General features: G+C 66.0%; 103 protein-coding genes and 2 tRNA genes (2 of these 105 running past the window's edge). 30 read left to right on the forward strand and 75 right to left on the reverse strand.

Features of this window, described 5'->3' with window-relative positions; all coding sequences use genetic code 11:
* The 8 genes from HCA61_RS08590 to HCA61_RS08625 form a co-directional block, all read right to left on the reverse strand.
* A protein-coding gene (locus HCA61_RS08590) for an NlpC/P60 family protein (RefSeq protein WP_169687733.1) crosses the window boundary here: on the reverse strand, positions 1-298 show its beginning. It extends 1,046 nt beyond the left edge of the window; only the first 298 of its 1,344 coding nucleotides appear in the window; the start codon lies at positions 296-298; its stop codon lies beyond the left edge, outside the window.
* A 147-nt stretch (positions 299-445) separates the two neighbouring features.
* Positions 446-2,371 carry an SEC-C domain-containing protein gene (locus HCA61_RS26790; protein WP_169687734.1) on the reverse strand — a complete coding sequence of 642 codons (1,926 nt, stop codon included), beginning with the start codon at positions 2,369-2,371 and terminating at the stop codon, positions 446-448.
* A 66-nt stretch (positions 2,372-2,437) separates the two neighbouring features.
* Positions 2,438-3,661: a threonine ammonia-lyase gene (gene ilvA, locus HCA61_RS08600; RefSeq protein WP_169687735.1), complete on the reverse strand. Its 1,224-nt coding sequence runs from the start codon at positions 3,659-3,661 to the stop codon at positions 2,438-2,440.
* Positions 3,662-3,733: 72 nt separating this feature from the next.
* A complete protein-coding gene (locus HCA61_RS08605) occupies positions 3,734-4,885 on the reverse strand; it encodes a cystathionine gamma-synthase (RefSeq protein WP_169687736.1) in 1,152 nt (383 codons plus the stop codon).
* Positions 4,886-4,900: 15 nt separating this feature from the next.
* Entirely contained in the window at positions 4,901-6,286 is a 1,386-nt protein-coding gene (locus HCA61_RS08610) for a cystathionine beta-synthase (RefSeq protein ID WP_169687737.1), read from the reverse strand.
* A gap of 98 nt (positions 6,287-6,384) precedes the next feature.
* On the reverse strand, positions 6,385-7,236 hold the full coding sequence (locus HCA61_RS08615) for a Bax inhibitor-1/YccA family protein (RefSeq protein WP_169687738.1): 852 nt from the start codon (positions 7,234-7,236) through the stop codon (positions 6,385-6,387).
* 138 nt (positions 7,237-7,374) lie between these two features.
* A complete protein-coding gene (locus HCA61_RS08620; RefSeq protein ID WP_169687739.1) occupies positions 7,375-8,505 on the reverse strand; it encodes a methyltransferase in 1,131 nt (376 codons plus the stop codon).
* Positions 8,496-8,858, reverse strand: a complete 363-nt coding sequence (locus HCA61_RS08625; RefSeq protein WP_169687740.1) for a hypothetical protein — start codon at positions 8,856-8,858, stop codon at positions 8,496-8,498. The genes HCA61_RS08620 and HCA61_RS08625 overlap by 10 nt, the downstream gene beginning before the upstream one ends.
* Before the next feature lie 160 nt (positions 8,859-9,018).
* Here HCA61_RS08625 and HCA61_RS08630 point away from each other — a divergent pair, with 160 nt between their 5' ends.
* Both HCA61_RS08630 and HCA61_RS08635 read left to right on the forward strand, forming a co-directional pair.
* Positions 9,019-12,516: a serine/threonine-protein kinase gene (locus HCA61_RS08630; RefSeq protein ID WP_169687741.1), complete on the forward strand. Its 3,498-nt coding sequence runs from the start codon at positions 9,019-9,021 to the stop codon at positions 12,514-12,516.
* A gap of 18 nt (positions 12,517-12,534) precedes the next feature.
* Entirely contained in the window at positions 12,535-13,545 is a 1,011-nt protein-coding gene (locus HCA61_RS08635; protein ID WP_169687742.1) for a magnesium transporter CorA family protein, read from the forward strand.
* Between the two features lie 30 nt (positions 13,546-13,575).
* Here the strand turns inward: HCA61_RS08635 and HCA61_RS08640 are convergent, their stop codons facing one another.
* Positions 13,576-13,737 (reverse strand): hypothetical protein, encoded by a 162-nt coding sequence (locus HCA61_RS08640; RefSeq protein WP_169687743.1) that lies wholly within the window; start codon positions 13,735-13,737, stop codon positions 13,576-13,578.
* Between the two features lie 147 nt (positions 13,738-13,884).
* On the opposite strand from HCA61_RS08640, the gene HCA61_RS08645 reads away from it, so the two are divergent.
* Positions 13,885-14,085: a CsbD family protein gene (locus HCA61_RS08645; protein ID WP_169687744.1), complete on the forward strand. Its 201-nt coding sequence runs from the start codon at positions 13,885-13,887 to the stop codon at positions 14,083-14,085.
* A 76-nt stretch (positions 14,086-14,161) separates the two neighbouring features.
* Here the strand turns inward: HCA61_RS08645 and HCA61_RS08650 are convergent, their stop codons facing one another.
* Together HCA61_RS08650 and HCA61_RS08655 are read right to left on the reverse strand one after the other, a co-directional pair.
* Positions 14,162-14,356 (reverse strand): hypothetical protein, encoded by a 195-nt coding sequence (locus HCA61_RS08650; RefSeq protein WP_169687745.1) that lies wholly within the window; start codon positions 14,354-14,356, stop codon positions 14,162-14,164.
* Positions 14,357-14,405: 49 nt separating this feature from the next.
* Complete coding sequence (locus HCA61_RS08655) at positions 14,406-15,866, reverse strand: SulP family inorganic anion transporter (protein ID WP_169687746.1); 1,461 nt, start codon at positions 15,864-15,866, stop codon at positions 14,406-14,408.
* Positions 15,867-16,082: 216 nt separating this feature from the next.
* On the opposite strand from HCA61_RS08655, the gene HCA61_RS08660 reads away from it, so the two are divergent.
* Positions 16,083-16,229, forward strand: a complete 147-nt coding sequence (locus HCA61_RS08660) for a hypothetical protein (RefSeq protein WP_169687747.1) — start codon at positions 16,083-16,085, stop codon at positions 16,227-16,229.
* Positions 16,230-16,234: 5 nt separating this feature from the next.
* Here HCA61_RS08660 and HCA61_RS08665 read toward each other — a convergent pair whose 3' ends face one another.
* Positions 16,235-17,935 (reverse strand): hypothetical protein, encoded by a 1,701-nt coding sequence (locus HCA61_RS08665; protein WP_240959043.1) that lies wholly within the window; start codon positions 17,933-17,935, stop codon positions 16,235-16,237.
* Between the two features lie 368 nt (positions 17,936-18,303).
* Here HCA61_RS08665 and HCA61_RS08670 point away from each other — a divergent pair, with 368 nt between their 5' ends.
* Positions 18,304-19,107, forward strand: coding sequence for a replication protein (locus HCA61_RS08670; protein ID WP_346777519.1), 804 nt, complete (start codon positions 18,304-18,306; stop codon positions 19,105-19,107).
* Positions 19,108-19,112: 5 nt separating this feature from the next.
* Here the strand turns inward: HCA61_RS08670 and HCA61_RS08675 are convergent, their stop codons facing one another.
* A complete protein-coding gene (locus HCA61_RS08675; protein WP_169687748.1) occupies positions 19,113-19,586 on the reverse strand; it encodes a hypothetical protein in 474 nt (157 codons plus the stop codon).
* A 96-nt stretch (positions 19,587-19,682) separates the two neighbouring features.
* Positions 19,683-20,933 (reverse strand): MFS transporter, encoded by a 1,251-nt coding sequence (locus HCA61_RS08680; RefSeq protein ID WP_169687749.1) that lies wholly within the window; start codon positions 20,931-20,933, stop codon positions 19,683-19,685.
* A 213-nt stretch (positions 20,934-21,146) separates the two neighbouring features.
* Between HCA61_RS08680 and HCA61_RS08685 the strand changes: the two genes are divergently transcribed.
* The gene (locus HCA61_RS08685; protein WP_169687750.1) at positions 21,147-21,299 is read left to right on the forward strand and encodes a hypothetical protein; all 153 of its coding nucleotides are present in this window, start codon (positions 21,147-21,149) and stop codon (positions 21,297-21,299) included.
* 111 nt (positions 21,300-21,410) lie between these two features.
* Here the strand turns inward: HCA61_RS08685 and HCA61_RS08690 are convergent.
* The 34 genes from HCA61_RS08690 to HCA61_RS08855 form a co-directional block, all read right to left on the reverse strand.
* Positions 21,411-21,484: transfer RNA gene (locus tag HCA61_RS08690), tRNA-Leu, on the reverse strand.
* 98 nt (positions 21,485-21,582) lie between these two features.
* On the reverse strand, positions 21,583-22,773 hold the full coding sequence (locus HCA61_RS08695) for a lipase family protein (protein WP_169687751.1): 1,191 nt from the start codon (positions 22,771-22,773) through the stop codon (positions 21,583-21,585).
* Positions 22,774-22,885: 112 nt separating this feature from the next.
* On the reverse strand, positions 22,886-23,839 hold the full coding sequence (locus tag HCA61_RS08700) for a Ppx/GppA phosphatase family protein (protein WP_169687752.1): 954 nt from the start codon (positions 23,837-23,839) through the stop codon (positions 22,886-22,888).
* Entirely contained in the window at positions 23,836-24,363 is a 528-nt protein-coding gene (locus HCA61_RS08705; RefSeq protein ID WP_169687753.1) for a DUF501 domain-containing protein, read from the reverse strand. The genes HCA61_RS08700 and HCA61_RS08705 overlap by 4 nt, the downstream gene beginning before the upstream one ends.
* Positions 24,360-25,061 (reverse strand): septum formation initiator family protein, encoded by a 702-nt coding sequence (locus tag HCA61_RS08710; RefSeq protein WP_169687754.1) that lies wholly within the window; start codon positions 25,059-25,061, stop codon positions 24,360-24,362. Before HCA61_RS08710 ends, HCA61_RS08705 begins: the two co-directional genes overlap by 4 nt.
* Before the next feature lie 8 nt (positions 25,062-25,069).
* Positions 25,070-26,356, reverse strand: coding sequence for a phosphopyruvate hydratase (gene eno / locus HCA61_RS08715; protein WP_169687755.1), 1,287 nt, complete (start codon positions 26,354-26,356; stop codon positions 25,070-25,072).
* A gap of 127 nt (positions 26,357-26,483) precedes the next feature.
* Positions 26,484-27,245 (reverse strand): lytic murein transglycosylase, encoded by a 762-nt coding sequence (locus HCA61_RS08720; RefSeq protein WP_247272880.1) that lies wholly within the window; start codon positions 27,243-27,245, stop codon positions 26,484-26,486.
* A 103-nt stretch (positions 27,246-27,348) separates the two neighbouring features.
* Positions 27,349-28,359, reverse strand: a complete 1,011-nt coding sequence (gene galE / locus HCA61_RS08725; protein WP_169687756.1) for a UDP-glucose 4-epimerase GalE — start codon at positions 28,357-28,359, stop codon at positions 27,349-27,351.
* 72 nt (positions 28,360-28,431) lie between these two features.
* A complete protein-coding gene (locus tag HCA61_RS08730; RefSeq protein WP_206039795.1) occupies positions 28,432-29,880 on the reverse strand; it encodes a sugar transferase in 1,449 nt (482 codons plus the stop codon).
* Between the two features lie 93 nt (positions 29,881-29,973).
* Positions 29,974-31,881: a sensor domain-containing phosphodiesterase gene (locus tag HCA61_RS08735; RefSeq protein WP_169687757.1), complete on the reverse strand. Its 1,908-nt coding sequence runs from the start codon at positions 31,879-31,881 to the stop codon at positions 29,974-29,976.
* 12 nt (positions 31,882-31,893) lie between these two features.
* Positions 31,894-34,071 (reverse strand): Rv1355c family protein, encoded by a 2,178-nt coding sequence (locus tag HCA61_RS08740; protein WP_169687758.1) that lies wholly within the window; start codon positions 34,069-34,071, stop codon positions 31,894-31,896.
* Positions 34,068-34,889, reverse strand: coding sequence for a hypothetical protein (locus HCA61_RS08745; RefSeq protein WP_206039796.1), 822 nt, complete (start codon positions 34,887-34,889; stop codon positions 34,068-34,070). The genes HCA61_RS08740 and HCA61_RS08745 overlap by 4 nt, the downstream gene beginning before the upstream one ends.
* Before the next feature lie 45 nt (positions 34,890-34,934).
* Positions 34,935-35,360 carry a hypothetical protein gene (locus HCA61_RS08750; RefSeq protein ID WP_169687760.1) on the reverse strand — a complete coding sequence of 142 codons (426 nt, stop codon included), beginning with the start codon at positions 35,358-35,360 and terminating at the stop codon, positions 34,935-34,937.
* Positions 35,357-35,821 (reverse strand): effector binding domain-containing protein, encoded by a 465-nt coding sequence (locus HCA61_RS08755; protein WP_169687761.1) that lies wholly within the window; start codon positions 35,819-35,821, stop codon positions 35,357-35,359. The genes HCA61_RS08750 and HCA61_RS08755 overlap by 4 nt, the downstream gene beginning before the upstream one ends.
* Before the next feature lie 197 nt (positions 35,822-36,018).
* A complete protein-coding gene (locus HCA61_RS08760; RefSeq protein ID WP_346777520.1) occupies positions 36,019-37,161 on the reverse strand; it encodes a xylan 1,4-beta-xylosidase in 1,143 nt (380 codons plus the stop codon).
* Positions 37,162-37,392: 231 nt separating this feature from the next.
* Positions 37,393-37,554: a hypothetical protein gene (locus tag HCA61_RS08765; protein WP_169687762.1), complete on the reverse strand. Its 162-nt coding sequence runs from the start codon at positions 37,552-37,554 to the stop codon at positions 37,393-37,395.
* Positions 37,555-37,595: 41 nt separating this feature from the next.
* Positions 37,596-38,444 carry a hypothetical protein gene (locus tag HCA61_RS08770; RefSeq protein WP_206039797.1) on the reverse strand — a complete coding sequence of 283 codons (849 nt, stop codon included), beginning with the start codon at positions 38,442-38,444 and terminating at the stop codon, positions 37,596-37,598.
* Positions 38,441-39,868 (reverse strand): lysine 2,3-aminomutase, encoded by a 1,428-nt coding sequence (locus tag HCA61_RS08775; protein WP_169687763.1) that lies wholly within the window; start codon positions 39,866-39,868, stop codon positions 38,441-38,443. Before HCA61_RS08775 ends, HCA61_RS08770 begins: the two co-directional genes overlap by 4 nt.
* Entirely contained in the window at positions 39,865-41,253 is a 1,389-nt protein-coding gene (locus tag HCA61_RS08780) for an FAD-dependent oxidoreductase (protein ID WP_346777521.1), read from the reverse strand. Before HCA61_RS08780 ends, HCA61_RS08775 begins: the two co-directional genes overlap by 4 nt.
* On the reverse strand, positions 41,250-41,471 hold the full coding sequence (locus HCA61_RS08785) for an acyl carrier protein (RefSeq protein ID WP_169687764.1): 222 nt from the start codon (positions 41,469-41,471) through the stop codon (positions 41,250-41,252). Before HCA61_RS08785 ends, HCA61_RS08780 begins: the two co-directional genes overlap by 4 nt.
* Positions 41,468-43,102 carry an AMP-binding protein gene (locus HCA61_RS08790; protein WP_240959044.1) on the reverse strand — a complete coding sequence of 545 codons (1,635 nt, stop codon included), beginning with the start codon at positions 43,100-43,102 and terminating at the stop codon, positions 41,468-41,470. The genes HCA61_RS08785 and HCA61_RS08790 overlap by 4 nt, the downstream gene beginning before the upstream one ends.
* Positions 43,099-45,234 carry a hypothetical protein gene (locus tag HCA61_RS08795; RefSeq protein WP_169687765.1) on the reverse strand — a complete coding sequence of 712 codons (2,136 nt, stop codon included), beginning with the start codon at positions 45,232-45,234 and terminating at the stop codon, positions 43,099-43,101. Before HCA61_RS08795 ends, HCA61_RS08790 begins: the two co-directional genes overlap by 4 nt.
* The gene (locus HCA61_RS08800; protein ID WP_206039798.1) at positions 45,225-46,622 is read right to left on the reverse strand and encodes a hypothetical protein; all 1,398 of its coding nucleotides are present in this window, start codon (positions 46,620-46,622) and stop codon (positions 45,225-45,227) included. The genes HCA61_RS08795 and HCA61_RS08800 overlap by 10 nt, the downstream gene beginning before the upstream one ends.
* Entirely contained in the window at positions 46,615-47,409 is a 795-nt protein-coding gene (locus tag HCA61_RS08805; RefSeq protein WP_169687766.1) for a polysaccharide deacetylase family protein, read from the reverse strand. Before HCA61_RS08805 ends, HCA61_RS08800 begins: the two co-directional genes overlap by 8 nt.
* Positions 47,406-48,374, reverse strand: a complete 969-nt coding sequence (locus tag HCA61_RS08810) for a glycosyltransferase family 2 protein (protein WP_169687767.1) — start codon at positions 48,372-48,374, stop codon at positions 47,406-47,408. The genes HCA61_RS08805 and HCA61_RS08810 overlap by 4 nt, the downstream gene beginning before the upstream one ends.
* Positions 48,371-48,787, reverse strand: coding sequence for a hypothetical protein (locus tag HCA61_RS08815; protein WP_169687768.1), 417 nt, complete (start codon positions 48,785-48,787; stop codon positions 48,371-48,373). Before HCA61_RS08815 ends, HCA61_RS08810 begins: the two co-directional genes overlap by 4 nt.
* Positions 48,777-49,583 carry an NAD-dependent epimerase/dehydratase family protein gene (locus HCA61_RS08820; protein ID WP_169687769.1) on the reverse strand — a complete coding sequence of 269 codons (807 nt, stop codon included), beginning with the start codon at positions 49,581-49,583 and terminating at the stop codon, positions 48,777-48,779. Before HCA61_RS08820 ends, HCA61_RS08815 begins: the two co-directional genes overlap by 11 nt.
* Before the next feature lie 3 nt (positions 49,584-49,586).
* Complete coding sequence (locus tag HCA61_RS08825; RefSeq protein ID WP_240959045.1) at positions 49,587-50,480, reverse strand: glycosyltransferase family 2 protein; 894 nt, start codon at positions 50,478-50,480, stop codon at positions 49,587-49,589.
* A 221-nt stretch (positions 50,481-50,701) separates the two neighbouring features.
* Positions 50,702-51,364, reverse strand: coding sequence for a MazG family protein (locus tag HCA61_RS08830; RefSeq protein WP_206039799.1), 663 nt, complete (start codon positions 51,362-51,364; stop codon positions 50,702-50,704).
* 7 nt (positions 51,365-51,371) lie between these two features.
* Positions 51,372-55,028: a transcription-repair coupling factor gene (mfd, locus tag HCA61_RS08835; protein WP_240959046.1), complete on the reverse strand. Its 3,657-nt coding sequence runs from the start codon at positions 55,026-55,028 to the stop codon at positions 51,372-51,374.
* 83 nt (positions 55,029-55,111) lie between these two features.
* Positions 55,112-55,738, reverse strand: coding sequence for a PIN domain-containing protein (locus HCA61_RS08840; RefSeq protein ID WP_247272872.1), 627 nt, complete (start codon positions 55,736-55,738; stop codon positions 55,112-55,114).
* Positions 55,739-55,756: 18 nt separating this feature from the next.
* Entirely contained in the window at positions 55,757-56,086 is a 330-nt protein-coding gene (locus HCA61_RS08845; RefSeq protein WP_169687772.1) for a helix-turn-helix domain-containing protein, read from the reverse strand.
* A gap of 9 nt (positions 56,087-56,095) precedes the next feature.
* On the reverse strand, positions 56,096-56,734 hold the full coding sequence (locus tag HCA61_RS08850; protein ID WP_169687773.1) for a ScbR family autoregulator-binding transcription factor: 639 nt from the start codon (positions 56,732-56,734) through the stop codon (positions 56,096-56,098).
* A 204-nt stretch (positions 56,735-56,938) separates the two neighbouring features.
* Positions 56,939-57,532, reverse strand: coding sequence for a TetR/AcrR family transcriptional regulator (locus HCA61_RS08855; RefSeq protein WP_054715858.1), 594 nt, complete (start codon positions 57,530-57,532; stop codon positions 56,939-56,941).
* A gap of 209 nt (positions 57,533-57,741) precedes the next feature.
* Between HCA61_RS08855 and HCA61_RS08860 the strand changes: the two genes are divergently transcribed.
* The 5 genes from HCA61_RS08860 (at position 57,742) to HCA61_RS08880 (ending at position 61,857) form a co-directional block, all read left to right on the forward strand.
* Positions 57,742-57,813 (forward strand) — tRNA-Gln (locus HCA61_RS08860).
* 80 nt (positions 57,814-57,893) lie between these two features.
* Positions 57,894-59,372, forward strand: a complete 1,479-nt coding sequence (glmU, locus tag HCA61_RS08865; protein WP_169687775.1) for a bifunctional UDP-N-acetylglucosamine diphosphorylase/glucosamine-1-phosphate N-acetyltransferase GlmU — start codon at positions 57,894-57,896, stop codon at positions 59,370-59,372.
* Positions 59,369-60,346: a ribose-phosphate diphosphokinase gene (locus HCA61_RS08870; RefSeq protein ID WP_169687776.1), complete on the forward strand. Its 978-nt coding sequence runs from the start codon at positions 59,369-59,371 to the stop codon at positions 60,344-60,346. The genes glmU and HCA61_RS08870 overlap by 4 nt, the downstream gene beginning before the upstream one ends.
* Before the next feature lie 33 nt (positions 60,347-60,379).
* Positions 60,380-61,009 (forward strand): DUF2461 domain-containing protein, encoded by a 630-nt coding sequence (locus HCA61_RS08875; RefSeq protein WP_169687777.1) that lies wholly within the window; start codon positions 60,380-60,382, stop codon positions 61,007-61,009.
* Positions 61,010-61,191: 182 nt separating this feature from the next.
* The gene (locus HCA61_RS08880) at positions 61,192-61,857 is read left to right on the forward strand and encodes a hypothetical protein (RefSeq protein ID WP_169687778.1); all 666 of its coding nucleotides are present in this window, start codon (positions 61,192-61,194) and stop codon (positions 61,855-61,857) included.
* Between the two features lie 90 nt (positions 61,858-61,947).
* Here the strand turns inward: HCA61_RS08880 and HCA61_RS08885 are convergent, their stop codons facing one another.
* Positions 61,948-63,042, reverse strand: coding sequence for a hypothetical protein (locus HCA61_RS08885; RefSeq protein WP_169687779.1), 1,095 nt, complete (start codon positions 63,040-63,042; stop codon positions 61,948-61,950).
* 155 nt (positions 63,043-63,197) lie between these two features.
* On the opposite strand from HCA61_RS08885, the gene HCA61_RS08890 reads away from it, so the two are divergent.
* Positions 63,198-63,872: a twin-arginine translocation signal domain-containing protein gene (locus HCA61_RS08890; protein WP_346777522.1), complete on the forward strand. Its 675-nt coding sequence runs from the start codon at positions 63,198-63,200 to the stop codon at positions 63,870-63,872.
* Positions 63,873-63,874: 2 nt separating this feature from the next.
* Positions 63,875-65,647: a GMC family oxidoreductase N-terminal domain-containing protein gene (locus tag HCA61_RS08895; protein WP_169687997.1), complete on the forward strand. Its 1,773-nt coding sequence runs from the start codon at positions 63,875-63,877 to the stop codon at positions 65,645-65,647.
* A 100-nt stretch (positions 65,648-65,747) separates the two neighbouring features.
* Here the strand turns inward: HCA61_RS08895 and egtD are convergent, their stop codons facing one another.
* The 4 genes from egtD to egtA are packed head-to-tail and all read right to left on the reverse strand — an operon-like array spanning position 65,748 to position 69,964.
* The gene (gene egtD / locus HCA61_RS08900; protein WP_169687780.1) at positions 65,748-66,704 is read right to left on the reverse strand and encodes an L-histidine N(alpha)-methyltransferase; all 957 of its coding nucleotides are present in this window, start codon (positions 66,702-66,704) and stop codon (positions 65,748-65,750) included.
* Positions 66,701-67,450, reverse strand: a complete 750-nt coding sequence (gene egtC / locus HCA61_RS08905; protein WP_169687781.1) for an ergothioneine biosynthesis protein EgtC — start codon at positions 67,448-67,450, stop codon at positions 66,701-66,703. The genes egtD and egtC overlap by 4 nt, the downstream gene beginning before the upstream one ends.
* Complete coding sequence (gene egtB, locus HCA61_RS08910) at positions 67,443-68,741, reverse strand: ergothioneine biosynthesis protein EgtB (RefSeq protein ID WP_169687998.1); 1,299 nt, start codon at positions 68,739-68,741, stop codon at positions 67,443-67,445. Before egtB ends, egtC begins: the two co-directional genes overlap by 8 nt.
* Before the next feature lie 2 nt (positions 68,742-68,743).
* Positions 68,744-69,964 carry an ergothioneine biosynthesis glutamate--cysteine ligase EgtA gene (gene egtA / locus HCA61_RS08915; RefSeq protein WP_206039869.1) on the reverse strand — a complete coding sequence of 407 codons (1,221 nt, stop codon included), beginning with the start codon at positions 69,962-69,964 and terminating at the stop codon, positions 68,744-68,746.
* A gap of 160 nt (positions 69,965-70,124) precedes the next feature.
* On the opposite strand from egtA, the gene HCA61_RS08920 reads away from it, so the two are divergent.
* The 3 genes from HCA61_RS08920 (at position 70,125) to pth (ending at position 72,816) form a co-directional block, all read left to right on the forward strand.
* Positions 70,125-71,297: an aminotransferase class V-fold PLP-dependent enzyme gene (locus HCA61_RS08920; RefSeq protein ID WP_169688000.1), complete on the forward strand. Its 1,173-nt coding sequence runs from the start codon at positions 70,125-70,127 to the stop codon at positions 71,295-71,297.
* A 212-nt stretch (positions 71,298-71,509) separates the two neighbouring features.
* Positions 71,510-72,112: a 50S ribosomal protein L25/general stress protein Ctc gene (locus HCA61_RS08925; protein ID WP_169687782.1), complete on the forward strand. Its 603-nt coding sequence runs from the start codon at positions 71,510-71,512 to the stop codon at positions 72,110-72,112.
* 131 nt (positions 72,113-72,243) lie between these two features.
* Entirely contained in the window at positions 72,244-72,816 is a 573-nt protein-coding gene (gene pth / locus HCA61_RS08930; RefSeq protein ID WP_169687783.1) for an aminoacyl-tRNA hydrolase, read from the forward strand.
* A gap of 3 nt (positions 72,817-72,819) precedes the next feature.
* Here the strand turns inward: pth and HCA61_RS08935 are convergent, their stop codons facing one another.
* A complete protein-coding gene (locus HCA61_RS08935; RefSeq protein WP_169687784.1) occupies positions 72,820-74,220 on the reverse strand; it encodes a PLP-dependent aminotransferase family protein in 1,401 nt (466 codons plus the stop codon).
* Positions 74,221-74,266: 46 nt separating this feature from the next.
* Between HCA61_RS08935 and HCA61_RS08940 the strand changes: the two genes are divergently transcribed.
* Positions 74,267-74,719, forward strand: a complete 453-nt coding sequence (locus HCA61_RS08940; protein ID WP_206039800.1) for a carboxymuconolactone decarboxylase family protein — start codon at positions 74,267-74,269, stop codon at positions 74,717-74,719.
* Positions 74,720-74,796: 77 nt separating this feature from the next.
* Positions 74,797-75,936 (forward strand): MFS transporter, encoded by a 1,140-nt coding sequence (locus tag HCA61_RS08945; protein ID WP_346777535.1) that lies wholly within the window; start codon positions 74,797-74,799, stop codon positions 75,934-75,936.
* Here HCA61_RS08945 and HCA61_RS08950 read toward each other — a convergent pair.
* Positions 75,919-77,553: a fatty acyl-AMP ligase gene (locus tag HCA61_RS08950; protein WP_169687785.1), complete on the reverse strand. Its 1,635-nt coding sequence runs from the start codon at positions 77,551-77,553 to the stop codon at positions 75,919-75,921. The genes HCA61_RS08945 and HCA61_RS08950 overlap by 18 nt on opposite strands.
* A 204-nt stretch (positions 77,554-77,757) precedes the next feature.
* Here HCA61_RS08950 and HCA61_RS08955 point away from each other — a divergent pair, with 204 nt between their 5' ends.
* Complete coding sequence (locus HCA61_RS08955; RefSeq protein WP_169687786.1) at positions 77,758-79,452, forward strand: peptide chain release factor 3; 1,695 nt, start codon at positions 77,758-77,760, stop codon at positions 79,450-79,452.
* 105 nt (positions 79,453-79,557) lie between these two features.
* The gene (locus tag HCA61_RS26240; protein WP_240959048.1) at positions 79,558-80,169 is read left to right on the forward strand and encodes a hypothetical protein; all 612 of its coding nucleotides are present in this window, start codon (positions 79,558-79,560) and stop codon (positions 80,167-80,169) included.
* Positions 80,170-80,226: 57 nt separating this feature from the next.
* Here HCA61_RS26240 and HCA61_RS08965 read toward each other — a convergent pair whose 3' ends face one another.
* The 4 genes from HCA61_RS08965 to HCA61_RS08980 form a co-directional block, all read right to left on the reverse strand.
* Positions 80,227-81,264, reverse strand: a complete 1,038-nt coding sequence (locus HCA61_RS08965) for an enoyl-CoA hydratase/isomerase family protein (RefSeq protein WP_169687787.1) — start codon at positions 81,262-81,264, stop codon at positions 80,227-80,229.
* A 54-nt stretch (positions 81,265-81,318) separates the two neighbouring features.
* Entirely contained in the window at positions 81,319-81,750 is a 432-nt protein-coding gene (locus HCA61_RS08970) for a VOC family protein (protein WP_240959049.1), read from the reverse strand.
* A 40-nt stretch (positions 81,751-81,790) separates the two neighbouring features.
* Entirely contained in the window at positions 81,791-82,276 is a 486-nt protein-coding gene (locus HCA61_RS08975; protein ID WP_169687789.1) for a nuclear transport factor 2 family protein, read from the reverse strand.
* Between the two features lie 91 nt (positions 82,277-82,367).
* Entirely contained in the window at positions 82,368-83,018 is a 651-nt protein-coding gene (locus HCA61_RS08980; RefSeq protein WP_169687790.1) for a TetR/AcrR family transcriptional regulator, read from the reverse strand.
* Positions 83,019-83,110: 92 nt separating this feature from the next.
* Here HCA61_RS08980 and HCA61_RS08985 point away from each other — a divergent pair, with 92 nt between their 5' ends.
* Both HCA61_RS08985 and HCA61_RS08990 read left to right on the forward strand, forming a co-directional pair.
* Positions 83,111-84,646, forward strand: a complete 1,536-nt coding sequence (locus tag HCA61_RS08985; RefSeq protein WP_169687791.1) for an acetyl-CoA acetyltransferase — start codon at positions 83,111-83,113, stop codon at positions 84,644-84,646.
* 92 nt (positions 84,647-84,738) lie between these two features.
* Positions 84,739-85,650 (forward strand): universal stress protein, encoded by a 912-nt coding sequence (locus HCA61_RS08990; RefSeq protein WP_169687792.1) that lies wholly within the window; start codon positions 84,739-84,741, stop codon positions 85,648-85,650.
* A gap of 69 nt (positions 85,651-85,719) precedes the next feature.
* Here HCA61_RS08990 and HCA61_RS08995 read toward each other — a convergent pair whose 3' ends face one another.
* From HCA61_RS08995 to HCA61_RS09015, 5 genes are all read right to left on the reverse strand, one after another.
* A complete protein-coding gene (locus tag HCA61_RS08995; RefSeq protein WP_346777523.1) occupies positions 85,720-86,703 on the reverse strand; it encodes a hypothetical protein in 984 nt (327 codons plus the stop codon).
* The gene (gene ppsA / locus HCA61_RS09000) at positions 86,700-88,985 is read right to left on the reverse strand and encodes a phosphoenolpyruvate synthase (RefSeq protein WP_169688004.1); all 2,286 of its coding nucleotides are present in this window, start codon (positions 88,983-88,985) and stop codon (positions 86,700-86,702) included. Before ppsA ends, HCA61_RS08995 begins: the two co-directional genes overlap by 4 nt.
* Positions 88,986-89,285: 300 nt before the next feature.
* A complete protein-coding gene (locus tag HCA61_RS09005; protein ID WP_169687793.1) occupies positions 89,286-89,720 on the reverse strand; it encodes a DUF6069 family protein in 435 nt (144 codons plus the stop codon).
* A 129-nt stretch (positions 89,721-89,849) separates the two neighbouring features.
* Positions 89,850-91,637 (reverse strand): ABC-F family ATP-binding cassette domain-containing protein, encoded by a 1,788-nt coding sequence (locus HCA61_RS09010; protein WP_169687794.1) that lies wholly within the window; start codon positions 91,635-91,637, stop codon positions 89,850-89,852.
* 50 nt (positions 91,638-91,687) lie between these two features.
* The gene (locus HCA61_RS09015) at positions 91,688-92,614 is read right to left on the reverse strand and encodes a 4-(cytidine 5'-diphospho)-2-C-methyl-D-erythritol kinase (RefSeq protein WP_169687795.1); all 927 of its coding nucleotides are present in this window, start codon (positions 92,612-92,614) and stop codon (positions 91,688-91,690) included.
* Positions 92,615-92,700: 86 nt separating this feature from the next.
* On the opposite strand from HCA61_RS09015, the gene HCA61_RS09020 reads away from it, so the two are divergent.
* Together HCA61_RS09020 and HCA61_RS09025 are read left to right on the forward strand one after the other, a co-directional pair.
* Complete coding sequence (locus HCA61_RS09020; protein ID WP_169687796.1) at positions 92,701-93,669, forward strand: YafY family protein; 969 nt, start codon at positions 92,701-92,703, stop codon at positions 93,667-93,669.
* A gap of 68 nt (positions 93,670-93,737) precedes the next feature.
* The gene (locus HCA61_RS09025) at positions 93,738-94,007 is read left to right on the forward strand and encodes a hypothetical protein (protein ID WP_169687797.1); all 270 of its coding nucleotides are present in this window, start codon (positions 93,738-93,740) and stop codon (positions 94,005-94,007) included.
* 79 nt (positions 94,008-94,086) lie between these two features.
* On the opposite strand, the gene HCA61_RS09030 is transcribed toward HCA61_RS09025, so the two are convergent.
* The 6 genes from HCA61_RS09030 to HCA61_RS09055 all read right to left on the reverse strand — a co-directional run bounded on the left by HCA61_RS09030 (position 94,087) and on the right by HCA61_RS09055 (position 99,461).
* Positions 94,087-94,293: a cold-shock protein gene (locus tag HCA61_RS09030; protein ID WP_026061436.1), complete on the reverse strand. Its 207-nt coding sequence runs from the start codon at positions 94,291-94,293 to the stop codon at positions 94,087-94,089.
* 220 nt (positions 94,294-94,513) lie between these two features.
* Positions 94,514-95,419 (reverse strand): 16S rRNA (adenine(1518)-N(6)/adenine(1519)-N(6))-dimethyltransferase RsmA, encoded by a 906-nt coding sequence (rsmA, locus tag HCA61_RS09035; protein WP_169687798.1) that lies wholly within the window; start codon positions 95,417-95,419, stop codon positions 94,514-94,516.
* Positions 95,420-95,458: 39 nt separating this feature from the next.
* Entirely contained in the window at positions 95,459-96,586 is a 1,128-nt protein-coding gene (locus HCA61_RS26580) for a resuscitation-promoting factor (RefSeq protein WP_169687799.1), read from the reverse strand.
* Positions 96,587-96,955: 369 nt separating this feature from the next.
* Positions 96,956-97,420: a DoxX family protein gene (locus HCA61_RS09045; RefSeq protein WP_169687800.1), complete on the reverse strand. Its 465-nt coding sequence runs from the start codon at positions 97,418-97,420 to the stop codon at positions 96,956-96,958.
* Between the two features lie 109 nt (positions 97,421-97,529).
* Positions 97,530-98,588, reverse strand: coding sequence for a maleylacetate reductase (locus HCA61_RS09050; RefSeq protein WP_169687801.1), 1,059 nt, complete (start codon positions 98,586-98,588; stop codon positions 97,530-97,532).
* A gap of 42 nt (positions 98,589-98,630) precedes the next feature.
* The gene (locus tag HCA61_RS09055; protein WP_169687802.1) at positions 98,631-99,461 is read right to left on the reverse strand and encodes a TatD family hydrolase; all 831 of its coding nucleotides are present in this window, start codon (positions 99,459-99,461) and stop codon (positions 98,631-98,633) included.
* Between the two features lie 22 nt (positions 99,462-99,483).
* On the opposite strand from HCA61_RS09055, the gene metG reads away from it, so the two are divergent.
* From metG to HCA61_RS09080, 5 genes are all read left to right on the forward strand, one after another.
* Positions 99,484-101,064, forward strand: a complete 1,581-nt coding sequence (gene metG, locus HCA61_RS09060) for a methionine--tRNA ligase (protein WP_169687803.1) — start codon at positions 99,484-99,486, stop codon at positions 101,062-101,064.
* A 127-nt stretch (positions 101,065-101,191) separates the two neighbouring features.
* A complete protein-coding gene (locus tag HCA61_RS09065; protein ID WP_169687804.1) occupies positions 101,192-102,337 on the forward strand; it encodes a DUF2786 domain-containing protein in 1,146 nt (381 codons plus the stop codon).
* Positions 102,338-102,423: 86 nt separating this feature from the next.
* Complete coding sequence (locus HCA61_RS09070; RefSeq protein WP_206039802.1) at positions 102,424-103,572, forward strand: FAD-dependent oxidoreductase; 1,149 nt, start codon at positions 102,424-102,426, stop codon at positions 103,570-103,572.
* Positions 103,569-104,468, forward strand: a complete 900-nt coding sequence (locus tag HCA61_RS09075) for an RNA polymerase sigma-70 factor (protein ID WP_169687805.1) — start codon at positions 103,569-103,571, stop codon at positions 104,466-104,468. The genes HCA61_RS09070 and HCA61_RS09075 overlap by 4 nt, the downstream gene beginning before the upstream one ends.
* A gap of 12 nt (positions 104,469-104,480) precedes the next feature.
* Complete coding sequence (locus HCA61_RS09080; RefSeq protein ID WP_169687806.1) at positions 104,481-105,785, forward strand: aminodeoxychorismate synthase component I; 1,305 nt, start codon at positions 104,481-104,483, stop codon at positions 105,783-105,785.
* On the opposite strand, the gene HCA61_RS26795 is transcribed toward HCA61_RS09080, so the two are convergent.
* The 3 genes from HCA61_RS26795 to rsmI form a co-directional block, all read right to left on the reverse strand.
* Positions 105,730-109,704 carry a WD40 repeat domain-containing protein gene (locus HCA61_RS26795; RefSeq protein ID WP_346777524.1) on the reverse strand — a complete coding sequence of 1,325 codons (3,975 nt, stop codon included), beginning with the start codon at positions 109,702-109,704 and terminating at the stop codon, positions 105,730-105,732. The two genes, HCA61_RS09080 and HCA61_RS26795, sit on opposite strands and share 56 nt — an antisense overlap.
* 311 nt (positions 109,705-110,015) lie before the next feature.
* A complete protein-coding gene (locus HCA61_RS09090; RefSeq protein ID WP_169687808.1) occupies positions 110,016-111,413 on the reverse strand; it encodes a sodium:alanine symporter family protein in 1,398 nt (465 codons plus the stop codon).
* A gap of 76 nt (positions 111,414-111,489) precedes the next feature.
* On the reverse strand, positions 111,490-112,374 hold the full coding sequence (gene rsmI, locus HCA61_RS09095) for a 16S rRNA (cytidine(1402)-2'-O)-methyltransferase (RefSeq protein WP_169687809.1): 885 nt from the start codon (positions 112,372-112,374) through the stop codon (positions 111,490-111,492).
* Between the two features lie 23 nt (positions 112,375-112,397).
* On the opposite strand from rsmI, the gene HCA61_RS09100 reads away from it, so the two are divergent.
* Positions 112,398-113,951, forward strand: a complete 1,554-nt coding sequence (locus HCA61_RS09100; protein ID WP_346777525.1) for a phospholipid carrier-dependent glycosyltransferase — start codon at positions 112,398-112,400, stop codon at positions 113,949-113,951.
* 34 nt (positions 113,952-113,985) lie between these two features.
* Here HCA61_RS09100 and HCA61_RS09105 read toward each other — a convergent pair whose 3' ends face one another.
* Both HCA61_RS09105 and HCA61_RS09110 read right to left on the reverse strand, forming a co-directional pair.
* The gene (locus HCA61_RS09105) at positions 113,986-114,759 is read right to left on the reverse strand and encodes a hypothetical protein (protein WP_169687811.1); all 774 of its coding nucleotides are present in this window, start codon (positions 114,757-114,759) and stop codon (positions 113,986-113,988) included.
* A 96-nt stretch (positions 114,760-114,855) separates the two neighbouring features.
* On the reverse strand, positions 114,856-115,343 hold the 3' portion of the coding sequence (locus HCA61_RS09110) for a cyclopropane-fatty-acyl-phospholipid synthase family protein (protein ID WP_169687812.1). 814 nt of this gene lie beyond the right edge of the window; 488 of the gene's 1,302 nt are visible here — the last part of the coding sequence; the start codon falls outside the window, past its right edge; it ends in the stop codon at positions 114,856-114,858.

The raw sequence follows: 115,343 nt of genomic DNA on the forward strand, positions 1-115,343 counted from the left end.
GTGGGGGTTCCTGCGGCCGGAGCGCCTCGATCGCCTCCTCAGGCAGGTGTGGCTCGATGGCCGCCGCGACCGAGTCGGTGGTGTCGGCGACCACCTGCTGGGCCTGTCCCTGTACCTGCTCGGGTAGCGACGCGACGAAGTCCTCGACCTGCTTGTCGGTGTCCGGTGCCCCCGCCTCGAACGACTCGATCGCTTGTGTGACTTGATCTTTTACTTCTGCTGGTACGTCCGCTCCTTGAACGAGCGCACTCGCTGCCGTGGCCACTGCCACGATGACCGCAGACGGGTCTACCGACATCCGCAACCCCCATCCATCCTGAACGACCCCAACCGTACTTGTGATGACGGTCACGAGCACGGCTTCCGCTTCTTGATATCACATATATTTAGGAACACGTTCTAGTTGAGTGGCGGGTGGGATCAGTGTGACTGGAGGTACTCGCTGTTATCCGTCTGTTGCCTGCGAGGAGAGGGAGGGATCGGTCAGTAACTCCACGATGACGACACCGGCGTACTCGTCGGCGCGCTCCCCGTCGTCATCGACCAACCCGAGGATCGCGTCGCACTGCTCCTGAGTCACCGGTGTGGCAGACCCCAGAATTCGCCACGTGTCGGCGACCGGTACGACTCGCGCGCACAACAGCATGCCGACGGGAACGTCCTCGCCCACCTCCGGTGCGGTCAGGTTCCGCCGCTCACCCGAACGCAGATCGCGCAGCGTCAGACCCTCCCCCGCCCGGACAGCCTCGACCTCGTGCACCGACCGCTCCACCGGCAGCCATTGCGCAAGAAGTTCACGTTCGTCGTCGGGCAGCAGATGCCCACGCACCTGCGCGAACTCGGCCAGCCCTCCGCCTTCACCGAGCATGACGTCGTCGAGCAGCGGATCGGACAGAGCCTCGAACAGGTCGTCGTCGTTGTCGCTGTAGCCGCTGCGTGCCTCCGCAAGGGCGAAGCGATGGTCTCGCCACGAGACCTGCGTCATCTGCATGCAGGCTTTGAAATACAGCCAGGGCGCGCGATCCGCCAGCGGGTACTCGACCTTGCCGAGATGACATGCCTTGTACTTGCGACCCGAACCACACCAGCACCGATCGTTGCGACCCAGATCGGGGCGCTCGACGGGCTGGAAGGCCTCCAACACCGAATACAGCGGATGATCCGGACCGCCACGAGACCTGCCCAGTAGCGACAGCGCCCGGACCGCGTCCCCACTGTCGGAAACGTACCGGGCGAGGTCCTCGAGCGCCGGATCGAACTCCGAATCCAGATCCGTCGAACGCTCGAAGTGGCGAGCCGCCTCGTCGACGCGCGCATCGGTTTCTGCCGCCTTGCCCGCCATCCAGAACGCCGACGCGTCGACCTTCCGCGGTCCGTGGTCCTTCATCCACAACGCCGCCCATTCGATCGCCTTCGGATCGATCGCCTGCTCGAGGAGTTCATCGAGAACCGTCGACGCGACATCGGGGTCGGCCAACACTGCGAACAACCCGGATTTGCCCTCCGAGAACCGCGGCTCGAGATCGTGGTCGTCCCCGGAATCGATCGCATCGACCAGCGACGCGAACAACACGACCCCCGGCACCGCCTCGACCGGTATCCCGACCTGCTCGGCATAGGAATCGACTGCGCTCTGCGCGAGATACCCGGCGAAATCGAACCCGGGCGGTGCAACAAGACCGCCCGACACCTCGAGCCCCCCCGCCTGGACCTGTTCCGACAACGGAAGGGTCGGAACGGTGAACGACGTGGGCGTCTCCACCATCACGGCGTACACCGACGCTTCGAGATACGCCGGGTCGCCGGACGCGAGCGCCTCCCCCAGCACCGCGGTCAATTCGGGCACGACATCGACCTCGGTGGTGGCCGGTGCGATCGTCAATCCCGTCTCCGACACGGTTGCGGCCACGAGGTCCCCGGCCGACAACTCGGCGAACGCACCGCGGGGAAACACGAGCGCTTCATGACCGAACGGTGCGAGATCGGTGATGCCGCGATCGTCGAGCCGCTCGGGTTCGTGCTCGATCTCGACGAGGTCGTATCCTTCGTCGCCGGTCACGAACACAAGCAGGGGGTAGATCTCGTCGATGGGAAGCACAGCCGAAGCCACCTCGGCTTCGGTGAGCCGATGTGTCAGGATACGGCCGCCGAGAAGCGCGTCGAATGCGGCGTATCGGCCGTCGCTCAGGTAGGCCAACATCGGATGCTCGGGCAGTTCGTCGACGGGCAGGTCCAGGTCCTCGGCATCGTGGCCCGACGCGAGTCGCTCTCCTATCTCGTCGAGCGTGAGCGGGCCGTGCTCCCGGAGCAGAGTGAGCACAGCGGCGATCAGTGCGTCATCTGCGGCGAGGTCGTAGTCGAAGTCGGTCACGGATGCGATCGTACGGGCAGGCAGGCGCACCGATGCCCGACACTCGAGCACGTTGCATCGCCGCAACTACTCGAGCCTCACCACGTACCCGGCGTCGCGCAGCGCATCGAGCACCTCACTGCGGTGTTGCGCACCACGGGTTTCCATCGTCAGTGCGACCTGCACCTCGTCCAGCGCGAGTTGTCCCGCCGTGCGCGAATGTACGACGTCGACGACGCTGGCGTCGGAATCTCCGACAACGCTCAGCAATCCGACGAGAGCACCGGGCCGATCCGGGATCGACACGCGCACAGCAAGATACCGGCCTGCCGCTCGCAGACCATGTCCGATCACATGAGTCAGAACGAGCGGGTCGATGTTGCCACCGGTGAGGATCGCGGCCACCGGGCCGTCGAACTCCAGTCCCGCGGTGGACAGCGCAGCGACCGCAGCAGCTCCCGCAGGCTCGACGATCAGCTTGGACCGCTCCATGCACAGCACCAACGCCCGGGCGAGGGCGTCGTCGCTGACAGTAACGACGCGCTCGACGTAGTCCTGCACGAGCGGAAACGGTACGGACCCAGGCATTCCCACAGCGATACCGTCGGCGACGGTCGCGAGCGTCTCGGCTCGTTCGGGACGTCCCGCCAGCAACGAACCCGGCCACGCCGCCGCGCCCTCGGCCTGAACACCGATCACCCGAACCTCCGGCCGGACGGAAGCGAGTGCCGCTGCGACTCCGGCCAGCAGACCGCCACCACCGGTCGGGACCACCACTGCGCTCACATCGGGAAGTTGCGCAGCGATCTCGAGTCCGACGGTGCCTTGCCCGGCCACGACATCCTCGTGGTCGTACGGGTGGATGAACACCGCGCCCGTCTCCGCCGCGAACTCCTGCGCCGCCACCAGCGCGTCGTCGATCGTGTGGCCGGCGAAGTGGACGTCGGCGCCGTAGGCACGGGTCGCGGCGACCTTCGGCAGGGCCGCACCGACCGGCATGAACACCGTCGAAGCGATGCCGAGCCCGGTCGCCGCCCACGCGACTCCCTGCGCATGATTGCCCGCACTCGCCGCAACGACACCGCGCGCCCGCTCGTCCGCCGCGAGTCGCGCGATGCGGTAGTACGCACCACGCGGTTTGAACGAGCCGGTGTGCTGCAGGTTTTCGCATTTGAACCACACCGGGACGCCGGTGCGCTCGGAGAGCACCCGTGAAGGCAGCACCGGGGTTCGTCGTATGACGGGGGCGAGTGCATCCTCGGCTGCACGGATCTCCGGTTCTCCTATGCGCACCTGATCGAATGCACCCATCGCCTCAGCGTAGGGGACTCGAACGCGCGAGGAGGCGCCCCAGGCGGGCGCCTCCTCGCGTGTCGCCGGGACTTATCCCAGAGCCTGCTCGATATCGGCCAGCAGATCCGCGACATCCTCGATGCCGACGGAGAGCCGCACGAGGTCGTCCGGCACCTCGAGCGCCGAGCCCGCCGTCGACGCGTGCGTCATGGCACCCGGGTGCTCGATCAGCGACTCGACGCCGCCGAGCGACTCGGCGAGGGTGAATATCTCCGTGCGCTTGCAGAAGTCGAGCGCAGCCTGCCGTCCCCCGGCCAGACGCACCGAGATCATGCCGCCGAATCGACGCATCTGCTTGGCAGCAGCCTCATGACCGGGATGCGACTCGAGACCGGGATACAGCACCGACGTGACCGCCTTGTGCCCGGAGAGCGCATCGACGATCTTCTCGGCGTTGTCGCTGTGCCGCTCCATCCGCACCGCGAGGGTCTTGATACCGCGCAGCGTGAGGAAGGCGTCGAACGGCCCGGGCACCGCACCCGCGCCGTTCTGCAGGAACGCGAATGCGGTGTCGAGTTCCTCGTCGTTCGCCACGAGCGCTCCCCCGACGACGTCGGAGTGACCACCGATGTACTTGGTGGTCGAGTGCAGCACGACGTCGGCGCCGAGCGACAGCGGCTGCTGCAGGTACGGCGACGCGAACGTGTTGTCGACGACGAGTTTTGCGCCGCCGGTATGTGCGATGTCGGCGAGCGCAGCGATGTCGCCGATGTTGAGCAGCGGGTTGGTGGGGGTTTCGACCCACACGAGTTTGGTGTTCGGTCGCAGGGCCGCGCGCACCTCGTCGAGATCGTTGACCGCGGCGGGCGTGTACTCGATGCCCCACTGCGTGAAGACCTTGTCGATGAGCCGGAACGTGCCACCGTAGGCGTCATTGGGGATGACGAGGTGGTCGCCGGGCCGCAGCGCCGAACGCAGCAGGCAGTCGGTGGCCGCCATACCCGAACCGAATGCGCGACCGTAGGCGCCGCCTTCGAGCGCTGCGAGATTCGCTTCGAGGGGGCGGCGAGTGGGGTTGCCGGTCCGCGCGTATTCGAAGCCGTTGCGCATTTCACCGACGCCGTCTTGAGCGAACGTCGACGACGCATAGATCGGCACGTTGACCGCGCCGGTCTGAGGGTCGGGCTCGAAGCCTGCATGGATAGCGCGTGTGGCGAAACCGTGCTGTGTGTTGTCCGTCATTGTGAAATCGGTGTCCTATCGGCCTTCGGAGATGAAACCAAGCAGATCGTGGCGGGTGATGACGCCGACAGGTTTGCCGTCGTCGATCACCATGAGCGCATCGGTGTCGCCGAACGCCTTCGTCGCGGAAGCGATCGACTCACCGACACCGATATTGGGCAGCGGCGGGCTCATGTGCTTCTCGACGGAGTCGGCGAGGTTCGCGCGTCCTTCGAAGACGGCGCTGAGCAGTTCTCGTTCGCTGACCGAACCGGCGACCTCGCCCGCGGTGACGGGTGGTTCGGCACCGACGACGGGCATCTGCGAGACGCCGTACTCGCGGAGGATCTCGATTGCGTCGCGCACAGTTTCGGAGGGGTGAGTGTGCACGAGCGCGGGCAGGTCGCCGGACTTGCCGCGTAGCACGTCGCCGACTGTGGAGTCGTCGGGCTTGCCGTCGAGCGGAGCGCGCAGGAAGCCGTACGACGCCATCCACTTGTCGTTGAAGATCTTCGACAGGTATCCGCGCCCACCGTCGGGCAGCAGCACCACGACGACGGCCTCGGGGCCTTCACGCTCGGCAACCTCGAGCGCCGCGACCATCGCCATCCCGCACGAACCGCCGACGAGCAGACCTTCCTCGCGCGCGAGGCGACGGGTCATCTCGAACGAGTCGGCGTCGGAAACGGCAATGATCTCGTCAGGGATGGCCGGGTCGTACGCGGCGGGCCAGAAGTCCTCGCCGACGCCTTCGACGAGGTACGGGCGGCCGGTGCCACCGGAGTACACGGAACCTTCGGGATCGGCGCCGATGACCTTGACCTTGCCGCCCGACACCTCCTTGAGGTAGCGGCCGGTGCCGCTGATGGTGCCGCCGGTGCCGACGCCCGCGACGAAGTGGGTGATCTTGCCGTCGGTGTCGTTCCAGATCTCGGGGCCAGTGGTCTCGTAGTGACTCTCGGGACCACCCGGGTTGGCGTACTGGTTCGGCTTCCAGCCGCCGGGCAGTTCGCGGGCGAGCCGGTCGGAAACGGTGTAGTAGCTGTCAGGGTGCTCCGGCGGCACCGCGGTCGGGCACACCACCACTTCGGCACCGTAGGCCTTGAGCACGTTGCGCTTGTCCTCGCTGACCTTGTCGGGGCAGACGAACACGCACTTGTATCCGCGCTGCTGGGCGACGAGAGCCAGACCGATCCCGGTGTTTCCGGAGGTCGGTTCGACGATCGTGCCGCCCGGCTTCAGTTCGCCCGAGGCCTCGGCCGCGTCGATCATCTTGACGGCGATGCGGTCTTTCGAGCTACCGCCGGGGTTGAGGTACTCGATCTTCGCTGCCACCAGCGCCGATCCAGGTTTGACCACCGAGTTGAGTTTGACCAGGGGGGTATTTCCGATGAGGTCGACAACAGAATCCGCGATGCGCATACCACCATGTTCTCAGACATCGGTTGTCGAGGGCCTCTCGGCCATACGACAGCGGCCGGACCACCGCATAGGTGGTCCGGCCGCTGTGCGGCTGAAGACTAGTCGCTCTGGAAGTAGCTGAGCAGTCGAAGGATCTCGACGTACAGCCAGACCAGGGTGACGGTGAGACCGAAGGCCACGCCCCACGCAGCCTTCTCCGGCGCCTGGGCGCGGATCAGCTGGTCAGCGGCGTCGAAGTCCAGCAGGAAGCTGAACGCGGCGATGCCGATGCACACGAGGCTGAAGATGATGGCGAGAGCGCCACCGTCGCGCAGGCCGAGCCCGCCGTCGATGAAGAAGCTCGCGACCAGGTTGCCGAGTGCGAGAACCAGGACACCGACCAGTGCGCCGACGATCATGCGGGTCAGCCGCGGCGTGACGCGGATCGCGCCTGTGCGGTAGACGACGAGCATGCCGAAGAACACGCCGAACGTGCCGAGGACCGCCTGAGCGATCAGCGTCGAACCGCCGGCGCCACCGAAGGTGATGTCGGTGAACATGAACGACAGCGCGCCGAGGAAGAAGCCTTCTGCGACCGCGTAGGCCAGGACGATGGCCGGGTTGTCCATCTTCCGGCCGAATGTGGCGACGAGGACGAGGACGAGACCGATCAGGCCGCCGCCGACCACAAAGGGCAGAGCCAGGCCGGTATTGGAATTGACCAGTACGTACGAGATCAGCGCCGTGACGGCGAGCACGCCGAGCGTGATGCCGGTCTTGGTGACGACGTCGTCGATGGTCATGGACCGCTGATCTGTGGGACGCGCCCACGGATCGGCAGGCGCGTATTGCGGCTGTCCGAATTGCTGGGTTACCTGAGCGGCGCCCGCTGTAGCAGAGCCGAATGAGGCGTATCCGCCGCCCTCTTGCTTGGGCAGGTTGCGGAACACCGGATTGCTGGTGGTGCGCACCGTGCACTTCCCTTCTGATGGTTCGCTTCTGTCCGTTGAACCTGGTTGTCCATTGAACGAGGCAGCCGCGACGAAAGTTCCCACCGCGGAGCGGACCGTCTTCTGATGCCGCAGAGCGACCCCCGGACAAACCGGACTCTACCGGGTGCGGACCGATCGGGTCACGGTGAACTTGCGGTTACGACCCGCAACGGTCGTGCGGCCGACCAGTCCTTGCAGGTGGCGGTGGTAGCCGAGGTTGGAGTTGTGCACGGTCCACAGTTCACCGCCGTCACGCAGGATGCGCGCAGCCGATTCGAACATCTTCTCCGCGATACCGGTGTGCACCGCAGCACCGATGTGGAATGGCGGGTTGCACACCACGACGTCGACGGACGCATCGGGTAGCGAGGATGCGACGTCGTCGCGGAGAGTCTCGATGCGGTCGGCCAGACCGTTGGCGGCGGCGGTCGCAGCGGCGGAGGCCACCGCCGAGGCGGACTGATCGGTCGCGATGATTCGCGCCGACGGCCGAATCCTGGCCAGCTCCGCGGCGAGGATTCCGGTGCCACATCCGAGGTCAACCGCCACACCGATGTTCCGCGGGGTCTGACGAAGGAAGTCGAGGAGGTAGCGGGTCCCGATGTCGAGGCGCGGCCCTGCGAAGACCGCACCGTGCGCGACGACGGTCAGATCGAGGTCGGTCAGCGTCTCGGTGACCGGATAGGTCGGCGTCCCGGGAATCGGCGTCCGGGCTCTGAGGACCCTCGACTTCTGCCGCCCCCGCGATGCCTGGACCTCGCCGAACGACCGGCCGAGGACGTCGTTCATGGCAATGGTGATGTGTTTGTCCCGTCCACCCGCGAACACAGCGACCTCGGGTGTTGCATACCGGGCGACGGCTTCCGCGATCTCGGTGAGAGCACTGAGCGATCGGGGCAGCTGCAGAAGTACCACCTGCGCGCCGGTCAGGAGCTCCTCGCTCAGTTCGCCGGAGGTGAAGCGGTCCAGCATGCCTTCACGGTCGGCGTTCGCGGCCAATGCGCGTTCGGCGACGATCGAATCCTGGTGAACGCGCAATCCGAACGCATCGTGTCGGGCAGCGGTACCGAGGGTGAGCGCACCGAAGTGGTCGTCGATCACGACGACGGATCCGTCGTCCGCGGCCACGAGCGCGGCGTCCGCCTCGTCGAGAATCAGACGGTCCGCCGCGTCGACAGCAAGCAGATTGGGCGCTTCCACATCAGGGAAGCGCCGCAACCTGTCGAACAACTCGCTGTTTATGAGCACTGCCCCTTACCGGCGTCCTCGATGGCCTTGAGAGTATCGGCCTGTTCTTCCTCACTCAGGTTCTCCCATTCCGGGAGCTGCTGCTGAGCTTCAGCGACCGCGGACGCTGCCGCAGCGCGATCCTGACCCCATTCCTCGAGCTCGTCGAGGTACGGGAGCATGGCCGCGCAGTTGTCCTCGTAGCTGTCGCCGAGGTTCACCGCGGGGCTGCTCGGAGTGCCGGACTCGGCCGATGGAGAGGTGGTCGTCGTGGTGGTGTCCTCGGTCGAGTCGGATGCCTCGTCCGAGGATCCGCACGCCGCCGCCAGCAGGACCACGCCCGCACCGAGCAGCGCCGCGAGAGTCTTCTTCATGTGTGTGTCCACTTCTCGTCGCAGTGTCGTTTTCGTCCGGGTCGTCGGTTTCGTCGACGCGTCCCGGCGGCACAAAGGTAATCGAGTCCCGTGAAGCGATAAGCGCCGGGCGTACACCCAGCGGGACTATCCTGGAGAAACCCCTGAACGAGGCACCCTGATGACCGAGAACGACCCGCTTGCCACCCGAGCCGCGCCGGTCCTGACCGCGAACGAGGCCGACACCGTTCGGGCATTGGCGGCTGCCGGATTCACCGATCCGGAAGAGATCGGTCGCGGCGGTTTCGGTGTGGTCTACCGATGCCGACAGGAATCGCTCGACCGTACAGTGGCGGTGAAAATTCTCAGCACCACCCTCGATCCCGACAACATGGACCGGTTTCTGCGGGAGCAACGCGTAATGGGCCGGTTGTCGGGCCATCCGCACATCGTCACCGTGCTCCAAGCAGGCACCGGCGGCACCGGGCTGCCGTATCTCGTGATGCACTACCATCCGCACGACTCCCTCGAGGCACGGATTCGCAGACACGGTCCGCTGGAGTGGCCAGAAGCGGTGCGCTTGGGAATCAAGGTCGCGGGAGCGCTCGAAACCGCGCACCGGAACGACGTACTGCACCGCGACGTGAAGCCGGGCAACATCCTGATCACCGAATACGGCGAGCCTCAACTCACCGATTTCGGCATCGCACGGGTCGGCGGGGGTTTTCGCACCTCCTCCGGAGCAATCACCGGATCGCCCGCGTTCACAGCTCCCGAGATTCTGCGCGGTGACAATCCCGCAGCCGCGGCGGATGTATACGGGCTTGCGGCGACCCTGTTCTGCGCGATCACCGGCCACGCCGCTTACGAGCGCCGCGAAGGCGAGAAGGTCGTTGCGCAATTCCTTCGGATCACGTCGGAGCCCATCCCGGATCTCCGGGGCGGCGGACTCCCCGACGCGCTCTGCGAGGTACTCGAACGCGGAATGTCGACCGACCCCGCAGGACGTCCACAGACCGCCATGGATTTCGGGGAGGAGCTTCAGCAACTCGAACGCAACTTCGGGCTGCCCGTCGACGACATGGCATTACCCGAGGACGCTCCCGGGCCCTCTCTGCCTGCAGCGCTGCCGTCGACCTCCTCGACAAGCGACTCGGGACGCCTCCCGTCGACGTCGTTCACATCACCGTCGACCTCACCTGCGACTCGCTTCCGTCCTCCGGCCGCCAACAGGCCACTGATCGACCGCACCCGGTTGATCGATCTGCTGCGAGCGGGCCGGCGGCGCAGGCTCACCGCGATCCACGCGCCCACCGGCTTCGGTAAGTCGACCCTCGCCGCCCAATGGCGCGACGTTCTCGTCGGAGAGGGAATCCCGGTCGCGTGGCTCACCGTCGACAGCGACGACAACAACGTCCTGTGGTTCCTGACCCACCTGATCGAGGCGATCAGACAAGTGCGTCCACATCTGAGCCGTCAGCTCGCGCAGATCCTCGAATCCCACGGCGACGATGCCGAGCGATACGTGCTGAGCACATTGATCGACGATCTGCACAGCAACAAGGTGCAGACCACCTTGATGATCGACGACTGGCATCGGATCACCTCGCCGGAGACGATCGCCGCGCTGGACTTCCTCCTCGAGCGCGGGTGCCACCATCTGCAGATCGTGGTCACCAGTCGCACTCAGGCCGGACTGCCGTTGAGCCGCATGCGGATGCGCGACGAACTCGTCGAACTCGATTCGAGTGTCCTGCGATTCGACACAGACGAATCCGATTCCTTCCTGCGCGAAGTGAGCGGGCTGCATCTCGACCGCGAAGATGTCCAGGATCTCAACCGCTCCACCGAGGGGTGGGCCGCGGCGCTACAGCTCGCGTCGTTGTCGTTGCGCGACAGCGACGATCCGACAGGGATGATCGAGAACATCACCGGACGCCACCATGCAATCGGCGAATTCCTCGCCGACAACGTTCTTTCCACACTCGAGCCAAAGGTCTACGAGTTCTTGTTGTCGACGTCGATCACCGAATCCATCAGCGGTAGCCTTGCTTCGACCCTCACCGGGAATCCACGGGCGCAGGCGATGCTCGAGGAGATCGAGCAGCGAGACCTGTTCCTGCGACACGTCGACGACGAACGCGTCTGGTTCCGCTACCACCACATGTTCCTCGACTTTCTCCGCCGTCGCCTCGAACACGACAGGCCCGAGCGGATTCCCGAATTGCATCACCTTGCCGCGCAGTGGTTCGCGCGTCACCACATGCTGCGCGAGTCGGTCGATCATGCACTGGCCTCCGACGACACCCGGTTCGCGCTGGACCTCGTGGCCACCGACGGCATGAATCTGATGGAACACGGTCGCATGACGACGTTGCTCACGCTCATCGAAAAGCTCCCGCACCGCGCGGTGTCGGACGATCCACGCCTTCAACTCTCGTGTTCGTGGGCGAACGGCGCTCTGCAACGAAGCGACAAGGCCAGGACCGCACTCGATGCCGCTCGCGACGCACTCGAACGGAGCGCACTTCCCGCAGCGGAGACCGAATCGCTTCGTATCGAGATGGACGTGGCCGAAGCAGCAATCCTCATGAACGCCGATCAAGCTGCCGACATCGACCGGCTCATCGCACCGTGCCTGGAATCCGCCGACACGCTGCGTCCGTGGGTGGTGGCCGCCGCCGCCGTATTCGCCAGCTACACCGCCCTCTTCCGCTTCGACTTCGAGGCCGCCCAACGGTGGCAGGAATGGGCCGAACCGTATCACCAGAGCACCAAGGGGCCGTTCGCCGGAATCTATGGGGAATGCCTGTCCGGGATCGCTGCCAGCGAACTGCTCGATGTGGCGGTCGCCGAGAAGCGCTTTCGTTCGGCGCTGCGCACCGCACGCCACAGCGGCGGCGTGCATTCCCATGGCGGCCGGCTCGCGGCTGCGATGCTCGGAGAGCTGCTCTACGAGCAGGGTCGGCTCGCAGAGGCCGAAGCACTTCTCGACGAAAGCGCCCAGCTCGGGATCGAAGGCGGCATTGCGGATTTCATGATTGCGCGGTTCGCCACCGCCGCACGATTGAAGATGCTGCGCGGTGATCGAGACGCGGCCGTCGCACTGCTGGACGAAGGCCTGCGGGCAGCCGCCACCCTCCATCTCCGGCGGCTACGCGCGCGCGTCGACAACGAACGCGTCAGGCTGGGCCTGTCCACGGCGCCGCGCGAAGCTCAGGAGATGCCGGCGACGGACCGTCCCGACACGGACGGCGTAGCCGAAGTGACCGCGCAGATCGAGGACGCCACCGCCATCCGCCTGTTGTACAACAGTGCAGATCCGGATTCGGTTGCCCACGCGGTCGACTGGGCGCAGCTGTGGTACCGGCGCACCGACATCAACGGACGACGGCGTGCACACCTGCAGGCGGGCCGCCTGCTCGCGGCGTGTCTGCATGCAGCCGGACGGATCGAGGAGGCCGAGGAGATCCTCGCACCGGCCGTCGAGGTCTGCGGCGACCGCGGCATGCTCCGGTATCTCGTCGACGGTGGCACTCACGTCGTCGCCGTACTCACCTCGCTCCGCGACAGATTGCGCGAGGACCGCTGGCCGAAGGAATGGCCTGTCGTCGACGCAGCGTTCCTCGACGAGATGCTGCGACTCACCGAAACCGGAGAGACCAGCGCCGAGCTCTGAGTGCGGCACACTTCGAGCATGACCAATCTCCCCGGAGACGTGCGCACACGGTTGTGGCGCGACGGTGTGCTCGTCGCGGACGGATTCCCGCTCGACGACATCGCCGAGCATCTCTCGGACGAGCGCGCGTTGGTATGGGTGGACCTGCACGACCCTGGACACGCCCAGATGAGTGCACTCGCCGCCGAGCTGGAGTTCGACCCCCATGCCGTCGAGGACGCGGTGGCGCGAAGCGAGCGCACGAAGGCAACCCGCTATCCCACCCACACCTTCGTCACGGTGTACGCGACCCACCTCGATCGACAACCCGGTCCCGGCACGGTCGAATCCCGCCTGCACACCACCCGGGTGTCGGCGTTCATACTGCCGCGCGGGATCGTCACGGTGCGGCGCGGCGGGCCGTTCGACATCGACGAGGTCACGACACGATGGGACGATCACGCCGACCTCATGCAGTTCGGAACCGGCGCGCTCCTGCACGGACTGCTCGACGTCATCGTGGACGGTCAATTCGAGACCATCCAAGCCCTCGACGACGCAATCGAGGACATCGAGGACGGACTCTTCGGCGACACACCGATGACTCGCGAGACCCAGCACCGCATCTACCGCCTGCGCAAGGAACTGGTCCAGCTCAGGCGTGTCGTACTTCCGATGCGCGAGGTCGTGACCGCGGTGATGCGTCACCGCGCCGAGACCGGCAACCCTGCAGAACTCGACGGTTGGTACACCGACCTCTACGACCACGTGATCCGGGCGACGGAATGGACCGAATCGCTGCGCGACATGGTGACCACGTTGTTCGAAACGAACCTGTCGCTGCAGGATGCGCGCTTGAACACGGTCATGAAGAAGCTCACCGGGTGGGCCGCCATCATCGCGGTACCCACGGCAGTCACGGGCTGGTACGGCATGAACGTGCCCTACCCGGGCTTCGATCAGCCGTGGGGTGTGCTCGTCAGCGCCTGCGTCATCGCAGGGTCGGCGGGACTGCTGTATCTGCTGTTCAAGCGGCGCGACTGGCTCTGATCACTGCACCTTCGGATCCGAGCGACGCACTCAGATGAGTACGAGGATCAAGACGATGATCAGTACTACGACGATGACTGCTGCGATCACCGACGCCACGGACGCACGACGCTTGCCCGCGCCGCTGCGCACCAGTTCGGGGTCGGCGTCCGGCGCATCACCGATGGGGTCTTCGTCGTTCGATCGAGACATGACACCTCCCGGGTCCTCGTGTGATCAACGACCGCGTATCCAGGAAGTCTTGCACGCGAAGTTCCCGGAGGTGTGGACGTTTGCCTCCCGATCCCGCGGGTATCTCTTCATGGCACGAAGATCCATCGGCAAGCATGAGGAGGATCGATGGCAGACTTCATCGACAAGGCCAAGCACAAGGTGGAAGAAGCCACCGGCAAGGTCAAGGAACAGACCGGCAAGGCCACAGACGACCGCGATCTCGAAGCCGAAGGCAAGGGCGACCGCGCCTCGAGCGGCATGAAGCAGGCCGGCGACAAGGTCTCCGACGCTGTAGAGGACGTGAAGGACGCGTTCAAGAACAAGTAGGTGCCGGCACAGCACACAGATCCGAAAGAGGGCCGGTGTACGGAAGTTTCCGTACACCGGCCCTCTCTACGGAGTGCTACTCCGAGGTCCCTTCGGTGCTGTCGAAGAAGTGCCATGTGCCGTCGTTCTCGTGTTGCGCTTCCATGCGCCAGCCGAGCTCGGTGTTGTCGGCGCGAGTATCGACGAACCACGCGTGAGCGTCGTCGGCGCTCTCGATGTCCTTGGTGTCCACTACATCCCCGTTGGGGTCGATCACTCTGTACGTTGCCATGGGGATGGGCTTCCCGGGAGGAACGGCAGCCAAACGTCGCCGCCCCCGATCAGCTGTCGCCGAGGTTTCCGGACAGCATCTCGACCCGGCGCAGACTGGCGCCGTCCAAGCCTACGATTGTCGCGGACTTCCCCTTCTCGGAGTACTTGTGAAGCACCGAGTCGAATGTCGCTACGGTCGACGCATCCCACACCTCGGCGTCGGTGAGGTCGATGACGACACGCTCGGGGTCATCGACGTAATCGAATTGGTACACCAGATCATTGCTCGATGCCCAGAACAACTCGCCCGACACCTTGTAGGTGCGCACGCCGTCCACGTCGAGGGCGCGGACGCGCGTCATGTGCGCGACCCGCCGCGCGAACGCGACCATGGCTGTGAGTACACCCGCGACCACACCGACCGCAAGATTGTCGGTGGCCAGCGTTCCGATCACCGTCACGAGCATGACGAGTGTTTCGCTGACCGGCATGAGTTTCAGGGTCCGGGGGGCGATGCTGTGCCAGTCGAACGTGGTCACCGCGATCACGATCATCACCGCGACCAATGCGGCCATCGGGATCGCTCCGACCACATCTCCCACGGTGACGCACAGGAGAAGAAGGAACATCCCCGCGCAGAACGTCGAGATCCGGGTCCTGGCGCGACCTTCCTTGACGTTGATCATGGTCTGACCGATCATCGCGCACCCACCCATGCCGCCGAACAGCGCGGCAACTCCGTTCGCGACGCCCTGGCCCCAAGCCTCGCGGGTCTTGTCCGAGTGACTGTCGGTGATGTCGTCGACGAGCTTCGCTGTCATCAACGACTCCATCAATCCCACCAGTGCCAGGCCCACCGCATACGGGGCGATGATCCGGAGGGTTTCGAGTGTGAGCGGTACGTCCGGGATCATCCAGGTCGGGAAGCCTCCGGGCAGCTCACCCTGGTCGGCGACATCCGGGACATCCACGCCGAACAACACGACGACACCGGTCAGCACGATGATCGCGATCAACGCGGCGGGCACCGCAGTGGTGAGCTTCGGGATGAACACCACCATCGCGATGCCGAACGCGACCAGCGGGTAGACGAGCCACGGCACGTCGAACAGGTGCCCCAGCTGGGCGCTGAAGATAAGGATGGCCAACGCGTTGACGAATCCGATCATCACCGAACGTGGAATGAAGCGCATCAGGCGTGCGACGCCGGCCAGCGCCAGTACGATCTGCAACGCTCCTGCCAGCCAGACCCCGGCAATCAAGTAGTCGAGCCCGTGCGACGCCACCAGCGGCGCGATGACCAGAGCTGTCGCGCCGGCTGCGGCCGACACCATCGCAGGCCGCCCACCCACGAACGCGATGGTGATGGCCATGACACAGGACGTGTACAACGCGACTTTCGGATCGACTCCCGCGATGACCGCGAACGAGACGACCTCGGGAATCAGGGCCAGGGAGGTGACCAGACCCGCGAGGATCTCGGTTGTCAACTTCCGAGGCGATCGGAGGGTCGAAAGAACGGTATTCACCGCTGAAGTCTAGGCACGCCCGTCGTGGCGGCGCGCCTCGCAGCGGCGCCGGGTGTAGTGTTGGACCATCGACCGGTTCGACACCTCCGGACATCTTCCCCGATACGAACCTCGATGATCATCCCCGAGCTGCACGTTCCTGGTTTCGCGTACCCCGCGCCCGCGTGTTCCTCGCAACACCTGAAGTGTTCGAAAGCAGTACCCGAAAGGACTCACATGAGCCAGCACACCGAAGACAACAACCCGCTGTTCCTGCAGCCGGTGGACCCGAACAACACCGAACCGGCGGTTGTGGAGGCCGAGCACCAGACATCGACCGAGCCGTTCGACTACACGTCGATCTTCTCCTCGCGCGGAGCCTGAACCACCTATCTCGTCGCGAAGTCGGCAAGTGCCTCCGAAACCGGTTCGGGGCGCCCGTCGTTCCGTACCCCGGCTGCGGTGAGCACGTCGATGTGGTTGTAGCCCGGCACCACGACCGGCACGTCGTCCGGATGCCCTGATTCCGGAAGCGCGATACCTCCGCTGCCCTGAAGCGTGAGAATCGGGTGCCGCGCGACCCCGTCCCTGTGGATGTGGTGTGTCGCGAACGACGGAGCCGACGACAGCGCAAGATCCGATGGCAGCCGAGTCGGGAAGTACCACTCCGTGAAGTCCAACGGGGGTTCCGACAGATTACGCGCCAGTTCGGCAATCGAGGTGACCTCGCTCGCCGGGTTCGTGTAGCGCGCCTCGTTCGGAAGCGAATCTGCGGTCGCGACCTCGTCGTAGTCGAGCCACCTGTAGAGCACATCCGCGCCGTACACTGCGGGCGACGCTTTCGGTGCGTCGCCGAACATTCCCGTCGACAACACCTCGGTTGTGCTCGGCACCGGAAACAGCTTGTCCTGCACGGGGGCTCCCGTGATGAAACCGACACTGGCCTGCAAGAACCCGAACGGCTGCGAATTGTCGTCGAGGATCGCTCCGAGAACCGCCTCGTTGGTGGCATTCAGTGAGCGCACCTCCGGTTCCCCGGTCGCGAACATCGCGGCGTCCTTCGCGAGCAGAGCCCGCAATGTCCAGTCTACGTTCGGGTTGTCCGGCAACCGCTCGACGAGATCGTTGACACCCTCCGGATCGAGACGTACTGCGAGACCCGCCAGAGCAAGCAGGTTCGTCGTCTCCGGGTTGATCACCGCCGGAAGCGCCAGTACCGGCATGGCCCCGGTGACCGCTCCCGTCGCAGCGTCGAGCGGAGCTTTCACGATGTCGGGGATCTGCGGGAACGATCCGCCCACCGGTGCGGGAGATTTCGCCGCGATCACAGTGTCGAGCGCGAAATATCCCGAGCACTGGCTGAATCCGGCGTCGTCGAGGGTCTGCGGGTTCCCGTCGAAATCCCATTCGGCGAAGAAGCCCGTTATGAACCCTCCCAACGAGTGCCCGCCGCACAGCACCTTGTCGTTACGGACCTGCGGGTCGGGAAGTTCGTGTCGAAGGAGGTCGTACTGGTCGCGGAGAGTCTGTTCGAGGCCGACATGGGCGAGCCATGCGACATCGGCGCCCGAGGCGTAGCCCGCAAAGCGCGACCCGTCGCTCTCCGCGCCGTGGAAGTAGTAGTCGGTGGCGGTGTCGAAGCTGCCGGTCGCGAGCGCGGCCTGAACTCCGGTGTGGTCTTCGAGGCAGTTCGATCGCCTGTCCAGCGCCCAGAATTCGACGTGCGCACCTCGTCGAGCGGCCGCAACGACGGTGTTGCGCGCAACACTTCCGAATGCCCCTGCGCCCTCGAAGATTCCCGGCTGGGCCACGAAGATGCGGTCGGCGTGTGCCGAGTCTGCCGGGCCGTCGACCGATCTCCAGCGAAGGTAGGACAGGCGGTCGCACCGTTCCGGTCGCGGGCCGACGTACTCCGGTAGGGGCGCGGGGATCGTGACCACCGAGCCGATCACCTCGCCGGCGAGCGGTGCGGTGGAAGCGTAGGTCGTCTCGGTTCTGCCGTCCTGAGCGGAGGCGTGTGGAGCGCCGCCGACGCCGACAGCGAAGGCCGTTGCTGTCGCGAGAACCATCCGGATTGCGCTGCTGCCCATCGCCGCCCCCATCACCAGTGATGCGCACACAATAAGGCACGATCGGACTTCGGCAGGGAGAACGCCGGGGGCGGCTACACAAACATGGTCCGCAGACAGAAACAACGGTTCAGGCAGGCCGATTCTGTCCGCAGGCGTTGTGGTTGTAGGGATTTTGGTGGTCCCGAACGGTCGTCGCGAACTCGTCCCAGCCGCCGTACTCGTTGTTCACAGCATCGAGCACAGGCTGGATCTTGCTGGCGCTCTGCAACGTAACGTAGACATCGCGTACGACGCTGTGCCAAGATCATCGCCACAAAAGAAAAGGTGCCCGCCGCGAGCTTGGACCCTCGCGACGGGCGTCGTCCGACTTACCAAAGGAGTCGAACGTGGCACAGCATACCCATGCCCCATTACAGGGCGGAATCAGACGCGGCCCGCGCTTGGCCGACAATTTCACCGTCCTCTCCAACACCGTCATCAACGACGGTCAGCTGAGTTTTCGCGCCAGGGGCCTGCTCATCATGTTGCTCAGCAAACCTGCCGATTGGCATATCCGCTCCGAGTCGATCGCGCGCCACTCCCCCAAGGAAGGCCGAGACGCCATCCGCACCGCGATGCGCGAACTCGCCGAGGTCGGATATCTGGTGGTGGAGAAGTTCCAGGACGAGCGTGGCCGGTGGATCACGATCCAGACGATCTACGAGGAACCGCGCGAGGAAACCCCTGTTCCGCCGGGGCCTGGGAAACCGCCCGCCGGACTCTCCGACATCGGAAAGCCCGTCCCTCTTACAAGTACTCGAAAAACAAGGACTGAAACGAACAACGAGGTAGTGGCGTCGTCGACTCGCACTGAAACAGACGACCGCGTCCTCAACGCCCTCGAAGCCGCCACGACCTCCGCAGGCCTGATGGCCTCGTTCGCCAGGATCAAGCCGCCGCAGCGATGCGAAATCCTCGCGCTGGCGGCACTACACGGCGTCGACGCTCTCGCATCGGCCGCGAAAACTGCGCATCGACCGGCGAATCCGACGATGCACGTGCACGGGTGGCTGCGCCTCTGGCGCGCACTGCCCGCGCCCCGGATGCCGATGGCACCCAAGTGCGGGCAGTGCGACGAGTACGGCTGGCTCGACGACGACGAACACGGACGTGCCGTCCGGTGTGGTTGTCGCGCGCCGGTTGCCGCCTAGCTCTGTCACCACACGTCGACGACGCCACCGCACGATGTGGTCGGGATGCTCCACAGCGGAATGCTGTTGACAGCGCTCACCGTGAACTCGACGGGTCCGGGACCCGAGTTCAGATCGAACGTCACCACGTCACCGCCCGGGTACGCGACGGTCGCGGTGTCGGTGAGGGTGCCGCGCTCGTCGGTGGCGATGTTGTGCCAGTCGAACTTCACGTCGGTCTGATATCCACCGGCGAAGAACCACAGGCTCGACACGTCGGGCATCTGGAGCTGGATGCTGCCCGATTCGGTTTGGTAACCGAACAGGCGGGCCGGGGCGTAGGGCTGATCGAGGATGTACGGGCTCACGCCCCAGCACCGATCCATCGGCACCTCGACCGTGTCGGCCGCGGCCGTCCCGGTTCCTACTGCGAGTCCCGTGAGCATGCCTGCGGCGACAAATGTGGCGGCGCCGACGCGGCGGAGGGCTCGTAAAGACATACATGCACCTTTCTCGTGGACGGATTGTCCACCCAGTGCACCATGATCAGGTCGACGCCGTTCGCGTGATCGTGTTTCTCATCGATACCGGTGTGATCAGCGGAGTGGTTCGAGTACGTCCCGTGCAGGCGGCTGTGGAGTTGCCGCATTCGCGGGTGCGAATCGAACAACGGTGAACAACACGCCGCACGCGAGCAGTGCCATTCCCGCGCCGAAGGCCACCCAGGCGGAGGCCGAGTAACCGCCCGCGTTCGCAACCTCACCAGCGACCCAGTTCCCGATCGAGGTGCCCAGGGTGATTCCGGCACTGAGCAGGGTCATGATGAATCCGAGACGTCGCGCAGGGGTGTGATCGCCTGCGACCTTGAAGATCGTCACGAGGATCGGGCCGATCGGTGCGCCGACGAACAGCAGGACGACTGCCATCTGCCACGGAACGCTCGGCAACCACATCAATGCCACAGCAGGAATCAGCACGACCGCACATGCAGTCCACCTCACCGACGCGCTCAGACGTCCACTCCACCGTGACACACTCAATGCGGCTGCGCCCGAGGTCAAGCCGAGTGCGGCATAGATCAGGCCCCCACTTCCCGGGTGGCCGGTCTCATCGGCGAAGACCGCGGTGGTGGTGGCCAGCGAGCCGAAAATGGTTCCGATGCCGAGCATCCCGAGGAAGAGGACCGCTACCGGAGCCCATGACACTTTCGCGAAGAAGAACTCCCCCTCGCCCAAAGGGTCGACGCCGTCGGCAGGTGCTGCGAACTGTGCGCTGGGATGCAGCGCGAACCATGGCACCACGATCACCGTGAGCGCGATGAGGACGTACAGCGGCGCCGCAGCACCGAAAAGCGCAGCAACGATGCCCACGGCCGCCGGGCCGAGAACGAATCCGAGTTCGTCCATCGTGCCCTCGTATCCTTGGGCTTCCCCGACGGCGTGCTCCGAGCCGCGGCTCGACAGCCCACGAATCCACCGCACTCGGGTCATCGGGCCACACTGCGGCACCACGATTCCTGCGACGAATGCCGCCGCGAGCAGGCCCGGCGACAACGCCGGGGCGTCGCCGCCCGCGTCGCCCGCAACAAGGACGGCCAGCACCGCAAGCACGTAGACCGCGGTGGAGACGAGGAGCGCCCACCGCTGACCCCAGCGGTCGGATGCGATTCCGGACAGCGGGGCGCCGACAGCGACCCCTACTCCCGTGACCGCGGCCGCGATGCCTGCGGAAGCGAAGTCGGATGACGATGCGACGACGTAGGTCAACACACCCATGACGAGCATGGACAGCGGCAGACGAGCCAACGCCGATACCGGAAAGTAGGCCGATCCGACGAGATCGTGCATGGTGCGAAAATGAGAGGGTTTGGAGTTGTGGGCCATCAGTACCTTTTCAGGAACTTTCTGCGTGCAGAAAGACACGCACGGCGTCCCTGCCTCCCGCCGTGCCTGACCCAGAATCAACCCGACGAGTCTACAGCAGGATTTTGCGGGGTGAACCCGAGGGTGAATTACCTACTTCCCGGTAACATACGACCGAGTTGGTCCGTTGTTCAAATTGTGAACTGGATTTTGTGGGCGCTACTCGCCTGGCTCGTCGTCTCCGTGGCGGTCGCGTTGATCGCGGGGCGAGTCATCCGTGCCCGCGATCAACGAGAGACTCCACCGGCGATCGAGGACGACGGCGACGACGAGATACACCGGGCCGGCTGAGCCGAGGACCGATCGATCACGAGCGGTGGCACCATGTGTGCTCGGTGCGACCGCCGGACCGTTACTCGGACTCAGTGGGCGCACTCCGACCGGAGGTCAGCAGTGTGACGGTGCCCCCAGTCGGACTCGAACCGACACTGTGCGGATTTTAAGTCCGCTGCCTCTGCCAATTGGGCTATGGGGGCCGACTGGATCACCCTAGCGGGTGGCAGACGTCCGCTCGGCGCGAGGCCGTGGATTCACGGCCTCGCGCCGAGCAGACATGTGTCGGTAGCGAATGCGGTCAGCAGCTGGTCGGCGTCGGCTCCCCGCGGAACCGTGCGTCGATGTATTCGTAGGCGTCCGGGAATCCGGCGACTGCGGTCGTCATGTGTTCGGCGATCTCGTACGGCACGAAGGTCAGCGGTGCGCCCTCCGCGCAGTAGCGCCGGGCCACCTCCTCGACCGAGTCGAAGGGTGTGAGGCCATCCATCGTTCCCTGCCACACGTACAGGGGCGCGGTGGGCACACCCTCGAAATAACGCAGGCTGTTCTCCCGCAAGATCTCCCGCACCTCGGGGCTGGCCAGCAGGCTCGTGCTCGTCGCCACCTCACCCGCGCTGCGGAAGGCACCGTGGAAGAGAAGGAAACGTCGGCATTCGTTGCCCGTCCAGTCGCGCAACCACATGCCGGTGTCGTTGAGCTGCTCCGAAATGGGCAGGCGTTCCGGATATTCGCGTTCGAGGCCGATCGCAGCGGCGAAGGCCAGACCGAATCCCGGGTGCGGGTTGAGGCCGAGGCCGTCGGCCATCTGTTCGAGATCGGCGGGTATCCCGCCCGCCACCACCGCGGTCAGGTCCAGTTCCGGCGCGTAGGTGGGGGCCAGTGCCGCGGCCCACGCGCTCGCCATTCCGCCTCCCGAATATCCGGCCAGCGCGACCGGACTTTCGTCGAGACCCAGCTCGGCGACACGTTGCACCGCGCGCACGCTGTCCAGCGTGATCATCCCGCCCAGTTTCGCCGCGCCGTACGCTCCGGTGGGGCCGAGATGATCGGGGACGGATACCGCCCAGCCACGTTCGAGACCCAACATCATTCCGGGCGATTCCTGCAGCTCCATGTTGAACAGCGAGCGCGAGGGAGCACACTTGGTTCCCAGCGAGTTGATGATCGCCTGGTACGACACCAACGGCGGGTTCTCGACACCGCGGGGCAACAGCACCGTGGTCACCGCGAGGATCGGGTTGTCCAACGAGTTGGTCGACCGGAACGCGACCTGCCAGCCGTCCGAGTTCGGATACATCCAGGTATCGATACGGCGTGTGCGGACGACATCACCGGGTTGCTTCTCGGCGAGGTCGGCGGGTGCGGAATAGAACGGATCCGGATCGGGATCCGGGTACATCGGATCGGCAGCCGCGACGAGCGGCATACCCATTCCCACAAGAACGGCCCCGAGGACCGTTGCCACCACCGTGCCGAGCCTTTGTCGCATGAGTACCCTTCCCGGTTTTCCGCATCACCAGCGGCCAACCGCTCTATACTCACGACCCGGTCGTTCGTTACCGGTGGATTACGGAATTTTGGGAAGGCAATGGGATTTCGGTCTACTGCACGAGGGAGAGGGCAATTCCGTCGAGGATGTCGTGCTCGCTCACAACAAGTTCGGTGATTCCGGCACGTCGACCGAGTTCCTCGGCGAGCACAGTGGTCACGATCGAACCACCACCGATGACGTCGACACGACCTTCATGCATGGGTCCGAGTGCCGCACGTTCGGCGCGGGTCGCGGCGACGAGTCCGTCGCACACTTCCTTCAACCGGTCGAACGGGACCGACGACAGGTGAATCTTCGCCGGGTCGTACACGTCGAGGTCGTGGGCCAGCGCGGCCAATGTGGTCATCGTTCCCGCGACACCCACCCAGGTGCGTGCTTCCGCGACGGGAACGCGTTCGAGCGCTTCGGCGATCTTCTCCCCCGCGACCACGCGCGCAGCCGCGACCTGGTCGGCGGTGGGTGGGTCGTCGTGCAGGCACCGCTCGGTCAGACGCACACACCCGATGTCGGTGGAATAGGCGGCATGCACACCGTTTTCGTCGCCCAGCACCACTTCGGTCGAGCCGCCGCCGAGGTCGACGACGACGAACGGCCCACGCGCAGGGTCTAGTTCGCCCACAGCACCGGTGAACGACAGTCGGGCCTCTTCGTCGCCGGTGATCACCTCGGCTTCGGCACCGGGGATCACGGCCCCGAGCACGTCGCGGGTCATCGCGAAGAAGTCCTCGCGGTTCTGTGCATCGCGGGTCGCCGACGTCGCGACCATCCGCACGGCCGTTGCGCCGGTTTCGCGGATGAGATCCGCGTACTCGACGAGTGCGACGCGGGTACGTTCGATTGCTTCGGGGGCGAGGCGGCCGGTGGCGTCGACGCCCTGCCCGAGTCGCACGACCTTCATGAGTCGGGTGACGTCAGTGAGGCTTCCGTCGTCGGCGATGTCGGCGATCAGCAGGCGGATCGAGTTGGTACCGCAGTCGATGCCTGCGACACGAACAGCGCTCACTGGGATTCTCCGCGCAGTTCGGCGTAGGTGGGCCAGTCGGCGGGGATCGCGGTGCCGCGCAGGCCTGCGTCGGCAGCGAGCGCGACCGATTCGTCACCGAGCGGGTTGAGGCCCGGCCCCTTGGCAAGCGAATGAGCGATGAGCACGTGCAGGCATTTGACGCGGTCGGGCATACCGCCGCCGGTGAAGTCGGTGCCGAGGGATTCGATGGCGTTGCGCTCGTCGAGGTAGGACTGGTGTGCGCGTCGGTACGCGGCGGCAAGATCGGTGTCGGTGCTGAGCCGCTCCGTCATCTCCCGCATCACGCCTGCCGATTCCTGTCGACTCGCCTCGGCGGTGAGCCGGGGGTCGGTCAGGTAGTAGAGCGTGGGGAACGGTGTGCCGTCGGGCAGCTTCGGTGCGGTCTTGACCACGCCGGGAGTTCCGTCGGGACTGCGGTAGGCGATGGCGAGGACGCCGCGGGGTTCGCGCCCGAGCTGGGCGGCGACGGCGTCGAGGTCTTCCTGCGGAACGGGAGCGGTCACCCGGGGATATCTCCTGGTTCTGGGGGTGCCACGGGCATGTGCTGCGGCACCGGGTCGGTCTCGGGTTCGGGTGGCGGTTCGACCACCGAAAGCCACAGGTCGCTGTACCACGCGCCGGTGGACGGTGTTTCCGGTTCCTTCTCCTCGTCGACGAGGGCCACGTCGCCGGGCAGCTGCACCTGGTATGGGATGTCGCCCGGCATCACGAAGCCGAGACGGTTGCGTGCTTCCGCCCTGATCCAGGCGGGGTCTTCGATGTGGGCCTTCTGGGCTTCGAGGGCCGCGATCTCGCCTTCGAGCTGCTCGCGTTCCTGCGCGATCTGCTCCGCCTCCGACCGTTGGCTGACGTAGGTGCGCAGCGGCACCGCAAGTGTCAGTGCGAGTCCGCACACGACGAGGGCGAGGATCACCGCCCGCCCGGTGGACAATCCGAGGATGGTGCGTTCGGTGCGGGGACGACGACCGTAGCGCGGAGCTCCGACGCGGGTGGGCCGGGCACGGCCCGTACTGCCCCGCCCGCGACGGGACGAATGAACAGGATCCTCTCGACCTGCGGGTCGTGCGCCCGCGGTTTCGGGACCGAGGTCGGCCGGTGCGGTAGATCCCGACGGGCGGGTCCGACTGGGACGGCGGGTCGCGGCCGCACCGTCGGTGCGGCTGCGGCGGGCGCCGGGCCGGGATCTACCGCGCTGGCTCATACCTGGCTTCAGCCCTCGAGGTTGAAGCGCGGGAACGCGAGCTCGCCGGCGTAGCGGGCAGCGTCGCCGAGCGATTCCTCGATGCGCAGGAGCTGGTTGTACTTGGCGACACGCTCGCTGCGGGCGGGGGCACCGGTCTTGATCTGGCCACTGCCCACGGCGACCGCGAGATCGGCGATGGTGGTGTCCTCGGTCTCACCGGAGCGATGGCTCATCATCGTCTTGTAGCCGTTGCGGTGTGCGAGGTCGACGGCGTCGAGGGTCTCGGTGAGCGTGCCGATCTGGTTGACCTTCACGAGCAGCGCGTTGGCCGCACCCTTGAGGATGCCGTCTTCGAGGCGCTCCGGGTTGGTGACGAACAGGTCGTCGCCGACGAGCTGGATCTTGTTGCCGATCTTGTCGGTCAACGCGACCCAGCCCTCCCAGTCGTCTTCCGACAGGGGGTCCTCGATCGAGACCAGCGGGTACGCCGAGAGCAGCTCGTCGTAGAAGTCCGCGAGTTCATCGGCGGTGCGGTTCTTGCCCTCGAATGCGTAGCCGGTGCCCTCGGTGTAGAACTCGGTGGCGGCGACGTCCAGCGCGAGCGCGACATCGCTGCCGAGCTTCAGGCCGGTCTTCGCGATGGCCTCGCTGATCAGATCGAGTGCTTCCTTGGTGCCCGCAACGTCCGGCGCGAACCCGCCTTCGTCGCCGAGTCCGGTGGCCAGCCCCTTCGCCTTGAGTACCGACTTGAGCGAGTGGTACACCTCGGTGCCCCAGCGCAGGGACTCCTTGAAGGTGGCAGCGCCGATGGGGGCGACCATGAACTCCTGGACGTCGACGCCGGTATCGGCGTGAGCACCACCGTTGAGGATGTTCATCATCGGCACCGGAAGGATGTGAGCGTTCGGGCCACCCAGGTAGCGGTACAGCTCGAGGCCCGAGGTCTCTGCGCCGGCCTTGGCGACGGCCAGCGACGCGCCGAGCAGCGCGTTTGCGCCGAGGCGGCCCTTGTCGGGAGTGCCGTCGGCGTCGAGCAGCGCCTGGTCGACGGTGCGCTGTTCGGTGGCATCCAGACCGATGATGGCCGGGGCGATCTCGTCGAGAACGGCCTCGACGGCCTTTTCGACGCCCTTGCCGTTGTAGCGGTCGCCGCCGTCACGCAGCTCGACGGCCTCGTGCTCGCCGGTGGAGGCACCGGACGGCACGGCAGCGCGGGCGAAACTTCCGTCCTCGAGCAGCACCTCGACCTCGACTGTGGGGTTGCCACGGGAGTCGAGGATCTCGCGGGCTCCTACCTGCTCAATGATGGCCACTGGCTGATTCTCCTTCGATGGACTTCACGCTGCGGGGTCTGCACGCTGGGGACAGCCTAACCGCCACGACCAGGCAGTGAAGCACGGGCGCGCCGCCCGGAGAAGTACGGGCGCGTCGACTCGGCCGTCACGGCCGCACACCCACGCTGTATGCGGCGGCGCGGTCGCGGACCAGGGCGAGATAGTCGCCCGAGTAGTTGTAGGCCATCAAGGCCCTCGTCCAGCCTTCCGGAGTGGTGAGATCTCCGCCTCGATCACACAGGTAGCGTCCCGCTGAGAGAGCTGCGTCGTCGATGTTGTCCGGTTCGGCGACACCGTCACCGTTCGCGTCGACACCCCAGCTCTTCCATGTTTCGGGGATGAACTGCAGCGGACCCATCGCCCGGTCGAGGATGGGATCGCCGTCGAGCTCGCCTCCGTCGGTGTCGCGGATCTCGGCGAGGCCGGGTCCGCCGTCGAGCGGAACCCCGCGGATCTGAGGTGTCGCGGTCCCGTTCTCGTCGAGGCTCGCTCTCCCGTGCCTGCCGTGGTTGCTCTCGACGCTGCCGATCCCCGCGAGGGTGGTCCACGCCAGTCCGCATTCGCTGTTCGACGAGGCGAGAACTGCCGCGGCGTGCCCGTATGCCTCCAGCGCGACGACCGGGATCCCCAGTGTGTCGGCCTGAGGTTCTGCCCAATCACGTAGGAGGGCAGAGGTCCGGCCCGGACCTTCGAAATCGATGGGCGGCACGGGCACACCGGGGCCGGGCGGAACACCGTCGGGAACCTCTATTCGTGGCAGCTGGGGCGAACGGAGGTTGGAACCCACCGCGATGATCACCACCACTATCAGCGCGCTGAATACGAGCAGCGGCCAGGCCGAGCGACGACGTCGTGGAGCGGGATACACATCTCCATCTTCCACATGCCCGAAGAACCGCAGGTGAACGCGCCTGCGCGGGTGATCACGAAGATCACCCGCGCAGACTCGGACGGTGGAAACCCCGAGGGGTCTAATGGGCTCCCACCGCGAGTGCAGCGCCCTGTTTCGACGCCGTCATCGCGGCCGCCCTCGACGCCGACCATGCTTCCCACGCGCTGCCGACGATGTCGTCCAGGTCGTGCTGCGCCTTCCAACCGAGTTCCGCGCAGATCCGGCCGGCATCGGCAACCACTCGGGCCGGGTCGCCGGGACGAGGATCGGTGATCCGCCAGTCGAACGGCACACCGCTCGCCTCGCGTGCCGCACGCATCACGTCGAGCACGCTGGCACCGCACCCACAGCCCACGTTGTAGACGGTTCCCATGGTCTCGGCGTCCATGGCGTCGACGACGGTGGCATGTGCGTCGGCGAGATCGGTGACGTGAATGTAGTCGCGGATGCAGGTGCCGTCGGGGGTGTCGTAGGTGTCGCCGAACACTGCGGGCGCCTCGCCGCGGTCGATCGCCTGGAACACACGGGGAACGAGGTTGTGGACGCCTCGGTCCGCAAGTTCTTTCCCTCCGGCGCCGGCCACATTGAAGTAGCGGAGTGCGGCCCAGCTCAACCCTTCTGCGGCAGCGATGTCACGAAGCAACCACTCGCACATGAGTTTGCTTCTCCCGTAGGGTGATTGAGGAAGTGTGGCGGCCTCTTCGGTGACGGTCGCGTCGCCCACGGTGCCGTAGACCGCGGCGCTGGACGAGAACACGATCCTCCGCACGTCCATCCGGACCATCGCCGCAAGGACACTCTGCATGCCGTACACGTTCTGCCGGTAGTAGTAGGAGGGACGGGTGATGGACTCGTCCACGGCTTTCCGCCCGGCGAGGTGCACCACTTGGTCGACGTCGTACCTGTCGATCACGTCCATCAGGAAATCTGTGTCGAGGACGCTCCCCACTTCGACGGGCACGCCGGCGGGGAGCAGTTCCGGGTGCCCGGCCGACAGGTCGTCCACCACCACCACTTCGCGGCCACCCGACCTCAGGGCGCGCACGACATGGGTACCGATGTATCCGGCGCCTCCGGTCACCAACAACATGGCTTCCACCCTTCATGCCAGGAGAGTTGCACGTACTCGAAAAGTTCTCTTACTCGGTTCGATTCGGTCGGGTCAGGTCGTCTTGTTGCCATGGATAACAGCGCCGAAGGTCCTGCACAGGATCGACAGATCCATTACGAAAGACCAGTTTTCGACATATCGGAGATCCGCCCGGTCTGCTTCCTCCGACGAGGGATTGCAGGCTCCGCCGATCCGCCACAATCCGGTGAAACCCGGTTTGACGACCAGGCGGTGTGCCCCGCCCCGGCCGCCGTACCAGGACCGGCACTCGAGTGGCACCCGAGGTCCGACGAGCGCCAAGGTGCCTCCCACCACGTTGAACAGTTCGGGTAGTTCGTCGATGAAGTGCCTGCGAAGGAACCTGCCGACCCTGCCCGTCCGGAGATCGTCTCGAAACGCATACACGGCGAATGCGCGACCGTCGCGCCCCACCCGGTCCCGCTCGAGGAGCACAGGACCCGAACCGTCGAATCGGATGGTCGCAGCAACGAGTGCGAGCACGGGCGCAAGGACGATGAGAAGCAGCAATGCGAACACCCGGTCGGCGATGTTCTTCGCGACCCATGTCGGGCCACTGTACCGAGGCGCACTCACCTGCAGCAGAGGAAGACCGGCAAGGGGCGAGATGTGCAGGCGCGGACCGACGACGTCGATGAGGATCGGGGCGATGATGAGATCCACCCCGACGCTCTCGAGGTCGCGATCGAGGGTCCGCATTCGCGCGCACGAACACCTGTCGGACGGGAGCAGTGCGACCGCGTCGAACTTGTGGACCTCGGCGACCCTGAGGATGTCGGCGTCGGTTCCCAGTACCGGAACGTCGTCTATCGCCACTGGCGGTGCGAGTGGAGCGTCTCCCTCCGCGTCGACAGCAAGGCAGACACCCTCCACCTTCCAACCGGATTTCTCCGGTCCGTTCGTGCGACCGACGAGTTCATGGACCTCTTCCGCATTCCCGACGACGAGGACGGAGCGCAGCCATTTTCCTCGACTCCGGACACGCAACACTATGATCCGCATCATCTTTCGAGTTGCGAGCGTCAGCGCCAGCGCCAGCGGAAGCGCACCGAAAATGTACATCCCGGCCTGAGCCGCACCCAGCATGTATGCAAGGATCGCCGATGCTGCAATCGCATAGAGATAGGCACGGACGATTCTGCGGTACTCTTCCGGGCCCGATCCCAGAATTCTTCTGTCCCAGCATTTCTGAGATGCAACGGACAGCACCGTGACGACGATGCAGATCACGAGAACGGCAACCCTCTGCCCATCGGCGAGTGCGACGTTCGGGTGGTATCCGACGGCGACGATGAGGTTTGCCAGGGCGAGACAGAGCAGGTCGCAGCACAGCACCGAGACTTTGTAGCGACGCTCCCATCGCGCGGGACGCACGATGCGGTCGGGCACGACGATTCCGGGCGCAGCGAACGCACGAACCGGAGCAGTCGAGTTTCGTACTGGTGCGGCGACTGCGTCATACCCGCCGATACGCTTGTACATCAAGGTCACCCCTGTTCGGAGCCGTCGGACCCCCGACACTCAAACCGTACCTTGAGACTGTTTTATCCGCAATAACAAACTATAGGTTCGTCGCTAGAGTGCGACGTCTCCGAGGAACATCCGGTGGGAATTGCCGCCGACGACGTTCCAGGGCAACGCGAGCGCACCGACCTCCAGCAGCCGCTGGATCTCCTCCGGCCCCTTCGGCATGCTCATCAGAAAACCCTGCGCCCGAACACAACCCACGTCGAGAAGGTAGCTCACCGCACCCACGGATTCGACACCCTCGGCCACCACATCGAGCCCGAAGGACGCGGCCAGCCCGACGATCGAATCGATGATGACTCTGTCGCCTTCGCTTCGATCGAGATTCTGCACGAACACCTTGTCGATCTTGAGGGTGTCGACAGGAAGAGACTTGAGATGACCGAGAGAACTGTATCCGGTTCCGAAGTCGTCGATTGCGATCCGCACTCCCAATCGCTCGAGTTTCGAGAGCGTGGACCGTGTACGCCGCAGGTCGCCGACAACCACATTCTCGGTGATCTCGAGGCACAATTCCGAGCCGAGGAGACCGTACTGCTCTAGAACCTGCTTCACATAGATGTCGAAATCCATGGAAACCAACTGAACCGGCGACACATTGACACTCATGATCAGGTCGAGTTCTCGGAAATCACGCTTCCACTGCCCCAGCTGTGCGCATGCAGTATCGATCACCCAGGCACCGAGTTCACCTGCCAGATTGGTGGATTCGGCGACCTCGATGAACTCCAGCGGTTGCAGTTTTCCCAGCACCGGGTGGTTCCATCGCACCAGCGCTTCGAGCCCCAGTATCCTGCCGGTGCGCAGATCGACCTCGGGTTGGTATTCGAGCATCAGGTGGTCGTCGTCGATCGACGTGCGCAGGTTCATCTCGATGATCGTTCGCCGCTCGCCCATATCGTTCATGTCTTCGGTGAATACGCCGACACTGTTCCCACCCTGCGCCTTCGCAGACATCATTGCCTGGTCGGCCCGGCTGAGCAGAGTGACCGCCAAGACCTCGCCGGGTTCGCCGAGCGCGACCCCCACACTCACACCGCGCCCGACCGTCTGGCCGTCCAAGGCGACGGACTCTCCGACATGTTGCAGCATCGCTTCTGCCCGACCGGTCACCTCGTCCAGTGTCGCGGGACCGTCGAGCACCACCACGAATTCATCGCCACCCAGCCGCGCGACCATGTCGTCACGCCCGTTTCCATCCGACAAACGTTGAGCGATCCGGCACAGGTAGGTGTCGGCTGCGCGGTGACCAAGAAAATCGTTGAGTGCCTTCAGCCGATCGAGATCGAGGAACAGCACTCCGACAGGACCGGGCTTACCTGCGCACAATCGGTCGTCGAGATACTCGAACAGAGCGCGCCTGCTCGCAAGTCCCGTCAGCGCATCATGATAGGCCGCGTACCTCAGATCCTCCTCCGCACGAATCCGTGCCTGCACCTGGGTCAGCAATGCGGCGATCAATTTCAGCGTGATGACCTCGTTGTCGTTCCAGGCCCGATCGCCTTCTTTGATCAGTCCCAACGCGCCGGTCGTGATCGGTCCGGAAACGAGGGGTACGGCCGCCACTGACACATTCGGCATCCCCGACCCCTCGAAGACCCGGTGCTCGTATCCCTCCCAGCCGGGATCGGAGGCCGCCTGCGTGCGCGGGCGACTCAGCAACGGCTCCTTCATCGTGGCGGAAGCCGCGAAGATCGGGTCCGCATTGTGGAAGTGGATCACCCCGAGCGGGTCGGGATCCGGGATTGCCGGCCTCTGCGGCCATTCGGCGACCAGACGCGTGGCACCGGCGTCATGGTCGTTGTACCGGAGGAACGCGGTGTCGACTCCGAAGTGTTCGACGAGTTCGCGGAGCACTTCCCGCGCCGCGACCACCTGAGTGGCGGCATCGGCAGGCATCAGGTGCGCGGCGATGCGGGTGACCAGTGCATCCAGCGTATGTTCCGTACCGGGCATCGCTGTCCTCCTTCAGCTCTGTCCACTCCGGTGCCTGTACCGGACTCGGTCCGGACGACGGCGGCTGCGTTCTGCGGCGTGCCGAGTCCTCCCGACCCGCAGGACGAGCGCAATTCGGTCGTCGTCCGCCACTCCCAGCGACACGCTGAGCTTTTCGCGCATCGCATCGAGGGCACTGGCGTGCCTGCGCGACAGCCGCTCCAGGTCGGCGAACGTGTCGGCGTACAGGAAGACCGGTGAGACCGGCTGGACCGCAAGCCCGAGGGCCTGCGCACGCACCCACACGCTTTCGACCACGGTGCCTGCACGGACGTAGTCGCGTGCAGCGCCTCCTTCGGTCACGATCGTCACCAGGGCGGCGCTTCCTCGTACGCGGTCTCTCGTGATGCGTCCGAGCCCGCCGCCGAGCCCCCAGTGGTCGAGTTGGTCGAGCACGTCGTCGCGCAGGACGACGTCGAGCATCGCGCTCTCCGCTGCGTCGAGTCCGAGTGAGTTCACCTCGATACCACTGTCGGCGTTCTTGCTTCCGGGCCGGCGCAACTCCCCCACCATGTCTCGCCTGAGTTCTCCGGTCAGGTAGCGGATCCGGTCCGACTCGGCCAGAATCTCGGCGCTCTCGTCGAGCGCTGCCGGATCGGTCACGACTCGGATCCGACCGCCTTCCGAGTCCGCCGCCGCATGCAACGCCGCGATCTCCCCGGCCGCGAGATCGCGGTCATCGCTGGGATGCCGGTTCGTCTCACGCGCGAGCATCGGGCCGTACAGCTCCGAGAGGTAGGGATCGGCACCGTCGCCGAATTCCAGCATCGCGACGGGACGAGTCGTATCGATTCTGTCAGCAGGAAGCAGTCTCACCGGACCGAGGATTCCGTGAGCCGCTGCGGCTACTTTCGCGTTGAACAGAGCTGCCCCGACAGCGACGCAGCTCCCCCGATGATGCAAGTCCATCAGTACCGGAGGAGGCTCCGGCGCTATCGAGAAGAAGAGCCGGCGCTGCTCGACGGTGATCGACCAAGGCTGGCTGTTGCCCCCGGACGGCGCCCGAACCGCTGCGCGCAGCACCGCATCGAGCGGCCCCTTCGACACCGGCTCGTCGGTCGGTTGTGCCGATGGCTCGGCTACTTTCGCCTCCGGCGATTCCAACTGCCTGAGAGATTCGTCGAGGTCGATCCGCCCGCGCCCAGAATCCACGTTGTACCCGAGCACAATTCGTCGGATCACCTCAGTGACCGTCGCGCCGCCGAGTGCCACGTCGCTTGCCAGTTGCGGCCAGGCTTCGAGCGTCTCGTCGATCTCCAGCATGGATGCGGCCAATCGCGTCGACAGTTCGCCGGCACCGAGGATTCGCAGTACGTGCGGCACCTTGTCTCGGCTGGACAACCCCGTAAGAGCCTCGATATCGACGTCACCGAGCAACCCGTGGAACGGTCGGCGCTCCGGCTCGAGGTCGAACCTCTCGACATCGACCAGACCCCGGTCGCTGGTATGCATCACGACAGGCATCCGCCTTCGCGCCGCTTCCACCCTCGAGAGCAACTTCACATCCAGCGAATCGCATTCGTCCACCAAGACGTCGAGACCGTCGAGGAAATCGCCCACGGTGTCGGGCGTGACCCCACCCGACCACACCTTGACGGGCAGGTAGGGATCAACCTCGGCGATACGACGCGCGGCGATCACCGCCTTGTTGAGTCCCAGATCGAGCAAGGTGGCAGGCACCCGGTTCAGGTTCGACAACTCCAAACCGTCGAAATCGGCCAGCCGGATCTCACCGCAGACCCCCTCGAGGGCGAGAGTGTGCGCCACGGCATGGCCGACGCTGAGACCGACGACCCCGACGGTCGCAGACTGCAGCCGCTCCTGTTCTGCAGTGGTGATCTTGTTTCGGTTGCGATCGAGACGCAGCCGCCTGAACGACGCCGGTCCGAGCACCCGTACCGCGGTACGCCGCCACGGGTAGTACACCCACCGTGGTGCCTCCTCGGGGGCGGCGAGGCCACCGAGACGACGCAGTCCGTCGCGCTGCTGCGTCAACCGATCGACCAGTGCGACGCCCAGTTCGTCGCGCAATCGCTCGAGTTCGACCGTATGGTTCGAATGTTCCTCGGACAAGAGCACCGCGGTGTGCACCTCGTCCTCGCCGCGCTCTGCGTCTGCGACCCTCCCGCCGGGAAGGGACCCCGGGCTCATCCGACCTCCGATGTCAGGAGCTTCTCGAGCTCGCGAGTCCGCTCGCATGATCTGCTCTCCAGGACGTCCCAGAGCAGCAGACGCGTCCGGTACCGCGAATCCGGATATGGGCACGGCGGAACGCTCTCGACGATACGAGCACCGGATTGCGTCCACATCTCCAAGGCGTTGTGGGCCGCTGTGCCCACGAGATATCTGGCGCCGAGGAGCTCCATGCAATAGGTCGTGGTTCGCGCGACCGAGGTGCTCAGTTGTCGTCGTCTCGGAATTCCGGCAGCTACCCACCCCATCTTGGATTCGACCAGCCCGTGGGCCAGACATTCGCCGAGTACCCGGCGGAGCACGGCCCGGTGCACCGGATCGGTCCACTCGACCATCGGATGCGCGTCGTCGACACTTCGATACGGCCCCAGCGCCCGAGACCCTCCCACCACCGCGCCCTCCGCATCGAGGGCTGCGAAGAAGTAGGTCGTCGAGACTCCATCGATGATCTTGTCGTATTCCACAGCCGTTTCGACACCGTACTTCCGGTACGCGGTGAGCGCGCCGGCAACGAATTCCGTCCACAGGGCCGGTTCCGCAGCCGGGGATGCTGCGACGAAACGGTATCCGGACTTCTCGTCATGGAATTCGAGTGTTCGCCCCACGAACAGCGGAGACGGATCTTCGGCTCTGCGGTCCACATCGGCCTCCGTTGGGCGGCCGTGCTTCGCATCGGACAACCACACATCGGACGCCCGCACGTCGACGACCTCGACGAACCGCCGTTCGCGCCCGCCCACGACCGGTGGCATGGTTACACCGATATGGTCACCCATTCCGGCACCACTCGTCACCGTTACCGGAATTCTGAGGCCGATTGATCATCTCAGGGACACATACAAGTCGGCTTCACCGCGCTCCGGAAGAACGAGAATCTCCTCCGTGAATGCTCGCGTGATCTCACCCCTCTTGTCAGCAGCCTCGACCTGATCCCACAGATCCTCGCATCGATCGGATGATCCACCCTCGGGCACGAACCGCGCAGCGTACGTTTCGGAGACCCTGACCAGCGAATCTCCGATCGTCAGCTCGTCGATGTTGTCGCAGCGATATCCGGCGACGGCAGACCATCCCGCTTCGGGATGTCTGACGTAGACCACCGTGATGTCCCCGACACCGCGCTCGCGGAGCCGCTCCAGAGTGAAGTTCATCAGGTCTGCAGCAGGGCCGAGAACCCCGGGCGCGGCACCCGGCACCACGAGCCCGCCCACCTGATACGGACCGACTTTGACAATGGTGAATGTCATTGTAGGTCACCGCACTTCGTAGAGCGCACGGCAATGTACAGGTCGACTCCGAAGGCATGCGGATAGTATTCGAAGTCCCCGGTGAAGGTCCGCTCGATCTCGCCGCGACGCTCCGCTGCCCAGATCTCCTCCCACAAGCGGGTGAAGATCTCGGCGAAATCGTCGCCCGTTACCGAGAATTTGGCGTACGTACCTGCCGGTAGGCGGGAGACCATGTATCCGGTGGGCACATCGTCGAGCGACTCGCAGCAGTACCCGACCGTCTGTATGTAGTAGGAACCGACCTCCTCGGCATGATCGGTGTATGTCGACGCGAGCGGACCTGCGGTCTCTCCGTTCAGGACTGCGAACCACGCTTTCTCCAGATGCGGGTCGCGCACCTTGCCGAGCGCCCGGCGTGGACTCCTCACGGGCAGGCCTGCGACAAGGGTTTCTTTACGATCGATCAATCGGAACGGCATCGGGTGTACCTCCATGCAGCACGAGCTTCCCCTACGCGCGCTGCCCGACCCCTCGCACGCAGTACCGGGACGATTCGAGATTAGGTCCAAAGTCGCCCGGTTTCAAACGTTCCTGAAAATCAACCTGAAGTATGTTTCCAGTCGGCTATTGAGTTTATGAGTTTTTTACTATCGGATGCGGACCGAGAACGCGGGATCTAGCCCGCAGTGCCGCCCCATGAGTCCGCCGCCGTGAACCATCTGACCTCGTAAGCCGACCACTCGAACTGCCTGCCGTCGACGGAAGCACTGGTCGTCGTGTCCCTGGTATTGACGATCACGCGAGCGAGGTCGGTCTCGAGCGCGAGCAATCCGTCCGCCAACCGCACCGTCCGCCGATCGACAGTCGATGGAAACCAACGAGCGAAGCGCTGGAGGACATCGAGGAACGGGAGCGGCCGACCTCCGTCGGCGTTCCAGGTGTCCGTCCAGAGGCAAGTCGCACACTCCGCCCCATCAGGTCGGGGGTTCCAGTAGAGGACCGTGTCTGCGCCGCTCCCTGCGAGCTCGATCATCGCGGCGACGCGCAGAGCAACCTGACGCTCCCATGACCAGCCGGGCCCCGGTGGCTCGACATACCACTCGGCCCACCAGATGGGCAGACCGACCTGCTCGCGGAGCCACTCATTGACCGCCGCGAACTTCTGCACTGCCGTGAACTCGTCCGGCGCACCCTGAGCCGTGGTTGCGTGGGCATCGACGACAACGAAGTCGGCGCCCTTCCGATGCATGTTCCAGAAGATGAATGCATCCAGGTACCGTTGGTCCACTGCTCCCCACGGACCCTCCAGCTGCGGCGAAGTACCGAGCGCACCCACCGGCTTACTCGCGAATTCGAGGTAAGGCCCGCCGACCTGGTTCGCCGGATCCACTGCCTTCACTGCGTCGTACACCGCGTTGTACAAGGTGGTGTATCCCTGCGCGTCCCAGCGATCGATCTCGTCGTCGAAGAATCCTTTGAACTCGTTCCACACGAGAAAGTGGCGGACCTGAGGATAACGCCGTGCCACTTCGGCACTCAGTGCGGCGAAATCAGCGAAGTGTTCGGGACTCGGAGCCACCTCGAGGCGGTCCCAATCGGTCTCCCCTGGTTCGCCACCTTTCATCCAGTCCGGAGCGCAGCACAGCACTATCACCGGAGTGCCATCGCTATGGAGAATGAATTCCATTCGACGGTCGAGACTTTCGAAGTCGTACTGGCCGGGTGACGGCTCCGGGTTGTCCACTCCCCACCCCATGATGGCCTGCGCCTGCACCATCGGCACCGACCCGACGGCCCTTTCTGCAGCAGCAATCGCCACGGGGTTACCGGTGTCGGCGCTGAATTGCGTATGGGTGAAACCCCAGCCTGGGGTCCGGATGCTCTCGACTCCAGTCGACGGAGGAATCCCGGGGGATCCCAGGTGCACAGCGAAAAGCACTGCCACCACGGCCGTCGCGAACGGCAACCTGACCGTGCCCCACCGCCGAATCGCTCTTCGTACGGCCGGTCCCGTCCGGATGCGATGCGTCATGGCCCCGAGACCTCGGTGTCAGGCATGCGTCGATCCGTGCTCGGACGGCGCGTGTTCCCCTTGCGGAATGCGCGCTCGGAGGCCGAGAAACAGCACAACATCGACCACCACGAGCAGGAGAAACACGGCCGCGAACACTACGACAAGTATCACTAGTGCGTTGATCACCATCTCTGTCATGCTGATCAGATCCCTTTCCCATCGTCGTATTCAGTGCCCGGCTACCACGGGACACACACGAGTTCGCTGTAGAGGTCGTCGATCTGCGCAGGCTCCAGGTCGGCACTGCGGTACATCTTGGGCCAGCTGTCCAACTCGAACGACATCCGTGGCCTACGCTCGATCAGCCTCAGCTCGGCAAGCGTCGCCACAAGTCCGTGCCGCACCAGCAGGTGTCGCGTCAACGGCATCAGGGCACGTTGGAACAGGCCCGGATTACTCACATGCAGAACGATGGCGAATACCGGTATGCCCTTGTACCGACACTTCCGGTACATGACGTAGCAGGATTCCTGCCCACGGAGCACCACGAGATGGCGCGCAGCAAGCGCATGTGCGTGGTCACGGTAGAGGTCGAACTCGACGCCGGTGAGCGTGCGCGCGATGACCTGCGGGTCGGAACTCACCCTCGTTCGCGAGGGCACCGTCGGCCACGGGAGATTGGGGATGAGCGCCGCAGACGTATCGAGGAATCGGAACTTCCTCCAGGACAGAATCTCCCGAGGCCCGTCGTCGGGAGAGAGCACGGTGAAGTGGTATCCGTCCTGCGCCAGCAATGCGTCGAGCAACGACATACTGCGTGCCCGATAGTCGGACAACACGCACCACGATCCCATATTGCAGAACCGCTCCACTTGCCCCGCGACCCGGCGCTGGGAGTAGAGAGCCAGCAATGTGCCCACCACATTCGGGCCGTCGCGCAACATGAATCCGTGATTCGGAGCGTCCACCTTCCACGGCACCGTCGCGCATGCCGACTCCCACGGCACGCGGTCATTGTGATTGACGCTCAAGAAGTCCGCGACCTCGCCGAGGTCGGCGTCGGTGATCGGGGCAAGCTCCACGGTCATGGCGCAGAGACCGTTCCGGAGGCATCGCACGGGACGGTGCACGAGTTCCGCCACCACGTCTGCCCGGAGGGCGGAAGTGTGTCGATCGGGTCGTAATACGGATAGACCCGGTTCAACGCATCGACGTCCATGCCGTCCAATCCAGTGCGATAGTTCTTGCTCCAGTGCGAGATACCGCGAATCCGGTCGTAGTAGACCACCTGGTGAACCCAGCGCTTGCCGACGAACGGGACATCGCACACGATCCGCGGGGTCGCGAATCCGGGTAGGTAACCCATGATCTCCTGCTGCAGTTGCTGCGCCTCCCACAGCGCGACCCGCCAGTGCTCGGCGTGGGGAATCATGTCGCACATGTAGAAGTAGTAGGGCAGGATGTTCGCTTCGCCCTGCAAGGCGAAACACAGATCGAGCAGGTCGGTGGTGGTGGCGTTCACCCCACGCAGCAACACTCCCTGGTTGCGCACATCGCGCAGACCGGCGTCGAGCAGTGCCCGCGTGGCCTCCGCAACCAGTGGAGTCACCGACTGCACATGGTTGATGTGGGTATGCAAAGCCAGATTGACGCCTCGATCCGCGGCGGTGCGCGCCACACGGGCAACTCCGTCGACCACCTTGTCCTGCAGCCAGTGCTGCGGCAACCCGGCAAGAGCCTTCGATGCCAAGCGGATATCGCGAACAGTCTCGATCTCGAGCAACTCCGCGACGAAGGCCTCCAGCCGCGGCCAGGGAAGATTCGCCACGTCGCCGCCGGAGACCACGACGTCGCGCACGGATGGCGTGGCACGCAGGTACTCCAGCATTCGTTCCTGCCGGTCGGCCGGCCGCAGCTCCAACTTCGCCTTACCGATCGTCGGTGTGGAATTACCGACGAGGTCCATCCGTGTGCAGTGTCCACAATATTGCGGACAGGTCGACAACAGCTCGGCAAGAACCTTGGTGGGGTACCGATGGGTCAACCCCTCTGTCGCCCACATTTCGCTCTCGTGCAACGAATCCCGCTCGGCGTACGGATGCGAGATCCACTGCGGATCACGATCGCTGAGTACGGGCAACATGTAGCGGCGGATCGGATCCGCATAGAAGGCCTCGGTGAAACCGCGGCGTGTCGCGCCCGACGGCGTCATGGTGTTCAGCATCTGCGGCGGCAGCAGCATCGACATCGTCGCACGTTCCTGCTGATCGGCAGCGAGATCGGCATAGAACTTCTCGTCCAGAAGATCGCCCATCACCGCGCGCAACTGCGCGATGTTCTTGACGGAGTGGGCGCGCTGCCATTGTGCATCACGCCACTCGGATTCGGTGACGGCCGACCATCCCGGATATCGTCGCCAGTCCGGCTCGATCAATTGCTTTCGCACGTACCTGTACGGCTGATCGGTGGCGTAGGCGAACCCGGTCTTCTCGCGTTCGATGTATGTGGTCATCGTGATACAACCTTCCGAGAATCGGTTTGCGAAATTCCGGCCGCGATCATCTCGGCGGCGACGCGACGACCGGACCTGATCGCGCCTTCCATGAGCCCGAAGAACTCCAGGCTCGTTTCGGTTCCGGCCCAGTGCACCCGGCCGTGGGGTTCGATCAGGCTCGGTCCGAGCCGCAACCAATCGCCGGGGCCGAACAGGGCGGCATAGCACCCCTTGCTGTACGTCTCGGACAGCCAATCGGTCACTGTGCACTGCGACGGCGCCGGCAGTTGCGGGAACAGCCGGCGGGTGTGGGCCAGCGCTGCCTCCCGCTGCTCCGCCTCCGACATCGCGGAGAAGGCGGAGGCCGCAGCACCCGTGACGAATCCGGTGAGAATGCCGACGGACTCATCCGGAGGCGAATCGTCGACGGTGGACAGCAACGGCCCCTGCGCACTCACCGACCACCCGGACAGGCCGCTGTCCCGCCAGATCGGCGACGGGTAACTCAGGTGTACCTTCACCGCGCACCCGCGGCCGGTCGCGGCCGTGGCACGCGGCTCGGGTAGCCCTGGCCGGAACTCGATCTGCTGCGCCAGCAGCGGCGGAATGGCGACCACGACGCGATCGGCCCGGTACGTGGTCGAGATCCCCTCGCTGTCCGGACCACAGGCCACCGTCACTCCGTCCCGATCCTGTTCGATCGCGAGAACCGGACGATCCAACCGCACTCGGTCACCGAGCCGGTCGGCGAGCGCCTCGCACAGCAGGTGCGAGCCCCCGTCGATCCGCCATTGCTGCGCACCGCCCTCGAACGCGTTGAGGTAGCGGATCCCACCGCCGGACGACAGGTAGAAAGCCATGTGGAGCACGGAGATCGACGCGGGGTCCGCCGCCATCATCTCGCCGAGGAACAGCGGGAGAAAGGTCTGCGCATCCGGATGATCGATCACGTCGGCCGCCCATTGTGCAACCGAGATCCGGTCGAGGCGTTCCGCATCCGGGCTCAGCCAGGGAGCATCGGTGCGCACCGACGCCACGATCTCGTCGAGCCGGTCGAACAGATCACCGAGCGCGACAGCCCCCAGCGGAGGCACCCTACCCGGCGTGGTTGTCCGCTGCCCCGCCATCAGAAAGGTGCTGTCCCCAGCCATCTCGGTGGAGGCCACGCCGAGTCCGTACTCGCGCAGCTGCGCGAGAAGTTCGGTGTGTCGCACGCCCAGATAGGCGGCTCCTCCGTCCGCTGAGATACCCGAGGACACCGGAATTCCATGCATCCGGCCGCCCACGCGATCTCGCGCCTCCAAGACAGTGACGACCGCGCCCGCGTTCACCAGATCGACCGCGGCGGTCAACCCCGCGAGTCCCGCACCGACCACGACGACCCGCATGCGCGTCCCGTTCACGACGCGACCGCCGTCACTTTGGCGGTCAGCTGCTCCGCGGTGGGCCCATCGAGGAAGTCGTCGTATGGCAGTTCGATTCCGAAATCACGGGCAATGGCACTGAGCACCCGCGTGGCCAGAAGTGAATCACCACCGAGTTCGAAGAAGTCGGAACCGGCATCGACGTCGGGGGTCTCGAGGACCCGGCGGAAGATCTGGACAATATGGTCAGAGTTCATCGTTCTGCTCCTTCGAGGTCACCGTTCAGTGCGGCACGCTGTGTCGCCGATCGATCGATTTTTCCGCTGGCGGTGTACTCCAGTCCTGAAACGAAATACACACGGGCAGGAACGAATTGGCTCGGTAGCCGCTCACGCAGGAAGCGCTTCAACTCGCGTGGCGTCGGTAGCGTCCCTGCGGCCGGGACCACATACGCCGTCAGCGACATTCGTCCCAGTAGCAGTTCTCCGACCACCACTGCACCCGCGACGGCGGGATGTGTAGTCAACTGCGCCTCGACTTCCGCCGGATGCACCCGGACGCCGAGTACCTTCAGCTGGTCGTCCGCACGCCCTCGTGAGAACACCGGGCCGGTCCCGCTGCGAGAGGCGAGATCACCTGTGCGAAACCACCGGGCCGGTCCCGTTCCGTGGTCGGCGACGGGGAACCCGGACGCTGTGTGCTCCGGCATGCCCAGATACCCGGTTGCCAGCGATGGCCCGGATACCAGGAGTTCACCGTCGTCGGTGATGTGATCGCGCACGTGGGGCAGCGGGCGCCCGATCGGTGCGTCGGAGGTGAGTGCCATGACCTCGGGTTCGGCGCCCGGGCCGCTGAGCCTCACAGCGTGGGTCACCATCGTCGTCTCGGTGCACCCGTAGGTATTGAGCAACACGACGTTTCCGACGGGGAGTTCTCGCCACTGCCGCAACCGGGTCGGATCGACCCGTTCACCCCCGATCACCACCAGTCGGAGGCTGCCCGGCAAGCCGATCTGCTCTTCGTGCAGGTAGAGCACGAGTTCGTGCCAGTACGCCGTCGGCAGGTCGATCATGGTGATCGCCTGCTCGGCCAGCATGCGCACGAAGGGCCGGAACGATCCGATGTGGGCCGCATCATCGAACACCACTGTTGCGCCGGTGATCAATGCGGGCACCATCTCTTCGAGACACGTGTCCCAGCCGAGAGAGGCGAATTGGAGAACACGGTCGTCGGGTGTGAGTTCGAAGAGGTCGCGCAGCGCGCGTGCCGTCACGGTCAGCGCATGCCGCGAGATCGCAACCGGCTTCGGAGTTCCTGTGGAACCCGAGGTACACAGCACATATGCCGGATCGTCCGGGAGCCAGGTAGGGCCCGACAGGTCGCCCTCCACCACTGCCGGGCTGTCGGACACGTCGAACCCACGGTTGTCCGATCCACCGCCGTCGAGATCGGCGATGATCACACGATCGACTCCGAGGGCCGCGGCGAGAGAATGTTTGCGGGCGCCGGGAAGCGCCGAGTCGATCGGACAGTAAGTGACACCTGCCTGAAGGATTCCGAACAGATGTTCCACCACGGCGGGCGTGTGCGACACGACCGCGCCGATCCGGCCCGATCCCCCGCCAGCGTCCGGCCGGATCGAGCGGTACCTCGATGCTGTGGAACGGACCCTTGCGGCGAGGTCCCCATAGGTGATGACGGACCCGTTGTACACGAGAGCCGCGTGGCCGGGCAGGTCGTGCGCCGCGGCGACGAAATCCGTCACCACGTCACCGGTGTGATCGATGGCGACCGGAGCGATATCGGGTCCGGAAAGAGTGTTGTGAGACATGAATTCCTCGCTGTCGAGAGAGTTCGGTTGCGGTGCGATTCGCTCCTTCTTCGTCATGACGTCAACATCGCGAAGCGCTCGAGAACGACGAGCACGAATCCGATGAGCAGTGGAATTGCAGCGAAGGTGAGGGGGCGCAGACGTTTGTATCTGTCGGGAGTGAGCCGCAGGCGCCACGCCTCACGCACACCCAAGGTGCCCACGAGCAAGATCAGGAAAGCCACGCCGACCCCGGTCCAGGGCGTGAGCCACACCTGCACTCCGGTGGACATCAGTGCCGTGTGTTCGGCTTCGGCATCCGGAGGCCAGTCGAGGGAATAGACCGTGGCGTCCTGGTTCTCCACGACCGTTCGCAGTCCGGGCGCGTCGGCCAACGAGGCGCGGAACTCGTCGCCCCAGCCCAGCGGGTATCCCTGGCCGAGCTCGACGAACGCTTCCTGGCTTCGAGTGGTGATCAGGTAGGTGTCCGGCCCCTTGTCACGGAGCGCCTGCAGCACGCCTGTCACATCCGACGGGTCGAGGGGGGCCATCGTGTTCGACCAGTGGACGCGTTCCACGTCGCGGTAACCGAGCGGCATGAACGGGGTGGAGTTGAGCTCGGGGACCGCAGTGACGTAGAGGAACCGCACGTCGTCGGTGGTCTGGTCGTAGACCGATCCCACTGCACTCACCGCGCCGCTGTCGATGCGCTCGAACGGCTCGTTACCGTAGCGGGTGACGAAGAAGGACAACATCATGACCAGTCCGAGCGCGCATGCAGCGCAGCGAGCAAGGAGAGAGGGCCGCGACACCGGGCGGGGAAACAGTGCAAGCGCGACGAGCACCGAGGCCGGGGCAAGTGCGAACAGGTAGACCCTCAACGCCATCTCGCCGCCGTAACTCTGCATGAAGGCCAGGCCGATCGGAGCGGTGATCAGGACGAGTAGTACACGGTCCTCGATTCCTCGCCGCCGGCGCCGGAGTAGCCCTACGCCTGCGATCACGAACACCAGTACCGTCGTGAGCATCCGGGCGCGCACCACCCATTGGTGCTCGGGGTTTCCGAGTTCTGCCCGATCAGAGATGTTCGCAGACACCGTCGATCCGACGTTCCCGACACCGCTCATCACCTCCCCGAAATGACCTCCCCAATACGCCTGGGTCATATAGCTGACCCAGGCGACGACGATCACGACGAGCAGTACGGGAAGTCCCCGGAGTACGCATCGGCGCGCGACGACCAGCCCCGCGGCGCTCAGGATCATGGCGAAGGGGGTCAGTTGGTGACAGACGGTTGCGGCAGCGAACAGACCCACCACGACGGCGAGGATCACCACTTGCTCCGACGGATCTGTCTTCCTCTGCGGCAGCTCCCCGCGCGATGCTTCACCCCAAACCCATCGCCACAGCCTGTTCCCCGGACGCAAGGGCCAGGGGGCATCCCCCGACGGTGAACGAGGTGTACGGAACCAGACGACGAGGAAGCCCACGAAGAGCAGGTAGAGCACCAGCGCGAAGCCCTGCGGCGAGAAGTAGTCCTGCCCGATCCAGTTGAGGAGACAGAAGAACATGGCCGCGAGCCATTTCGCCTGCCAGGACATCCGGAGTGGGCTCATCAGCAGCCCGAGTGCGACGAGATACAGCAGGTTGGTGCCCACCGAGGCCACGGACACCGCGGCATGCAGCGCAGACAGGTCTCCCGAACCGCCCCAGAACGCGGCGAGTGCAAAGAAGCCGGGCCAGGACCATCGGGCGTCGAGGTCCGGTGCGGTGGTTCCGGTTCGGGCGATGAACTCGACGAATCCGATGTGGACCCAGCTGATCGGGAACCGCGGCTCCGACTCGAGCAGCAGTGTGATGCCGTGCAGCATGAGCACGAGCAGGACCAGGTGGATACCGAGTAGCCAGGTGCGGCGGCGGTTCAACGACAACGTGCCGATGAAACCGAGCACGATCAGACCGGGCCCGAGCATGGTCGATACCGTCAGAACCGAAATCAGCCCGAGCCCGGTCATGGCTTGCAGATCGACGTTGCGCAGCCCGGCCAGGTACAACGCGACTGCCACGACGAGCGCAACGCAGAGAATCGCCACGGGCAGCCGTTGCCTGCGGTCTTGCGGAGGTAACGGCGGCTGCGCTTCGGTGTCGGTGCACTGTGGGTCGAAATCGGCCGGATCGGACCGGCGCTTGTCCGCGTCGATCAGGGACATACGCTCTCCTCGTATGTCTCGATCGGGGGGTCGCGCTGTGGGCGCTGCTTCAGGAGCCTGCCGAGATCCGGAAGCACCGTCAGCATGGTGACGAGTTGACCGAGCAACACCGCGACGCCCACTGCGGTAAGCCTCGGATCGCCGAACTGGGCGAATACCTGGTCGTACCGCTGCAGGAGCACCACCAACCCCAGGACTGCCGTCGCTCGCGCCGATTGGACGATGATGATCCGCCTGCTTCGGGTGCGTGCCCGCAGCGTCCCGAGGTAGATGTCCACCACTGCGCTGGCCAGGCTGGCGAGGGCGAGCAGTTGGAGCAGCGGCACTGCGTCGAGGTAGCCGTCGCCGAGTAGTCCCATGGCGTACGGAGCCGCGAGGCCGACCGCGACGAAACCTGCGACGAGCAGTCCCAGGGTCCTGATGAGCGCGGCGCGGCAGTAGTCGGCCAAACGCGAAGGGGCACAAACTCCTTCCACAGCAAGCGATACACCGGTGTTGATCGCCACGAGGTTCATCATGTTGGCGACGGACCAGGCCAGGAAGAAGTACGCGTAGGTATGCGGAGCAACCCGCAACGCCACCAGGACGGGGACGAGAAAGATCGTGCCGTACTGCAGTAGCGCTCCGAAGTAGTCGGCGGCGAAGAACCGGCCGACCTGTGAAGCTCGCACTGCGACATCGTGAGTCGACGTGCGCACGTGCCGCGGTAGTAGCTTGCCGAAGATCAACAGGTTCACCGGGAACACGACGATGAACATGGAGATGATCCAGGAGAAGAAGACCCCCGTACGGGGCATCGTCTCGGCGAGCAGTACGAGTAAGCCGAGCTTCGCGACGGCGAATGCCGCGTTCCACACGGGCACCCAGACGGCGACACGCAATCCGGTCAGGACACTGTCCTGCACCGTGATCACACTCGCGACCACCGCCGCGCCGATGAACCACAGTCGCATGTTCGGCTCGCGCAGGATGTCGTACGCCGGGCCGCCCAGTATGTCGAGCGCGAAGGTCAGGGCGACGGCCAGTACGGCGACCACTCCGGAGGTGAGCAGGTACACGAACACGACGACCCGGACGGTGCGCGTGCCGGTCTTGGGTATGAAGCGGTTCAGCGTACCCGCGAAGTTGGCCGACACCAGCCCGGTCAACAGCATCAGCGCAGAGATCGCAGCTGATCCGCGACCGACATCCGAATCGTCGTAGAAGTGCGCGGCGAGGATCCAGTACCCCAGGCCGAGTGCGCCGGTGATTCCGGTGTTGAGGACGAGCGCATAGGTGTTCCGCAGGAAGAGCGAACCGCTGCCCCGATCACCGACCGCCCGCTCGGCCACAACACGATCGCCGGTGGGTCCGCCGCCCGGATCGATCGCAAGCACGCTCTCAGCCATGTCGCGCGACCCGCTTACCTACACGACGGGCTCCGCGCACGGTCGCATACCCTGCGGTCAGAACCCGGTCCCGCAGGTAGAACTGCTTGTCACCGCGCATGATCGACGCGAAGTCGTTGTCGTCGGTACTTCGGCGGATGGTCAACCTCGGGATCATGAACGGGTCACCGGATGCAGTGGCGCGAATATTTCGCACGGCCGCCGCGCACCGATAGCCGGCTGCTCTGGCCGCGACCCGCACCCGCGGGGTCGAGTAACCGAAGGGGTAGGCGAGCGCATGGACGGGAGCGCCGACGCACTCCTCGAGGAGGATCCGTCCGATGCGAAGCTCCTCGCACAGTGCCGCATCACCACACTGGTCGAGTTGAGCGTGGCTGTGGCTGTGCGCCCCGATTTCGACACCCTCGCTCGCAAGCTCCCTGACCTGCGCCCAGTTCAGCATCGGTCCCAGCGGATGTCCGGCTGCATTGGAGCCTGCGTCGTCGATCCAGCCGCTCGTGACGAACACCGTCGCCGGGAATTCGTGCCGCCGAAGAATCGGCCAGGCGACCCGCGCGAAGTCCGCGTAGCCGTCGTCGAATGTGAGCACCACCGTTCTCTCCGACACGGGCCCATCCTTCGCCAGTGCATCGGCGAGGTGGGAGAAGGTCATCCCGGTGTAGCCGTTCTCTGCGAGAAAGGTGATCTGCCGGTCGAAGGCATCGGGATCGACGGAGAGACGACGGGTCGCGGCGGTGGGGGCTTCCGAAACCGAGTGGTACATGAGGACCGGAATCGACTCGTTCATGACGTCGCCGACATTGCAGATCGCCTGCGGAGCGGCACGCCCCCGCGCGCGTAGCCGGCTGCCGCGGAAAGGAGACCGACCGAGATCGCGTACGAACGCTCGATACCTGCTCGTTCTCCACGGAGCGCCTCCCCCAGCCCCCGCGCCACGCCTCGGGTGAGGGTGCGTGCGGTGTAGCTACGTTCCGCCGAGAGTCCATCTGCGACACCCACACTGCGCGTGACGGCCGCTTTGGACAGACCCTCGGCGAAGCAGCGGGAGCGGAAGTAGGAAAAAGTCTCTCGCGCAGCAGGTACGCGGTGCCAGATCACCGACTGTGGTTCGAAGACGAAGGTCCAGTCCGGTCGATGCTGGCGCACCCGGATGCAGAACTCCGTCTCCTCACACCCGAGGGGTCGGCTCTGCTCCGAAGTCCGGCCGATGTGACTCGGGAAACCCCCCGCGACCGAGAAGACCTCGCGGCGGAATGAAGCATTGCCGCCCAACAGGTTCCGCACCGGTCCCGCCTCTCGCCCGGTGAATGTGCATCCAAGGACCCAATCGAACTCTTCCGGAAACCATCGGGGCCGCCCGGATTCCCAGGAGGGAAGGGTGGTGCCTCCTACGCCGACGATGGTCTCGTCCACGTAGGCATCGCGGAAATGCCTGAGCCAGTCGGGATGAGCCACTGCATCATCGTCCAGGAAAGCCACCACATCACTGGTGGCCACCTCGACACCGGTGTCCTTGCCACCGGACAATCCACGTTGCTTCCGGTTCTCCACCACGGTCACGTCGGGTAGGGCCGCGCTGAAGAGTTCGTAGAGATCGGGATTGTGGTCGACGACGAGGACGATCTTCTGCGGCGGCGTCGTTTGATTCCGCACCGATTCGATCGCAGCGAGGGTGTCGTCCCAGCGCTCGAGCGTGTAGGCGCAGATCACCACATCCATGGTCATACTGCTCGGAGGTATTGCGGCGGTCATGGAACATCTTCCTTCGTATGTGGAAGCGAGTTGTGATCGTTCGGCACCAGCCACAGCACGGACGCGGTGAGGCCTACCGCGACCACACCTGCTGGGGGCGACCAGGCTTCGGCCGTCAACATCGTCTGTGCGATCAGCACGTTGATGACGAGGGAGCCTGCGGCCCCGACGATCAGAGCGAGTAGGACGTTGATGCCCGGTAGCAGCCGGACGAGTGCGATCAGCGGGGCTGCGACGACGAACATCACCACTATCAGCCGATCCGGGAGCCCCGGAAGATGAGGACTGTTCACGGCGATCGCCACTCCTCCGAGCGCCGTCGTTGCGGCGGCGACAAGGCGGTGCCCGAGTCGTGTGCCTCCTCGCGGTGCCCTGAGGGCTGTGAGAAGCCGGCCGGTGGTGTCACGACGCACAACGGACCTCCTCACCCTCCGGGTGCAGGCCGACCGCAGCAGTGCGCTCGAGGTCGGCACCTGAATCCGCTGGTATCTCCCAGGTCTCACCGGTTCGGATGCAGAAGGTGCCGGTGACCGACATGGGGGCCCGGCCCGCGCGGACGAATGCTTCGACAGCGTCGTCGAGGCAGACGCGGGCTGCAGTGTCGCCGACGCAGACACGGGCGTCAGTAGCGTAGGCGCGCCCGCCGTTCCCCTCGCGCGGATCGTAGACGTCGGCGAACGCCAGGCAGATCGGCGCCAGCCCGTACATCTGGGCATACGCATTCAGATAGAGCTCACCGGCCAGCTTGGCGGCCTCGCCGGGTGTGGCCGCAGCAGGAGACGAACTCCGTACCGCGGGAATCGGGCTCGCGTCGTCGCACCGAGGACTACCCGATGTCGCGTATACAACTCTGCGTACACCGGCCCGGCGACCGGCTTCGCAGACATTGATCGTGCCGAGCACGTTGATGCGGGCATCGAACTGCGGATCGGCCACCGACACTGCGGGATCCACCTGTGCGGCGAGGTGGAATATCACTTCCGGATTCGCTCCGGCCACGATGCCGAGCAGTTCGGGACATTGGATATCGCGCTGCAGCAGAACGAATCGATCCGCTCCGGGTTTCGTTCGGAGCAGGACACGTTCGAGATCCGCGGTGGTGCCCGAGCTGAGATCGTCGACGCCGACCACGTGGTGTCCTTCGGTGAGGAGTCGTTCGACCAGAGCCGACCCGATGAATCCTGCGGCACCGGTGACCAGTGTCCGCACGGCTCATTCCTTCGCGAGCTCGGGGGCGCCGCCGCGGGACAGGGCTTGGGCGACGTAGCCGGACATCCCGGAATTGTGTCCGCGGAGGACGGTGCGCAACACCCTGATCCCGTCACGGACAGCGTGGAGATTCGATTTGCCGGATCGGCGCGGCATTTCCAGGCTCGGAACCTCGACCACGCGCAGACCGCCCTGCATCGCGTGCACCACCATTTCGGCCTCGATCTCGAATCCCGACGCGGAAAGCGACAAGAGCTCGAGGTAGCGGCGGTGGAATGCGCAGAAGCCGTAGCACAGGTCGGTGAGTTCGGCGTCGTAGAGAGTGTTGAAGACGGTGAGCAGGAACCGGTTGCCGAGTCGGCGGAAGGGGGTGATGTCGAGCGAACCGCCACCAACGATGAACCGCGAGCCCTTGACGAAGTCGAATCCGTTGTTGAGGAAGTACAGGTAGTGGCGGATCTCCTGGGGCGCCATGCTTCCGTCTGCATCCATCATCACGATGATGTCGCCGGATGCCGCAAGGAATCCCGTCCTGAGCGCGCTGCCCTTGCCGGTGCCTTCCTGCGGCACAACCTTGATGTCCGATCGGCAGCTACTGGCGGTGATGAGGGTCGAGTCGGTCGAGTTCCCGTCGACCAGGATGATCTCGCCGATGTCGTCGGTGATCTGCTCGAGCACCCAGGCGATGTTCCGTCCTTCGTTTCTGACCGGGATGATCAGGCTGACGGTGGGTCTCTGCGCGGGCGGAGCAGCATCGACGAGATCGTGACGCGCAGTACCGGCGACGCCGTTGGACGATCGAGCGGGGCTTCCCGGTCGGAAATGTTCGGTGGGGTCGACCATCCGCTCCGATGGCGCACCGGTCACGAGCCCGTTGGGCGGGCGTACCTGGGTCATGCTGGACTCCGATCTGCTCTGGGCACGGCGCTCTCCGGCGCGTGTGGCAAATTCCGCTGGTCCGAACCCGACACTCGGTGACCGGAGTTTGCCTTTCCCGGTGATTAACATGTCGTGGATACGATAATAGGCCATAAAACAGTATTTGAGTTTGTTTTTAAGAGAGAAAAAATCTCTACGTCTTCGCTACCTCGACGAACGCGGGCTCGTTAGGATCGAACTCAGCGACGCCAGTGGCGACGCCACGCCTCGGCATCGAGTGGTGGGCCGGCCTGACCGCCGCCGCCCGTTGCGGAGACCTCGGCCGCACGAATGTCCGCGACGAATTCCAGGACGACCGCGCGAAACACCGACTCCGTGTCGCCGCAGTCGCCGACACGTACGCACCTGAGACCATCCGGCACAAGGTCGTCGGGCAACCCCGCCCGTCGCACCCGCTCGAGCACCTTGTCGGCCAGTGCCAGCGCGGGTTGCGCCATGGCGATGCCGTCGAGACACGACGGTCGCGCCTTCTCGGCCGCCTTCGCCGCCTCCCACGCCGCTTCCTGTTCGGCGACGTCGAGTGGACCGGTGTGCCCGTTGGTCAGGTGCGGACTGCGGGCAGCCAGCTTCGCGACGAGTGTCGCGGCTACGTCGTCGACGGTGAACTCCCCCGCAGCCTCCGCGATCCGCGAATGGAACAGCACCTGCAGCAACAGGTCTCCGAGTTCTTCACGCAGAGAGTCGGGATCACCGGACTCGATGGCGTCGAGAACCTCGTAGGTCTCCTCGACCAGATACCGCCGCAGGCTCTCGTGCGTCTGAGCGACCTCCCACCCGCCGAAGGACCAGAGCCGGTCCATCACCTCGGCGGCTCTACCCAGAGCGTCCCCGGTGTCCGTCATCGCCGGCTCACACCTGCGCCCCGGACTCGACTCGCACATCCACCGACCCCTGCGGCTTACCGTCCATCGCAAGCAGGAAATCGGCGATGAACTGGAGGAGTTCGACGTCGCGCACACGATCGGATGCGATCCCGCCGGTCCGCGGGAGCGGCAACTGAACGATGCCGCTCGTGGCACGGTACTGCGCCGTCGGGTAGAGGCGCTTGAGCCGCATCTGCTTCGAGTCCGGAAGCTCCATCGGCGAGATCTTCAATTGCGTGCCGGTGACCGCCACTTCCTCGAGCCCGTACTCACGCGCGAGCAACCGCAGCTTCGCGACGGAAACGAGTCTGCGCACCTCTTCCGGCAGCGGACCGTAGCGGTCGACGAGTTCATCGATCACCGCACTGATTGCCGCGTCGTCGGAGGCAGCGGCAAGTTTCCGGTATGCCTCGAGCCGCAACCGGTCGGAGGTGACGTAGTCGGCGGGGATGTGGGCGTCGACCGGGAGGTCGACCCGCACCTCCTTCGGTGCCTCGTCCGTGGTGATCGGAGTGCCGTCGGCTGCGGCGCGGAACGCCTCGACTGCTTCGCCGACGAGCCGCACATACAGATCGAAACCGACGCCCGCGACGTGGCCGGACTGTTCGGCACCGAGCACATTTCCGGCGCCGCGTATCTCGAGGTCCTTCATCGCGACCGCCATACCGGCACCGAGATCGGAATTCTGCGAGATCGTCGCGAGCCGGTCGTACGCCGTTTCGGTGAGCGGCTTTTCGGGCGGGTAGAGGAAGTAGGCATAGCCGCGCTCGCGTGAGCGACCGACACGGCCCCGGAGCTGATGCAGCTGCGACAGGCCGAGCGCGTCGGCACGCTCGACGATGAGGGTATTGGCATTGGAGATATCGAGTCCGGTCTCGACGATCGTGGTGCACACCAGCACGTCGAATTCGCGTTCCCAGAACCCCTGCACGGTCTTCTCGAGGGTGTCCTCGTTCATCTGCCCGTGCGCCACCACGACCCGCGCCTCGGGGACGAGTTCGCGAATTTTCTTGGCGGCCTTGTCGATCGAGCTGACCCGATTGTGGACGTAGAAGACCTGACCGTCGCGCAGCAACTCGCGGCGGATAGCGGCAGCCACCTGCTTGTCGGCGTACCCGCCCACGTACGTGAGGATCGGGTGCCGTTCCTCGGGCGGGGTGAGAATCGTCGACATCTCGCGGATCCCCGCCATGCTCATCTCGAGTGTGCGGGGAATCGGTGTCGCAGACATCGTGAGCACGTCGACGTGGGTGCGGAGCGCCTTGATGTGTTCCTTGTGTTCGACGCCGAACCGTTGCTCCTCGTCGACGATGACGAGGCCCAGATCCTTCCAGCGCACCCCGGTCTGGAGGAGACGGTGGGTACCGACGACGATGTCGACCTCACCGTCGGCCATGCCCGCGAGAATTTCCTTGGAATCGCTGGGGTCGGTGAATCTGCTCAAGCCCTTGACCGTCACCGGGAATGCCGCCATCCGTTCGGTGAACGTCTGGAGATGCTGCTGCGCGAGCAGTGTCGTGGGCACCAGCACCGCAACCTGTTTGCCGTCCTGCACTGCCTTGAATGCCGCGCGTACCGCGATCTCGGTCTTGCCGTATCCGACGTCACCGATCACCACGCGGTCCATCGGCACCGGCTTCTCCATGTCGGTCTTGACCTCGGAGATGACCGTGAGCTGGTCTTGTGTCTCGGTGAAGGGGAAGGCGTCCTCCATCTCCTTCTGCCACGGAGTGTCGGGGCCGAACTGGTGACCGGGCGACGCCTGACGCGCCGCATACAGTCGAACCAGCTCGCCTGCGATCTCTCGAACCGCCTTGCGGGCCTTGCGTTTCGTGTTGGCCCAGTCGGAACCGCCCAGCTTGCTGATCGCGGGCAGTTCACCGCCGACGTAGCGGGAGAGTTGATCGAGTGATTCCATCGGGACGAACAATCGGTCGCCCGGCTGGCCACGCTTGCTCGCGGCGTACTCGATCACAAGGTATTCGCGGCGGGCGCCGCCGACAGTGCGTTCGACCATCTCGACGAAACGACCGATACCGTGCTGGTCGTGGACCACGTGGTCACCGGCGGTGAGCGCGAGCGGATCGACCTGGTTGCGACGCTTGACCGGGGACTTGCGGCCTTCCACCGCAGTGACACGGTTGCCGGTGAGGTCCGCTTCGGTCACCAGCACGAGGCCGGGGACCTGGTTGTCGCCGTTGCCTGCGAGGACGATCCCCTCGTGCAGCGCACCCTTGATGACCCCGACCTGCCCGCGGACGGGTTCGGCTCCGGGTTCGAGCTTGGCCGCGGGGACCTCGTTCTCCTTGAGCCGCTCGAGAATACGCAGCCCGGTGCCGGTGCCTGCAACGACGATCGCGGCACGACCACCGGTGGTGACGTGCGCCCGCAGGTTCACGAACAGCATCGACAGCAGGTCCTCGGACCCGCGCACCTCGGGTGCCGATTGCACATCGAGCACCGTTTCGGTGTCGGCTCCCGACGCGAGCGGCGACAGCGTCCACCACGGGGTGCCGTTCGCCTGCGCGGCTTCGCGGACCTGCCGCAGAGACCGGTACGACGACGCCGCGAGATCCATCGGCTTGCCGTCGACGCCCTTGAGGTTGCCCGCATCCAGGGGTGCAGCACCGCCGATCGATGCGGCCGTCCACGATGCCTCCAGGAACTCCTGCCCGGTGCGCATCAGATCGGTCGCGCGGGTCCGGACCTTCTCCGGATCGCACAGCAACACGTGCGTACCGGCGGGCAATACGTCGGTGAGCAGCTGCAGTTCGCCGGGCTGCAGGACGGGAAGGAGCGCCTCCATGCCCTCGACAGGAATACCGCCTGCCATCTTGTCGAGCATCTCGACCAGCGATGCGTCGGCCGGATTGTCCTTCGCGAGCTGCGCCGCGCGTTCCTTGACGGTCTCGGTGAGCAGTAGTTCGCGGCAGGGGGTGGCGATGACCGTGGGCACCTCGACGTCGGTGATCGATCGCTGATCGGCGACGGAGAACGGCCGCAGCTCGGTGACCTCGTCGCCCCAGAATTCGACGCGGACGGGGTGGTCGGCCGTGGGCGGGAAAACATCGAGGATGCCGCCGCGGACAGCGAACTCACCGCGTTTTCCGACCATGTCGACGCGCGCATAGGCGAGTTCGACAAGCCGTTCGACGAGGGTGTCGAAGTCGTGCTCGGAGCCGACCCGCAGGGTCACGGGTTCGATTTCACCGAGGCCGGGCGCCATGGGCTGCACGAGAGAACGCACGGTCGCGACGATGACGCGCAGTTCGGAGCCGAGGTCGCGGTCGTCGGGGCGTGCCAGCCGGCGCAACACCTGCAGTCGCTTACCCACGGTGTCGGCGCTCGGCGACAGGCGCTCGTGCGGCAAGGTCTCCCACGACGGGAACTGCGCGACGGACTCACCGAGCATCTCCGTGAGCTCGGCGGTGAGATCATCGGCTTCGCGGCCTGTGGCGGTGACCACGAGCAGCGGGGCCTTCTCCGCAAGGGCTGCGGCGACGAACGGACGCACCGCTGGCGGCGCGACCAGTGCTTGCTCGGCGGATCCGGCGAGTTCGGAAACCTTCCGGAACTGGTCGTCGGCCAGCGCGATCCGCGCCAATCCGGACAGAGGGGTGGCGGCCGGGGACACAGCGGACAAGGAAAGCGCTCCTGAGTGTGAGACGAAAACCGTGACAAGTCTATGCCGTAGGGGTGACATGTGTGGACGGCCAGGGCCCGGCGCTACCGGAAGCGCGCCTCGTCCGCATAGGCGGCGAGGAGCCCGGCGCAGCTGGGACCGAGTTCCCGCCCCGCCCATGCCGAGAGCCGACCGAGCAGTTCGGCGTCGGTGGGAGCATCGGCCGGGGCGGCCTCAGCAGACGACGACGCGTCGGGCTGCGATGGCAGCCAACGGCGCCGCACCAGTGAAAGGAGGGTGCGCTGCGCAGCCTCGGGAGCCGCGTCCAGAACGAAGGTGACGAATGCGTCCGCGGTCCACGGTTCGACGTCGACCCGCTCGAGGGCATCGGCCAGGGCGGGAGTCTGGGTGACCACGGCGTCGGCGTGGGAGAGCAACGCCACCGACATCATGTGTGTCTCCGCGGGGTCGACGACATACGGCACCTCCCGCAGCACGGTCGCCGGCCACGTCACCCGTGCCTCGGGGAACGCGCGCTCGAGCTCGGCGAACAGGTAGTCCCGTGTCGCGCGGGACAGATCCGCGGGAAGCCGGCGGTCGACCTCCGCAATGATGCCGTCACTCCAGAAGGGTTGGCAGTGGCCGTCTTCGGCAAAAGCCAACGCGATGTCACGAACTCGTGGCCGGACCAGCGCAGTCGCCCCCAGTACCACCCGGACCGGCACGGCCACCCCCTCTTTCGTAGTTCGTCAGAACTCGTCGTACAGGCCTTCTCGCCGAGACAGTTCGGCGAGGCTGTCGAGCACCTCGGTGCGGATCCGGCTCTGCCGCTCGGCGAGGGCCAGCACATCGGCACGCGACACCCTGCGGTGCAGGCCGTGGAACTCTGCGGGCAGGGTGCCGGAGTCGATCAGTCGTGCGACATGATGCCGTGAACTGCCGAGGACCTCCGCTGCTTGCCCGACGGTCAAGAGTGCAGGCACCGCCGAGAAGGTGATCGCGGCGTCGGGGCCGAGTTCGTCGATGACGCGCGCAAGTGCGCTCGGGGCCTGCTTCGCGCCGAAGGGTCCGAAGTTCACAGCGCGACCCTACGAGACGCGCAACCGCCGCGACACGAACTGGAGGAAATAGCCGAGTTTGTCTGCGGGTACGAGCGCGGGCAGCATGATCGACCACATCGATTCGATCTGCTCGGTCAGTTGCTCGTTCCTGCTGAGTGCGGCGGCCACGGTGCGCGCACCGATCAGGGACTGCAGGAGCAGATACGCCAGCGCCTCGACGTGGATCGAGGGCTCCAGGTCGCCTTCGTCGTGGGCCCGCTGCATGAGCTCGAGCATGGACGTGAACCACGAGCCGAACGGGGCTACCTCGTTGCCGTGGTAGTCACCGATCTCCACGATCAGCCGGAACATCGCCCGCACGATCCGGTCGGATTCGGACAGGCTGGCGTTGAGGACGGACACTTCGATGGCGGTTTCGAGTGCGGGCGCGCGCTGTTCCATCTTGCTGCGCGCAGCAGCGGCGAATCGTTCGCAGCCTGCATCGATCACACCGCGGGCGAGCTCTTCCTTGGAACCGAAGTGGAAGTACAACGCGCCCTTGGTGACGCCTGCTTCATCGATGATCTCGTTGAGGCTCGCATTGGCGTACCCGAGCCGCACGAAGACTTCCGCTGCGCCACCGAGTACCGCTTCGCGCGTTACTTCCGCCCGAACCTGGCGCCCCATTCCACCGCCTCCTCGCTCGATGACCGTGTCGGCTGAGCCAGCGAAGCCGACGGCAGGTACGAAATCAGCAAGTATGCCTCACATGCACCTCGATGTCGCCCCTCATAGACGACGTCTTGCCTACCGTAACACCCCAGGACAGACCGCATACATACCACATAGGGCGCAAAACCGGCGCACTCCAATGAACATTCGTCCAGTGGTTCAGTCGGTTCCGAGCGTCGGATCGGCCTCGAGCCGGGTCAATCCGTTCCAGCACAGGTTGACCAGATGCGCGGCCACCACTTCCTTCGAAGGAGTCCGCTCGTCGAGCCACCACGTGGCGGTCGTCGCAACCATGCCCACCAGTGCCTGTGCGTACAACGGCGCGAGTTCGGGATTCAGGCCGCGCCGCGAGAAGTCCCCGGTGAGCAACTGGCCGACCTGACGCATGGCCTCGTTGAGCAAACTCGAGTAGGTGCCTTCCTCGGCCGCCATCGGCGAGTCACGCACCAGAATGCGGAAGCCCTCGGTGCGTTCCTCGATGTAGGTGAGCAGGGCGAGAGCAGCCCGCTCGACGCGGACGCGCGACCGGTTGCGTGTCAGGGATTCGGTGACCATCGACATCAGGATCGTCATCTCCCGATCCACGACCACCGCGTAGAGGCCTTCTTTACCTCCGAAATGCTCGTACACGACAGGCTTGGACACCTGTGCCCGCTGCGCGATCTCCTCGATCGACGCCCCCTCGTATCCCCGCTCGGCGAACAGGGCACGGCCGATCTCGATGAGTTGCTCCCGCCGCTGGGTGCCGGTCATGCGGGTGCGCGGATTCCGTTCGACCGGGGGTTGCGATGATCGCGACACCTGACTCCTTCTCCTCACGCATCACACCGAGACCGTCGTTCGGTTGCTCGGTGCCACCCTAGCGACACCCGCGGATCGGGCCCCCACATTCGACGTTCGTGCGGTCGCATGCGAAGATCGGGGACGCATACTTCGGAGCTCGGGCTCCGAGGGTGTCGCAGTCCGCCGTGGTGTAATCGGCAGCACCTCTGATTTTGGTTCAGATAGTTCAGGTTCGAGTCCTGGCGGCGGAGCGGGGACATTTGCCGGAGCCACGAGCTCCAGTGCGCACGTCGTCGGGGCGTGCGCACGCACGCCGCGCCGAGGGAGCTACATGCAAGTGCAGACCGCGATGATCGTCCTGGCCGCCGGAGCGGGAACGCGAATGCGATCCAAGACTCCGAAGGTCCTGCACGCACTCGGCGGCCGCTCGATGCTCTCGCATTCCCTGCATGCCGCGTCCGCAATCGATCCGACCCACCTCGTCGTGGTGGTCGGGCACGAACGGGAACGCGTCGAGGCTGCCGTCTCCGACATCGCGAACGAACTCGGCCGCACCATCACCCTCGCGGTCCAGGACGCCCAGAACGGAACCGGCCACGCCGTCCAGTGCGGCCTGACGCAACTCCCCGAGGACTTCGCCGGCACCGTCGTCGTTACCGCGGCCGACGTGCCGCTGCTCGATGCCGACACCATCGGCGAACTGCTCCAGGTCCACACCGATCCCGAGCCCGCTGCGGTCACTGTCCTGACCACGACGGTGAGCGAACCCACCGGATACGGACGCATCATCCGCACCACCGATGGCGACGTCGCCTCGATCGTCGAGGAGAAGGACGCCACCGCTGCCGAGCGCGCCATCACCGAGGTCAACTCCGGTGTGTACGCATTCGACGCCGCCCGGCTGCGGACGGCGCTCGGCGAGCTGAGCACCGACAACGCACAGGGTGAGCTCTACCTGACCGACGTGATCGGCATCGCGCGCCGCCACGGCGACGTCGTCCGCGCAGTACACACCGACGATTCGCTCCGAGTGGCCGGTGTCAACGACCGCGTCCAGCTCGCCGCGCTGACATCGGAACTCAACCGTCGCACCCTTGAGCGCTGGATGCGCAACGGAGTGACCGTCCTCGACCCGACGACGACGTGGGTGGATGTAGACGTCGTTCTCGCTCCCGACGTGACCCTGCATCCCGGCGTCCAGCTCTGCGGACGCACCATGATCGCGGAGGACGCCCGGATCGGCCCCGACACCACACTCACCGATGTTCAGGTGGGTTCGGGGGCATCCGTGATTCGTACCCACGGCTCCGGAGCGTCCATCGGTGCGCACGCAACCGTCGGCCCGTTCACCTATCTGCGCCCCGGCACCGAACTGGGCGCGCACGGCAAGCTCGGCGGATTCGTCGAGACCAAGAACGCGCAGATCGGCGCCCACTCGAAGGTTCCCCACCTCACCTACGTCGGCGACGCCGAGATCGGCGAACATTCCAACATCGGCGCGTCGAGCGTGTTCGTGAACTACGACGGGGTGGAGAAGTACCGCACCGTGGTGGGATCCCACGTCCGCACCGGGTCCGACACGATGTTCGTCGCGCCGTTGAACGTCGGTGACGGGGCCTACACGGGTGCCGGGACGGTGCTGCGTCGCGACGTTCCGCCGGGGGCACTCGCGGTGTCGGGTGCGCCACAGCGCAATATTGAGGGGTGGGTCCAGCGAAACCGCGCTGGGACCGCGGCTGCCGAGGCAGCGTCGCAAGCACAGCAAGCACAGCACGAAAACGAGCGTCAGAAGGACGGCCAGGACCAGTGACCAATTGGATCGACAACCAGAAGAACCTGATGCTCTTCTCCGGCCGGGCACACCCCGAGCTGGCAGAGCAGGTCGCTAAGGAACTCGGCGTCCCCCTGACCCCGCAGACCGCCCGCGACTTCGCGAACGGCGAGACCTTCGTCCGGTTCGAGGAGTCCGTCCGCGGCTCCGACGCATTCGTTCTGCAGAGCCACCCGTTCCCGCTCAACGAGTGGGTCATGGAGCAGCTCATCATGATCGACGCGCTCAAGCGTGGTTCCGCCAAGCGCATCACGGCGATCCTGCCCTTCTACCCGTACGCGCGCCAGGACAAGAAGCACCGCGGTCGCGAGCCCATCTCGGCCCGCCTCATCGCCGACCTGCTCAAGACCGCAGGCGCGGACCGCATCATCACGGTCGACCTGCACACCGACCAGATCCAGGGCTTCTTCGACGGCCCGGTCGATCACATGCACGCGCAGGGCCAGCTCGCCGAGTACATCCGTGGTAAGTACGGCGTCGACAACATCGCCGTGGTCTCCCCCGACTCCGGCCGCGTGCGTGTCGCCGAGAAGTGGGCCGACACCCTCGGTGGCGCTCCCCTGGCGTTCATCCACAAGACCCGCGACCCGCTGGTGCCGAATCAGGTGAAGTCGAACCGCGTGGTCGGTGAGGTCGAAGGACGCACCTGCATCCTCATCGACGACATGATCGATACCGGCGGCACCATCGCGGGCGCCGTCAAGATCCTGCGTGAGGCCGGTGCGGGCGACGTCATCATCGCCGCAACACACGGCGTGCTGTCCGACCCGGCCGCCGAGCGCCTCGCCGCGTGCGGCGCCCAGGAGGTCATCGTCACCAACACGCTGCCGATCCCGCCGGAGAAGCAGTTCGATTCGCTCACCGTGCTCTCGATCGCGCCGCTGCTTGCGCAGACGATCCGCGAGGTGTTCGAGAACGGCTCCGTCACGTCGCTCTTCAACGGCGTCGCCTGACACCCGGCGTCACCGGCACGGCACACTGACGGGATGTTCTCAGGATTCCCCGTCGCGGCGCTGGACTTCTACGAAGATCTCGAGGCCGACAACAGCAAGCCATACTGGGCCGCGCACAAGGCCGTCTACGACGACTGCGTGCGCGGCCCGATGCTTGCGCTGCTCGGCGAACTCGAAGACGAGTTCGGCCCGGGCAAGGTGTTCCGTCCGTACCGGGATGTCCGGTTCAGCAAAGAAAAGATCCCGTACAAGACCCACCAGGGCGGCTACGTCGCCACCGGGCCCGGGGTCGGGTTCTACGTCGAGATCAACGCTGCGGGATTGCGGATCGCCGGAGGGTTCTATCACGGCAGTTCTGCTCAGCTCGCGGCCTTACGCTCCGCGATCGACGACGAGCGCCGCGGTGCCCGACTGGACACGCTCGTGCGCCGTCTGACCCGCACCGGCTACGAGATCGGTGGTGACCGGCTGAAGACCCGGCCCCGCGGCTTCTCCGCGGATCATCCGCGCATCGAACTGCTTCGGCACAGGGCGCTGCACGCCGGCCGCACCGATGTGTCGCCGCCGTGGCTCGACAGCACGCGCACTCTCGACGAGGTTCGTGACGCGTGGCGTGCTTTCCGCCCACTCGTGCAGTGGCTCACCGCTGCAACTGCGATCTGACCACCGAGCAAACCGGTCGGTATGCAAATACCGTGCGGCGCAATGCTTTGTCGTCATCCTCACGTCATCCGGCCGTCGCCGCACGTGTACGGATGATCTTCGTCACGCCGCCGCGGAACAGTGCAGGTCGGATCGGACCCCGGCCGACGGAGCCCCGGGGGTTTGACCTAAGGTGGCTCCTCGTGATCGACGCGCAGACTCTCGAGGCCCCCATGGAAACCCCGACAAATCGGATTGCGCGAAGGTGGTCGCCCGGCGCCTGCGTGTGGTGCGGCGACACTGACTCGGTCGAAGAGTTCCGAAACGAACCCCGTTGCGCCACTTGCCTCCGCCACGAATCCGTGATCGACGAGGCCCGGCGGTTCATGGGCACGTACGGTCTGCGCCCGATCGGCGGAACCCTGCAGTCGGACGACGAGGAGGAGTACGAGCACCGGGTTGCTGCACGCGATGCACGCCGCGCGCTCAACGACATTCGGCTGGCCGAGCAGCCCGACCCCGCGCTCGTCCGTAAGGCGCTGCGTCCGCGCGCCGCAGCCATCGTCGCCGACAAGCCCGCCGCGACGAAGACGCGCTCCGCATCCGGCTCGTCGGGTTCGGCTTCGTCGGCCCCGCGCCGCACTCCCGCTGCCGCCCCAGCGACCAAGAGCGTCGACCTGGACGAGATCCAGAGCCGCGCACTCGTGTTGCTCGATCAGCTCTCCACGATCGATGCACAACTCGCGTTGGTCGCCGAGCAGTCCGGTCTCGCGGCGCGTGCTCGTCGCAGCGACCTCGAGAAGCAGAAGGCGACGGTGCTACGCACTCTCGCCGCATTGGAGAAGGCCCGGCTCAGCGCCGCGAAGTAGACACTCCGCCGTCTCGGTCTCGGGTGCTCTTCGATCACGTGCACGAGATCGCGACGGCGGGCCGTCAGGTAAGCGCACGACGGCGGGCCGTCAGGTAAGCGCACCGTCGGCGATCTCGACTGTCAGTGGGACCAGGTCGTCGCAGTTCGGGGTGTCGCTCATCAGGATCACGGCCGGGACGTTACGGCCGCGCGACCTGTTGTAGCGCTCGGCGCCGGGCCGATTGGTGTCGATCACCGATTCGATGGGCGCCGAGATCCGGCAGGAATCGCCTGTCTCGCGGACCTGCAAGGTGAGGCCTTCGAACGTCACTTCTCTGACGTCGTCGCGATCCGGCGGCGCGAACTCGGGTTCGAGTCCGTAGTAGATGCTCCATGTCTCCGGCGCGGCGCCGTCCTGGTGCGGAGTGAGGACACACCGATACGGGTCGCTGTCGATCTGCCATCCGACCAGTTCTTCAGGTGCGAAGCTGCCGACGATCTCGCACGGGTCGGCCGCTGCCAGCCGGATCCGGCCCGGACCGCTGGTCGGCCGCCCTGGCAGCGAGGGCACGAGTGCAAGCGTCTCCGACAGAACATCTGCCGCGACCGCACATACCGGAATGCTTTCCCCGCTCGACTCCGCGGAGCGATACTGCGTGACCGCGATCGTCGCGAACCGTGAGGGTGGTACCGCATCGGCTGTCACGGTGACGGGGATGTCGAGCGCGAATGTCAGCGTGCAGTCGAGGGAGTTCTCGTGCACGCTCGTGGTCCGGTACACCTCGGTGTCGCCGAAAGACCGGTCGCGCTGGCCGTCGGTGGACGGCACAGGCGACAGGTCGATGGTGACGTCGAGCTCGTCGTATTTCGCTCCCTCGGATGGATGTGCGACGGCGGTGCACGTGTCGAGCGCTCGTTGCGGTCCGAACTGACGTATTTCGCCGTACCGGGCAACCACCGGTTCCGGGAGCAGCCCGCACGGATCGAGTCGTCGTAGTCTTTCCGCGACCTCGAGGAGCATTTTGTCGGACGGGCCGATCGAGCGACTGTGGGTGTTGGGGGCGAGGTAGTCGACGGGGGCCGGTGGTGTCTCGACCGGGGTTCCCGCCATGACCGTTGCGCATCCGGTCAGGACCGAGGGCACGAGGATGCACGCGAGGACAGCAGCTGCCGTCGAACGCGCCTCTCCCCACACAGGGACCACCGACTTCCCAAGTATTCGTCAACCGATCGTCAAGGTAGACGGGCACCAACCTACGCCATTTCTCCTCAGGTCGGTCGACGACAACGCGGCTGCGCACCTGTCGAGCAGGACTCGGAGACTGCCGTAGGCTTTCGCCGGGACAGGGAGGGAGCGGCGTGGAGACGCATGCACTGTGGAGTCGACGACGATTCTTGGGAGGTGTCGCCGCGACCGGCGTGGCACTGACGAGCGTGGCCTGGTCGTTCACCGATGTGGCCGCAGCGCGGGCGTCGACACCGAGCCCCGCGGTCCGTGACACGATCAACGGGATCCTCGCGTTCGTCGTCCCCGGAAACGATCCGTACTCGCAACATCAGGGTGTGTCGACCGAGGCGCCCGGGGGCGTCACACAGGGTGCCGCCGAGACCCTGGAACGCACCTTCGATCTGGCCGTGCCGATCCCCCTGATCGACGTGCTCGGAATCGACGTCACCGGCTCCGCGGCGATCGCGGCACTGGTGAACCTCTTCGCGGTCACCGCCGCCCCGAATGCCGTTGCGGGACCGTTCGCATCGCCGTTCGCGAACCTCTCGTACGCCGCCAAAGCGCGCGTGTTCGAACTCCTCGACACCGAACCGCAGTTCCCCGGCCGCCCCATCGAATACGCGGTCAATGCCATTCCGACACTCGCCGCGTTCGTCGCCTACTCGGAGGTCTCGACGTTCGACGGAGCACGCCGCGAGCTCACCGGCCGCCCGGTGGGCTGGGAGCTGACCGCATACCAGGGCGTCAGCGACGGGTGGGACGAGTTCCAGGGTTACTACGGTGGCGTCGAACGAGTGGAGGAATGACGTTGACCGATGTGATCGTGATCGGCGCAGGCGGTGGCGGGCCGGTCGTCGCGAAGGAACTCGCCGCACGTGGACTCGACGTACTGGTGCTCGAATCCGGGCCACGCTTCGAGGACCCCGAGAATCAGTGGACCCACTTCGAGAACGACGCGAACAACCCGATCACCGGGTTCCTCCGCGAAGGGCCGGGCGACCGATCCGAGGGTCCGTGGCTGCGCGATCTTCCGCAGAACTCGTTCGTGTGGCAGGTCTCCGGTGTGGGCGGCGCGACACTCCACTATTTCGGTAATTCGCCCCGGGCGTACCCCGGTGTGTTCGAGGGATACGACGGCGCCGACCGCGACATGTACGACAACGAGCACCTGTTCCCCTTCGGCTACGAGGAACTACGCCGCTACTACGAATGGGTCGAGGCGACGCTGCCCGTGCAGACAGCACCGATGGGGACGAAAGAACAGGTGTTCCTGCGGGGTGCCGCGGCGATGGGTCTCCCCCACCAGATCTCGCCCGACACTGCCGGGCCTGCGCATCGCGCGCAGCAGAACGCGATCCTGCAGCCCCGCGGCACTGCCGGGCGCACCCGCGACCCCGCGCTGCTCCGCCATCCCCACGCCAGTGGATGCACCATGTGCGGCCACTGCTACCAAGGCTGTTACCTTCCGTTGGGCGCGCCGCGGAATCTGAAGGCCCGCCGCTCCACCGACAACTCGTACGTCCCGATGATGCTCACCGCCGACGCTTGGTCACCGCACGGCAGATCCGCGACCCTCATGACCGGTGCCGGGGTCACGAAGATCCTCGTCCACGAGAAAGGCGGCGAGACGGTCGCGCACGGCGTGCGGTTCCGGACGGCCGACGGCGACGAACACGAGGCGGAAGCGAAGGTCGTGGTGCTCGCCGCGGGCGCCATCGAGTCGCCGCGTCTGTGGCTCAACTCGGAGCTTCCCGACCCGGACGAATGGGTGGGTCGCGGCTTGACCGACCACCACATGGATGCGGTGTTCGGCGTCTTCGACGAGTACACGGGCGAGACGCGCGGCGCCGGTTCCAATGCGCGCGTGGATCTTCCGGGATACGGCGCAATCGAGCAGGTGGGTATGCCACCGGCATTGCTGGCGTACTCGCTGGGCTACAGCGACTCCGGTATCCACGGCTACGGTCGCGCGGGCGGCGTGGTCGACAACGCGGGTGCCGACAGCCTCGGCCGGCTGGTCGGCCGTGATCTGCTGACCACGCTCTCCGATGCCGACCGTGTGCTCGGCGCACTGGTGATCACCGACGACGACGTCGAATCCGGCAACCGTGTGAGCGTACCCGGCCTGCTGCCCGCCGACGAGCACGGCGTCGTTCCCCGTGTGACGATGCAGCACCGTAAGCGGTCCGAACGCACCCGACGCAACCGGGAGTACTGCACCCGCAAGGCGGTCGAGCTGATGCGCGCGGCGGGTGCGAAATCTGTGCATCGTTGCGACTGGCCACCGCTGATCCTGCACGCACAGTCGAGCATGAGAATGGGCGCGGGCGAGAAGGATTCGATCCTCGACTCCTCAGCGCAGGCACGCTGGGTCAAGCGGCTCTACGTCGCCGACAATTCGGCGCTCCCCAACAGCCTCGGCGGCCCCAATCCGACTCTGACGACACAGGCCCTCGCGACCCGCACCGCCGAGAAGATCGTCGAGACGTACTTCGGTGGCAGTAGCTGGGTGGGCCGAGAGAACCCGGTCTCGTCGATCGACGACCGGGTCACGAATGCGGTGGTCTCCCGCGGACTGTAGACCGGACACTGGCTTTCCCCCGGTTGCACGGGTTCCCGCGGGTCATGAGGCAACGGAAACCCGCACGAGAGGGGGAAAGTTCACCAGGCTGCCCGACGCGTCATCGACGAGATGCGGCGAACAGCACGAATCTACCGTCAGGATCCACCCATTCGTGCCGGATGGTGAATCCTGCGTCGTCGAGTTCTCTGCCGATTCCGTCGAGCCGGAATTTTGCCGAGATCTCCGTGCACATCTGCTCTCCCGCGGCGAAGGTCAGTTCGAGATCGAGATCGCGGACCTTCACCGTCATCGCCTCGGTCGCTTCGAGTCTCATTTCGATCCACTCGTTCTCTGCGTCCCACACGGCGCGGTGCACGAACTTGTCGGGATCGAAGTCGGCGTCGAGCCGCCGGTTGACCACCCGCAGCACGTTGCGATCGAACTCGGCCGTCACACCGGCGGCATCGTCGTACGCCGGGATGAGGATGTCGGGGTCGACGACGAGTCCGGCACCGAGAAGCAGCCATTCATCGGTTTCCAGGATCGTCCCGAGGTGGGTCAGGAACTCGATGCGTTCGGCGGGGGCGAAGTTGCCGATCGTTCCACCGAGGAATGCGACCATGCGGTGCCCGCCGACAGGGAGATGTTCGAGAGAACCGGTGAAATCGCTGACCACGCCGCGCACCGTGAGGTCCGGATAGTCGACGGACAGGCGCCGCACCGCCGCTCTCAGTGCCGACTCGGACACGTCCTGCGGTACATACGTATGGATGTACGGTTTCAGTGCGTCGAGCAGCACCCTCGTCTTCTCCGACGATCCCGATCCGAGTTCCACCAGCATCTCTGGTTTCGCCGCCTCCGCGATGTCCGCCGCGTAGCGCTCCAGCAGCGCGAATTCGGTACGGGTGGGGTAGTACTCCGGCAGCGACGTGATCTGATCGAACAACTCGCTTCCCCGCTCGTCGTACAGCCATGTCGGCGATAGGCGCTTGGGGGTCGAGGTGAGACCACTGCGCGCATCACCGCGCAGTGTCGCGTCCAATTGTTCGGGCGTGATGAACACGTCGATGGTCACGTAGCGGACACCTCCAGGGGAGTGACGACGAGCTTGCCGGGTATTGCGTGGACGAGATGCTTGTCGGCGACTTCCTGCCAGCGCGGGTCGTCGTCGAAACGTTCGGAGCTCACGATCGCGAGGTTTTCGTCCACGAGGGTCCACAACGAGTGATACCACGCGGTCGCCCACATACCGTTTCCGTCGCACAGCAGCATGTTCAATCGGGATTCCGGTGCCCGCGCGAGGACGTCGTGGACAAGGGAGATCAGCGCGGGCTCCGGTTCTGCCGATCGGAGCCGCGACCGCAACATCGCCCACAGCGCAGCAGAATCGGTGGGGGCCTCCAGGTCGAGCAGCTCCGACACCGGGAGGTTCTTCGCGAGGTCCACCAGCGAACCGGGCCAGCCGCGCACCACACCGTTGAGGCTGAAAGCCCAGTGTCCGTCCGAGAACGGCGCACTGGCGCTTCGCTCGACCGGCATACCCTCCGTTGCGGATCGGAGTGCGATCATCACGGCCTCGGATCGGATGGTGGGCAGCCCCTCGGTGACGAACGGATCGGACCACACCGGCAGGGACGAGCGGTAGCGGCCGAGAACGCCGACGTCCGACCACCAGGCGACGCCGAATCCGTCGGCGTTGATGGTGCCGCCACCACGCATGTCCGTCGGCGCCCACGATTGCCGCATGAGCGAATTGGGGCCGTCGGTGAGCAGTGAGGCAACCGATTCGACCGGGCCGAGGTACCCCAGGTGTCTACACATCCGGAGCCTTCGCCACATCGTGCGCAAGACGGAACCCGGCGAAGATCTGGCGGCGGACCGGGTGATCCCAGTTCCGGAAGGTTCCGCGGCACGCAACGTGATCGGTGCCGAAGGAGCCACCGCGGAGAACGCGGAAATCGCCGCCGAAGAACACCTCCGAGTACTCCCGGTACGGAAACGCACGAAAGCCCGGGTACGGTTCGAAGCTCGACGACGTCCACTCCCACACATCACCAATCAGCTGATACACACCGAGCGGCGACACACCCGCCGGGTACGCACCCACCACCGCAGGACCGAGATGTCGCTGGCCGAGGTTCGCGTGTTCCGGACCCGGATCATCGTCGCCCCACGGATACCGCCGGCTGCGGCCGGTCTCGGGATCCCACCGCGCGGCCTTCTCCCATTCCACCTCGCTGGGAAGGCGCGCTCCGGCCCAGCGCGCGAAGGCATCCGCCTCGTGGAAACACACATGCACGACAGGTTCGTCCGGGTGCACGGGCACTTCTCGCCCGAAACTGCGGCGCCACCACCGCCCGTCGGATTCGCGGTGCCAGAACTGCGGCGCTTCGAGGCCCGCCTCGCAGCGGTGCGCCCATCCCTCGTCACTCCACAGGTCGCGGCGCCGGTAGCCGCCGTCCTCGATGAATCGAGTGAACGACCGGTTGGTCACCGGCACGGCGTCGAGCGCGAAGGCGGGCACATGCACCCGGTGCACCGGCTTCTCGTTGTCGAGCGCCGACCGGTCGGCCGAGGTGCCCATCTCGAACTCCCCCGCCGGGATCACCACCCGCTCGCACACCGGAGACGCCGCCTCACGTGGCGCCTCCGGGGCATCGAGCAAGGGAGGTCCGGCACGCAACTGGTGGGTCGCGAGCATCGTCTCGTCGTGTTGTTGTTCGTGTTGCGCGATCATCGAGAAGACGAAACCGTCGCGAGTGAGATCGTCATCGAAGTTGTTGCTTTGCAGTACTTTTTGCGCCAGGTCACGCACCTGCGCTGCATAGCGGCGCGCATCGGACGGGCCGAGCAACGGCAGCGCGGTCCGACTCGCCCGGGGATGCAGGAATGCATCGTAGAGCTCGTCGATCCCCTGACGCACCGGGCCTCGGCCCGCGACTTCACGAAGCAGCCAGCGCTCCTCCTGATTCGCGATATGCGCGAGGTCCCACACGAGGGGACTCATCAACGGCGAATGTTGCTGCACCAGTTCGTCATCGTCGATATCCGTGAGCGAACACGTCCGTGCGCGAGCGCGTTCGAGGTCGCGTTCGAGACGGTCGCGCAGCATCCTCACCGGTCGGCCACCCCCGGCGACTGCCCGCGCATGCAACGCGTCGCGGCCGCGTCGAGCGCAGTGGTGAACCTCATGTCGGGCGACGACTCCGCAGCCAGAGACAGCAATCCCACTGCTGCAGCACGCAATTCGACAGCTGCGAGCCCTTGCTGCGCGGCTTCCACCCAAAGCTGCCGAACCGGCTCGGCGATCGCCGACGCCTCGGTCATGACCTCCGGGCTCCTCAGCAGAGCTTCGATCGTCGCGATCGGCACCTGCCACAGGTTGTCGGGTTGCGCGTCCAAGTACCGGACCTCGAGGTGTCCACACGGGCGCACCGGCGGAAACAGCGTGGTCAGATGATAGTCGAGGTCGGCGAAGGTCGGCCGACGACCGATCTCGCCGTCGAGACCGCCGCTGAGCCAATCGGCGAACGACGCCCCGGGTGGTGCGTGCCATTCCGGGCCCGTCGACCGGACACACAGCAAAGGGACGTCGAGCGACCATGCCGGGTACTTCTGCGGGTCGGCCACGGCCGCGGTGCGGTCCGGGTCGAGGGACAACCACGTGCGCATCCGCTGCGAGACCCACTCACCTTCCGGAGCGCCCTGCAGCGTGGCCGAACGTCCGAACGCGGCGATCAACGCCGGGCCGATCGCGTGGAGCAACTCCCAGCGTCGGGCGAGTTCGGCGTCGTCGGCTCCGGCATCGACACTGACCTGCACCGCAGCCGTGCTGTTCATCATCAGCCGCCCGAGAGGTCCGATCCGGTCGAAACGCAATTCCATTGCGGAGTACCGCGGTGTGCGGAGAAGGCGATGGGGCGGCCGAATCTCGTCGGTCGCGGTGTCGAGCATCGACACCGCACGGCGGGCGAGCAATGATCGCAACATCTTCGCGTCGGCGACGAGACGATCCACCGTCTGCCGGGCCGACGTGCACGGCACACTGGCCAGCTCCACCTGCCCGCCCGGTTCCAGACTGACTGCGCTGCCCGACGGCAGCGGACGGGCCGACGACGACGGAGCGATGGTTTTCGGGGCGTGAGGCCCGAGTGCCTCGACGATCGATGTGAGTTCCGGCCGTGAGGCCGTTCCGTCGGCACGCGCAGTCAGCCATTCGAGTTCGGCGCCGATCAGCCGCGGTGGACCGAACCGGAAGCTCACCCGACGTACGTACGCTTCGGCGGAGGCGCGCGGACCGAGCTCGCTGTCGGCGCGCGGCATCGCCGCGTCCATCGCCATCACCACTCGATCCACCCTCCTTTGTCGGTGGGCCTGGTCACTGAGCGAGCCTAACGCGCGCATCGCCGCAACGCCCGTAGAACGCCCCGGCGGCACACTGACCACACTAGATTCGGTCGAAGGATCTTGCCGAGAGGAAATGGAGGCCACCTTCATGCTCGATGTGCAGCAGGCCCGGCGCGACACCCCCGGCTGTTTCGACCGGGTGTTTCTCGACAGCGCGGGGTCGTCGCTCCCACCGACTCCGGTGGTCGACACCGTCGTCGCCCATCTACGACGCGAGGCCGAGATCGGCGGATACGCAGCCGCCAACGAGCGCCTCGACGACCTGGCCGGGGTGAAGACCTCCCTCGGACGCCTGTTCGGGGTCGATGGCACCTCCGTGGCGTTGTCCGACAGCGCGTCGCGGGCATGGACGTCGTTCTTCTATGCGGTGCCGCTGGGACCGGGCGACCGCATCCTGCTGTCACAGGCCGAGTACGCCGCCAACGCAGTCGCAGCGCTGCAGCGCGCCCGCGCCACCGGCGCGAGCGTCGAGGTGGTTCCTTCCGACAGCGACGGCCGTATCGACGTCGAGGCACTGGGCGGACTGCTCGACGAGCGCGTCAAAATCGTCTCGGTCGTGCACGCACCGACCAACGGCGGTTTGGTCAACCCGGTCCGCGAGGTCGCCGACGCCGCCCACGCCGTGGGCGCACTGGTGCTGCTCGACGCGTGCCAATCGGTGGGGCAGCTTCCCGTGAGCGTGCCGGAACTGGACGTCGATGCGCTCTCGGGTACCGGCCGCAAGTGGGTGCGCGGTCCTCGCGGCACCGGGTTCCTCTACGTACGGCCGCGGCTGATCGCCGACCTGGAGCCGGCGCCGATCGATCTGCACAGTGCGACGTGGACGTCGCCCGACACCTACGAACTCGCGCCCGACGCGTCGCGCTTCGAGATGTGGGAGGCCGACGTCGCGGCCCGGCTGGGACTCGGCGTCGCGATCGACTACCTGCTCGATCTCGGAATCGATGCCGTGGCGGAGGCCATCGGTTACCGCGCCGAGCACACCCGCGACGGGCTGGAGCGGATCCAGGGCGTCACCGTGCACGATCGCGGCGCACCGCTCAACGGGATCGTCTCGTTCACCGTCGACGGGATGGAACCGAGTGCGGTGCGCGGCGCATTGGCCGAGCAGTCGATCACCGTCACCGTCAGCTCACGCAGCTCCACTCTGCTCGACATGTCACAGCGGAAACTCGATGCCGTGGTGCGCGCGTCGCCGCACTATTTCGTCTCCCCCGCCGACGTCGATCGTTTCCTCGCCGCCGTTCGCTCGCTCGCCTGATGAGGCCCGTTCGCATTGCGCAATCGGATCCGGTAAAGTATGTCGAGTTGTCTCGGCGAGGGTGAACCGCGTTACCGCTGGCTCACCGTGATCGACGCGGCTGCGGCTCCGTCAGAGCGAAGAAGCGCTCCTAACTGCCGCGCGTGTCCGGTCCCGCATTCGCCGAGAAGACCGACCCCGTGAGAGTTCACTAGCGTAGGAGCCGTTGCACCATGTCCAACGAGAACCGTCTCGTAGCCGCTGTCCGCACCGAGTTCGGCAAGGGCGCAGCCCGTCGCACCCGCCGTGCAGGCCAGATCCCCGCCGTCCTCTACGGCCACGGCACCGATCCCAAGCACCTGTCGCTTCCCGGCCTCGAGTTCGCCGCGGTCCTGCGTAACCACGGCACCAACGCCGTCCTGACCCTCGAGGTTGACGGCACCGAGCAGCTCGCCCTCACCAAGTCCGTCACCACGCATCCGATCCGTCGCAACATCGAGCACGCCGACCTGCTCGTCGTGAAGAAGGGCGAGAAGGTCACCGTCGAGGTCCCCGTCGTCCTCACCGGTATCGCAGGCCCCGGCGCGCTGGTCGTCAACGAGGTCAGCACCATCAAGCTCGAGGCCGACGCCCTCAACATCCCCGAGGAGATCTCGGTGTCGATCGAGAGCGCTCCCATCGGCACCCAGATCCTCGCCGGTGGCGTCGAGCTTCCCGCGGGTGCGACCCTGCAGGACGATCCCGAGCTGCTGCTCGTGAACATCGTCGAGGCCGCTGCTCAGGCGAGCGCCGAAGAGGCAACCGACGAGACCGAGGGTGAAGCAGAAGAGGCCTGAGCCTCGACTGCGTGAACCTTTCGGGCTCAGTGAAGTCTTTCGTGCGGCGCGTCATCCTTCGGGATGGCGCGCCGCACGCGCGTTCGACCGAGCGGTACACCGCCACACATGATTCGAGGAAGGACCCGCACGTGAGCGAGGACACCGCGCTCGTCGTAGGGCTGGGAAATCCCGGTCCCAAGTACGAGACCACCAGGCACAACATCGGTTTCATGGTTGCCGATGTGCTGGCCGATCGGGTCGGCGGGAAGTTCAGCGCACACAAGAAGAGCAACGCCGAGATCGTGCAGGCGCGACTCGACGGGCGACAGGTCATCATCGCGAAGCCCCGCACGTACATGAATGTCTCGGGTGGCCCGGTCGCGGGTCTCGCGAAGTTCTTCTCGGTCTCTCCGGCGAACATCATCGTGATCCACGACGAACTCGATCTCGAGTACAGCACGATCCGGCTCAAGCAAGGCGGTGGTGAGAACGGGCACAACGGCCTGCGGTCCACGTCGTCGGCACTGGGCACGAAGGACTATCTGCGAGTGCGCATGGGGATCGGTCGGCCGCCGGGCCGTCAGGATCCGGCGGACTTCGTACTCAAACCTTTCTCCGCCACCGAGCGCAAAGATCTCGGCGTGCTGTGCGAGGAGGGCGCCGACGCCGTCGAACTGCTCCTCAAACTCGGCCTCGAGGGCGCACAGAACCGAATCCACTGACTCCTACGGCGCCGGAGGCAGTGCCAGGCACAGGGCTTCCAATGCCGACGAGAAGGCATGTTCGGCCGGTGTTCCGTAGCCGACGACAAGCCCGTCGAGGTGCGGCATCGTACTGTCGGGGTGCCGGTAGGCGGACAATCCGTCGACGGCCACCCCCAGTCTGCGAGCGGCCGCGAGAGTGGTGTGTTCCGTACCTTCCGGCAATTCGAGCACGGCATGCAGACCGGCCGCGATTCCGCTGACCCGGATGTGCGGGGCGTGCTCGGTGAGCGCGGCCGCGAGGTGGTCCCGACGCCCCCGGTAGACACCGCGCATGCGGCGCAGGTGTCGCTCGTAGGAACCGCACGAGATGAAGTCGGCCAAGGTGAGCTGATCCCATGCGCTCGACCAGAGTTCACGTCTCCCTTTCACGGCGAGAACGTCGTCGATCATTCGGTCGGGCAATACCATCCACCCCAGGCGAAGAGACGGCGACAGACTTTTGCTGATCGAGCCGAGGTAGATCACACGATCCGGATCCAGTCCCTGCACCGCACCGATCGGTTCTCTGTCGTAGCGAAACTCTCCGTCGTAGTCGTCTTCCAGAATCAGGCCGTCCGCCGTACGCGCCCAATCCACGACCGCGGCCCGGCGCAGGGCATGCAATGGACCACCGGTCGGGTATTGGTGTGCGGGGGTGAGCAGAACCGCACCCGCCGATTTCTCGGACAGGTCGCCTACGCGGGCGCCGCGCTCGTCGATGGACAGCGGTACGGTTCGTATCCCCGCGCCCGCGATGAGATCTCGGTGGAAAGCGAGCCCGTAGGATTCCACGGCAACGGTGCTGGGCAACAGCGGCCCGAGCAACTGCAGAGCGTGGGCGTAGCCGGCACAGATCACGATGAGTTCGGCATCGACACGCACTCCCCGAGCCCGCGCCAGATAGTCGGCGAGAGCATCGCGCAGTTCCGGGCGACCTCGTGGATCTCCCACCCCGAATGCTTCACTGGGTGCCGCGTTGATCGCCCGGCGGGCCGACGTCGACCAGGCGGCCCGCGGAAAGGCCGACGCGTCGGGGGAACTCGGCGCCAGGTCGTGGATCGGGCGGCGAGACGACGGCCGAGGTCGCCGTCGGTGAGGTGGCGGTGGAGCAACTCGCCGGGCCACCCGGGTCCCCGAACCCTGTCGCGCCGTCAACCACCCTTCTTCCACCAACTCGGAATAGACCTCGGCCACGGTGTTCCGGGCTATGCCGAGATCGGCGGAGAGTGCCCGATAGGACGGCAGCCGGGTATCCGGTGGGAGGCGGCCCGAGCGGACTGCCTCCCGCACGGCGTGCATGAGCTGGGAGCGCATGCTTCCGGAGCCGGACAGCTCCAGATGCAGATCACTGCCCGTCGGTGAATTGACCCCAGGATTCGTCATCGAAATGAACCATACCAATGGTCACTTCCGGCTTTAGCTTTATGACATGACAACTTTTCAGGTAGCCCAGCGCATGGATTTCGCCCAGGTCGCGCCGAAGATCTTCAAAGCCGTCCTCGCTCTCGACGCCGCCGCTCGCGCCGGTCTCGACCCGGTACTGCTCGAACTGGTCCAGATCCGTGCATCGCAGATCAACCGCTGCGCATACTGCATCGACTACCACACATCCGACGCGCGCCGGGCCGGTGAGCGGGAAGAACGGATCTACCAGCTCAGCGCGTGGGAGGAATCCAGCGTCTTCACCACGAAAGAACGTGCAGCACTGTCGCTCACCGAGGCGATGACACAACTGCCCGGCGGAGTCTCCGATGAGGTCTGGGACGAGGTCGCCGACGAGTTCGACGAGACAGAACTCGCCCAGCTCATCGCGTTGATCTTCACGGTGAACACCTGGAACCGGATGAACGTGACGACCCGCAAGACGCCCGGGGCGCTGTGACCGCCGCCGCCCCAGCGGCACCTACCGGGACGGCGGCCGGCCCCTCACCAGTGAAGGGCTGGCTCGCCGTCCTGGCGGTGACACTGGGAATCTTCTCCCTCATGACATCCGAACTGCTCCCCGTCGGATTGCTCACTCCCGTCGGCGATGCCCTCGACGTGTCCGAAGGTCGCGCCGGGCTGATGGTGACAATTCCCGGGCTCGTCGCCGCACTCTCCGCGCCCTTGATCACGGTGGCCGCCGGGCGGATGGACCGCCGGCTCGTCCTGGCTCTGCTGATCGGCATGATGGGGGCTGCCAATCTCGCATCGGCCTTCGCAACAGATTTCGCGGTCGTCCTGGCCGCCCGGTTCCTCATCGGGATCAGCGTCGGCGGGTTCTGGGCGTTGGCCGGGGGCATCGCCCTCCGACTGGTACCGCAGCGACACGTCGTGCGTGCCACCGCCGTGATCTTCAGCGGTGTCGAAGCCGCGTCCGTTCTCGGGGTGCCCGCCGGCACGTTCCTCGGCGGCCTCAGCAGCTGGCGCACAGCGTTCGGCGCGGTCGGCGTCCTCGGCCTCGTCGCGCTGACGGCCATGCTTTTCCTGGTGCCCCGGCTACCACCGCAGCGCACCCTCGGCCTCACCGACCTGCCCGCGGTGTTCCGCAACAACGCAGGCGTGCGTGTGGGAATCATGATGACGGTCCTGATCATCACCGGCCACTTCACGGCGTACACATTCCTGCGCCCCGTCCTTCAGGGCAGCGGCGTGGACGGCGGATCGATCGGCATGCTGCTTCTCGCGTTCGGTGTCGCCGGCCTCTGCGGCAATTTCATTGCGGGAGCCCTGGTCGACAGATGGTTGCCACAGACCGCCCTGGGAATCTCGCTCGTCCTCACCGTCGCCATGGTCGCGGTCGCGGTCACCGACACCACAGCCGTCTCGGCGGCAGGCATGCTCGCCCTCTGGGGATTGGGCTACGGCGCAGTGCCTGTCACTCTCCAGACCTGGATGTTCAGGTCGGCTCCGGACGCCGTGGAGGCCGCGAGTTCGCTGTTCGTCTCGGCGTTCAACCTGTCGATCGCAGCGGGTGCTCTGATCGGTGGGCTCGTGGTCGATGCGCTGTCGCCGACGAGCGTGCTCTGGATCGGTGGTGTCCTCACCGCACTCACCGTCCTCGTCATCGGAACCTCCGTGCGGGCCGGGCGTCGTACCCCGTCAGCGCCGGAGCAATGATGCCGACGTCCCGCGGCGCAGCTTGCCCGACGACGTCTTCGGGATGTTGCCCGGGCCGAGCACTGCAACCGTGCGGGGACGCGCTCCCACCTCCGCACACACCGCATGGACCACCTCGTGCTCGATTCGGCGCACTTCGTCGAGGTCGTCGATGAGGTTGGTCTCCACCGCCACCGCAAACGATTCCCGCTTCTCGCCGGCATCCAGCCGGATCGCGACGGCATTGCCCGGTCGTACCCCCGCCACACCGCACGCGGCGCGCTCGATATCGGTGGGATAGATGTTGCGTCCGCCCATGATGATGACGTCCTTCACCCGGCCGCACACGACGACCAGACCTTCTTCGGTGAAGTAGCCGACGTCGCCGGTATCGAGCCAGCCGTCGCTGTCCTGCGCGGGTACGGGGCCATCGACCGTGACGTATCCGTGTGTGACGGCTTTGCCCCGCAACTGGATGACCCCGACCCCTCGGGTAGGGAGTTCCTGCCCGTCGTCACCGACGACTCTGCCTTCGAGACCGGAAACGAGATGCCCCAGCGTCGGCAACCGGCGGGCGTTCGAGTGGACCGAGGGCACGGCCATCCCGCCCGACTCGAGCAGGTCCGGGTCGACGACATCGAGCACCTGGCCGTGGCCGGGGTCGGGTACCGATACCGCCAGCGTCGTCTCCGCCATCCCGTAGACCGGGGCAAGCGCCATTGGGTCGAGCCCGAACCGGGCACCCGCCTCGGCGAGAGCGTCCATGGTGTCGGGGTCCACGGGCTCGGCCCCGTTCCACATCCACTCGATCGACGACAGGTCCACCGCGCCGTCCTCGGCCTGCGCCAGCTTGCGCGCCAACAAAGAGTATGCGAAATTCGGTGCAGCCGTGACGGTTCCACGATATTTGGTGATGAGGTCCGCCCACAGCATCGGTGTCCGCAGGAAGTCGAGCGGAGTCACCGACACCACCTCGCCGCCCATCTGCATCGGGACGCTGAGGAATCCGACCATGCCCATGTCGTGGAACAGTGGCAACCAACTGATCATGACGTCGTCGTCGAGCGAGAACTTGATGCGTTCGAACATCGCATACGCGTTGACGTAGAAGTTCTCGTGCGTGATCTGCACGGCCTTCGGTGACCCGGTGGAGCCGGAGGTCAGTTGCTGCAGCACGATGTCGGATTCTGCGGTGTCGACGGGGTCGATCGGTGTGCCTGCGCGCAGTTCCGAGGTGGTGACCACATCGATGCCCCGCTCACGCAGCAGCGGCTCCGCGATGTCGAACGGTGCGCCGAGCACCACGACCCTCGCGCCGATCATGCGCAACACGGTCTCGGTGTCTCGCGTCCACCCATCGAGATCGGTGCGCGGGGTGGGCTGGTGCAGCATCGTGATGCTCGCGCCGCGCATCCACACGCCCTGGCTGATCGGGGCGATGTCGACCGGGAACCCGGCCAGGATCGCGACCGCATCGCCCGGAGCGACCCCGCTCGCCGCCAGACACCCCGCCATGCACCGTGCCTGCTCGTGGATCTGCATCCAGGTCTGTCGCCGCGGCGAGTCCGGCTCGCCGGTGATCAGACCCCGCGTGCTTGCGCGCCCCGTCGCATACATCTCATCAGTGAACCTGCTCACGAACACTCCTCGTTCCGATGCGCACGGGCCTTCCCGTGCCGAAATCCCGGCCCTACGAATCAGCGTGGCCCGAAAATGAGCGATCGGAAGCGTCCCCGGGGAAACGTGATCGAATCTGCGGGAAAACGACACCGAATCGCCTAGTAACATGGAGGAGTTGCCTGCGATAGAACACCGACCAAAAAGTTTCGAGAGGTTTCCGCGTTGAGTACCCCGCCCGCCTCCGCCAGCGAATCCACCAACGCCGCGAAGCCCCCTTCGTCGAACGAAGTCCGTTCCGAAGCGCTGCGACGGCGCACATTCGCCGTCATCTCCCATCCGGACGCCGGTAAGTCCACTCTCACCGAGGCCCTCGCGCTGCACGCGAAGGTCATCTCGGAGGCCGGCGCCGTCCACGGCAAGGCCGGCCGCAAGTCCACCGTGTCCGACTGGATGGAGATGGAGAAGGCCCGAGGCATCTCCGTCAGCTCCACCGCGCTGCAGTTCAACTACTCGTCCTCCGAGGCTCCGGAGTCGGAGGACGGTGTCGACACCGTCAACGTCATCAACCTCGTCGACACCCCCGGCCACTCCGACTTCTCCGAGGACACCTACCGCGTGCTCACCGCGGTCGACGCGGCCGTGATGCTCATCGACGCCGCGAAAGGCCTCGAGCCGCAGACGTTGAAGCTGTTCCAGGTATGCCGCCACCGCGGCATCCCGGTGATCACGGTGATCAACAAGTGGGACCGCCCCGGTCAGACGCCACTCGAACTGCTCGACGAGATCAGCGAACGGATCGGGCTCACCCCCACCCCGCTGTTCTGGCCGGTCGGCATCGCGGGTGACTTCCGCGGACTCTTGCGTCGCGGTCTCGACGAGCATGCAGGCGAAGCCGTCGAATACATCAAGTTCACGCGCACCGCAGGTGGCGCGAAGATCGCACCCGAGGAGCACCTGACCCCCGAGGTCGCGCTCGAGCGCGAAGGCGACACCTGGACCGAGGCAGCCGAGGAATCCGAACTACTGTCGGCGAGCGGGCAGGATCACGACCAGGAACTGTTCCTGGGAGGTCAGACGTCGCCGGTGATCTTCGCTTCCGCCATGCTCAACTTCGGCGTCCGTCAGATCCTCGACACGCTCGTCGCGCTGGCCCCGCCGCCGCGGGCACGCCTGGCGATCGACGACACTCCCCGCGACGTCGACGACCCGTTCAGTGCCGTGGTGTTCAAAGTGCAGGCCGGAATGGACACCGCGCACCGCGATCGTCTCGCGTTCATGCGCGTCGTCTCGGGCGTCTTCGAGCGCGGGATGGTCGTCACCCATGCCCAGACCGGCAAACCGTTCGCGACGAAGTACGCACTGACCGTGTTCGGGCGCGAACGCACTACCGTCGAGAATGCCTATCCGGGCGACGTGGTGGGCCTGGTCAACGCCACGGCCCTCGCGCCCGGCCACACCCTGTTCGTCGACAAGAAGGTCGAGTTCCCGCCCATCCCGTCGTTCGCACCCGAGCACTTCGCGATCCTGCGGGCCGAGAGCGCCTCGAAGTACAAGCAGTTCCGTAAGGCCGTCGATCAGCTCGATTCCGAAGGCGTCGTGCAGATCCTCCGCAACGACATCCGCGGCGATGCGTCGCCGGTGATGGCGGCCGTCGGCCCCATGCAGTTCGAGGTGGTCGCGGCGCGAATGAAGGCCGAGTACAACGTCGACCCGAAGATCGAGCCGCTCGGATACGCGCTGGCCCGCCGCACCGATGCGGAGTCGACCACCGAGCTCAACCGTCAGCGCGGTGTCGAGGTGTTCGAGCGGTCCGACGGTGTGTTGCTGGCACTCGTCAGCGACAAATGGCGGCTGCAGTACATCCAGAAGGAGCTTCCCGAACTCACCCTCGAGCCCTTGGTCGCTGCGACGGACTGATCCCGAAAACAGCAGATACCGGACATACGGGGTGACGCGGACACCCTTCGGCTGGTAATTTGCTGCCGTCGAGCACGCGCGCTCGGGTGATTTCAGGAGCTTGTCATGAACGACGACGATGCACCGTCCGTGCCGTCGGGTGAACTACCCGACCCCGGCACGACGGAGTCCAGCACCGCCGAGGCCGGTCATACCCGGTCGGGTGAGCGGTCGAAGGGCCCGAAGCGGTCGGGCACCTTCGTCTACCCGCTGCCGAGCACGCCGCTCCCGAACAGTACGCCGATGACAGTGCTCACCACGGGTGTGCACGCGATCGACCGCAACCCGGCCGGCGGGGTGGGCGCCGGAACCACGAACGAAGGGACGTCCTCGGTGACGAGCACCAGCACCAATGGCAGCACGACCGGCACCAACGGCTCGACCGCCGATACCTCTGCCGCGTCGAGCACACTCGGCACTGCTTCGAAGTCCGGCGTGCCCGCCCGCCGCAATTCGATGGGTGTCGCGTCGGTACGGATCGCGGCGCGTCTGGCCCAGGGCGAACTCGGTTCACGGTCGTCCCACGGCATCGACCCGACGATCGACAATGACGAGTTGCTGCAGCTACTCGGTGAATACCTCGTGGCGGGCGGGCTCGAGAAGCCCGAGATCCACGCGATGCTCGGTGGTCAGCCGATCGTGGTCGATCTGCAATCTCCGCACCGCTTCACCCGCTGAATCACTCGGGACACCGAATCACTAGGGACTCCGAAACGTTCGGGACCGCTCCATCGCTCAGCCGAACAATGCGGCGATGGTCGCCGGATCGACCTCCTCGACCCGAGGGGGCGACCATCGCGGTGAGCGGTCCTTGTCGACGAGCACAGCGCGCACCCCTTCGACGAAATCGGGGACCGCGCTGATCCGCACCGCCACCTCGAGCTCGCGCGCCAAGCACTCCTCGAGTGTGCTTTCGGCGCCGCGGCGCAACAACTCCACGGTGGCACGCACGCTGGTCGGCGACGCGGCACGGAGGGCCGCATGCGTCCGCTCGGCCCATTCCGGATCGATCTCCGCGTCGGTGGCCGCGAGCCGGTCCAGCATCTCGTCGACCGTTCCGTCTCCGAACACCGTCTCGATATCGGCGAAGCGTTTCTCCAGTTCGGATTCGGGTGCGGGAGAGACGAATTCGTCGAGAGCCGCCTGCCAGTCGCCCGCGCGGATACGATCGACAAGATCATCAACGCGGTCGCGGGGCACGAAATGGGTGGCCAGACCCACCGCGAGCGCGTCGCCTGCGCCGATGCGGGCCCCCGTCACGCCGAGGTACATTCCGACGGCGTCGCAGCGCACGGCGGTGCCCCGCAAACGGGGGAGAAAATGGCTCGACCCGACATCCGGGATGAAGCCGAGCGCTGTCTCGGGCATCGCGAACGACGCCCTCTCCGTCACCACCCGCACCGCGCCGTGCACCGAGATCCCGAGCCCACCGCCCAAGGTGACACCGTCCAGAACCGCGAGATACGGCTTCGGGTAGGTGGCTACGAGTTCGTCGAGCCGATACTCGGCGGCGAAGGATTCCCGCACTGCATCGAAGGCGCCCGACAGCACCGCATCGCGAGCAGGTTTGATGTCGCCGCCCGCGCAGAAGGCCCGATCGGACCGGCTCGTGACGAGCACGGCCGTGACGGACGGGTCGGTGCGCCACTGCAGCAGCGCAGCATGCATGTCCCGGATCATCGACGGGTTCAGCGCGTTGAGCGCTTCGGGCCGGTCGAGTTGCACCTCACCGACACCGTTGGCAACTCGCGTGCGGATGAACGACTCTTTCACGGGCGGGAGCCTACCGGGCGCATGTGACAGACGTGAGGTACGGCACCGCCGACGTCAGGGTTCACCTATCGGATCTCCGGTCAGCGGACCGACGAGCATCCACCGATGCCCGAACGGGTCGATCAATGTGGCGTTGCGGTGACCGTGGTTCTCCGAGATCCACCGCTCGACCCTGCCTCCGGCTGCGCGGGCGCGCTCGAGAACGGTGTCGGTGTCGACGACCGGAAGCATCAAGCTCACCGATGTGGCTCCCCCGGCCGGTGCGGTCAGGCCCATTTCCGGGAACTCCTCGGCAAGATAGACCATCCCGGTCGGGAATCCGAGTTCGGCGTGGCCGAGCCTGCCGTCGTCCATGAAGATCGGCTCGCCATGCAGCGTTGCGCCGAACGCGCTTACATACCAGTCGATTGCGTCGCGGCCGTGCCCCACCGTGAGATACGGGATCGCGCCTGCCGGGGGAAACAGCGTCTCGTCCTGGGTTGCCATGGACATCTCTCCTTTCGAACGTCGCACCGCCTCCGGCGATTCAGGACGCGCGCGGAGGCTGCTGGAGCATTGCCCATTTGTTGCTGCTGAGTCGGAACGACGGCATGTCCGCGAGAGAAACGACCGTCTCCCAATTGCGTTCGTATCCTGTGTGCACGATCCGCCAGGCACCGTCGTCACACCGGACGTACCGATCGTGGTAGTACGCCGACCCCCGCAGAATCATGCCGTCTTCCGGAACGATGACGGTGTCTGCGAGCAGCCAGGTCCCCGTTGCTGTTCGGCCGCCCTCATCGATCCGGATCTCGGGGTGGCTGCAGTGGTGTTCCGTGACCATGTGGAGGCCGAGCGTGTTCTCGAGAAAGTTGATGAAGACCTCGCGAGATTCGAAACTGAGATGTTCGCCGTACACCGCGGTGGCCTCGGGTACGAGAGTGTCGGCGAGCTCCTCCCAGTTCTTGGTATCGAGATTTCGCGCGTAGCGATACTTGACCTGCGCGATCTGCTCCATTGCCTCCAGATCCATCGCTGATCTCCCATCACCGTGTACCTGTTGCAAGGCTATCCCGGATCACGGCCGGACGATGTCCGAATGAAAGACCCGCCGGTCAGCTCTATTACAGTTCGATTACGCTCTGGCTCTTGTGTTTCGGATCGGACACCGTCCCGGCACCGTGCAGCGCTCCGACGACCGCCTCGACGATGCGGTCCGCGTACGCGTCGTCGTCGCTCGGCGCGGGGTCGGAGAGCCCGAACAGTGCGTGACTGAGTACCGCCCCGGTCACGATCTCGAGCAGGAGCGTTACGGAGGTTCCAGGATCGAGTTCACCGCGTTCGACCGCACGATGCACGATGGTGCGCGCAGCGAGGATCCGGCTGCGATTGAGCGTCCGGGCCAGATGGGCGAGCAACTCCGGATTGACTCGCGAGTCGAGCGCCACGCGCAGACTGACGAGGCCGGATGGCGTGCGGTACCCGTGCAGGAGTTGTCGCGCGAGTTCGGTCAGATCGGAACGCAGCGCGCCGGTATCGATCGGGACCGGCAGTGGGCTGCGGGCCTCGAGCGCCTGGACAAGAAGGTCGTCCTTGGTATCCCACCGCCGGTACAGCGCGGCCCGCCCTACACGGGCCCTGCGTCCCACGGCGTCGAGGGTGAAGCCGCGCCAACTGGTTTCGGCATACACCTCGAGCACGGCATCGAAGACTCGGTCCTCGAGGTCGGCGTCGCGTGGCCTACCTCGGCGACGAGGAGTGGGGGTATCGGTCACGCGATGAGTGTGCCAGACCACACCTCGATATACAGACTGAATCAGTCCGTATTACGCTCGGAGTGCCATCCCCGACGACCACGAGGCCCTCGATGACAGACCCTGCACGGACTGAGCCCGCACGTACACCGGTCGTGATCGGAGTCGGCGACCTGCGATCAGGACGCGCCGGCGCACCCGCCGACCCCAGGGAACCACTCGACCTGATCGTCGAGGCGACCCGTGCCGCGCTGGCCGACACCGGCGCCGCGGACGAGCTCGCCTCCCGCATCGACACCGTCCGCGCCGTGAAGACCGCGAGCTGGTCGTACGACGACCTGCCCGGGCTACTCGCCGAACGCATCGGCGCCACCCCCGAGCGCACGTCGACGACCCCGATCGGCGGCCACTGGCCGGCCGCGCAGCTCGACCGGATCGCATACGACATCGCGACCGGCACCAGCTCCGTCGCGCTGCTCGTCGGGGGCGAGGCGCAGGCCTCCGTCAGCAATGCGCTGGGGGCCGGAACCGACCCGGCCGCACTCGGCTGGGTCACCGCCCCCGGCGGCCCCCCGGCATTCGATCCGGACGACCTGGGCAGCGCCGCGATGCAGCGCGCCGCGATGGTGGTCCCCACCCGCGTGTACCCGCTGTTCGAGAACCGGCTCAGTCACCGGCTCGGGCACTCCCGCGAGACGTCGATCGAGTGGTCCGCGGAGCTCTACGGCAGGTTCTCCGAGATCGCGGCGGAGAACCCGGCCTCGTGGAATCCGAACGTGCGTACCTCCGAGGACATCCGCACCGTCGGTCCGAAGAACCGCGCGGTGACCGATCCCTATCCCCTGCTGATGAATGCGATGCCGTTCGTCGACCAGGCCGCGGCCGTCGTCGTGACCTCACTCGCGACAGCACGTGAACTCGGGGTCGCCGACGACCGGATTCTCTATGTCTGGGGCGGCGCTGGTGCGACCGAACCGACGGACGTGCTCTCCCGCGCCGATTTCGGCCATTCCGCAGCGCTCGCCGACGCGCTCCGTCGCACGCTCGACCGCGCAGACCTCCGCGCAAGCGACTTCGACATCATCGATGCCTACAGTTGCTTCCCGGTGGTGCCCAAGCTGCTCGTCGAGCACCTCGGGCTCCCGCGTGACACCGTCCCGACCGTCACCGGCGGCCATTCGTTCTTCGGTGGGCCACTCAACAGCTACACGCTGCATTCGATCGTCGCGGTCGCGCGTCGACTGCGCACCGACTGCGAGCTCGCTCTCGTGCACGGCAACGGCGGGTACCTCACCTACCAGCATGTCGTGGTGCTCGGATGCACACCGCACACCGACGGATACATCGGCGATCCCGAGCCGGTCCTGTTGCCCGCGTCCGAGACCGAGCCTGCGCTCGATTACTCGGGTGAGATCGAGATCATCACGGCCACTGCAGAATTCGGCCGCGATGGCACCCCGGCCATCGGGTTCCTCATCGGCACGACCCCCGACGGCCGACGCGTGTCGGGGCACACCGACGCCGCCGGTGCGCAGATCCTCGCCGCAGGCGCCGACATCATCGGTACCACTGTGCACGTCGTCGACCGCGGCGGCATAGTGATCCTCACTCCGACTACCGCCCCGATGACAGAGACGTTCACGACGTAGGGCCCGACGTGAGATGACGTGCCTCGTCACGTCGCGGAGCGTCGAGGCCGAAGCCCACTGCGCGCGACCGGTCACGCGATAGCCTCGACTTTGTGAAACCTCATGGTGCAGTGCCACAGGACCACAACCACATCACGGTCGGAGTCGACGGATCGTCCGCATCCGACCACGCCGTGCGGTGGGCCGCGGCTACGGCTGCAGGACGCAGGCTGACACTACACATCGTCCACGCCGTGGACTTCGGCCCCACTGGGTGGACCGACATGCCGTTCTTCCGGCCCGCCGAGGTTTTCGAATGGGCAGAGGAGAAAGCGCGTGTCGTCCTGTCGGACGCCGAGAAGATCGCGCGCTCCACCGCCCCGGACCTCGAGATCACCACTGCGACGTCGATGACGGGTGGCTCTGCTTGGCTCGTGGAACTTTCCCTTCGGGCGCGAATCCTGGTACTCGGCGCCTCGGGCCATGGCCGACTGGGCGAGGCGGTGCTCGGCTCCACACCCAGCGCCGTCACCTCTCACGCCGGTTGCCCCGTCGTGGTCGTCCGTGGAACCGAACCGGTTGCAACACCCGACGTGCGTCCCGTCGTCGTCGGCGCCGACGGCAGCCCGCTGAGTGAGGCCGCTGTGGCCTGTGCATTCGAGGAGGCGTCGTGGCGCGGCGTCGACCTGGTGGCGGTGCACGTCTGGAGCGATATGAAGGTCGGAACGTTCGAGTCGCTTCCTCCCTCACTCGCCCCGCAGTCGCTCGAGGAAAACGAGCACGCAATATTGGCCGAGCAGCTGGCCGGATACCGCGAGCGCTATCCCGACGTCACCGTCGACCGTAAGCTCTACCTCGACGGGCCCCGTTCCCGCCTGCAGGAGTGGAGCGAACAGGCGCAACTTCTGGTGGTCGGCAGTCGGGGTCGTGGCGGGTTCACCGGATTGCTCCTCGGTTCCACGAGCAACGCACTCCTGCGTCAAGCCCAGTGCCCGGTCATGGTGGTGCGCCCCCGCCAGTCCTGACAGCAGTGGTCTGGGGTGCCGTCTTTCCCCTGCCGAACGAGTACGTTTCGGAATTCACGATCGCGCATCTCACGGACGCCCCCGAAACAGCACTTCCGAGAGGGGCCGTCTCGGCGTCGTCGGTCCCGAACGGGTGGGCGTCCGTATACCTACCCTGATCAGCACCTGGGGCACACCGTCGCTGCCCGCCAGTGAAGCGAGAGAGGTTCGAGTAGCCGCGGACTCGGTGAGGTGGGTGACCGGGCAGGTCGCCAGTCCGTAGAAGGTGCAGGCGAGAAGGACTGCCGACAGTGCCTCGCCGCACCGCAACCAGTCGAGTCGCGAATCCGTGGTGGTCGAGAGCAGCAGGATCGCTGCGCGGTCTTCTTCTACGCCGACGGTGTCGCTCGCTGCGCGCCCGGCAGGGAACTCCCGTTCTGTCGCGACCGTCCATCGAGGGTCCGGTAGCGCCTCGGCAGGCACGCCATCGGGATACGCCGCGTGCCCGGTCCACCAGCGAAGTTCCGATTGGTAGGCCTGGTCGGAACGGCGTTCACCACTGAGCTGCCGGGACATGCCGTCGAGTGCAGGTCGTTCGTGCTCGCTGATCTCGTCGAGGTGTACATCGGCCTCCTCGACGAGTTCCTGCAGGAAGCCGACGGCCTGCTGCCACTGCGGTGGTGAGTCCATCGGCAACCGCTCGGTGCGGCGCCCCGGGATCGCCGCCGCCAATCGGACGTCTACATCGGACACTTCGTCCACTCGGCGAAAGTGGAGTGCCGCCAGGCACTGCTGGTCCGGCGAATGCGGAATCCGCTCGATCACCGAGCACCACCGTTCCGTGGCGAGCGCTCTCTGCACATGGTCCAGCGCCGCCCCGCAAGAGAGCACCATCTGGCGACCGGACGGATCCGTGGCCGGCAGAATGCGATCGTTGTCGGTGTAGAGCGTCAACGCATCCGCACCGAGAATCCACCGCCAAGGCTGGCTGTTGTGCAGGGACGGCGCGCGGCTGGACAGCGCGACTGCGGACTCGACGGTACGGCGGTCCGGCATCGCCTGCGCGGGTGTCACCGCCCGACCTCGCGTACGCGATCCAGCAGGATCCGTTGCTCGGCCTGCGCCACCATCCTCCTCGTCCGCGACGCAGCGTCGGGAGTGACCGACACCGACGTGATGCCCCGCCGCACCAAGTGCTCCGCGAGCTCGGTGCTCGTCGATGCCGCCTGACCACACAGCGACGTGGTCAATCCCGCTGCGGAGGCCCTGTCGATGATGTGGTCGATCGCATCGAGGACGGCTGGGTCGAGGGTGTCGAACAGGTCCCTGCACACTTCCGAATCCCGGTCCACACCCAGCATCAGCTGTGTGAGGTCATTGCTGCCGATCGACACGCCGTCGATGCCGAGCTTCGCGTACTCCGGCAACCAATACACCACCGACGGCACCTCGGCCATGATCCAGCGCCGCATCCGGCGATCAGCCCCGAGGGGGTGCGCGTCGAGCTGGGCAAGGCACTCCTTCAGTTCCCATCGGGTGCGCACGAACGGGATCATCAGGTGAACGTTGGGACACCTGCCCCGAACACGGTGCAGCACATCGAGATCCAACGAGAACAGCTGCGGATCGCGTACGTAGCGAAAGCACCCGCGATACCCGATCATCGGGTTCTCCTCGTCCGGCTCGACCTCGCCGCCTTCAAGATCCGCGAACTCGTTACTGCGCAGATCGATCGCCCGATACACCACCGGCCGCGGCGTGAACGCCGCGGCGATCCGGGCGACCCCGTCGGCCATCTTCGCCACGTATTCGTCGCGCCGACCCTGTGCAATCATGTGCGACGGGTGCTCCCCCGCCAGCGCCTCGGTGATCATGAACTCGGCCCGCAACAAGCCGACCCCGTCGACATCGGTGGCCGCGACCGATTCCGCAGCATCCGGAGTCGCCAGGTTGACGTACACCGACGTCGCCGTGACGGTCGGAGCGACACCCGGCACCGCCGAGGCCGGAGTCGCCGCGGCGGACGGACCGACCGCAGCGTGTACTTCCCCCTCGAACACGGCGCCCGCGTCACCGTCGACGGTGATCACCTGCCCGTCCCGCAGATCTGTGGTTGCAGTGCGTGCACCGACCACGACCGGTTTACCGAGCTCGCGCCCGACGATCGCCGCGTGGCAGGTGATGCCGCCGCCGTCCGTGACGATGCCACCGGCGCGTCGCAGGATCGGCAGCCAATCCGGTCGGGTCATGGGTGCGACGATGATCTCGCCGTCGGTCAGCCGATTGCCGTCGACCAGCTCGTGGAGCACCCGGACCCTGCCCGTGGCCGTCCCGGGGCCAGCACCGAGGCCGGTCAGCAATGGTGTCACCTCACCGTTGCCGGATGGACCTCCGACTGCCGACCGGTCGAGTGTGGTGATCGGGCGGGTCTGCACGATCCACAACGCGCCATCCGCGAAGGCGAACTCGAGATCCTGCGGACGACCGTAATGCTGCTCGACTCCCGCGGCGAGACGCGCGACACGGTCGATCTGTTCGTCGTCGAGCACGCGAGTGCTGCGGACCGGGTCGACCGCGATTCGTCTGTCGCCTGCGTCGGTCGACTCTATCCGGAACTCCTGGTGACCGAGGTGCACATCGAGTATCTCGAAGGCGTCCTTGGCCACGACATAGGTGTCGGGCTCGACCTGGCCGCCGACAACCACTTCACCGAGACCCAGCGCCGCCTCGATCACGATGCGATCGAGGTCACCGGTTCGTGGATCGGCAGTGAATGCCACCCCGGAGACTTCGGACTCGACCATCACCTGCACGACGACGGCAATGGACGGCTCATCCGTCACCCCGCGCAACCCGCGGTAGGTGCGGGCCCGTTCCGACCAGAGAGATGCCCAGCACGTCTGCACCGCTCGCACTACCGCGTCGGCACCGATGATGTTGGTGTAGGACTCGTGGATGCCTGCGAAGGAAGTGTCCGCCGCGTCCTCGGCAGGCGCCGACGAGCGCACCGCCACCGGAACATCCACGCCGAGCGCCTCGTACGCCGAGACGATGCCATCCCTCATCTCGCGCGGAACCGGGGCATCGGTCACCAGCGCGGCAAGTTCGGCCGAAGTGCGGATGAGTGTGGCGTCGTCGATGTCGGGAGCCGGGACAGCCTCGGCGGCCAGTCGAGCGCGTACTCCCGCGGCCTGCATCGCGTCGACGTATGCATCGGTCGTGACGGTGAACGCGGCAGGCACCGCAAAACCCGCCCGTGTGAGCTCGCCCAGATTGGCGGATTTTCCACCCACTGTGGGTGCATCGTCGGCACTCACCGTATCAATCGGTCGTATCCACATATTGTGTTCATCCATGGTGGCGGCTCGAAACGATCTCGACTTCTCCGGCACATTCATCGTCGCCGCATCCGGGCTGCATCCGTAGAGCAGAAGGTCCCGCGTCACCGATATTCTCCGACCCGTCCACCGCAGTTCGCGCAGGGCATGTGCTGTCTGTACAACGATCTGCCCGAATGGCCCGCCGTCTCGCGAACCTCTGCCGGTTACCGCCGTCGCCCCCGGTCACGGGCCGCGGCCAGAGCCTGGTTCCAGGCGTGACCGCGTCCCGTGCCGGGCCCGCACCCCCTGACTCGGCGCCGGGGCTGCGCATACCGTCTAGCGATCGCGCATCTTCTCGAGCCCGAGCACGGCCACCGCAGCGATGACGACGTGCATCAGCACCAGCGTCGTCTTGCTCGGACCGTCGAAGTCCGCACTGATCGTTCCTGCGATCGTCGCGAGCGGCAGGAGCGCACCGACCACCTGGGCGATCCGGACGATCGGGTTCCACCACAGGCTCAGCAGCGCAGCGACGGTGAGCCCGACCGCAAGCGGGACGACGGTCATGAGCACCACGCCACCCGGCGCCGCGCTCGCGATCGTCCCTGCATCGGTGTGCTCGAACGACCCACCGGCCAACAGGCCGACCAGCCAGAGCACGAGGTTGGCGACCAACGCTGCGAGGACCGAGGCGACAACGATCGTGGGACGCCCGTAGTCGCGCGACCACACGGATGTCGATGAAACAGACGATGTTCGGGTGACAGACATGTTTCTCTCCTGATGGGCGTGTTCGACTTACTGCGCCCAGCCTGCAACCTCGAGCAGACTCGAGGTCAAGAGGAAATCATCGACCCGAAATATTTTCCTTGCCCTGTGGGGTGGAAACGTCTCGCCGCGTCAGTCCAGCGTGTCGGCGAGCTCCATCCACTGTTCCTCGGCCGCTTCCTTGTCCGCGACCACCTGACGCAGCTCGGCGTCGAGCTTCTGCAAGCGATCCGGATCGGTTGCCGCGTCGGCCAGTTGCACGTGCAGCTTCGATTCACGCTCGTCGAGCTTGGCGATCGCCCGCTCGAGTCGTGAGAGTTCCTTACGCGCAGCACGATCCGCGGCGCCGTCTCGCTTCGGCACCGACGCTTCTGCCCCCTTCGACACCTGGGACGCCACCGACAGCACCCCACCGTCGCCCATCGCCGCGCGTCGACGCAGGTATTCCTCGATGCCGCCCGGCAAGTTGGTGAGCTTGCCGTCGCCGAACAGCGCCCATGTCGAGTCGCAGATCCGCTCGATCAGGTACCGGTCGTGACTGATGACCACGAGGGTCCCTGCGAAGTTGTCGAGGAGGTCTTCGAGTTGCTGGAGGGTGTCGATATCGAGGTCGTTGGTGGGCTCGTCGAGCAGCAGCACATTGGGCTCCGCCATGAGTACGCGCGTCAACTGCAGGCGGCGTCGTTCCCCGCCGGAGAGGTCGCCGACGGGAGTGCGTTGGCGAGCAGGAGTGAACCCGAGCCTCTCTGCCAGCTGACCCGCCGATACCTCCTTGTCGCCCAGCATGATTCGTTCGGCCACGTCTTTGACCGCATCCAACACTCGCATGTCGGTGGGCAGATCGTCGAGTTCCTGCCGCAACCAGCCGATCTCGACCGTCTGCCCTTCTATACGCCTGCCGGATGCCGGTTCGCGCTCGCCTGCGAGTGTGCGCAGCAACGTCGTCTTCCCGGATCCGTTGACTCCGACGAGACCGATCCGCTCCCCCGGCCCGAGCCGCCACGTCAGATCGTGGACGAGTTCACGGCCGTCCGGAGTGGCCAAGGTGGCGTCCTCCAGCTCGATCACGACGCGCCCCAGCCTGCGCTTCGCGAACGACGCGAGGGCCACAGAGTCGCGCGGCGGCGGCACGTTGGCGATGAGCGCTTCCGCGGCCTCGATGCGATATTTGGGCTTGGACGTGCGTGCGGGAGCACCGCGACGTAGCCACGCCAGCTCCTTGCGCGCCAGGTTCCGACGCCGCTCCTCCATCGCGTCGGCCTGACGGGCACGCTCTGCGCGCGCGAAGATCCAGTCGTTGTAGCCGCCCTCGTATGCCTCGACCTTGCCGCCGACAACTTCCCATGTGCGGTTCGCAACGGTGTCGAGGAACCACCGGTCGTGGGTCACGACGACGAGCGCACTGCGTCGCGACATCAAGTGTTCGGCAAGCCACTGCACTCCCTCGACATCGAGGTGGTTGGTGGGCTCGTCGAGCACGAGCAGATCGAGTTCTTGCACGAGCGCGGCAGCGAGCGCGACCCGTCGCCGTTCACCGCCGGACAGTCCGTCGACGACTGCGTCGAGACCGAGCTTGTCGATGCCGATCCCCGCGAGCACCGAGCGGATGCGCGCATCGCCGGCCCACTCGTGTTCGGCGACATCGAGTGGGCCGAGTACGACGTCACCGACGGTCGAGCCTTCGGGAAGAACACCGCGTTGGGTGACCACCGCCATGCGCAGGCCACCGACCCGGCTGACACGACCGGAGTCGGGTTCCTCGAGGCCGGCGAGCACCTCGAGCATCGTGGTCTTGCCGCCACCGTTGAGGCCGACCACGCCGATGCGCTCGCCCTCTTCCACCCCGAGCGACACGGAGTCGAGCAACGGCTTGATACCGAAGGATTTCGAGACCTGTTCGAGGTTGATCAGATTCGCCACGTGGTGCAGAGCCTTCCGGAGTTGTGAATCGGTGTATCAGGAATGGGATGTCAGGGTCGAGTGGGATCGACGATGCGCGCGCCCGGCACCGGGCCGGACGCGATCCGCACGGTTCGGCACACCCCGGCGCCTGCGAGCTCGGCGCTCACCTCGACCGCAGCGCGTTGATCGTCGACGAGGAATGCGCAGGTGGGTCCGGAGCCGGATACGATGCCCGCGAGAGCTCCCGCTTCGACCCCTGCACGCAGGGTGCGACGCAGACCGGGGTTCAACGACAATGCGGCCGATTGCAGGTCGTTGCCGAGCAGCGGAGCGAGCGCGCGAGCGTCACCGGCGCCGAGCGCATGCAGCAGATCGTCGGTGTCGCCCACGCGCTGTGGATCACCGCTGGCGCGCAGCCGGTCGAGTTCGCGGAAGACGACGGGGGTGGACAGCCCCTCTTTCGCGATCGCGAGCACCCAGTGGAAGGTGCCGCGCGACAGGACGGGAACGAGTTGTTCACCGCGTCCGGTTCCGAGCGCGGTATTGCCGTGCAGGCAGAAGTTCACGTCGCTGCCCAGCTGGGCTGCGATCTCGTCGAGGTCGCCACGACTGGCTCCGAGCCCCCACAGCGCGTCGAGCGCGACGAGCGTCGCGGCCGCGTCGGCGCTTCCACCTGCCATGCCTCCGGCCACGGGGATCCCCTTGTCGATGATGATCTCGACGTCGGGTGTGCGTCCGGCGCGTTCGGCGAGTAGCTCGGCAGCACGCCAGACGAGGTTCGACGAATCGGTGGGCACCGAAGCCGCGTCGGGTCCACGGACCTCGACGCGGAGGGTCTCGGCGGGGGCGACGGTCACCTCGTCGTGCAGCGACAGCGCTTGGAACACTGTGCGCAGGTCGTGATAACCGTCGGGGCGGAGGTCCCCGACCGCGAGATGCAGGTTGACCTTGGACGGAGCCCGCACGCTGACGGAGGCGGGGACGACGGAAAGCACGAATACACAGCTTACCCGCGCTGCAGGAACGGCAACGACCACAATCGAGGACGGGAATCGTCCGCTATTCGTGGCACAGTCTGATCATGCGCGAAACCTCCGCCCGCCTGTTGCGTCTGCTGTCGCTCCTACAGATGCGACGGGAATGGTCCGGCACCGAACTCGCCGAGCGTCTGCAGATCACCACCCGCACGGTCCGACGCGACGTCGAGAAACTCCGCTACCTCGGCTATCCCGTCGATGCGAATGTCGGCGTCGGCGGCGGCTACCGGCTCGGTGCGGGCGCCGAGATGCCGCCGCTGCTGCTCGACGACGACGAGGTTGTGGCCGTCGCACTCGCGTTGCGTTCCGGCACCAACGACGCGGTCACCGGTCTCGGGGACGCCGAAGCACGTGCACTCACCAAACTGAGGCAGGTCATGCCGTCACGGTTGCAGCACCGGCTCGAAGCCTTACGCGTCGACGTCGTCGATCGTGGCCCAGTTGCATCCGCGGTCGACGCCGAGTTGCTCGCGACCGTGACGGCCGTCTGTCACCGCCACGAGCGCTTGCGCTTCGATTACCGCTCCCACGACGACACGGCCTCGCGACGGGAGGTGGAGCCGTACCGGGTGGTGCGTGCGGGACTGCGCTGGTATCTCGTCGCCTGGGACCTCGCCCGCGAGGATTGGCGCTCGTTCCGCGTGGACCGCATGGAACCGAAGATCCCCACCGGTCCGCGGTTCGTTCCGCGCGAGCTCCCACCCGGAGGTGCTGCCGAGTTCGTCTCGCGCGGTATCGCGCGTGGCGCAGCACCGGTGACCGCGAGGGTGCTGCTGCACGCACCGGTCGGGACGATCACCCCGATGGTCGACGACAGGTGGGGAACCCTCGAGCAGATCGACGCACGAACGTGCGCACTCGTGCTCGGCGGACAGTCCCTGGAGAGGATCGCCGAGTGGCTCGTCGCCTTCGACGTGGACTTCACGGTGCTCGAACCCGCCGGCCTCCGCGATGCGTGCCGGGCACAGGGCGAGCGGCTCCGGTTTCTCGCCGAGAGGTACGCGCGCGCTTGAGCATCGGCGCATCTATGCTCGTGCGATCGCCGTCAACACGTCACCGGCGCCGGATCTGGAGGAAATACATGAGACGAGTTCTGCGTAGCACCGTCGCGGTCGGAGCGCTCGCACTGGCCGCTGCTTTGGGCACAGCAGGCACTGCATCGGCGGAGCCCGCACCTGCACCTCGCGTGTGCTCCCTGGGCGACCTCGTTCTGCGGTCGTTGAACATGGTCGACTGCGTGAACCCGCCGACGGGATCCGCTGGGATCGCCACCGGTTCGGCCGATGGAACAGGGTCGTCGACCGGTTCGTCGAACGTCGGCATCGTCGGGCACGGCGCCGTCATCGGCTGACGCACTTCGATTCTCGGCAACAACACATCAGGGCCGGCACCCGAAACGGGTGCCGGCCCTGATGGTGAGAAGCCTGGTATCAGCCGATGACGGTGACGCCGGTGGCCTGCGGGCCCTTCTGGCCCTGGCCGATCTCGAAGCTCACGCGCTGGTTCTCCTCGAGGGTGCGGAAGCCGCGGCCCTGGATCTCGGAGAAGTGCACGAAGACGTCAGCCGAACCGTCGGACGGAGCGATGAAGCCGAAGCCCTTTTCGCCGTTGAACCACTTCACAGTACCTTCAGCCATTGCTGTTCCTTTACTTACAGGCAGGACGCACTGTTGCCGCCCTGTCTCGTCGGAAGCCGGTCTCGGCTTCCGGGTCTGTCACTCGACGGCTGAAACGATTCCGTGGTGGTATCGCATCCGCTCGCAACTAGAAATGTGCGAGGGTTAACCACAAACACACTACCTAACGACCAGGCTCAAGTAGAGCACACATCGGGTCTCGATGCCACCGCGAGGTGACTCAACCCTCAGTTGCGATCGACGCCAGCCGGACGAAGGCGGCCGCATCGAGCCTCTCCCCCCGTGTCGACGGCTCGATACCCGCTGCGACCAGGCGCCGTTCGGCCTCTGCGGGCGAGCCGGCCCAACCACTCAACGCTGCGCGCAAGGTCTTACGCCGCTGAGCGAATGCCGCGTCCACCACCGCGAAGACCGCCTTGCGGTGCGCCGGATCAGTGGGCCACGGCGGGGTTTCGTAACGGTCGATGCGCACGAGGCCCGATTCGACCTGCGGCACAGGCCAGAACACCGAACGCCCGACCGAACCTGCGCGACGGACATCGCCGAAGTATCGGGCCTTCACGCTCGGTACGCCGTAGACCTTGCTACCCGGTTGCGCCGCAAGACGATCGGCCACTTCGAGCTGCACCATCACCAGGGCGGTGCGCAACGAGGGAATTTCGGCGAACAGGTGCAACAGCACCGGCACAGCCACGTTGTAGGGGAGATTGGCGACGAGCGCGGTCGGCTCCGCAGGAAGATCCGAGACGGATACCTTCATCGCATCCATCGGCACGACGTCGAGGCGACCGGCAAGTTGCGGGGCACGCGCAGCGACCGTCGCGGGCAGGCGCTCGGCCAGCCTGGGATCGATCTCCACCGCGACCACACGGTCGACGACGTCGAGCAGCGCCAGGGTCAGTGATCCCAGCCCCGGCCCGACCTCGAGCACCACGTCGTCGGGGCCGACTCCTGCGGCCGAGACGATGCGCCGCACCGTGTTGGCGTCATGCACGAAGTTCTGGCCCAGCTGCTTGGTCGGGCGCACCCCGAACTCCTCCGCGAGAGTCCGGACCTCTGCGGGTCCGAGCAACGCGGCGAGGCCGCGCGGAGAAGCCGGGGTGGCGCCTGAATCGTCTGCTTGCACGAGGCGAACCTAGCGCACCGGAGTCGACGGCATGTCGTCTCAGCGCAGGCCGAGCTTGCTGGTGCATGCGGGCCATGCACCCCAGCCCTGTGCTGCCTGAACCTTCTCGGCGACGGCGATCTGCTGTTCGCGGGTGGCCATATCAGCGCGCGGAGCGTACTGGGTTCCGCCGAACCCGGCCCAGGTCTGCTGCGTGAACTGCAGGCCTCCGTAGAAGCCGTTTCCGGTGTTGATGGCCCAGTTTCCGGTCGCCTCGCACTGTGCAAGGGCGTCCCAGGTGGATGCCCGGCCGGATGCGGGGACTGCAGGCTTGGGCTTGGTGCCGACGCGGAGGATCGCGGGCTGCGGTTCGGAGAGCACCGTCGACGCGGTCTCGGTACGGCCGACCTCGACACCGTTGACGGTGTGGACGTCGAAGGTGACGGAACGCTCACCCGGAGCACCCGGGTTGTCGAGCGCGGTGTCGCCCTCGGTCATGTTCGGATCGTCGACCCGGTTCTGCGGGGGCTCGATCGGCAGGGTCTCGATGCGGGTCTCGACACGGTCGCGGGTCACGACGATCTCCATGCCTTCTTCGAGCACGGCATCGGCCGGGACGTTCACGCTGTCGGCCTGCTCGAGGGCAACATTGTGCGCGGTCAAGAACTCACCCACGGTGGGTGCCGCGAGGCGCACGGGCGCGGCGGGCGCGCCGTTGTCTGCGAACTGCACGGTCTTGGGACTGACGACCTCGAGTTCGGTGCCGTCGAGCGGCAGACGGTGCGAACGGGAAGCCGAGACGTACACGTCGTCGCTCAGCTCGAACTGCGCGAGAGCCTCGTCGACGGTGAGCGCGGTGGTCCACACGGTGCGCTCCGCACCGTCGACCGTGAGCGTGACCTCGCGGGCCTGGCGCAACACGATGGTGTCCCCGTCGGACACTGCGGAATCGACGGCCGGGGCGACGACGTCGTGCTCCTCCACCTGATATCCGGCAGCGGCAAGGATGTCGCCGACGTTCGAGCTCATCGTGCCGAAGGCGCGTTGCTCTCCGTCGATGTCGAGCGTGACGTCCTTGTGCTTGACGAGCGCGGTGATCCCGCCGGCCGCAATGGTTACGAACAATGCCGCAACGAGCGCGAAGAACACCGGCGATTTGATTCGGTTGATCTTGGTGAAGGGTGACACAACAATTCCAGACAGACGACGACTGTGATCACGGCACGGTAACGAACGTGAATTGATATGGCAACTAAACCCCGTCTACCAGGGGTTATGTGCGTAACCATTCGGTGATAAACCGATATTTTCAATCACAACTCGTGCTGCTACAAAGTTGCCCGACCGCCTGGATCCGCCGGATATTGTGGCCGAAGTTACATTCTTTCCGATTTGATGAATTTCCTATGCCCGGCCAGGAATGCCGTTGATCTTCCCGTCTCGAGCAACACCATGGATGCCTGATGGAAACGCGAGAAGGGCGCATTGCGGGGTGGATCACCCGCAATGCGCCCTTCGGTTGCGAATCGACAGTCGCCGCCCGATCGACGGGATCGACTACACGGCGCTGCGCGCCGGCTCCCGCTCCGCCGGCGCCGACTGCGCGAGGAACGGAAGTTTCGACCCGAGGATGTGGTCGATACTGAAACGGCCCGCACCCACGACGGCAAGGAGCAGCGCCCCGAGGCCGAGCGCAGCGACGAGTTCGAAGCCGCCATCGGCCACGTAGACGCCGTTTCCGACGTGAACGATGACGAACGCGCCGGCCATGACGAGGAACAGCAGCGCGCCGAAGACAGGCACCAGCAGACCGAGAGTCAGTGCGACGCCGCCGAGGATCTCGATCCAGGTCGCAACGAACGCACTCACCGAGGCTGCGGGCACACCCATGCCCTCGAACGCAGCGGAAGTACCGGACTGACCCCACACCGTGAGCTTCTGCAGGCCGTGGGTCAACAGGATGATTCCGAGACCCAGGCGCGCGATGAGAATGCCGATGTCTCGAACGAGGGGATTGTTCACGAAATGACCTTTCGGTTGCGAGGCCGAAGGCCCCTTCTAGTTGACAACGCAACCAAAAGTAGCAGCGCTAGGTTGTAGGTTCAACCTAATTCGATCGATGTAGCCGACGTCACGCCGGACGTCTCCCTGCAAACGCCTCGCCGAGCAACCGCCGCACACCCACGGTGGTGACCTCCCTCGGGTTCGGATACGCCTTCTCCGTTGCCCGTCGTGCGGCAGTGTCGAGATCTGCCTCGCGCAGGCCGAGGTCCGCCAGGCTCGTCGGCCCGCCCGCAGACACGATGAGGTCGTACACGCCCGCGGGAGCCGAATCGACCTCGAGGGCCTCGGCGATCCGGGCCATCACGTCCGGAACCGACGGCGCGTTGTACGCCATGACGTGCGGCAACATCACGGTGTGCGTCGCCGCGTGCGGCAGATCGAACGACCCACCGAGTACGTGACACAACTTGTGGTGCAGAGCCATCCCCACCGATCCGAGACACACCCCCGACAACCACGCGGCAAGCAGCAGATCGGAGCGGCCCTCCAGGTCGGCACCGTCGACACCGAGCGCAGGCAGACCGCGACCGATCGACACGATCGCCTGCAACCCGAGAGCATCGACAATCGGATTGGCGTGCTCTGCATACAACGCCTCCACCGCGTGCGCCAGCGCATTGACGGCGCTGGTCACCGCCATCGGCACCGGCAACCCGGCGCTGAACTCCACGTCGTAGATCACCGTCTCCGGCAGGATGTCCGGCGACGACCTCGTCGTCTTCACCCCGTGCGCCGTCTCCCCGAGGGTGGGCGTGACCTCCGAACCCGCGTAGGTGGTCGGCAGAATCACCTGATCGATCCCGGTTCGCACCGCCAGCGCCTTCGCCAGACCCGTGGTGGATCCGCCACCGACGGCGACGACCGCATCCGCCCGATGGTCGGTCACGTACTTCAGAACGCGCTCGGTCACGGCGACCGGTGTGTGCATCACCGCGCCGTCGAACCGTGCTACCTGCAACGCTCCGAGTGCGCGCTCGACGAGATCAGCCTGCGGACGTACGTGTTCGCCGCCGAGCAGCAACACACGCGATCTACCGAGCCGACGTACCTCGTCGCCGACCTTCGACGCGGTGCCCGCACCGAAGATCACCCGGGCCGGTTGTGCCGTATAGACGAAGTTGTGCATGCGCCCACGGTCTCACGTCCAGGGTGCCGATACGGGGGTCACTCACGAAAGTCCGTACACCCGCTCGGCATTCGCGGTGGTTGCCGCGGCCAGCTCAGACGCGCTCTCGCCGCGCACGTCGGCGAGAGCGCGCACCGTGTAGGGCAGGCAATAGGGCTCGTTGGGTGCGCCCCGGAACGGATGCGGTGTGAGAAACGGCGCGTCGGTCTCGACGAGGACCTGAGCGCGCGGCACTAGCGGAGCCGCCTCGCGCAACGCCTTGGCGTTTCTGAAACTGACGGTGCCCGAGAAGCTCAGGTGGTAGCCGGCGTCGACGCAGGCCCGTGCCATCTCGGGGCCGGAGGAGAAACAGTGGAAGATGACGGTCTCGGGAGCGCCCTCGCTGTGCAGCACCCGCAGTAGATCGTCGTCGGCCTCGCGGTTGTGGATCATCAGCGGCTTGCCGAGCCGTTTCGCGAGATCGATGTGCCAGCGGAAGCCCTCTTCCTGTTCGGCCGGCTCGGCGCACCCGTCGAGCTTCCCCGGCCAATAGAGGTCGAGGCCGGTCTCCCCCACCGCGACGCACCGCGGGTCGGCTGCGAGCCGCTCGATCTCGGTGCGGGTCGTGTCGTCGAGGCTGTTCGCGCGCGTCGGGTGGATCGCCACGGCCGCGAACACCCGCGGATCCCAGTGCGCGGCACGTACCGCGAACTGCGCGGCATGGAGGTCGTCGGCCACCGTGACCACCCGGCCGACGCCCACCGCGGCGGCCCGGTCCACGATCGCGGCGGTCGTCGCGGCATCGGTCGCTCCGCACGCATCGAGATGGGTATGGGCGTCGACGAGCGGCGCCAGCGGTTCCGGAGCTTCGGGGGCAGGACGGCTTTTGCTCACGCCCTATAAAGTAGTTGCCACCATGACTGCCGCCGATCCCACCCGCCCGCCGCTCGCCGAGTCCGCCCGCCCGCCGTTCTACGTGACCACCGCGATCGCGTACCCGAACGGCGTCCCGCACATCGGGCACGCGTACGAGTACATCTCCACCGACGCCCTCGCACGGTTCAAGCGTCTCGACGGCTTCGACGTCCGGTTCCTCACCGGCACCGACGAACACGGCTTGAAGATGCAGCAGACAGCCGCCAAGGAGGGCATCTCCGTCACCGAGCTGGCGCGACGCAACTCCGACGTGTTCGAGGCGCTGGACAAGTCCCTCAACGTCTCGTACGACCGGTTCATCCGCACCACCGACGACGATCACCTCGAAGCCAGCAAGGCGATCTGGCAGCGCATGGTCGACAACGGCGACATCTACCTCGACACCTATGCGGGTTGGTACTCGGTGCGCGACGAAGCGTTCTACACCGAGGCCGAGACGACCCTGCAGGACGACGGCTCGCGCCTGTCCACCGACACGGGCACGCCCGTGGAGTGGACCGAGGAGTCGACGTACTTCTTCCGCCTGTCGGCCTACCAGGACAAACTCCTGAAGCTCTACGACGAGCACCCCGAGTTCATCGCTCCCGCGACGCGGCGCAACGAGATCGTCAGCTTCGTCTCGGGCGGGCTCAAGGACCTGTCGATCTCCCGCACCACCTTCGACTGGGGCGTGCCCGTCCCGGGTCACCCCGATCACGTCATGTACGTGTGGGTCGACGCCCTGACGAACTACCTCACCGGCGCAGGGTTCCCCGACATCGAATCGGAGTCGTACAAGCGGTACTGGCCGGCCGATCTGCACATCATCGGCAAGGACATCACCCGCTTCCACACCGTGTACTGGCCTGCGTTCCTCATCTCGGCCGGACTCGAACTGCCCAAGCGGGTGTTCGTGCACGGCTTCCTGTTCAACAAGGGCGAGAAGATGTCGAAGTCGGTCGGCAACGTCGTCGACCCGATCGAGATGGTCGAGAAGTACGGCCTCGATCCGCTGCGCTTCTTCCTGCTCCGCGAGATCTCGTACGGCCAGGACGGCAGCTACAGCCACGAGGCGATCGTCACCCGCATCAACGCCGATCTCGCCAACGACCTGGGCAACCTTGCGCAGCGGTCGCTGACGATGGTTGCGAAGAACCTCGACGGGCAGGTTCCGACCCCGGGCGAGTTCACCGCCGACGACGAGGCGATGCTCGCGCAGGCCCACGCGTTGCTCGAGCAGGTGCGCGCCGAGTTCGACGAACAGCAGATCCACCTCGGGCTGGAAGCGATCTGGCATGTGCTCGGTGAGACCAACCGGTACTTCTCGGCGCAGGAGCCGTGGGTGCTCCGCAAGACAGATCCTGCGCGGATGGCCACAGTGCTGTACGTGACGCTCGAAGTCGTACGTGTCGTGGGCATCCTGGTTCAGCCGGTGATGCCCGATGCGGGTGCGAAGATCCTCGATCTGCTCGGCCAGGGACCTCGGGACCGACAGTTCGCCGACCTCGCGACGCGTCTCGTGCCGGGTACCGCGCTGCCCGCGCCATCGCCGGTGTTCCCTCGGTTCATCGACGAGGAATAGTCGAACGTCGAGCGAGAGTCGCATCGTCGGAGTCCGGGCCGCAGCGTGACGCGGCCCGGACTCCGGCGTTTCGGGGAGCAGCCGCACCGAATCGGAACTTGTCGGTGGCTTCCGCCACACTCTCCCCATGCCCAGCAATGGAACATACATTCGAACCGATGAGGTGCACGCCGGGATACTGCTCGTCGAGCTGAACGGCGCCTACGAGCGCGGATGGCAGCCCGCCGACGTACTCCACATGGCGGCACACTCGGGAGACCCCACCGATACGCCGCTCGCTGCCGCGTCCGTTCTGTTCGACGCCCACCACACACGCGCGTCCCACCGCGCGCCCACCGAATGGCTGCACCAGGTCCGCACGATCGGCGATCGCCACCCCGCGATCGCCCGCATTGCCGAAGCCGGCCACCCGTTCGGGACGAGCCTGTTCCGCGCACTGCCCCACGTGTCGCGGTTCCAGGTCGACGGACTCGCCTACACGTGGAAGTACCTTCCGCGGTTCACGCAGCTGACCACGCCGCCGTCCCAATGGCCGCAGACGCGCACCACACCGGACGGCACCGCTCCCTGCGCCCCGGATCCGCGGGTGCTCGAACGCATCCGCGGATTGCTCTCGAAGGCCGAATCCACCGAATTCCCCGACGAGGCAGAGGCATTCACCGCAAAGGCGCAAGAGCTCATGACCCGGTACGCGGTGGGAGCGGCGGTACTGGGTGGTGCCCGACCCTCCGCCGATCCGGTCAGGGGCCGACGACTCCACCTCGAGCGTCCTTACGCGAAGGAGAAAGTGCTGCTGCTCACCGCGATCGGCGATGCGAACCGGGTCCGCACGGTGTGGTTCACCCGGGTGCAGATCGCGACCATCGTCGGCACCGTGGTCGATCTCGAGCAGGTCGAGATGCTGTTCACATCTCTGCTCGTCCAGAGCACGCGCGCCATGAACACGGCCGGGACCGCAGGCAGGCGTGGCGGCGGGGCCACGTCCTTCCGACGCGCCTTTCTCACCGGTTTCGCGAACCGCATCGGCGAGCGACTCCGCGAGGTCCAGGCCCACGCCACTGCGGAAGCCGCCGCCGATGCGCGCGTACCGATGACCGATCTCGCACCCATCCTCGCGCGCCGCTCCGAAGCGGTCGACGCGGAGTTCCGGCGTCTGTTCCCCACCACCCGCTCCTCCGGCGGTCGCGGCGTCGACGCTGACGGTTTCCATGCCGGACGCGACGCCGCCGAGAACGCCTCCCTGGCGCCGGGACAGTCTCCACTGCGACGCTGACCACTTTTTCACCGAGATGTCACGTTCCCGGCCCGCGCGGTGTCAAATGACCGACACATCCGAACGAATGGATCGAGGCGAGAACCATGAGCAACACACACGTTCATGTGGCGGTCGTCGGCGCCGGATACGCGGGCGTGATGGCCACGAACCGACTCCTCTCCGAACACCCCGAGGTGGCAGTGACCGTGGTGAATCCTCGAGCGGTGTTCGTCGAACGGACCCGGCTGCACCAGCATGCGGCCGCGACCGGGTCGGCGACACACAACCTCACCGATCTGCTTCATCCCCGCGCCGAACTGCGAGTGGGCACCGCCGAACGGATCGACGACGGTGCAGTACTCCTCGCCGACGGCTCGGTTCTGACCTGCGACGCCGTGGTCTACGCGGTCGGGAGCGGACCGGCCCGGGTCGAGGTCCCGGGCGGTGAGCGGGTGCATTCGGTGTCCGACTTCGAATCCGCGTCGGCGTTGCACACCGCGATCGAGGCATTACCCCATGGTGCGGCGGTCACGGTCGTCGGCGGGGGGTTCACCGGCATCGAGACCGTGACCGAACTCGCCACTGCGCACCCCGGCCATCGCTACACACTCGTCGGTGATCCCGGCCCGGGCCTGCCCGACCGCACCCGCCGGTATCTGCGACGCACCCTGACCGGATTCGGCATCGACATCCTCACCGGCGTCACCGTCACCGAGATCGACGATGCCGGTGTGCGATTCGACGACGGAACCGAAGCGCCCTCCCACCTCACGGTGTGGGCGGGAGGATTCTCGGTACCCGATCTCGCTCGCCGCAGCGGACTCGACGTCGACGATTCCGGTCGCCTGCGCGTCGATGCTGCGCTGCGGTCGACGAACCGTGCAGACGTGATCGGCGTGGGCGACGCCATCACGATCGCGCAGCGGCCCTACGTCCGGATGAGCTGCCAGGCCGCGATTCCACTCGGTGTGCACGGCGCAGCAACGGTGTGGGACGTGGTGCAGGGTCGCGAACCCGAACCGTTGTCGCTCGGGTTCGTCGCGCAGTGCATCTCGCTGGGTCGGGGCCGGGCCGCGTTGCAGTTCACCACATCCGCCGACACCCCTCGCGCGGCGGCGGTACGGGGAAGATCGGCGACACTCGCCAAGGAGGGCATCCTTCGTGGCACCATCTGGACGATGCGACGCCAAGCCCGCGGCCACACACCGTTCGTCCCGGCAGGCCCCGCCCTCGACACGGCCGGCGTACGGTGACCTCCGGCGACACCTCACCGTCGGGGGTCTTCACCGAACACCGCGGCCTGTTGTTCTCGATCGCCTACGAGATCACCGGGAGCGTCGCCGACAGCGAGGACATCCTCCAGGACAGCTACCTGCGGTTCGCCGCGGTCGCTCCCGACACCATCGAGGATCCACGCGCCTACGCGGCGCAGGTCGTCACGCGGCAGGCGCTCAATTCGTTGCGGTCTGCGCAGCGACGACGCGAGGAGTACGTCGGTCCGTGGCTACCGGAACCACTCCTCACCGCGACGGACGGGCCCGGCACCGACCCGTCGGCGGAGGTCGAACTCGCCGAATCGGTATCGATGGCGATGCTCCTGGTCCTCGAGACGCTGAGTCCCCTCGAGCGAGCGGTGTTCGTGATGCGGGAGGTATTCGGATTCGACTACGCGCATATCGCCGACACCGTCGACCGCACTCCGGCTTCCGTCCGGCAGGTCGCTCACCGGGCGCGCGATCACGTTCATGAGCGACGACGAAGATTCACACCCGCGAGCGCCGAAACCGATCGCGTGGTCGGTGAGTTCTTTTCGGCCGCAACGACCGGTGATCTCGACGGGTTGCTCCGGTTGCTCGCGCCCGACGCCGTGTACATCGCAGATGGTGGAGGTAAGGTCTCGGCGGCCAAGGTGCCGGTCCACGGGGCACAGAAGGTGGCGCGCCTGTTCTCCGGGCTCGCACGTGTGGGGCTCCCGGAGATGACCATGGCCGCCGCGACGGTCAACACGGCACCGGGTGTGCTCGTGTACTCGCACGGGGTGATCGACCTCGTCTTCCTGTTCGAGATCGTAGACGGCCTGATCACAGGCGTGTACGCGGTGCGCAACCCCGACAAGCTGACCCGATTCGAGACCCCGCCCCTACCGTGACAGGCTGGTCCGATGCGGATGGAACGAATCGGACGCGGAGGTACACCGGCTCAGGTGCTCGCCACTTTCGGTGAGCACGCCCGGCGCCTCGGTACACCTGCGCCTGCGGCGCTCACCGGATCGTGGTTCGGTGCCGCAGCAGTGATCGCGCCGTCGCTCGGTGCGCAGCCGGCCGCGGCCACCGACGCATTCACCTGCCCGGACATACAGGTCCGGGACAGCGGCCCACGCATCGGCGGCGGATGGATGGGGTACCTCGCCTACCCGGACCCGGTCACCTCCCGGCCGCCGGCACTACCCGTGGCGGCGGGTGGCTGGACCGACACCGTCCTGCGTCTCGACCACGACGGATACTGGTGGTACGAAACACTCACCGACAGAGAATGTTCCGATGCACTCGCCCGCGCGGTCATCGCAGATCCTGCGGACAGGACGGACACCGTCGGCACTGCAGCGGTGCCCGAAGCACAGTGGAACATCGACTGGTCGCTGCCCGAACGTGACGCCCACCGGCACGGTGTCGAGCAATGCCTCGACGCCATCCGGGCGGGCGAGGTGTACCAGGCATGCGTCTGCACCCGGTTCACCGGCGACTACACCGGCGACCCTCTCTCCTTCTTCGTCGACGCGATCACCCGCACGAACCCGGCGCGCGCCGCCTACCTCGAAGGGTCGTGGGGTTCGGTGGCGTCACTGTCACCGGAACTGTTCGTCTCCCGCCACGGCCGGCGACTTGCCTCCAGCCCGATCAAAGGCACGCTCCCGCTGGACCGGGACCCCGACCACCTGCGGGCATCCGTCAAGGATGTCGCCGAGAACATCATGATCGTCGATCTGGTTCGCAACGACCTCGGCCGTGTGGCCGAACCAGGCAGCGTCGCCGTGCCCGAACTCCTCGCTGTCCGTCCCGCGCCCGGCGTGTGGCACCTGGTCTCGACCGTCACCGCGACAGCCCGCCTCGGCGTATCCGCCCGCGATCTGCTCGAGGCCACTTTCCCGCCCGCCTCGGTCACAGGTTGCCCGAAGGGCCGCGCCCGTGAACTGCTGCAGCAGTGGGAACCGTCCTCGCGCGGTGTCTATTGCGGCACAGTGGGGATGGCGAGTCCGCTGGCGGGCACCGAATCGAACGTCGCAATACGCACCGTCGAGTTCGACGCCGACGGAACCTGCGCCCTCGGAGTCGGTGGAGGCATCACCATCGACTCCGACCCCGACGCCGAATGGCAGGAATGTCTCGACAAGGCGGCGAGCATCCTGGCTCTCAGCACACCTTGTCATGCAGAAACGGCAGTCCGAACTGCGGTAGGAGTTCCCTGAACTGTCCCGACGTCGCGGCGCAGATCCTCTCGACGACCACGTCCGGGTCCAGACTCCAGGTGCGCAACACACCGTCACCGCCCGCAGCGATCACCGTGCCGTTCGGATGGAACATCACCTGCCAGCGTCCCGACCCGGTATCGGTGATCGGTCCCCCCACCGCGTGCATGCCCTCGGGATCCGACACATCCCACAACCGGACCGTGCCATCGTCGCTGCCACTGACGACGCGCTTGCCGTCGGGCGACACCGACACCGAGTACACCGTGCCGGTATGACCGCGGAGCCGCGTGCCGCGTGCGACGAAACTCCCGGTGGGGTCGCGGTCCCACACCACGACCTGATGATCGTCGCCCCCGGTGACGAGAACCGAACTGTCAGGGGCGAACGCCAGTCCGTTCACGCCCGCGGAATGTCCCTCGGTGACGGCGACGGAGCGGGGGGCAGACCGATCCGTGATGTCCCAGGCGTAGATCCGGCCGTCGGCGCTGGTCACGACGAGACTGCGTCCATCGGGACTGATCGCCGCGTGCCGCACCAGGTTGGTCGGCCCGCCGAGCGGTTCACCCCACGGCTTCGGCGCTGCCGGATCGGACAGATCCCACAACTGCACCGAATAGTCGTCGTTGCCCGTGACCAGGGTGGTGCCCTCGGGCCCGAATGCGAGGGCCGAGGTGAATCGGGTTGCGAGCGCGAGCGGCTCACCCAACTGCCGTGGCGCCGCAGGTTCGGCGACATTCCACAGTTCGATGCTTCCCCCGGAGGTTGCCGCCGCCGCCAGCACCTCACCCGACGGGGACAGTGCGCTCACGTACCCGCCGCCGAGTGGACGCGTGAGCTCCACCTGGCCGACACGGGACCATCCCCCGTCGTCGACGTGCCACAGCCGGACGACCGCATCGTAACTTCCGGTGGCGACGAGGTCGCCCGAGCGGTCGGCGACAGGCAATGTCAAAGGCGCCTGAGAGACGAACACGCGGCGATGCGGCATGGTCCAGATCCGCAGATTCGCATCCTGACCTCCGGTGATGATCGTGTCTCCGGTGGGCGTGACCGTCAGCGCGGGTACACCACCGCCGTGCCCTGTGAGCGCGGGCGTGAGTTCGTCGATCCGCCGGGCGTCCTTGTCCACCGACCACAGCTTCGCGGTGCCGTCCCACGACGCGCTGGCGAGGGTGAGCCCGTCCGGAAGAAAGGACACGGTCCACACACCTCCGGTATGGGCCTGCACCGGAGTGCCGATCTGCTGGGGGTTCCGAGGGTCGGTGGTGTCGAACAACCACAGCACACCGTCGTCGCTACTTGCAGCCAAGAGAGTGCCGTCTGCATTGAAGCCGACCGAATGGGCGACGTCACCGAACCCGGTCAACGGGTCCCCGAGCGGTATCGGCGCCGAACGGTCGGACAGGTCCCACAGTCGCACCGTGCGGTCGTCGCTCGCGGTGGCCAGCACCGAACCGTCGGTGCGGAACGAGACCGTCCGCACACCGCCCTCGTGCCCGCGTATCTCCGTCGCGGGGAACCGACCGGATGCAGCAGCCGAGGTGTCGAGTAGGACAACGGAACCGTCGTCGTAGGGCACCGCCAGCGTCCGCCCGTCCGGGCTGTATCGGACGTTGTGGACGGCACCCGATCCGAATACGCGACGGTCCAGGACAGGCTGGGGTGCGCCGCGGTCCGAGATGTCCCAGATCCACACACCCCCGTCGCCGCCGCCTGCGGCGAGATAACGCCCGTCCGGACTGAACGACACCGACGCCATGTAGTTCGACGACGACACCAGCGGGGCGCCGATCGACGAAACCTCACCCGTCAACGACCACAAACGCACCGTGCCGTCGTCGCTGGCCGAGGCCAACGTCGCGCCGTCGGGCGAGACCGCGGTTCCGTAGATCGGACCGGTATGCCCCACCAGGACGCGTGCGAGCGGCACACCCTGCGTGGCGAGGAGTCGCGAGTAGGCCACCTCACTGTCGCCGTCGAGCGAGGTCGCAGCCAGCGCAAGATGCGCTGACATCGTCGGATCGTCCGATCGGCTCGAATCCGACAGCGCCACGACCTGCTGGAATTGCGCGGCCTCCCGTTCGTCGTCTGCTTTGTTCTTGCCGACCCACGCCAGGCCGCCCATCACGAGCGCGACTATCGTCAGCAGGACCAGTCCTGCCAGTGCTCCCCCGCGACGACGTCGCTGCCAATCGATCTGCCGGCGGGACGCTCGGAGGAACTCGCGGGCGGACAGACTGACCGCGGCGACGGACCGTTCTCCTGCCGCGCTGCCATCGAATCGCGCGCCCTGCTCGGAGAGCAGATCCATCCGCCCGCGCTGATAGAGCATCCCCTTGTTGCGGTCGCTCTCGATCCAGTTCGCGGCGTCGGCCTCGATCTGCTGACGAGACGCAGCGAACTGCCGGTCCTCGTGGACCCACGCCTTCAGGCGCGGCCATGCCACGATCACCGCGTCGTGGATGAGTTCGACGTGCCCCTCGTGGACGACGAGCACGCGCGCCGACACGAAATGGTCCACGACTCTCGCAGTGGCCGCGCGGTCGTCGCTTCCCACCGCAAGAAGCACGGAGAGCGGGCGAGCCATCTTCACGTCCGTGCCGGTGTTCGTCACGTAGACGAGGTGGACCATCACCGTCCGCACGATCTCGCGGTCGCGTTCGTCGAGACTTTCCCAGGCCCGCTCGGCTCCTGCCGCGATCGAACCGCGCACACCGCCGGTCGCGCGATAGCCGGCCACGGTGAGCGCGCCGCCGGTGCGTTTGTCCCACATGGTGTCGAGAAGATGGGACAGCAGCGGCAGCTCGGTGCCGCTGATGTCCCCCGGTGCCAGCACACCCAGGTCGTGCAGGATGAGGTCGACGAGGCCCGGTTCGAGTCGGACACCGAGAAGCTTGGCCGGCGCAGAAATGACCTCGACGAGATCGTCCCGGTCCAGCGGCTGCACGGCCTTGCTTCGGCGTTCGAGCGCACGAGCGAGCGCCGGATACGTCACGGCCTGCTCGTAGAAGTCCGAACGCATCGTCGCAACGACATGCGCGGGCGCATCGGAGTCCCCGGCCGTCGACATGTGCTCGAGGAGCATCAAGAAGTGTGCGCGGCTGTCGGGATCGTCGCATTGGGTGAACAGATCCTCGAGTTGGTCGACCACGACCAGCAGCGTCGACACCGATGCCTTCTCCGCTTCGGCGGCCATGGCCTCGTGCACCACTGCCCGATCGGCCACCGGATCGCCGGAGGGACCATCGAGTCCGGCGAAGGCAGGCAGTACCTCCACGAGGCGACCGACCGGGTCGGAGCCGGGGGTGAACACCACCGGCGCGCACTCGCCACCACCGCACATCAACGGGATGAGACCGGCCTGGACGAGCGAGGACTTCCCGACACCGGACGCACCGGTCACGATGACCACCCCCTGACCGTGCGCCGCGACGACCGTGTCGGCCAGCATGCGCATGCTCGTGGTCCGGCCGAAGAACATCCGCGCGTCGTCCGCCCGATAGGCGGACAGCCCCTTGTAGGGGCGGGTGTCCACGATCACCGGGGGTGGTCGGTCGGCCGACCGGGCTCCACCGCTCTCGCCGCGCGCGGCTTTCCACCATCGCTCCCACTGCTTGAGCGAGTAGAGGCCAGGGGCGGGGGGCTCCGCGGTGAGCTCGCGGGCGGAGCGGATCAACACGACGAGCACCGGGTGGACGGATTCGAAGCTCGCAGGCACGCGCTTGCCGCTACGCCAATCGCTGACCCTCTGCACCGATACCGTGCGGTCGTTTCCGACCGCGCGAGAGATCGTCGACGCGCCCGAGACCACCTTCTTCAACGCCGGGCGGCCCGCAGCCGCGAACAGGATGCGGAGCTGGTCGGCGAAGAAGCGCCGGTGATCTGCGTTCTGCGTCGTGCCGTCGTCCGCACTCACCTTCCGCGCCCTTCCGATCCTTTTCCGCGAGGGAATCCGCCGAGGAAAGTCCGCTGCGGAAAAGTTCCTCACCATGTCCGACCTGGGATGATACCCGTTCCGCAACGGTGCGCGATTGGAGAGCATTGCAATGGGTACGAAACTGGTAACCACGCAAGGTCACCTTGCACCGGGGCGAGTGCTCTGCGTCGAGTGGAACTGATCGAGGGGTAGTTCCATCGGTACAGCGGGCGTCCTGAATCGGGAGAGCAACGGCCGGACGATCGATGATCGTCCGGCCGTTGCGTATCTCCGACACCTTCCGTTGTCGGCTAGGCGTTGTCCGGTTCCCGGGCAGGTGGCTCCCCGAGCAGATACGGGTCTCGGTCGAGATAAGCCTTCGTCTCGCGCGCAATCATCCCGGACAGCAGGATCAGGCCGATGAGGTTCGGCAGCGCCATCAGACCGTTCATCACGTCGGAGAAGTTCCACACCACCTGGAGTTCGGTGGTCGCGCCGATGAACACGACGACCACGAAGATCGCGCGGTACGGCACCACACCACCGCGGCCGACGAGACGTTCGACGCACCGCTCGCCGTAGTACGACCATCCGAGGATCGTCGAGAAAGCGAAGAACACGACGGAGATCGCCACGATCCAGTGGCCCCAGTCACCGCCGAGGCCGTCTGCGAACGCCGTGGAGGTCATCGCGGCGCCCTCCTCGCCCGACTGCCAGGCACCGGTGGTGATGATGACCATGCCGGTGAAGGTGACCACGATGATGGTGTCGATGAATGTCTGCGTCATCGACACCAGGCCCTGCCGGACCGGGTGCGTCGTCCGGGCTGCGGCGGCCGCGATCGCGGCACTACCCATGCCCGACTCGTTGGAGAAGATGCCGCGTGCGACGCCGTAGCGCATCGCGGCCATGAACACCGATCCGATGAAACCGCCGGTCGCTGCCGTTCCGGTGAACGCATCGGAGAACACGAGGCCGAGGGCTGCGGGAATCTCGCCGAAATTGACCGCGAGCACGAGAATGCCCGCACCGACATACAGAACGATCATTGCGGGCACGAACCCGGCGGTGACCCGCCCGATCGACTTGATTCCGCCGAGGAGCACAGCGGCGGCGAGCACCGTCATGACGGCCCCACTGACCCACGTCGGCACCCCGAACGTGCCGTCCATCTGCGTCGCGACAGTATTGGCCTGCGTCATGTTGCCGATACCGAAGCTCGCGAGCACCGCAAACACGGCGAAGACGAGACTGAGGACGAGCCCGAACCTGTTCGGGATCGCGCGTGCCAGGTAGTACTGCGGGCCGCCGCTCTGCTCACCCTTGGCATCCCGGGTGCGGTACTTGACCCCGAGGAAAGCCTCCGAATACTTGCTCGCCATACCGAGCAGGCCCGTCACCCACATCCAGAAGAGCGCTCCGGGACCGCCGAGATAGATGGCCGTCGCGACACCGGCGATGTTGCCGACGCCGACCGTGGCCGCCAGTGCGGTCGTCAACGCCTGGTACTGAGAGATGTCGCCTTCGGCGGCACCGGGATCGTTACGGGTGATCAGCCCCAACTTGAGGGCGGGTCCCAACTTGCGGAACTGCACACCACGAAGCCGGATGGTCAGGAGCAGACCCGTCCCGAGCAGTAGCGGAATCAGCAGATACGGACCCCACACCACCCCCGCTACCTCGACGAGGAAATCGTTGACAGCGTCCATGCACTTCTCCTGCTCGTCGTCCGGTGGGTGATCCGATGGACGGAAAGTGTATGCCCGCGGTGTACCGGAGTTGAGGTCAGACGCGCCGAGCGGCCAGCACCGCGTCGTACAGCTCCTTCTTCGATACGGAGGTCCCAGCGACCTGCGCACAGGCGTCCTTGAGCCGGACACCATCTGCGACGAGCTCTTCGACGTCATCGACGAGATCGGCGGGATCGCTGCTGCGTGGGGTGGCGCCTTCGAGCACGACGGTGATTTCACCTCGAACCCCGCCCGCTGCCCACTCGGAGAGCTCGGCGAGGGTTCCGCGTTTGACCTCCTCGTAGGTCTTCGTCAGCTCGCGGCACACCGCGGCGCGGCGTTCTCCGCCCAAGACCTCGGCGGCATCGACCAGGCACGCGGCCAGTCGGTGCGGCGCTTCGAAGAACACCACGGCCCGTGGCTCGGTCGCGAGTGTCGCCAGCCAGGTGCGGCGCTGCCCCTGTTTACGGGGCGGGAATCCGTCGAAGCAGAAGCGTTCGACGGGCAGCCCCGACAACGCGAGTGCGGTGGTCACCGCGGACGGGCCCGGCAGGCACGTCACGGGCAGGCCGGCCTCGACGCATGCGGAGACCAGCCGGTAACCGGGATCGCTCACCGACGGCATGCCCGCATCGGTGACGAGCAGCACCGTGCGGCCGCCTTCGATATCGGCGATCAACGCGGGCGCCCTCGACACTTCGACCTGGTCGTAGAAGCTCACGACACGGCCCGTGATGGTCACGCCGAGCGCGGAGGCGAGAGACCTGGTGCGACGGGTGTCCTCTGCCGCGACAACGTCGGCGGTGGCCAGCGCATCGCAGAGCCGCTTGGATGCGTCGCCGATATCGCCCATCGGTGTCGCGGCCAGCACGAGCCGACCCTGCCCCGGATTCGCGTGTTGTCCCGGATTCCCCTGTTGTCCCGGATTTTCTGCCTGCATGCGGTTCAGCCTACGATCGGATTGTGACCGCGACGGACCTGCGCCCTTCCGAGGCCCCGCACCGCCGCCTCTCGAGCCCCGCTCCGCTGGTACCACCTCCGCAGTCGGCCCTGACCGATCGGACACGCGGTTGGGTCGTCACGGCGTTCGTCACAGTTCTCGCGGCCATCACCCGTTTCACGATGCTGAACTATCCGACCGACGCCAGGACGCCGGTGTTCGACGAGAAGCACTACGTCCCGCAGGGCTGGCAGGTCCTCACCGGCGGGTGGATCGAGGACAACCCGGGATACGGGCTCGTTGTGCACCCGCCGGTAGGTAAGCAGCTCATCGCGGTCGGGGAAGCACTGTTCGGTTACAACGGCTGGGGTTGGCGGATCTCGTCCGCCGTCGCCGGAGTCGTCCTGGTGCTGTTGGTTGTGCGCATCGTGCGCCGGATGACGCGTTCGACGATGCTCGGTGCCGTTGCCGGGTTGCTCCTCATCGTCGACGGGGTCACGTTCGTCTCGTCGCGGATGGGGATGCTCGACATCTTCCAGGCGGTGTTCGTCGTCGCCGCATTCGGATGCCTGCTCGTCGACCGCGACGATATCCGTCGCCGTATGGCCCGCGTGTACGCCGAGGGTCGCCTCCGCGACTCGGTGTGGGGGCCTCGCTTCGGGGTCCGGTGGTGGCGTTTCGGGGCCGGTGTCCTGCTCGGTCTGGCCGTGGGCACCAAATGGTCCGGGCTGTACTTCATTGCGTTCTTCGGTCTGATGTCGGTGGCGTTCGATCTCGCTGCGCGCCGCGCCTACGGTGTGCAGCGACCGTGGATCGGCACCGCGCTCCGCGATATCGGTCCCGCCCTGTATGCGCTGGTGGTGATCCCCGTCGGCGTCTATCTGGCGACGTTCTGGGCATGGTTCGCCAGCGAGACCGGGGTCTACCGCCATGCCGTGGGCAATCAGATCGGTCACGACAGCGCCTTCTCGTTCGTGCCGGATGCACTGCGGTCGCTGTGGTACTACAGCGCGAGTGTGCTGAAGTTCCACTCGGGTCTGACCAATTCCGCGGGCAACATCCATCCGTGGGAGTCGAAGCCGTGGACGTGGCCCATGGGGCTGCGCCCGATGCTGTATTACTACGCGGACGGGTCGAACATCGACGGCTGCGGAGCCGACGAATGCGTCAAGGCCGTCATGCTCATCGGCACTCCGGCGTTGTGGTGGGTGTCGGTGCCCGTCCTCGGGTGGGGTTTGTGGCAGATGCTGGTCCGCCGCGATTGGCGCTGGGCTGCGGTGCTCACCGGCTACGGAGCGGGCATTCTGCCGTGGCTCGCGAGCCTCGACCGGCAGATGTACTACTTCTATGCGGTTCCGCTCGCGCCGTTCCTCGTCATGGCGATCACGCTGGTCCTCGGTGAGGTGCTGGGACAGCGGTACGCGTCGCAGGAGAGGCGGACCACCGGTCTGCTCGTGGTGTGCCTCTACGTGGGTCTGGTGGTCGCGAACTTCGTGTGGTTGTGGCCGATCCTGACCGGGTTGCCGATCACGGTGGCGCACTGGCACAGCGAACTGTGGTTGCCCAGCTGGCGTTGACTTTCCCGACCCCGACAGTGCGTGGCCGGCTCGGTCAGCTCGGTTCGTCGAACACCGTCGGTTCGTCGAACAGTGTGGGCTCTGCATCGGTGTCGCCGGTGTACCGCTCCCCGTCGAAGCGCTGTGCGAATCCGGTGTCGATGGTGCCGAGAAGCACTCTCAGCGCACCGAAGAGGTCGGCGAGGTGCCGGGGCACGAACGGGTCGCCCATCACGTCGATCGTCGCCACGAGCCGATCTTCGACGAGAAGCAGTTTGATGTGTGGCCATGCGCGGTTGAGTTCGAGTAGTTCCTCGGCAGCCCGCGCACGCCCGGTGATGCCGTGCAGCAGCGGCGCCCACAGCTGGATGGTGCGAGCGCTGTCGTCGACCACGACGAATACCGCCTGGGAATCGACGACGACGACAAAATCTCCGTCGGCGTCGAGAGGGATCGGCCGCCCGAACTGTAGCCGGAGTGCCTCACCGACACGCGAGCGCAGTGCGCGGGGAGTGTCGGGCTCGTCGCTGCGCAGGAAGGTGGGATGCAGCACGCCGTACACCTCACGCAGCGCAGCGACGACGTGGTGCGCGATCTCGTCGGCCTGACGTACCGGGCTGATGCTGGGGCCGATTCCCGACATCTCGACCTCGATACACCTCGCATCGAGCGCGACGATCTTCACCAGGGTGAGATGTTCACCTGTGGTCTCGGCGGCGAGGTCGATCTGCTCGCCTTTTCCGAGCGCCGCGATCCGGCCCGCAAGTCGAGTGCGGAAACGGTCCCAGCCCCGTTCCAGAATTCCGTCGAAGCGGTCTGTGCGGGCCATCCGTGACTCCCCTCTCGCAGTGCAACAGCGGGCTGCGGTCACGCTACTGCGAGGTGCCGACAACTCCCGTCAGGCGCACCGTCGGAGTCCGGGACATCACCCGCTCGAGAGCCATTCGTGACGGGTCCGCGGCATGTTGCTCGCGCCGGTAGAGGTGGGACGTACCGCGAGTACCTGGTTGATCGTCAGACGGCCCGGTTCCTCGAAGCCGAGTGCGCTCGCGGTGAGGTACAGCAACCAGGTTCGAGCTCGGTCGGCTCCGACGAGCGAGCTCGCCTCCTCCCACGATTCCTGCAGGTTCGCGACCCACGCACGCAATGTCAGCGCATAGTGTTCGCGCAGCGCCTCGACGTCGCGGACTTCGAGGCCCGCGCGTTCGAACGCATCGAGGGTACGACTCAGCGGCAGTATCTCCCCGTCAGGGAACACATAGCGGTCGATGAAGGTAGCGGGACGACTGCGGGGATCGGGCCGGTGCACCACCGACGCGATGGCATGGTTGAGCAATCGCCCACCCGGGACCAGCAGTTCGTGCAGGTGCTGCGCATACGTGGGAAGCTTGGTCGCCCCGACGTGCTCGGACA

Source organism: Rhodococcus sp. HNM0563, from assembly GCF_012726195.1.
Taxonomy (GTDB): domain Bacteria; phylum Actinomycetota; class Actinomycetes; order Mycobacteriales; family Mycobacteriaceae; genus Rhodococcus.

What these genes read in the sequence shown, in the direction of transcription:
- ilvA (WP_169687735.1), bottom strand. Translation starts at nt 3,661, where the DNA reads ATGGGTGCATTCGATCAGGTGCGCATAGGAGAACCGGAGATCCGTGCA.
- HCA61_RS08605 (WP_169687736.1), bottom strand. Translation starts at nt 4,885, where the DNA reads ATGACGGACAACACACAGCACGGTTTCGCCACACGCGCTATCCATGCA.
- HCA61_RS08610 (WP_169687737.1), bottom strand. Translation starts at nt 6,286, where the DNA reads ATGCGCATCGCGGATTCTGTTGTCGACCTCATCGGAAATACCCCCCTG.
- HCA61_RS08625 (WP_169687740.1), bottom strand. Translation starts at nt 8,858, where the DNA reads ATGAAGAAGACTCTCGCGGCGCTGCTCGGTGCGGGCGTGGTCCTGCTG.
- HCA61_RS08630 (WP_169687741.1), top strand. Translation starts at nt 9,019, where the DNA reads ATGACCGAGAACGACCCGCTTGCCACCCGAGCCGCGCCGGTCCTGACC.
- HCA61_RS08635 (WP_169687742.1), top strand. Translation starts at nt 12,535, where the DNA reads ATGACCAATCTCCCCGGAGACGTGCGCACACGGTTGTGGCGCGACGGT.
- HCA61_RS08640 (WP_169687743.1), bottom strand. Translation starts at nt 13,737, where the DNA reads ATGTCTCGATCGAACGACGAAGACCCCATCGGTGATGCGCCGGACGCC.
- HCA61_RS08645 (WP_169687744.1), top strand. Translation starts at nt 13,885, where the DNA reads ATGGCAGACTTCATCGACAAGGCCAAGCACAAGGTGGAAGAAGCCACC.
- HCA61_RS08650 (WP_169687745.1), bottom strand. Translation starts at nt 14,356, where the DNA reads ATGGCAACGTACAGAGTGATCGACCCCAACGGGGATGTAGTGGACACC.
- HCA61_RS08660 (WP_169687747.1), top strand. Translation starts at nt 16,083, where the DNA reads ATGAGCCAGCACACCGAAGACAACAACCCGCTGTTCCTGCAGCCGGTG.
- HCA61_RS08665 (WP_240959043.1), bottom strand. Translation starts at nt 17,935, where the DNA reads ATGGGCAGCAGCGCAATCCGGATGGTTCTCGCGACAGCAACGGCCTTC.
- HCA61_RS08675 (WP_169687748.1), bottom strand. Translation starts at nt 19,586, where the DNA reads ATGTCTTTACGAGCCCTCCGCCGCGTCGGCGCCGCCACATTTGTCGCC.
- HCA61_RS08680 (WP_169687749.1), bottom strand. Translation starts at nt 20,933, where the DNA reads ATGCACGATCTCGTCGGATCGGCCTACTTTCCGGTATCGGCGTTGGCT.
- HCA61_RS08695 (WP_169687751.1), bottom strand. Translation starts at nt 22,773, where the DNA reads ATGCGACAAAGGCTCGGCACGGTGGTGGCAACGGTCCTCGGGGCCGTT.
- HCA61_RS08710 (WP_169687754.1), bottom strand. Translation starts at nt 25,061, where the DNA reads ATGAGCCAGCGCGGTAGATCCCGGCCCGGCGCCCGCCGCAGCCGCACC.
- galE (WP_169687756.1), bottom strand. Translation starts at nt 28,359, where the DNA reads ATGTTGTTGGTGACCGGAGGCGCCGGATACATCGGTACCCATGTCGTG.
- HCA61_RS08730 (WP_206039795.1), bottom strand. Translation starts at nt 29,880, where the DNA reads ATGTACAAGCGTATCGGCGGGTATGACGCAGTCGCCGCACCAGTACGA.
- HCA61_RS08735 (WP_169687757.1), bottom strand. Translation starts at nt 31,881, where the DNA reads ATGCCCGGTACGGAACATACGCTGGATGCACTGGTCACCCGCATCGCC.
- HCA61_RS08740 (WP_169687758.1), bottom strand. Translation starts at nt 34,071, where the DNA reads ATGAGCCCGGGGTCCCTTCCCGGCGGGAGGGTCGCAGACGCAGAGCGC.
- HCA61_RS08745 (WP_206039796.1), bottom strand. Translation starts at nt 34,889, where the DNA reads ATGGGTGACCATATCGGTGTAACCATGCCACCGGTCGTGGGCGGGCGC.
- HCA61_RS08750 (WP_169687760.1), bottom strand. Translation starts at nt 35,360, where the DNA reads ATGACATTCACCATTGTCAAAGTCGGTCCGTATCAGGTGGGCGGGCTC.
- HCA61_RS08755 (WP_169687761.1), bottom strand. Translation starts at nt 35,821, where the DNA reads ATGCCGTTCCGATTGATCGATCGTAAAGAAACCCTTGTCGCAGGCCTG.
- HCA61_RS08765 (WP_169687762.1), bottom strand. Translation starts at nt 37,554, where the DNA reads ATGACAGAGATGGTGATCAACGCACTAGTGATACTTGTCGTAGTGTTC.
- HCA61_RS08770 (WP_206039797.1), bottom strand. Translation starts at nt 38,444, where the DNA reads ATGACCGTGGAGCTTGCCCCGATCACCGACGCCGACCTCGGCGAGGTC.
- HCA61_RS08775 (WP_169687763.1), bottom strand. Translation starts at nt 39,868, where the DNA reads ATGACCACATACATCGAACGCGAGAAGACCGGGTTCGCCTACGCCACC.
- HCA61_RS08785 (WP_169687764.1), bottom strand. Translation starts at nt 41,471, where the DNA reads ATGAACTCTGACCATATTGTCCAGATCTTCCGCCGGGTCCTCGAGACC.
- HCA61_RS08790 (WP_240959044.1), bottom strand. Translation starts at nt 43,102, where the DNA reads ATGACGAAGAAGGAGCGAATCGCACCGCAACCGAACTCTCTCGACAGC.
- HCA61_RS08795 (WP_169687765.1), bottom strand. Translation starts at nt 45,234, where the DNA reads ATGTCCCTGATCGACGCGGACAAGCGCCGGTCCGATCCGGCCGATTTC.
- HCA61_RS08800 (WP_206039798.1), bottom strand. Translation starts at nt 46,622, where the DNA reads ATGGCTGAGAGCGTGCTTGCGATCGATCCGGGCGGCGGACCCACCGGC.
- HCA61_RS08805 (WP_169687766.1), bottom strand. Translation starts at nt 47,409, where the DNA reads ATGAACGAGTCGATTCCGGTCCTCATGTACCACTCGGTTTCGGAAGCC.
- HCA61_RS08810 (WP_169687767.1), bottom strand. Translation starts at nt 48,374, where the DNA reads ATGACCGCCGCAATACCTCCGAGCAGTATGACCATGGATGTGGTGATC.
- HCA61_RS08825 (WP_240959045.1), bottom strand. Translation starts at nt 50,480, where the DNA reads ATGACCCAGGTACGCCCGCCCAACGGGCTCGTGACCGGTGCGCCATCG.
- HCA61_RS08830 (WP_206039799.1), bottom strand. Translation starts at nt 51,364, where the DNA reads ATGACGGACACCGGGGACGCTCTGGGTAGAGCCGCCGAGGTGATGGAC.
- HCA61_RS08850 (WP_169687773.1), bottom strand. Translation starts at nt 56,734, where the DNA reads ATGGGGCGCCAGGTTCGGGCGGAAGTAACGCGCGAAGCGGTACTCGGT.
- HCA61_RS08855 (WP_054715858.1), bottom strand. Translation starts at nt 57,532, where the DNA reads ATGACCGGCACCCAGCGGCGGGAGCAACTCATCGAGATCGGCCGTGCC.
- glmU (WP_169687775.1), top strand. Translation starts at nt 57,894, where the DNA reads ATGCAAGTGCAGACCGCGATGATCGTCCTGGCCGCCGGAGCGGGAACG.
- HCA61_RS08875 (WP_169687777.1), top strand. Translation starts at nt 60,380, where the DNA reads ATGTTCTCAGGATTCCCCGTCGCGGCGCTGGACTTCTACGAAGATCTC.
- egtC (WP_169687781.1), bottom strand. Translation starts at nt 67,450, where the DNA reads ATGTGTAGACACCTGGGGTACCTCGGCCCGGTCGAATCGGTTGCCTCA.
- egtB (WP_169687998.1), bottom strand. Translation starts at nt 68,741, where the DNA reads ATGCTGCGCGACCGTCTCGAACGCGACCTCGAACGCGCTCGCGCACGG.
- egtA (WP_206039869.1), bottom strand. Translation starts at nt 69,964, where the DNA reads ATGGACGCGGCGATGCCGCGCGCCGACAGCGAGCTCGGTCCGCGCGCC.
- HCA61_RS08920 (WP_169688000.1), top strand. Translation starts at nt 70,125, where the DNA reads ATGCTCGATGTGCAGCAGGCCCGGCGCGACACCCCCGGCTGTTTCGAC.
- HCA61_RS08925 (WP_169687782.1), top strand. Translation starts at nt 71,510, where the DNA reads ATGTCCAACGAGAACCGTCTCGTAGCCGCTGTCCGCACCGAGTTCGGC.
- HCA61_RS08935 (WP_169687784.1), bottom strand. Translation starts at nt 74,220, where the DNA reads ATGACGAATCCTGGGGTCAATTCACCGACGGGCAGTGATCTGCATCTG.
- HCA61_RS08940 (WP_206039800.1), top strand. Translation starts at nt 74,267, where the DNA reads ATGACAACTTTTCAGGTAGCCCAGCGCATGGATTTCGCCCAGGTCGCG.
- HCA61_RS26240 (WP_240959048.1), top strand. Translation starts at nt 79,558, where the DNA reads ATGAACGACGACGATGCACCGTCCGTGCCGTCGGGTGAACTACCCGAC.
- HCA61_RS08970 (WP_240959049.1), bottom strand. Translation starts at nt 81,750, where the DNA reads ATGGCAACCCAGGACGAGACGCTGTTTCCCCCGGCAGGCGCGATCCCG.
- HCA61_RS08975 (WP_169687789.1), bottom strand. Translation starts at nt 82,276, where the DNA reads ATGGATCTGGAGGCAATGGAGCAGATCGCGCAGGTCAAGTATCGCTAC.
- HCA61_RS08985 (WP_169687791.1), top strand. Translation starts at nt 83,111, where the DNA reads ATGACAGACCCTGCACGGACTGAGCCCGCACGTACACCGGTCGTGATC.
- ppsA (WP_169688004.1), bottom strand. Translation starts at nt 88,985, where the DNA reads ATGGATGAACACAATATGTGGATACGACCGATTGATACGGTGAGTGCC.
- HCA61_RS09005 (WP_169687793.1), bottom strand. Translation starts at nt 89,720, where the DNA reads ATGTCTGTCACCCGAACATCGTCTGTTTCATCGACATCCGTGTGGTCG.
- HCA61_RS09020 (WP_169687796.1), top strand. Translation starts at nt 92,701, where the DNA reads ATGCGCGAAACCTCCGCCCGCCTGTTGCGTCTGCTGTCGCTCCTACAG.
- HCA61_RS09025 (WP_169687797.1), top strand. Translation starts at nt 93,738, where the DNA reads ATGAGACGAGTTCTGCGTAGCACCGTCGCGGTCGGAGCGCTCGCACTG.
- HCA61_RS09030 (WP_026061436.1), bottom strand. Translation starts at nt 94,293, where the DNA reads ATGGCTGAAGGTACTGTGAAGTGGTTCAACGGCGAAAAGGGCTTCGGC.
- HCA61_RS09050 (WP_169687801.1), bottom strand. Translation starts at nt 98,588, where the DNA reads ATGCACAACTTCGTCTATACGGCACAACCGGCCCGGGTGATCTTCGGT.
- metG (WP_169687803.1), top strand. Translation starts at nt 99,484, where the DNA reads ATGACTGCCGCCGATCCCACCCGCCCGCCGCTCGCCGAGTCCGCCCGC.
- HCA61_RS09065 (WP_169687804.1), top strand. Translation starts at nt 101,192, where the DNA reads ATGCCCAGCAATGGAACATACATTCGAACCGATGAGGTGCACGCCGGG.
- HCA61_RS09070 (WP_206039802.1), top strand. Translation starts at nt 102,424, where the DNA reads ATGAGCAACACACACGTTCATGTGGCGGTCGTCGGCGCCGGATACGCG.
- HCA61_RS09080 (WP_169687806.1), top strand. Translation starts at nt 104,481, where the DNA reads ATGCGGATGGAACGAATCGGACGCGGAGGTACACCGGCTCAGGTGCTC.
- HCA61_RS09090 (WP_169687808.1), bottom strand. Translation starts at nt 111,413, where the DNA reads ATGGACGCTGTCAACGATTTCCTCGTCGAGGTAGCGGGGGTGGTGTGG.
- rsmI (WP_169687809.1), bottom strand. Translation starts at nt 112,374, where the DNA reads ATGCAGGCAGAAAATCCGGGACAACAGGGGAATCCGGGACAACACGCG.
- HCA61_RS09105 (WP_169687811.1), bottom strand. Translation starts at nt 114,759, where the DNA reads ATGGCCCGCACAGACCGCTTCGACGGAATTCTGGAACGGGGCTGGGAC.